Origin of the sequence: Streptomyces sp. NPDC048507 (assembly GCF_043199995.1) — a bacterium.
In the GTDB taxonomy this organism is placed as follows: domain Bacteria; phylum Actinomycetota; class Actinomycetes; order Streptomycetales; family Streptomycetaceae; genus Streptomyces.
This window is the reverse complement of record NZ_JBICWZ010000003.1, coordinates 239418-352029: the sequence shown is the minus strand read 5'-3', so window position 1 is coordinate 352029 and position 112612 is coordinate 239418. Positions and strand designations below refer to the sequence as shown.

The window sequence follows — 112612 nt, the reverse complement described above, 5'->3', positions numbered from 1 at the left end:
GTGGTTGAAAACACCCCGGACCCGTTACGGGCGCGTGGTGGCGCTTCGACCAGCCGTAAGGGGAGACTGGAAAGCAGATCGTCCCGGCGCGAGCCACGCGCCGCCGGCGTACAAGGAGGCAGTCCGTGCCGCACGTCCTGGTCCTCAACGCGTCGTACGAGCCCCTCGGCGTCGTACCGCTCCGCCGCGCGCTCGTCCTCGTCCTGGAGAACAAAGCGGTCTCCCTGGAAGAATCCGGCGCCTTCCTGCACAGCGCGACGAGAGCCGTCCCCGCTCCCAGCGTGGTCCGGCTCAAGCGCTTCGTGCGGGTCCCCTACCGGGGGCCCGTTCCGCTCACCCGCCGCGCGCTCTTCGCCCGCGACGGCGGCCGCTGCATGTACTGCGGGGCCGTCGCCACCAGCGTCGACCACGTCATCCCGCGCAGCCGGGGCGGCCAGCACCGGTGGGACAACGTCGTCGCCGCCTGCCGCCGCTGCAACCACGTCAAGGCCGACCGGCACCTGCTGGAGCTGGGCTGGCGGCTGCGCCACCAGCCCGCCCCGCCCTCCGGTCTCGCCTGGCGGATCATCGGCACCGGCCACCGCGACCCCTGCTGGATGCCCTACCTCCAGCCGTACGGGGCCGACGACGCGCTGGAGCGGATCGGGGCGGCCGCGTCGTAGGGGCCGCGCGGCGCGGACCGGTCCCGCAGGACGGGCCTACGGGACCACCGCGAAGGCCGAGGCCGACCACAGGCTGCAGCCGAAGCGGGTCGCCCGGCGGTCGCACGTGACGCGCAGGAACCGGGTGTCGGGGGCGTCCAGCCGGACGCCGTCCACCCCGCCCCGCGAGGTCACCGCGACGGCCGGGCGCCAGTGCGTGCCGTCCGCCGACGTCTCGACCCGGTAGGCGGAGGGGTACGCGTCCTGCCAGTGCAGGGTCAGCAGGCCGACCCGGGCCGGAGCCGCCAGCTCGGCCCGCCACCACGCCCCGTCCACGGCGGGGGAGGACCACCGGGTGGCGTCTGAACCGTCCACCGCCGCCGACGCCGGGAAGCGCGGGTCCTCGTCCGCGGAGGAGGCGGCGCGGGCGGTGCGCAGCAGGTCCGGGCCGCCGGTGCGCGGCACCGCCCGTACGGTGACGCGCCGGGTCTCCCCGGCGAAGCCGAGGAGGACGTCCCGGTCCCCGGCCGCGGTGCCCGCCGCCACCGTCACCTCCAGCGGTACCGGCACCCGCGCCCCGCGCGCCGCCACCACCTCCCGCGGAGCCCGTACGAGGACCCCGGGCGGCGCGGTCACCGTCAGCGGGCCGCGCACCTCGGCCGGGCCCAGCGCCGACAGTTCCACCGTCACGGTGCGCGGGGCGCCGCCGGTCTCGACGTCGGCCGGCGCCGCGTCACCCGGCTCGAACCGCACCCGCGGCCCGTCCGCGAACCACGGCACCACCGCGCGGACCTCCGGGTCGGCGCCCGTCCACGACAGCCGCACGGCGTCCGCGCGCACCCCGGCCGCTTCGGCCTGGGTCCAGCCGGAGGCCGCCGCCTCGCCGATCCGCCGCCACCCCTCGCCCGGTACGTGCGCCTCCACCACCGCGCCGTGCGAGCGCGGACCCAGCGGAGCGGTCATCACGGTGACCGCCGAAAGGGCGCGCGGGGCGTCCAGCCGGACGGTCCACGAGCCGGGTCCGCTCTCGACGCTCCCCTCCCCGCGGGACGCGCCCGTCCAGGCGTCGGACTCCTCGGCGGCCCGCTTCAGGAAGGGGTCGAGCACCGAGGTGTCCACCCGGGCCGGGTCCTTGCCCGCGAGCGCCTCCCGGGCCCGCGCCAGCTCCCGGGAGGCCTGCCAGGCGGCCGCGCCGTCGCCCCGGGCCTCGGCCCGCAGCAGGTCCACGGCCCGCTCGCCCGCGGCCCCGTAGCGGGAGAGCCGCTCCAGCCAGGGGCCCGCCTCGGCGGCGAGGGCGGGCAGCCGGGCGGGCGCCTCGCGCAGCACCGTGAAGGCGGCCCGCAGCCGTTCGCCGGCCTGCGGGTCCCCGGCAGCGCGGGCCCGCCAGAACTCCTCCACCAACGGCTTCAGGTAGGCGGACTCCTCCAGCTTGAGCCCCGAGGAGGCGGTGTTGCCGGCCAGCGCGGCCAGCGCCTCCCGGGTGCGCCGGTCGGGGCCCGCCAGTTCGCGCACGGCCGCCGCCCAGGACTCCCCGGCCCGGTAGCCGCGCGGGTTCCAGGCGTAGTCCGCGGCGGTGAACACCGGTATCCGCGACAGGGTGCCCTGGGCCATCGCGTTGCTCAGCACCCCGGCCGAACCGCCGGCCACCGCCGGGTCGCGCCCGGCGTAGGGCCCGAGGAAGATGCGGCCCGGGTCCCAGTCGTTGACCGGGTAGTTGTCCATGGTGACCAGGGGGTGCCCGAGCGCGGAGCGGGCCCCGGCCAGCTCCTTGCCGGTGATGGTGCGCGGGACCACGCCCACGCCCGTCCAGGCCACCTCCACCCGGGGATCCAGGGCCCCGGCCAGGGCCGTGCGGTAGGCGGTGGCGCCGTCCTGGAAGTACTCGGTCGGCAGCAGCGACAGCGGCGCCGCCCCGGGGTGGCGGGCGGCCAGGTGCGCCGCCAGCTCGCCCGCCACCTCCGCGTGCGCCTTCGCGGCCGCCGCCGGGCCCGTCCCGTACCGGACCCGGTCGGCCCGGCAGCCCCACTCCGTGTAGCTGACGTCCTGGAACTGCAGCTGGAACGCCCGGAAGCCCAGGTCCCACATGGCGTCGGTCTTGCGCAGCAGCGCCGCCCGGTCGTCCGCCGAGGCCAGGCACATGGACTGGCCGGGGGAGACCGCCCAGCCGAGCACCACCCGGTTGGCCCGGGCCCGCTCGGCGAGCGCCCGGAACTCCTCCCGCTCCGCGGCCGGGTACTCCTCGCGCCAGCCGGTCGTGCGGTAGATGTCGTCGCCGGGGGCCAGCAGCAGCCGGTTCTGCTTGGTGCGGCCGAGGAAGTCGAGCTGGGCCAGGCGCTGCTCGCGCGACCAGGGCTGCCCGTAGAAGCCCTCGGTGACCCCGCGCACGGGCGCGATCGGCCAGTCCCGCACCAGCATCCCGGGGACCTTCCCGGGGACGGCCGCGAGCAGCTGGCGCAGCGTCTGCGCGGCGTGGAACAGCCCGTCCTCCCCCACTCCGGCCAGGGCGACGGTGTCCCGGCCGCCGGTGCGGCCCACGGCCAGCCGGTAGCCGCCGCCGGGCAGGTCCCCGGCCTCGGCCGCGCCGAGCGAGCGCAGCGCGGCCTCGGCGTCCGGGCCCTGGAGGCGTACGACGAGGCCCCGTTCGGGCAGCGCCGCCCCGGGCGGCCGCTCGTCCAGGGTCCGTACGCCCGCGTCGCGCAGCGCGGTGCGCACCACCTCGACGGCGTACGGGTCCGCCCCGGCGGGGGCCACCAGCACGGCCTCCGCGCCCAGGGACAGCTCCCGTCCCGGATCGGCGGCCGCCGACTGCGGCCGGGGCCACACGGCGGGCCCCTCGGCGGCGGTTCGCACGGGATCGGAGGCCGGGTCGAGCAACGGTACGGGCACGGGCGCGGCCACGGCGGCCGGTCCGGCGTCGGCGCGCGGCGCCCCCGAGGTCTTCGGCGCTCCCACGGGGCCCGCCGGGGCCGACGCGACGGCTCCGCCCAGCAGGCTCCCGATCACGGCGACCGCCGCCGCGGTGCTCCGCCTACCGCCCCTGAGCTGCACGGAGCCTCCCCGTCCCGAGTCGTTCCCCGCGCCTGCGAACGAGCCAGAGCCCACCACCCGTTCGGCCGGCGTGTCAATCGGCGCGGGTGATCTGACCGGGATCGGCCACGAATGCGGTGCCGCCGACTGGGTATGGCTGCGGTGTTCCCCGGGGGTGTTGCATGGCGCGTCCGACGGACCCCAACGAAGGAGTGCTCCCATGAACGCCCGCACCGCGTCCACCGAAGCCCGGACCGAAGCCCGGACGGCCGAGGCCCGGACCGAAGCCCGACCCGCCGCACCCGGCCACGCCCGCACGTCCGCCCCCGCCGCCACCCGGACCGCCCCGCGCGGCACCGCCCTCGTCCACGCCCCGCTCGCCCACCTGCCCGCCCCGTCCGGGCCGGCGGACGCCCCCCTCACCAGCGAGCCCCCGCTGGCCGGCGCCGCGTTCGCGCCGCTGACCAGCGAACCGCCGCTCCTGGAGGAGGCCCCGCTGACGAGCGAGCCGACCACCCCCGCCCCGTCCGCGGCGGGCCGCTAGCGCGCCCGCCCCGGACCGCCCGACCCACACAAGGGAGCTCCATGGACGACCTCGCCCGGCTCGCGGCCCTGCACGGCGTCGCCACCGCCTACCAGCCCGCCGAGGACGTCACCGTGGAGGTCCCGAGGGACACGGTGCGCACCGTCCTCGGCGTCCTCGGCGCGCCCGTCGACGACCCCGGTGCCGCGGACGCGGCCGCGCGGGAGCGGGCTGGGCGGCTGCTGCCGCCGACCGTGGTGCAGTGGCGCGGCGAGGCCCTCCCCGGGGCACTGGCGGCGCTGGCGCCCGGGACCCGGCTGCGGGTGGCCCCGGAGGACGGGACGCCCGCGCGTGACTGGGACGCCGCCCTGCCACTCGGGGTGCACCGGCTCACCGCCGAGACCCCCGACGGGCGCATTGCGGAGGCCACCCTGATCGTGGCCCCGGAGCGGGCCCCGGCGGCCCCCGAGCGGGCCCACGGGCTGCTCGTCCAGCTGTACTCGCTGCTCTCGGAGCGCTCCTGGGGCATGGGTGACCTCGGTGACCTGGCGGAGCTGGCCCGCTGGGCGGCCCGCACCCACGGCGCCGGGTTCGTCCAGGTCAACCCGCTGCACGCGGCCGTGCCGGGGACGCCGACCGACCCGTCCCCCTACCGCCCCGCCTCGCGCCGCTTCCCGGACCCGGTGCACCTGCGGATCGAGGACGTTCCCGAGTACGCGCACTGCCCCGAGCGGGCCGCCCTCGACGAACTGGCGGAGCGGGGCGGGCAGCTGAGCCGGGAGGTGCTGGAGAAGGGCGCCCTGATCGACCGGGACGCCGTCTGGGACCTCAAGCGCGCCGCCCTGGAACTGCTCTACGCCGTGCCCCGCTCCGCCCCGCGGCAGGCCGCCTACGAGGAGTTCCGCGCCGGTCAGGGCGAGCCGCTGGAGCGGCACGCCGCCTGGTGCGCCGCCGCCGCCGCCGCGGCCGGAGCCGGCGCCGCCGGGGCGGGCCCGGCCGGACGCGCCGACTTCCACGCCTGGCTGGTGTGGCTGACGGACGAGCAGCTGACGGCCGCCCAGCGCGGCGCCCGCGAGGCCGGGATGGCGGTGGGGATCGTGCACGACCTCGCCGTCGGCGTGCACCCGGAGGGCTCGGACGCCGTGACCGGCCCCTTCCACGCCCGGCACATCTCGGTGGGCGCCCCGCCGGACGCCTTCAACGCGCGCGGCCAGGACTGGGGGCTGCCCCCCTGGCGGCCCGACGCCCTGGAGGAGTCCGCGTACGCCCCCTTCCGGGCCCTGCTGCGCGGGGTGTTCCGGTACGCGGGCGCGGTGCGCGTCGACCACGTCATGGGCCTGTTCCGGCTGTGGTGGATCCCCGAGGGCGCCCCGCCCGCGGAGGGCACGTACGTCTCCTACGACGGCGAGGCGATGCTGGCCGTGCTGGTGCTGGAGGCCCACCGGGCCGGGGCGCTGGTGGTCGGCGAGGACCTCGGGACGGTGGAGCCGCGGGTGCGCCGCGCACTGGCCCGGCGCGGGATCCTCGGCACCTCCGTGCTGTGGTTCGAGCGGGACTGGTCCGGCGACGGCGATCCGCTGCCCGCCGGGGCCTGGCGGGCCGACTGCCTGGCCACCGCGACCACCCACGACCTGCCGCCGACGGCGGCGAAGCTGGCCGGGGCCCACGTCGAACTGCGCGACCGGCTCGGGCTGCTGACCCGTCCGGCGGAGCGGGAACGGGCCGAGGACGCCGCCGACACCGCGCAGTGGCTGCGGGTGCTGGACGGGCTCGGCCTGGAGACCAAGGGCGAGGAGGCCGCCGTCCGGGCCCTGTACGCCTTCCTGCTGCGCACGCCCGCCCGGCTGGTCGGGGTGTGGCTGCCGGACGCGGTGGGCGACCGGCGGCCGCAGAACCTGCCGGGCACCTGGGACCAGTACCCCAACTGGCGGCTGCCGGTGGCCGACGGGACGGGCCGGCCGCTGACCCTGGAGGCGCTCATGGCCTCGCCCCGGGCGAACGCCCTGCTGAGCGCGGTGCGGGAGGGCGCGGGGACCCGTACGGCACCCCCGGGCGCGCGCCCGCTTTAGGTGTTCGCTACGTTTGCACCGTGGACAAGAAGAACGCTCTGCGCGCCGGCGCCGTCACGGCCGGATCGACGCTGATGATGCTGCTGATGACGTCTCCCGCCCTCGCGCTCACCCGCGACGACGGCGATGACCCGGGTCCGGGCCTGAGCATTGGCGAGACGCTCGGGCTGTACGTGGCCGCGCCGATCGTGCTGTTCCTGGTGATCGCGGGCCTCGTGATCGTCGGCGACAAGTCGCGCAAGCAGCAGTAACACCAGGACGGACGTGGCCCGGCCCGCGCGGGCGGTGCCACTTCCGACGGCTTCCGGGGCGCCGGAGGCCCGTGCGTCCGGCTCCGGCCGGCCGCGCGCGGCCTCCGGCGCCCCGTCGCGTCCGCGGCCGCCCGGGAGCGGCCGGTGCGACGCCGTCCGTGACCCGCGGCCCGTGCCCCGGGCCTAGGGGACGTTCGCCAGCAGCTTGCGCAGCAGGCCGGTCAGGGCCTGCGCCTCGTCGGCGTCGAGTCCCTGGAGCACCCCCGCCTGCACCTCCAGCCCCGCCCCGACGGCCTCGTCGATGAGCGCGAGCCCGCGTTCGGTGATGGTCACCTGGAGGCCGCGCCGGTCGTGCGGATCGGGGCTGCGGGTGAGCAGCCCCGCCTTCTCCAGCTTGTCCAGGCGCCCCGTCATGCCGCCGGTGGTGAGCATGAGCGTGGCCGAGAGCTGGCGCGGGGAGAGCGTGTACGGGGCCCCCGAGCGGCGCAGCGTCGCGACGACGTCGAACTCCCCCGTGGTGATCCCGTAGCGGTTGTAGGTCCGCTCCATCGCGTCCCCCATCGCCTTGGCGATGCGGTAGATGCGGCCGAAGACGGCCATGGGGGCGGTGTCCAGGTCCGGTCTCACCGCGTACCACTGCCCGGTGATCGCGTCGACGGCGTCCTTGCTGGCTTCCCTGCTGCTGACCCGGTTCATGTCCGAAGTATCCAAGTTCCGCTTCCTCGTGCGCAAGTAGCTTGCGGAAAAGTAGCTTAGTAGTAAGCTACTTACGAGCGATCTAGTTGGGCGGCAGTGGGCCCCCGGTCGCCGTCAGCCGAGGAGTCGCCGTGAACCGCGTCACCACCATCGCCCTGACCGCACTCGCCCCGATCTCGTGGGGCTCGACCTACGCCGTGGCCAGCGAGCTGCTGCCACCCGACCGGCCGCTCTTCACCGGCGCCATGCGCGCCCTGCCTGCCGGGCTCCTGCTCATAGCCCTCTCCCGGACCCTCCCCAAGGGCGCCTGGTGGTGGAAGTCGGCCGTGCTCGGCACCCTGAACATCGGGGCCTTCTTCCCCCTCCTCTTCCTCGCCGCCTACCGGCTGCCCGGTGGCGTGGCCGCCGTCCTCGGCTCCGCGGGCCCGCTGTTCGTCGTCGGGCTCGCCGCCCTCGTCCTCGGGGAGCGGGCCAGGCTGCGCAGCGTGCTCGCCGCCGTCGCCGCCGCGCTCGGCGTGAGCATGGTGGTGCTGACCGCCGACGCGAAGCTCGACCTCGTCGGCGTGCTCGCCGGCATCGTCTCCTCCGCCTGCATGGGCGCCGGCACCGTGATGACCAAGCGCTGGGGGCGCCCCGAGGGGGTCGGCCCGCTGGCCGTCACCGGCTGGCAGCTCACCGCCGGCGGCCTGGTCATCATCCCGATCGCCGCCCTCGTCGAGGGGATGCCGCCCGCCCTCGACGGCAAGGCCTTCCTCGGCTACGGCTACATGATGCTGATCAACACCGGGGCCGCGTACGTCCTCTGGTTCCGCGGCATCGGCAAGCTCTCGGCCACCTCGGTCACCCTGCTGGGCCCGCTGTCCCCGCTCACCGCCGCCGTCATCGGCTGGGCCGCCCTCGGGCAGTCGCTCGGCCCGGTCCAGCTGATCGGCATGGCGGTCGCCTTCGGAGCCACGGTCTTCGGGCAGCTTCCCGGGCGCGCGGCCGGAGCGGCAGCCGCCCCCGCCAAGGGATCGTTCAGTTCTGCTGAAAAGACCGATCGAAATGTTTCGATGGACCTGACCGATACCGGGATGCGACGGTAGGTCCGCCTACTTCAGACCGACGCCCGAGGGGGAGACACGCAGGTGGCCATCACGGACCGCACCCGTACCGTTTCGCAGGACCAGCAGCCCGGCACCGGACAGCGCGGGAAGACCGCCGCCGGCATCGGCGTCCTCCTCGCCCTGCTCGCGACGGTCGTCTGGTCCGGAAGCTTCGTGGCCACCCGCGGCATGGCCGGGTCCGTACCACCCGTCCAGGCCGTCTTCTGGCGCTGGATCATCGCCGCCGTCGCGGTCGCCCCCTTCGCCGCCCGCCAGGCCTGGCAGCAGCGGGCCCTGCTCCGCAAGCACCTCGGCTACGTCAGCCTCGCCACGCTGTTCGGCGTCACCCTCTACAACACCCTCGTCCACCAGGCCGGACTGACCACCTCCGCCTCCAACATGGGCATGATCATGGCGGCCTCGCCGGTCATCATGGCCCTCTACGCCCGCCTCGGCGGCGAACGGCTCGGCGTCCGGCGCACCCTCGGGATGCTGCTCGCCGCCTTCGGTGTCCTGCTGCTGGTCGGTCACGGATCGCTCGGCTTCGACTTCAGCGCCGGCGACCTGTGGATGTTCGGGGCGGCGCTCTCCTTCGCCAGCTACAGCGCGCTCCTCAAGCGCAAGCCCGTCGAGATCGGCGGACTCGCCTTCCTGATCACCACCTTCGTCCTCGGCGCGCTGATGCTCGCCCCCGCGTACGCGGTCTCCGTCGCCGTCCAGGGCGGCTTCGAGGTCCGCCCCGGGACCGTCGGGCCGCTGCTCTACGTCGGCGTGTTCTCCTCCGCCGTCGCCTTCTTCGCCTGGAACAAGGCGATCTCGGTCATCGGAGCGGCCCGCGCGGGCGTCGTCTACTACCTCCAGCCGGTCTGCGTGGCGGGGCTGGGACTGCTGCTCCTGGGGGAGCGGACCGGCCCGGCCGAACTGCTGAGCATGGCGCTGATCCTGGGCGGGGTCGGGCTGGCGAGTGCCGCCCGGCGGTAGGTTCGACGGCGTGATCGACTGGGACGTCAAGAAGCTGCGGATCCTGCGGACCCTGGCCCACCAGGGCACCGTGACCGCCACGGCCGAGGCGCTGCACATGACGCCCTCGGCCGTTTCCCAGCAACTGACCAACCTCGCCCGGCAGCTGGGGGTCCAGCTGCTGGAGGCGCAGGGGCGCCGGGTGCGGCTCACCGACGCCGCCCATCTCGTCCTGCGGCACGCCGAAGCCGTCTTCGCGCAGCTGGAACGGGCCGACGCCGAACTCACCGGGTACCTGGCCGGGGAGGCCGGGGAGGTGCGGATCGGCGCCTTCTCCACCGCCGTGCCCGTGCTCGTCGTCCCCGCCGTCGCGGCCCTGCGCGCCAGCCACCCCGGCATCGAGGTCCGGGTCCGGGAGACGGAGGCCGCCGAGTCCTACGAGCTGCTCTCCGCCGGGGTCGTCGACCTCGCGCTGTCGCTGGCCGCGCACGCCCCGGTCGCCGGTGACCCCCGCTTTACCCGGATCACCCTGCTGGAGGACCCGCTGGACGTGGCCCTGCCGCCGGGCCACCCGCTCGCGGGGGCACGGGGCGTACGGCTGGCCGACCTGGCCGGGGAGCGGTGGATCTACGGGGGCAGCGGGCCCTGGTCGGAGATCACCCGCAGCGCGTGCGAGGCGGCGGGCTTCGTACCGGAGCAGGCGCACTCGGCGTCCGGCTGGACCGCGATCCTGACGATGGTGGAGGCGGGGATGGGGGTCGCGCTGGTGCCGCGCATGGTGTCGGGGCGGGCGGAGGGGGTCGCGGTGCGGGCCCTTCCGTACGACCGGCCCACGCGGCACGTGACCGCCGCGCTGCGCCGCGGCTCGGAATCCGCCCCGGCGCTCTCCCGGGTGCTGGCCGCCCTGCGCGCCGTCGCCGGCCCGGAACCCGCCTGACGCCCCGCCGCACCGGGCCCGGCCCCGCCCGCCCCCGGGAGGGGCGGGCGGGGCCGGCCGGGGTCAGGAGCGGGCGGAGGCGGCGTCGGCGGCCTGGGCCTTCAGGGCGCGCTCGATGCCGGCACGGGACTCCGAGACCAGACGGCGCAGACCGGCGTTCGGCTCGGCCGAGGCCAGCCACGCGTCCGTCGCGTCCAGCGTCTCGCGCGAGACCTGGAGCGACGGGTACAGCCCCACCGCGATCTGCTGCGCGATCTCGTGGCTCCGGGTCTCCCAGATCTCCTTGACCACCGCGAAGTACTTCTGCGCGTACGGCGCGAGCAGCTCCCGCTGGTCGATCTGCACGAAGCCGCCGATGACGGCCTCCTGCACCGCGTTCGGCAGGTCGGCCGACTCGATGACCGACGCCCACGTCTCGGCCTTGGCCGCGGCCGTCGGGCGCGCGGCCCGCGCGGTCGCCGCGTGGCGCTCGCCGGCCGCCGTCGCGTCCCGCTCCAGCTCCGCCGCGATCGCCGGCTCGTCCGCCGCACCGGTCGCCACCAGGCGCTCCAGGAACGCCCACCGCAGCTCCGTGTCCACGACCAGGCCCTCGACGGTCTCCGAACCGTCCAGCAGCGCCGCCAGGTGACGCAGCTGCTCCTCGGTGCGGGCCGTCGCCGCGAAGGCCCGGGCCCACGCCAGCTGGTGGTCGCTGCCCGGCGCGGCCGTCCGCAGGTGCTCGCGCGTGGCCTCCGTCCAGGTCGCCAGGCCCTGCTCCCGCCACGCCGGGTCCGCGTACAGGTCCACGGCCAGCTTCGCCTGCCGCTGGAGGGACTGCACGACCCCGATGTCGGACTCCTTGCCGATGCCCGAGAGGACCAGCGCCAGGTAGTCGCGGGTGGCCAGCTCGCCGTCCCGCGTCATGTCCCAGGCGGAGGCCCAGCACAGCGCGCGCGGCAGGGACTCGGTGAAGTCGCCCAGGTGCGCCGTGACGTTGGCCAGCGAGACCTCGTCCAGGCGGACCTTCGCGTAGGACAGGTCGTCGTCGTTGAGGAGCACGACGGCCGGACTGGTGCGGCCGGTCAGCTCCGGCACCGCCGTCAGCTCGCCGTCGATGTCCAGCTCGATCCGGTCCGTGCGGACCAGCTTGCCGTCGACCAGCTCGTACAGGCCGATCGCGATGCGGTGCGGACGCAGCACCGGCTCGCCCTTGGCGCCCGCGGGCAGCGCCGGGGCCTCCTGGCGGACCGCGAAGGAGGCGATGGTGCCGTCCTCGGCGTGCTCGATCTGCGGACGCAGGACGTTGATGCCGGCCGTCTCCAGCCATGCCTTCGACCAGGCGGTCAGGTCGCGCCCGGAGGTCTCCTCCAGCGCGCCCAGCAGGTCCGACAGGCGGGTGTTGCCGAACGCGTGGGCCTTGAAGTAGGCCTGCACGCCCTTGAAGAAGGACTCCTGGCCCACGTACGCGACGAGCTGCTTGAGCACCGAGGCGCCCTTGGCGTACGTGATCCCGTCGAAGTTGACCAGGACGTCGTCCAGGTCACGGATGTCCGCCATGATCGGGTGCGTGGAGGGCAGCTGGTCCTGCCGGTACGCCCAGGTCTTCATGGAGTTGGCGAAGGTGGTCCAGGCGTGCGGCCACTTCGAGCCCTCCGCGTACGCCTGGCAGGCGATGGAGGTGTACGTCGCGAACGACTCGTTCAGCCACAGGTCGTTCCACCACTCCATGGTGACCAGGTCGCCGAACCACATGTGCGCCAGCTCGTGGAGGATCGTCTCCGCGCGCACCTCGTACGCCGCGTCCGTCACCTTGGAGCGGAAGACGTACTGGTCGCGGATGGTGACCGCGCCCGCGTTCTCCATCGCGCCCGCGTTGAACTCCGGCACGAAGAGCTGGTCGTACTTCGCGAACGGGTAGTCGTAGGCGAACTTCTCCTGGAACCAGTCGAAGCCCTGCCGGGTCACGTCGAAGATCGCGTCCGCGTCCAGGAACTCGGCGAGCGAGGGGCGGCAGTAGATGCCGAGCGGGACGGACTGGCCGTCCTTGCCCTCGTACGAGCTGTGGACGGCGTGGTACGGGCCGACGATCAGCGCGGTGATGTAGGAGGAGATCCGCGGGGTCGGCTCGAAGGCCCACACCCGGTCCTTCGGCTCCGGCGTCGGGGAGTTCGAGATGACCGTCCAGCCCTCGGGGGCCGTCACGGTGAACCGGAACGTCGCCTTCAGGTCGGGCTGCTCGAAGCTGGCGAAGACCCGCCGCGCGTCCGGCACCTCGAACTGGGTGTACAGGTAGGCCTGCTGGTCGACCGGGTCGACGAAGCGGTGCAGGCCCTCACCGCTGTTGGTGTACGCGCAGTCCGCGACGACGCGGAGCTCGTTGGCCCCCGCGGCGAGGTGCGCCAGCGCGATCCGGGAGTCGCGGAAGACGGCGGCGACGTCCAGCGCCTTGCCGTTCAGGACCACCTCGTGGACGGCCGGCGCGACCAGGTCGATGAAGGTCTCGGCGCCGGCCTCGGCCGACTGGAAGCGCACGGTGGTGACGGACGGGAACGTGCCGCCCTCCTGCGCACCGCTGAGATCCAGTTCGACCTCGTACGAGTCGACAGTGAGCAGCTTTGCCCGCTGCTGAGCCTCTTCACGGGTGAGATTCGTGCCAGGCACGCGGTCATCTCCTTCGATGGTGACGTTGCCCGGCCATCCTTCCACGGGGGCGCCGTCCGCGCGCCGGCCTCATCCACGGGCGAACACGCCCGTCCCGGACGCGCCCGAGGGGGCGGTGCCGCGGCCCGCGGTACCGCCCCCTCGGGGACGCGTGCGTGCGGGGTCAGCCCCGGCGCAGCTCCTCGGCCACGAGCTCCGCGATCTGCACGGCGTTCAGCGCCGCGCCCTTGCGCAGGTTGTCGTTGGACAGGAAGAGCGCGAGGCCGTTCTCGGCCGTCTCGTCCACCCGGATGCGGCCCACGTACGAGGCGTCGCGGCCGGCGGCCTGGAGCGGGGTCGGGATCTCGGAGAGCTCGACGCCGGGGGCGTCCGCCAGCAGCTCGTACGCGCGCTCGACGCTCAGCGGACGCGCGAAGCGGAGGTTGACCTGGAGCGAGTGGCCCGAGAAGACGGGGACGCGCACACAGGTGCCGGAGACCTTGAGCTCGGGGAGCTCCAGGATCTTGCGGGACTCGTTGCGGAGCTTCTGCTCCTCGTCGGTCTCGAAGGAGCCGTCGTCGACGATCGAGCCCGCCAGGGGGAGAACGTTGAAGGCGATCGGACGCTTGTAGACGCCCGGCTCGGGGAAGTCGACGGCCGCGCCGTCGTGGACCAGCCCGGTGGCGCCCTCGGCGACGGCCTTGACCTGGCCGTCGAGCTCGGCGACGCCGGCCAGGCCGGAGCCGGAGACGGCCTGGTAGGTGGTGGCGATCAGCGCGGTCAGGCCGGCCTCGTCGTGCAGCGGGCGCAGCACCGGCATCGCGGCCATGGTGGTGCAGTTCGGGTTCGCGATGATGCCCTTGGGGCGGTTCTTGATCGCGTGCGGGTTGACCTCGGAGACGACCAGCGGGACCTCGGGGTCCTTGCGCCAGGCGGAGGAGTTGTCGATCACGACGGCGCCCTGGGAGGCGACCTTCTCGGCGAGGGCCTTGGAGGTGGTGCCGCCCGCGGAGAAGAGCACGATGTCCAGGCCGGTGTAGTCGGCGGTGGAGGCGTCCTCGATGGTGATCTCGCGGCCCTCCCACTCCACCGTCGTGCCCGCCGAGCGGGCCGAGGCGAACAGCCGCAGCTCGTCCACCGGGAACTTGCGCTCGGCCAGGATGCCGCGCATGACTCCGCCGACCTGTCCGGTGGCTCCGACGATTCCGACCCTCACGGTGACTCCTCATTGGTACGTGGGCGCGTGCGCGCGTGGAGCCATCATGCGTTCGACCCCACGAGGCTTGTCCAATCCATTGTCCGAGGTGCGGACGGAATCCGGGGTGACGACCCCCCCCGACGCGTCCGCGACGGGCGTGCCGCGGGGCCCCCGGACTGCCGTTTCGGCAGCTCACGGCCGGTTTGAGGCCGTTCCGCCGGGCCCGCCGTCCGGACGCGGCGTACCGGATGGCGGGCCGCGGGGACGGCGAAGGGGCGGGCGCCCGCATCGGGCGCCCGCCCCTCCGTCATGCCGTCACGCCCTCACGGGAGCGTTACGGGAGGACCTTCTCGATCTGGACGCTGCCGAGGCCGGCGGCGGTGCCGCGGGCGTTGAGCAGCTGGACCTGGCCGAAGAACTGACGGCCCTCGGGAGCCGCGCTGGAGACCAGGACGTTCGCCGCGACGCCGGCCGAGGCGCCGGTGGCGAGGTTCACCTTGGCGTTCTCGTCGACCTGGACGGAGCCCAGGGCGGCCGAGAAGTACACGTCGCGGTAGTCGTACGTGGTGGAGCCGGACGGAACCGCGTAGCCGATCACCTTGATGGTGTAGGTACCGGCGGCGGGCTTGTCCAGGCTCACGGCCTCCTCGGAGTCGCCGTCGGCGGAGGTGCCGACCTTGACGCCGTCCTTGTAGACCTCGAGGTCGAGGTCCGCGGCGGTGTCGGAGGTCTTGCCGATGGCGACGTCGAGGCGGGAGACGCCCTCGCCGACGGTGACCTCGGTGGTCTGGGTCTCACCGGCCGCGATGGTGGGCTTGGCGACCTTGGCGGAGCCGAGCGGGCCGCCCTGGAGCTTGCCGCCGGTGATGGCCGCGGCGTCGTTCTTGACGGTCCACTGGACCGGCGCCGGGGTGCCCTGCTTGACCTCGGGGAGGACCTTGACGGCCGGGTCGAAGCCCGCGCCGAGGACCGAGACGTCCAGCTTGAACGGGTTGTCGAGCAGCGGCGACGTACGGCGCGACTCGACCTCGATCTCCCAGACGCCCGGCTGCGGGTCCGCGTAGGAACGCAGGTCGGGGCGGCAGGTGTTGGCCGGGTTGTCGTAGTTCGGGTAGCACTGGGTGGTCGCGCTGTCCTCGACGCCCGTGCCGTACGGGTGGATCGAGATGAAGCGCGTCTGGCTGCCCGGCTTCAGACCGCCGAGGGCGACCTCGAGGGTCTTGGCGCCCTGCGGGACGGTCACGAAGTACGACTTGTGGCTGTTGCGCTGGACGGACGAGGTGTCCGACAGGGTGAACGACGGCTTCGCCAGCGGGGCGGAGGCGACGACCGTGGCCAGGACCTGCTTGTCGACGCCCTCGGTGGACGGGTCGTCGAGCTGGAGGATGCCGCTGTGCACGCCGGCCGACTTGACGTTCGCCTCGACCTTGATGGTGACGGGCTTGTTCAGCGGGAGCGTGACGTAGTCGTAGCCGCCGACGACCTTGAAGGTGCCGTCGTTGTTGCGCCAGCTCAGGTCGTGCCGGGTGCCGTACTTGACGCCCGTGGTGCGGGTGACGACGACGTCGTAGACCTTCTTCTGGCCGACCTTCAGGCCGCCTTCGCGGTCGTAGAGGCCGGTGCCGAAGCCCGGGGTCTTCAGGAACTGGTCGAGCGCGGTGTCGACCGGGGCCTTGACGGTGAACTCTTCGGCCTTCGCGCCGCGCTGGATGGACTCCCAGGCGTCGACGATGTTGATGAGACCGGCACCCTGTGCGTGCGCCGGGACATCGTTGATCTTCTTCGCGGTGCTGGTCAGCGCCACGCGCAGGCTCGCCGGGGTGAGCGCGAGCTTCTGCTGCTTGGCGGCCGAGAGCAGCAGGGCGCTGGCGCCCGTCGCCTGCGGCGAGGACATCGAGGTGCCCTGGAGCATCGAGTAGCCGGCCGGCAGGGCGTAGCCCGCCTCCTTGACCGGGCTGCCGGGCAGCCAGGTCTGGGTGGTGTTGATGGCCGCACCGGGGGCGGTGATGGTCGGCGTGAACCCGCCGTCCTCACGCGGACCGCGCGAGGAGAAGGGGAACATGTCGTACTTCTTCGACACGCCGGAGCCGTAGTTGGCGGCCCAGGTCTCCTTGGAGACCGCCGCGCCCACGGAGATGACCTTGTCGGCGAGGCCGGGGTCACCGATGGTGTTGACGCCCGGACCCTCGTTGCCCGCCGAGATGACGAGCTGGACGCCGTAGGTGTCGATGAGGTTCTTGTACAGCTCGGAACGGGCGTTGTTGCCGTCGTTCAGCGCCGGCAGGCCGCCGATGGACATGTTGACGATGTCCACGCCGCGGTTGACGACGAGGTCGATCATGCCCTCGGTCAGCGCGATGTTGGTGCAGCCGCCGGACCAGGAGCAGGCGCGCGAGGAGACGATCTTGGCGCCGGGCGCCTCGCCGTTCATCTTGCCGCCGAACAGGCTGTTCGCGGCGGTGATGCCGGCGACGTGCGTGCCGTGCTCCGACTCGATGATGCCGATGTTGACGAAGTCGGCCTTCTTGCCCACCCAGTCCCCGCCGAAGGGGTCCATCGGGACGTCCTTGCGGATCTGGATCACGAACGGGATGCGCTCGGCGACGTCGGTCGCCGGGTTGTCCGTGCCGAAGTAGCCGACCTGGTAGCCGTCCTTGTACGGCTTCATCGGCTCGTTGTTGGTGAAGTCGCCGTCCTGGTCGGTGTCGACGCGGACGGTGCCGGCCACCGGGTCGTACAGCATGCCGAACCGGTCGGTGGTGTCGCCGTCGCGGTTGACGTCGCCCTTCGCGTCACCCGTCGCGGTGATCGACTCGCTGAACCGGCTCCACTGGAAGGTGCCCTCGGGGGCCTTCCAGCTCTGGCCGCCCGCGGTGAAGGAGCCGCCGGTGGCGGTGACCGGGGTGACCTGGGGGCGCCAGGTGGCGTCGTTGTCCAGGATCGGGTCGGTCGCGGTGACCCAGTCGACGATCTTGCGCTCGCCGGTGGTGGTCTTCTGCAGGGCCGGGTGCGCGACGTCGACGCCCGAGTCCAGGATGCCGATGGTCACGCCGCGGCCGTCGGCCTGCGGGTTCTTCTGGACGAAGTCCACCGCGCCGGTCTCGAAGGACGGGTTGTACGGGTTCTTCGCCGGGGTGTCCTTGCCCGGGCCCGGGTAGGTCTCGGCGGCGGTCTTCTTGGCCGCGCCGGAGTCCTTGCCCGCGTCGGGACGCGGGTCCGGGAGCTGGATCTCGTGCCGCAGGTCCATGCCGTGGACGGAGTCGAGCTTCCCGGCCGCCTTCAGGGCGGCCTCGGCCTTGTCGGTCGGCAGGGTCGCCCGGACGTAGCCGAGCTTGTCGTACGTCTGGCCCACCGAGGCGCCCTGGACCGCGTCGAGCTGGTCCGCGACCTGCTTGGTCTGGCCGGGGGCGGTGGCGACCATGACGGTGACGGTGGCGTCACCCTTGGCCTTGGCCTCCTGGAGGAGTTCGGCGTCGGCCGAACCCAGCTTCTGGTCGGCGGACTTGACGGCCGGGTTGGTGCCCGGCGCGTCGGGGGCCGCAGCCGCGAAGGCGGGGACGGCGCCGGTGGCGCAGAGGGCGGCCACCAGGCCCGCGGCCGCGGCGACGCGGGCCGCGCGCCGCGCGCCGGGTATGGCCCCGGTGGTGGAGCTGGGCGAGTCGAGGGTCATCAGCATCCCTGGCTAAGTGAAAGATACGGTCCGGAATTCGGTGCCGGATGACCGGTCAGCTTTGCGCAAGTGACAGCTGTTTGGGGAGGGTTGTCATTGACCGATACCTGACATGGCGGACTCTCGCCAGTGCGGACCATCCGCCAGTGGGGACATGCCCGGGCAAGCCGGGGCGACTCGCATCGACGCGCGAGTGGATTTATCGATTTTGCAGCCTCACGGCGAAGTCATCCGGGACGTTCGTCTCGTATCCGGTGTGACAGATTCCGACCGTTCAGCGCTCGCGCGTGCGCGCGTAGTGGCGCGAGGCCTTGGCGCGGTTGCCGCACGCGGCCATGGAACACCAGCGCCGGGTCCCGTTGCGCGAGGTGTCGTGGAAGTGCAGGACGCAGCTCTCCGAGGCGCACTTGCGGATCCGGCCGGGCGGGCCGGTCAGCAGGTCCAGGTAGTCGCGGGCCGCCGTCCAGGCGGGGCCCCAGGCGGGGTCCGCGAACTCGGCGCGCTCGCCCGGCCCTTCGGCGGTGAGGGTGGCCCGGATCCGGCCGTGGTCCAGTACGGCGTCGATCAGGGCGCGGGCGCTCGCGTCGGCGGGGTCGGCGACGGCCCGGGCCAGTGACTCGCGGGCGGTCAGCAGGTGGACGAGGGTCGCGGCGTCGGCGCGGAAGCGGCCGGCCAGCCCCGCGCTCTCCAGCCAGACGGCGAGCCCTTCCACCCGGGTCAGCCCGTGGGCGCCGGCGAAGAGGTCGGCCGGTACGCCGTCCTCGGCCCAGCGCGTGTTCAGCAGGTCGAGGCAGACCGGCTCACCGGTCAGTGGACGCGGGTCCGCCGTCCGTTCCGTCACGTCCGCCTCCTCGCGCCGCTAACCCCTCAAGGGTACGGGACCGGTTGACGGGCGCCCGTCTAACCTTTAAACTCAAATTGAAAGGTTAGGATGGGAGTGGTCATGGAGCGCTACCACCGGGGATCGGTCGCCGTCCAGGAACGGGTGGGCGTACGGGCGCTCGCCGAGCACGTGGGCCGCTCGATCGGCAGTGAGGTCGGCGAGGCCGCGGCCGGCTTCCTCGCCCGGCAGCCCCACCTCGTCGTCGGCGCGGCGGACGCGGCCGGGCGCGTGTGGGCCTCGCTGCTCACCGGGCCGCCCGGCTTCGTACGGGCGGACGGGCGCGGCCGGATCACCGTCACGGGCGGCCTCCCGGCGGGGGACCCGCTGGCCGGGGCGCTGGCCACCGCGGGTACCGGGGTGGGGACCATCGCCCTGGACCCGCGCACCCGGCGCCGGATGCGGGTGGACGGGACGCTGGCCGTGCTGCCCGGCGGGTTCGCGGTGGAGGCCGAGCGGGTGTTCGCCAACTGTCCGAAGCACCTCGGCAAGCGCGGGCCGGTGGAGCTGGTGGCCGAGGGCCCGGGGGTGGTGTGGCGCGGGACCTCGCTCACGGCCCGCGCGGCGTCGGCCGTCCGCGGCGCCGACACCTTCTTCATCGCCACCACCGCCGCGGAGCACGGGGCGGAGGCCAGTCACCGGGGCGGCCCGCCGGGCTTCGTGGAGGTGCTCTCCGCCACCGAGCTGGTGTGGCCGGACTACGCGGGCAACGCGATGTTCCTGACCCTGGGCAATCTGGCCCTCGACGGGCGGGCCGGGCTGCTCTTCCCCGACTGGGAGGGCGGCGGTCTGCTCCAGATCGCCGGACGGGCCCGGACCGAGTTCGGGGAGGGCGGGGAGCGGCGGGTGCGGTTCACGGTGGAGGCGGCGGTGGAGAGCCTGCATCCGGGACGGCTGCGCTGGAGCGCCCCGGAGCACCCCCCGGCCGGCCCGCCGGTTCACCGGGGGAGCACGACCAGGTAGGCGGCGGGCTCCAGGTCGGCCGATGCCGTCAGGGCGGTGCGGACGACCGCGGCCTGCTGCTCGGGCCAGTCGCGCAGCTTGCGCGGGGTCAGGTGCAGGACGGTCACCCCGAGGCGCTCCAGGGTCTCCCGCTTGCGGACCGCCTCGGCGAAGTCCTCGTCCTCCCCCTGGCGGGGTGCCCGGGTGTCGATCTCGATGGCCACGGCCTGCTCGGGCCAGTAGGCGTCGACGCCGCCCAGGTGCGGTCCGCCGGGCAGGCGCAGGTCCACGTTCCAGACGGGCTCGGGGAGTTCGTGGCCGCGTACGAGCTGGTACAGCCGGTCCTCCGCGATGGCCCGGCCCTCGGCGAGGAGGGACTCCACGGCGTCCACCACGTGCGGCCGGTTCAGCAGCCGGGCCACGGTCAGCTCCCGCACGACGGCGGCCGGTTCGCAGTGTCCGGCCCGGACGGCCTCGCTCAGCAGGCGGCGTACGGTGCCCGCGTCCGAGAGCCCGGCGACGGCGTCGGCGACGGCCCGCGCCACCGGGGCCACGGGCAGGCCCGTCACCTCCACGGGGCGGGGCGGCGTGTGGCTGCGGACGATGCGGACGTCGCCGGTGGAGCGCAGCCGCCGGGTGTTCGGCACGAGGACGTCGATGTGCGGGAGGCCGAGCAGGGCCGGGGCGGCGGAGAACCGGTAGAGCGCGAGCGCCGCCAGGCCGGTGATCATGACCTCGTCGCCGCGGCGGCCCGCGTACAGCAGGGCGGCGTGCAGCCGCTCCTCGCTCGTCGCGGGGCCGGAGTGGAGCAGGAACACCCCCGGCAGCACCTGCTGCCAGGGCCGCCCGGCGGCCTCGGCCGCGCTCACGCCGTGCTCGCGGAGCTGGGCCAGGGTCAGCACGCGGGGGCGGCTGGCGGTGAGGTGGGTGAGGGGGAGGGGTGCGTTCTGGTTCATGACGCGGTGATTCCCTCAGGCCATGGCCTCGCTAACGCCTGTTACACGTTCGTCGACAAACCCGGACAAGGCGGGGCTAAAGTACGGGCGTTCGACTGCCGATGGAGCGCCCGCCTCCCCGCACCCCGACGCACGCGGGCGGGGGCCGGAGAACTCCGGCCCCCGCCCGTACGCGGACCGGATCAGGCCGCGTCGCGGGCCTGGGCGCGCAGCGCGCGGGCCAGGTCGTCGCGCGACTCCAGGACCAGCCGCCGCAGCGCGGGCGCCGCGTCCGGGTGCCCGGCCAGCCAGGCGTCGGTCGCCGCGACGGTGTCCTCGCCGTCCTGGAGCATCGGGTACAGCCCCTTCACCACGTGGATCCCGATCTGGATCGACCGCTGCTCCCAGACCCGCTCCAGCACCTCGAAGTAGCGTCCGGCGTACGGGGCGAGCAGGTCGCGCCGCGAGGGCTGCTGCATCCCGTCGATGGTGGCCTCGACCAGGGCGTTCGACAGCGCGTCCGACTCGACGACCACCGCCCACGCCTGGTCCTTGACCGCTGCCGAGGGCCGCGCCGCCAGGCACCGCACCTGGTGCCGCTTGCCCGAGGCGGTGTCGTCGCGCGCGAGTTCCGCGCCGATGACGCCCTCGTCCACTGCCCCGTGCGCCGCCAGCGGCAGCAGGAAGTCCCAGCGCAGCTCCTGGTCGACGTCGAGCCCGTCGATCCGCGCCGTCCCGTCCAGCAGGCCCAGCAGCAGCTGGAAGTCGCCCTCGGTCGCCGCGCTCGCCGCGAAGAAGCGGGCCCAGGTCAGCTGGTGCTCCGAGCCCGGCTCGGCCAGCCGCAGTTCGTGCAGCGCGCCCGCCGCCAGCTCGCGGCCGGCACCCTCGCGCCGCCCGGGCGCCGAGTAGTGGGTGACCGCGCTCAGCGCCTGCCCGTGCAGCATCTGGAGCACGCCGACGTCGCTCTCCCGGCCCGCGTGCGTCAGGAACAGCGACAGGAAGTCCCGGGCGGGCATCAGCCCGTCCCGCGTCAGGTTCCACAGCGCCGACCAGCACAGCGCGCGGGCCAGCGGGTCCGTGATCGCGCCCAGGTGGCCGCGGAGGGTCGCGAGCGAGGCCTCGTCGAAGCGGACCTTGCAGTAGGTGAGGTCGTCGTCGTTGACCAGCACCAGGTCGGGCCGCTCCTGTCCGGCGAGCTCCGCGATCACCGTGCGCGCCCCGGCCACGTCGGCCTCGGCCCGCGCGTAGCGCACCAGACCGTCCGCCCCGGTCCGGTAGAGGCCCACCGCGATCCGGTGCGGGCGGCCGGCCGACACGGCGGGCTGGTCCGGCAGGGCGTCGCCCTCCTGGAGGACGGCCAGCTCGGTGACGCGGCCGTCGGCGTCGGTGGTGATCAGCGGCGTCAGGGCGTTCACGCCCGCCGTCTGCAGCCAGGCCCGCGACCACTGGGCCATGTCCCGCCCGGAGACCTCCGCGAGCACCGACAGCAGGTCGTCGAGCGTGGTGTTCCCGTACGCGTGGGCCTTGAAATAGCGCCGCGCGCCCTCCAGGAAGGCCTCCCGCCCCACGTAGGCCACCAGCTGCTTGAGGACCGCGGCGCCCTTGGCGTACGTGATGCCGTCGAAGTTCAGCTTGGCGTCCTCCAGGTCACGGATGTCGGCCGTGATCGGGTGGGTGGAGGGCAGCTGGTCGGCCCGGTAGGCCCAGGCCTTGCGGCTGTTGGCGAAGGTGACCCACGCCTGGTCGAAGCGGGTGGCCTCGACGAGCCCGAAGGAGCCCATGAAGTCCGCGAAGGACTCCTTCAGCCACAGGTCGTCCCACCACTTCATGGTGACCAGGTCGCCGAACCACATGTGCGCCATCTCGTGCAGGATGACGTTCGCGCGCCGCTCGTAGGAGGCCTGCGTGACCTTCCCGCGGAAGATGTACTCCTCGCGGAAGGTCACCATCCCCGGGTTCTCCATCGCGCCCAGGTTGTACTCGGGCACGAAGGCCTGGTCGTACTTCCCGAAGGGGTACGGGTAGTCGAAGATCTCGTGGAAGAGGTCGAAGCCCTGCTTGGTGACCAGGAAGACGTCGTCCGCGTCGAAGTACTTCGCCAGCCCCTTGCGGCACATGGCACCCAGCGGGATCGTCAGGTCCCCGCGCGTGTAGCTGTCCGTCACGTAGTGGTAGGGCCCCGCGACCACGCAGGTGATGTACGTGGAGATGGGCGCGGTCTCGGCGAAGCGGCGGGTGGGCCCCTCGGCGGACTCCTCCACGCCGTTGCTCCACACCCGCCAGCCCTCGGGCGCGGTGACCTCGAAGCGGTAGGGGGCCTTCAGGTCGGGCTGCTCGAAGTTCGCGTACACCCGCCGGGCGTCGGCCGGCTCGTACTGGGTGTAGAGGTAGACCTCGCCGTCCTCCGGGTCCACGAAGCGGTGCATGCCCTCGCCGGTCCGGCTGTACGCGCAGTTCGCGTCCACGACCAGGACGTTCTCGGCGGCGAGCCCGTCCAGGGCGATCCGCGCCCCGTCGAAGGCGGTGGCCGGGTCGAGGACGCGGCCGTTGAGGGTGACGGAGTTCACGGAGGGGGCGATCAGGTCCGCGAAGGAGGACGCGCCCGGCGTCGTGGCCCGGAAGCGGACGGTGGTCACCGAGCGGAAGGTCCGGGGGCCCTCGGCCGGCTCGGCCTCGTCCACCGCGGACCTCAGGTCGAGGGCCACCTCGTATCCGTCGACGGACAGCAGTTCCGCTCGTTCGCGGGCCTCGTCGCGGGACAGGTTCTCTCCGGGCACGTGCACTCCTTCGTGCGTGATCGCGTTCTTCGGTTCGAATCCTCCCACGGGGGAATGCGCCCGGGCCGGGTCCGGTTGCCCAGGGGGATGGCTGGAGAGCAACGCCTTGGCTGACATGAGGAGAGACATGGCCGACACGCAGGTGCGCGAGAAGACCCCCGTCGACTTCTGGTTCGACCCCCTGTGCCCCTGGGCCTGGATGACCTCCCGCTGGGTGCTGGAGGTGGAGAAGCTCCGCGACATCGAGGTGCGCTGGCACGTGATGAGCCTGGGCGTGCTCAACGAGAACAAGCTCGACGAGCTGCCCGAGGCCTACCGCGAGATGCTCGGCCCCCAGGCCTGGATCCCCGTGCGCGTCGTGACCGCCGCCGAGCAGAAGTTCGGCAAGGAGGTCACCGGCAAGCTGTACACCGCGCTGGGCACCCGCATCCACAACGAGGGCCGCGGCAACACCCCCGAGGTGATCGCCGAGGCGCTGGCCGAGGTCGGCCTGCCGGCGGAGCTCGCCGGGTTCGGGACCTCCGACACCTTCGACGCCGAGCTGCGCGCCTCGCACAACGACGGCATCGAGCGCGTCGGCCAGGAGGTCGGCACCCCGGTGATCTCCGTGCCCGGCGCCGACGGCGAGCAGGTGGCCTTCTTCGGGCCGGTCGTCACCCCGGCCCCGCGCGGCGAGGCCGCCGCCCGGCTGTGGGACGGCACCCTGCTCGTCGCCTCCACCCCGGGCTTCTTCGAGCTCAAGCGGACCCGCACCCAGGGTCCGTCCTTCGAGTAGTCCGGCCGGTCCGGCGCCGCCGGGTACGCGGAAGACCCCCGTGAGTCACGTCCTCACGGGGGTCTTCCGTTGGAAACGCCCGCACGCGAAAGGTGAGAAGACGATCACGAGGCGGGCGGCTCTGCGGCTGCGATCAGCCCTTGGCGGGGATCAGCAGCGGGGTGTTGGCCTTGGCGTCGGCGTAGCGCCGGGCCACGTCCTGCCAGTTGACGACGTTCCACATCGCCTCGATGAAGTCCACCTTCTGGTTCTTGTACTGAAGGTAGAAGGCGTGCTCCCAGGCGTCGAAGACGAGGACCGGCACGGAGGCCTGGCCGACGTTGCCCTGGTGGTCGTAGATCTGCTCGACGATCAGGCGGCCGCTGATGGGCTCGTACGCGAGCACGCCCCAGCCGGAGCCCTGCGTCGCGGAGGACGCGAAGGTCAGCTGCTTGCGGAACTTCTGGAACGAACCGAAGGACTCGGTGATGGCGTCCGCGAGGTCGCCCAGACCGTCGGCCGCGGTCGGCTCGCCGCCGCCCTCGCCGGTCTTCGGGCTGGCCATGTTGTGCCAGTAGATGCTGTGCAGGATGTGGCCGGAGAGGTGGAACGCGAGGTTCTTCTCCAGGCCGTTGAGGGCGCCCCAGTTCTCCTTGTCGCGCGCCTCCTCCAGCTGTTCCAGCGTGGTGTTGGCGCCCGCGACGTAGGCCGCGTGGTGCTTGTCGTGGTGCAGCTCGATGATCTGCGGGTTGATCACCGGCTCCAGCGCCGCGTAGTCGTAAGGAAGCTCAGGAAGCGTGTAGATGGCCATGCGTGTATCCGGTCCCCTCAGCGTGCCAATCGCTTATTGCAATTAATGCGCAACTGCACGCTAGCAGTATCTATTCCGGCTCACGAGTAAGGGTCACCTCTCTTGGGCGGCCCCCGGGAATGCCGGAGGCCGGGTCCGCGCGGGGGGCGCGGGCCCGGCCTCTGACGTGCCGTCCGGTGGGGGTGTCACACCGGACGGGGGCTGGGGGAGGGGCGGCCTAGGGGGAGACCTCGTGGGCGGCGGCCCGGCGCTGCATGACGTACCCGGTCGCGGCCAGGGCGACGGTCAGTCCGCCGGTGAACAGGACCTGCACCCGGGTGTCCTCGCCGAGGGCCATCAGGACCAGCACCCCGGCGACCCCGGCCAGCGCCACCCAGGTCAGGTACGGGAAGCCCCACATCTTCACGACCAGCTTCTCGGGCGCCTCGCGCTCCAGGCGCCGGCGCAGCACGAACTGGGAGACCGCGATGAAGCCCCAGACGATGAGGATGACCCCGCCGACCATGTTCAGCAGCCAGGCGAACAGGGTGTCCGGGTACCAGTACGAGAGCAGCACGGTGACGAACCCGAAGCCGCTGGAGGCGAGCACCGCCCGGCGCGGCACGCCGCCGCTGACCTTGCCCAGCGCCTTGGGGCCCTGACCCCGGGCGACCAGGGAGTAGGCCATGCGGGAGGAGCCGTAGATGTTGGCGTTCATCGCGGACAGCAGGGCGATCAGGATGACCACGTTCATGATCTCGCCGGCGGCCGGGATGCCCAGGTGGTCCAGCGTGGCGGCGTAGGGGCCGTCGTCGGTGACCGCCGGGTCGTTCCACGGCAGCAGGGTCACGATGACCAGCATCGAGCCGACGTAGACGATCGCGATCCGCCACATGGTGGTCTTCACGGCCGTGGCGACGCCCTTGACCGGGTCGTCGGACTCGGCGGCCGCGATGGTCACCGTCTCCAGCCCGCCGTACGCGACGACCGAGGCGAGCAGGCCCACCAGCAGTCCGTCGACGCCGTTGGGCAGGAAGCCCCCGTCGTGGACGAGGTTCGCGGCGGCGGGGGAGGAGGTGCCGGGCAGCAGGCCCAGGACGGCGAGCGCGCCCAGGCCCAGGAACAGCGCGATGGCGCCGATCTTCAGCGCGGCGAACCAGAACTCGAACTCGCCGAAGCGGGAGACGGCGCCCAGGTTGCCGGCGCAGAAGAGCGCCATGAAGGCGAGCACCCACATCCACGAGGGCGTGCCCGGGAACCAGCCCGTCATGATGTGCGCGGCGCCGATCGCCTCGATGGCCACGCCCACGCACAGCAGCGTCCAGAACATCCAGCCCGCCGTGAAGCCGGCCCACGGGCCGATCGCCCGGTCGGCGTGCACCGAGAAGGAGCCCGAGGCGGGGTGGGCGGCGGACATCTCGCCGAGCATCCGCATCACGAACATGACGAGCACGCCGGAGGCGGCGTAGGCGAGCACGATCGAGGGCCCGGCCGCGGCGATCCCGGCGCCCGAACCCACGAAGAGGCCCGCGCCGATGACCCCGCCGAGGGCGATCATCGAGAGGTGGCGCTGCTTGAGGCCGTTGCCGAGCGGGGAGCCGGCGGGGGCCTGCGGCGGTTCGGGGGGAGCGAGGGTGCTGCTCTGGCTCATGGGGGTGTGCCTGTCCGGTGTGCGGGGACGGTGCGGTGTCCGCTGGTGCGGATCCCCAGTGTGCCGAGCGTCCGCTCACCGGACGTTTCCTGTCCGATATGCGGACACTCGATTCACCGATCGTGATCGGCTCCGTACGCGCGCCCGGACGCGGGAAGACCCCCGCACCGGTCGGCGCGGGGGTCTTCCCGTATCCCTTCCCTGGCTGAGCGGGCGGCGGCTACGCGGCCGTCCCCGCCCGGCGCGCGCGGATCTCGCGCACCCACGCCACCAGCAGCACCGCCGCCGCCGCACCCGAGGACCACAGCAGCTGCGGCCGCGCCGAGTCGTCGAACAGCATCAGCACCAGCACCGCCGCCATCCCCAGCAGCGCCGCCCACGTCAGGTACGGGAACAGCCACATCCGCAACGTCAGCCGCTCCGGCATCTCCCGCTCCAGGACCTTGCGCAGCCGCAGCTGCGAGACCGCGATCAGCGCCCACACGAACAGCAGCACCGCGCCGACCGCGTTCAGCATGTAGAGGAACACCGTGTCCGGCCACAGCAGGTTCAGCACCACCGACACGAACCCGAAGGCCACCGAGGCGAACACCGCCCGGCGCGGCACCCCGCCGCCCGAGACCTTCAGCAGCGCACGGGGCGCCTCGCCCCGCTCGGCCAGCGAGAAGACGATGCGCGAGGAGCCGTAGAGGTTCGCGTTCAGCGCCGACAGCAGCGCCACGAACACCACGATGTTCATGATCTGCCCGGCCGCCGGGATCCCGATCGAGTCCAGCACCGCGACGTACGGGCTCTCGCCCGGCTCCAGCGAGTCCCACGGCAGCAGGGTCACGATGACCAGCATCGAGCCCACGTAGAAGAAGAGGATGCGCCACACGGCGCTCCGCACCGCGCGGGCCACCGAACGGGCCGGGTCGTCCGACTCGGCCGCCGCGATCGTGACGACCTCCAGGCCGCCGAAGGCGAAGACCACCGCGAGCATGCCGGCGATCACCCCGCCCATCCCGGCCGGGAAGAAACCGCCCTGCCCGGTCAGGTTGGCCATGCCGACGGGATCGGTGTCGGGCAGCAGGCCGAAGATCGCGAGCGTGCCCAGGATCAGGAACAGGACGATGGCCCCGACCTTGAGGGCCGCGAACCAGAACTCGAACTCGCCGAAGTTGCGCACCGCCGCCAGGTTGCTGAGGGTGAAGACCACCATGAAGAGCAGCACCCACACCCACTGGTCGACCGCCGGCAGCCAGCCGTTGGCGATCTTCGCGGCGCCGGTGGCCTCCACGGCGAGCACCACGACCAGCAGGAACCAGTAGAGCCAGCCCGCCGAGAACCCGGCCCAGCGTCCCAGGGCCTTCTCGGCGTACACGGAGAAGGAGCCGGAGGCCGGCATCGCGGCCGACATCTCGCCGAGCGCCCGCATCACCAGCATCGCGAGCACGCCCGCGAGCAGGTACGAGCAGATGATCGCGGGTCCGGCGATGGTGATGCCGGCGCCGGAGCCCACGAAGAGGCCGGCGCCGATCACGCCGCCGAGGCCCAGCATGGTCAGGTGGCGCTGCTTGAGGCTGTGGCTGAGGGGTTCCGGGGGCAGGCCGCTCCCGGTGACGTTCGGATCGGGCAGTGGGTCGCGCATGAGGGGATGCTCGTACTCTCGGTCGGCCAAGCGGCGCTGGGGGCTGCACGGGGGATTGGCGGGAACCTACAGTCTGGCGGCAGGGAGCCCGCGGGAGCAAAAAGGACGTGCGGTCGCATGTGGCCCGTGACGCGGATCACTTCGACTCGGGTGTGGGCGCGGGTCTTTGTCCGGTCTCCACCAAACCGGCCAGTACGGCTTTGTCCCGCCCGGCGGTGGGGCGGCGCCCGGCCCCGCACTAGCCTCACGGTGTCCTGTCGATCACCACCTCGCGGAGCCCCCCGATGAGCACTGCTTCCGTCTCCTTCCGGCCCGGCGCCGTCCTCGCCGACCTGCTGCCCGCGAGCCGCGTCCGCGACATCGCGCTCGTCGTCGGCGGAGCCGCGCTCACCGGCCTCGCCGCGCAGCTCTCCGTGCCCGTTCCCGGCTCGCCCGTCCCGGTCACCGGCCAGACCTTCGCCGCCCTGCTGGTGGGCACCGCCTTCGGCGCCCGCCGCGGCTTCCTCTCGCTCGCCCTGTACGCGCTCGTCGGCATGGCCGGCGTGCCGTGGTTCGCGGGCGGCACCTCCGGCGCGGGCGGGGCCTCCTTCGGCTACGTGCTCGGCATGCTGCTGGCCGCCACCGTCGTCGGCGCCCTCGCGCGGCGCGGCGCCGACCGCTCGGTGCTGCGTACCGCGGGCACCATGGTGCTGGGCTCGGCCGTGATCTACGCGGTGGGCGTGCCGTACCTCATGGCCGCCACCGGCATGTCCCTGAGCGCCGCCGTCGCCGCGGGCCTGGTCCCGTTCCTGATCGGCGACGCGCTCAAGGCCGCCCTCGCCATGGGCGCCCTGCCCGGCGCCTGGAAGCTGGCGGGCCGCCGGGGCTGAGCCCCCCGCCCCGCTGCACGGCAGCCCCGGACCGCGCGCGGCGGTCCGGGGCTGTCGCATGAGCGGAGCGGGTTACGCGGCGGCGTCCGCCGGGGCCTCGGCGTCGGCCGGAGCCACCGACCCGCGGCGCAGCGCGGAGCGGACCACGCCGATCACCAGCACGACGGCGGCGACCAGCAGGGAGAGCAGCACCGTCTCGCGGTTGTCCTTGTCGTAGACCATGTAGCCCAGGACGAAGGTGATCATCGCGGCGGTGATCCAGGTCAGGTACGGGAAGAACCACATCTTCACCGTCACCTTCTCCGGCGCCTCGCGCATGAGGATCCCGCGCATCCGCAGCTGGGTGAAGCAGATGACCAGCCACACGAACAGCGCGATCGCACCCGAGGAGTTCAGCAGGAAGCTGAAGATCGTGTCGGGGAAGGCGTAGTTGAAGTAGACGGCGGCGAAGCCGAAGACGACCGAGCCCAGGATCGCGACGGCGGGCACGCCGCGCTTGGTGACCTTGGCGAAGGCCTTCGGCGCGTCGCCGCGCTCACCGAGCGAGAACGCCATGCGGGAGGCCGTGTAGAGGCCCGAGTTCAGGCAGGACAGCACGGCCGTCAGGACGATCACGTTCATGATCTGGCCGGCGTGCGCGATGCCGATCGAGTCCAGGGCGGCGACGTAGGAGCCCTTGTCGACGATCGACTTGTCGTTCCACGGCAGCAGCGTGAGCACGATGAAGATCGAACCCAGGTAGAAGATGCCGATGCGCCAGATCACCGAGTTGGTGGCCTTGGTGACGGCGCGGCGCGGGTCCTCGGACTCGCCCGCGGCCAGCGTGACGATCTCGCTGCCCATGAAGGAGAAGACGACCATCAGCACACCGGTCAGGACGGAGCCCCAGCCGTTCGGCATGAACCCGCCGGTGTCGGTGAGGTGGGCCAGTCCGGCGCCCGGGTTGTCCGAGCCCGGCAGCACGCCGAAGACGGCGAGCATGCCGACCACGACGAACGCGCCGATGGCGACGACCTTGATCCCGGCGAACCAGAACTCGAACTCGCCGTAGGAGGCGACCGAGCCGAGGTTGGTGGCGGTCAGGACGACCATGACGATCAGCGCCCAGCCCCACTGCGGGACGGCCGGGATCCAGCCTTCGAGGATCTTCGCCCCGGCGGTGGCCTCCACGGCCAGCACCACGACCCAGAAGAACCAGTAGAGCCAGCCGATGGAGAAGCCGGCCCAGCGGCCGAGCGCGCGGTCGGCGTAGGCGGAGAAGGAGCCGGAGTTCGGGCTGGCGGCGGCCATCTCGCCCAGCATCCGCATCACGAAGACGACCAGCGCGCCGACGAGTGCGTACGAGAGCAGGATGGCCGGGCCGGTCTTGGCGATGCCGCCGCCGGAGCCGACGAACAGGCCGGCGCCGATGACGCCGCCAATGGCGATCATGGACAGGTGGCGGTTCTTGAGACCGGCCTTGAGACCGTCGGAGGGCTGGGGCGCACCGGGTTCACCGGTGGAGTCGCCTGCCTTCTGCAGGGTCGTCGTGGTGCTCATGGACGATTCCTTAGGTTCTCGGGTTTCGAGTTCCGGCATTCAAACCCGACATCCTCGAAGTACGGAAGACCCTGTTCCGATGGTTGCCCAAGGCCCACATCTCGGGACCAAGGTCCCGACCCCTCCCGTCTGGGTTCTTTGGGTTTACTTGAGGTTTAGAAGTGACATAGGCGACACCCTCTGCCGGACCTCGAGGCCGCGCGTGCCACACTCGACCCATGCGCGTGTATCTCGGATCCGACCATGCCGGCTTTGAGCTCAAGAACCACCTGGTGGACTGGCTCAAGAACAACGGCCACGAGCCCGTCGACTGCGGGCCCCACATCTACGACGAGGTCGACGACTACCCGCCGTTCTGCCTGCGTGCCGCCGAGCGGACCGCCGCGGACGAGGGCAGCCTCGGCATCGTGATCGGCGGCTCCGGCAACGGCGAGCAGATCGCCGCCAACAAGGTCAAGGGCATCCGCGCCATCCTCGCGTGGAGCGTCCAGACCGCCGAACTGGGCCGCGAGCACAACAACGCCAACGTCATCTCCGTCGGCGGCCGCATGCACACCCAGGACGAGGTCGTCAGCTTCATCGACACCTTCCTGAAGACCCCGTACTCCGGCGCGGAGCGCCACACCCGCCGCATCGACATGCTCACCGCCTACGAGCAGACCGGCGAGCTCCCCCCGATCCCGGCCCACCACCCCCAGGACAAGTAGCCAGGCCAGCAGGACGCACCCGCGCCGCCGGACCCCGTCCGGCGGCGCGCGCACGTCCGGACGGAGGAGCAGTGCCGTGCCCGAAGGGCATACGATCCACCGCCTCGCGCAGGACCACACCGAGCGCTTCGCCGGCCGCCCGGTCCGGGTCAGCAGCCCCCAGGGCCGCTTCGCCGACAGCGCGGCCCTGCTCGACGGCCGCGAGCTGGAGAGCGCCGAGGCCCACGGCAAACACCTCTTCCTGGAACTCGGCGACGCCTGGATCCACATCCACCTCGGCCTCTTCGGCAAGCTCGGCTTCGGCCCCGCCCCCGCCCCGCCCGCCGGCGACACGGTCCGGCTGCGGCTGCTGAACGCCGCCCACTACGCCGACCTGCGCGGCCCCACCGCCTGCGCGCTGCTCGGCGAGGGCGAGAAGAAGGCGGTGCACGACCGGCTCGGCCCCGATCCGCTGCGCCCCGCCGACGACCCCGAGCGGGCCTGGAAGCGGATCTCGCGCTCCCGCACCACCATCGCCGCCCTCCTCATGGACCAGAAGGTCGTCGCGGGCATCGGCAACGTCTACCGGGCCGAGGTGCTCTTCCGCCACGGCATCGACCCCTACCGCGCGGGCAAGGACCTCACCCGCGCCGAATGGGACGCGATGTGGGCCGATCTGATCCTGCTCATGCGCGAAGGCGTACGGCTCAACCGGATCGACACCGTCCGCGACGAGCACCTCCCCGAGGCCATGGCCCGCCCGCCCCGGGTCGACGACCACGGCGGCGAGGTCTACGTCTACCGCCGGGCCCACCTGCCCTGCCACGTCTGCGGAGGCGAGATCCGCACCGCGGACCTCGCCGCCCGCAACCTCTTCTGGTGCCCGGCCTGCCAGCGGCGCTGAGCCCCTCCCGGGGGAGGGGCGCCGGACCCGCCGGGCCTCAGAAACCGTGCGGCAGCCAGGGCGCGACTTCGCCCGCGAACGCCCGCGAGGCCCGCGACAGCGCGCCCGCGCGCAGCTCGCGCACCCGGCCCGCCGCGGCCAGCGAGGTCAGGGTGATCCCGCCCAGGTACGCCGAGCCCAGCTCGCGCACCGACAGCGCCAGGTCCGCCGCGTCCGCGGTCCGCGCGCAGCGCACCTCCCCGTCGGCCTGCGCCGTCAGCCGCCACCGTCCGGTGTTCCACGGACAGAACGCGTCCTCGACCTCCAGCACCACGTCCAGGGCGGCGGCGTAGGTCCGGGCCTCCAGCGCCGCCGGCAGGTCCACCAGCCGGACGTGCAGCGCGTCGCGCTGGCGCGTCCGCATCCGCCGCACGTCGCTGGCCAGGTGCAGCAGCGCGTCGTCCGCAGGCCGCCCGTACGCCCGTACGGTCCAGGTCAGGTCGATCTCGAAGAGGTAGCGCCACAGCGCCGCGTACGCCGCCGGATGCAGCGCGTCCACGTCCTCGACCTGGACCTTGCCGTCCGAGCCGCTCTGCTCCCAGTCCGGCTTGACCCGGTAGCGGGCGTACCCGGTGACCCCGCCCTCCGCGTCCTCCGCCACCACGCACTTCAGCGGTGATGCGCCCTCCCGGCGCGGCTCCGGGTCCAGCAGGCCCAGCCGCTCCCAGCCGGGCCGCCGGGCCGGCATCCCCGGCCGCCCCGCGACGAGGGCCGCGTACACGCGCTCGCAGTCGGCCAGGGCCTTCTCCGGGTCCACCAGGCGCAGCCGGACCTGGTCCGTACCCGGCGGCACGGCCAGCCGCACGCGCGTGGTGTCGATCTCGACGGACAGGGCGTAGGCGCCGGTGCCGTAGCCGAACCGGCCGTAGATCTCCGGTTCCGAGGCCGTCAGCACGGCGAGCGGCTCGCCACCCTCCCGGATGTCGTCCAATTGGCGGCGCATCAGCGAGGTCAGCACCCCGCGCCTGCGGTGGGTCGGCGCGACGCCCACCATGGTCACGCCCGCGGCGGGGACCAGCGCGCCGCCCGGCACCGAGAGCCGGAAGCTGAAGGCGCCGGCCGAGCCGACGCAGGTGCCGCCGTCCCACACGCCCAGCGAACGCTCCGGTTCCGTGAGGTCCCGGTAGAGCGCCCGCTCGTCCGGGGTCTCCGGCACACCGCCGAACGCCAGTTCCAAGTGGTCGTACCAGACATCCCACTCATCAGCCTGCAATACGCGCGTATCAAGAGCCATGGGGCTATCCCTACCAGGGCATTCCGTCCCGGTCGAACTGTTTTCGACCCCGGAGGTGACCTACGTCCGGGGGTACCCCTGCGCACACACAGCCGGGATGGATAGGGTCCCGGTGCAATGGCCTCGGCACGTGTGGAGACGTACGCGGCCCGGATGCGCGCGTTCTGGCACCGGGCCCGCACCGCCCTGCGCAAATCCGCCGTCGACTACTTCCGCGGCGACGCCTCCGACTGGCTCGCCTTCGGCGGGCTGCTGCTGACCGTACCCGCGATCGCCTGCGGCACGCTGATGATGCCCGTCTGGTTCTCCCCGTCGGCCCTGGTCCTGCCCATCGTGGCCGGCGGCCTGCTGCTGCGCCCCGCGAGCCTGCTCGGCCTCTACGCCGCCTCCGCGACCGCGCTGATCGTGGAGGCCCTGGTGCTCGGCCCGTACACCGGCGGGCCCGCCCGGGTCACCCCCGGGACGGTGCTCGTGGTGGCGGCGTGCGGCTTCTTCGGGCTGGTCATCGCCCAGTTCCGCAGCCGCGTCGGCGTGCCCTGGCGGCGCGGCGGCACCATGCTCTTCGACCTGCGCGAACGGATCCGGGTCCAGAGCAAGCTGCCCGCCCTGCCGCGCGGCTGGCACCGCGAGATGGCCCTGCGCCCGGCCGGCGGACAGTCCTTCTCCGGCGACTTCGTCGTCGCCGCCCGCACCAACGGCGGCCGGACCCTGGAGATCGTCCTCACCGACGTCTCCGGCAAGGGCATGGAGGCCGGCTCCCGCGCCCTCCTCCTCTCCGGAGCCTTCGGCGGACTGCTCGGCGCGCTGCCCCCGCACGGCTTCCTGCCCGCCGCCAACGGCTACCTGCTCCGCCAGGACTGGGACGAGGGCTTCGCCACCTCCATCCACCTCGTCCTGGACCTGGAGAGCGGCGACTACGAGCTGCTCTCCGCCGGGCACCTGCCCGCCCTCCAGCTGTCGGCCGGCACCGGCCGCTGGCAGGAGGTCACCGGCGAGGGCCCGCTCCTCGGCGTCTACGACGGAGCGGAGTTCACCCCGGCGCGCGGCAACCTGCGGCGCGGCGACGTCCTGATGCTCTTCACCGACGGCCTCGTCGAGACCGCCGACCGGGAGATCAGCGAGGGCATCGACAAGCTCACCGGCGAGGCCGACCGCTACGTCGCCGCCGGCTGGGAGGGCGCGGCCTGGCACCTGATCGAGAAGGTCGCCAAGGACGTCAACGACGACCGGGCCCTCCTCCTCATCCGCCGCTCCCCGTCCTGACCCCGCCCCGCCCCGCGCCCCCGGCCCGGGGCCGGACTCGCACCCCGGGCCACTTCGTGGTGATTGGCCCGCCCGCACCGCTCCCGCCCCGGGCTACCGTCCGCGCATGGACGCACCGCTCGCCGCCGACCTCGCCGCTCTCCCCGCTCTCCTCGACGCCACCCGCCGCGCCGCCGCCGACGCCCTCGCCGCCCTGGACGCGCGGCCCGTCGTACCGGCCCCCGCCGACGCCGCGCCGCCCGCCCCCGAACCGCTGCCCGAGCACGGCACCGGCACAGAAGCGGCCCTGGCGGCCTTCCAGAGCCGCTGGGCGCCCCGGTTCTCGGCCTCCGCGGGCCCCCGCTACCTGGGCTTCGTCACCGGCGGCGCCACCCCCGCCGCCCTCGCGGGGGACTGGCTCACCGCCGCCCACGACCAGAACTCCAACTCCGCCTTCGACGGCGCGGGCCAGCACCTGGAGCGCGAGACCACCGGCTGGCTGCGCGGCCTCTTCGGCCTCTCCGACGCCCACACCGGCACCTTCGTCAGCGGCGCCACGATGTCCAACACCGTCGGGCTCGCCATCGCCCGCGAGTGGCTCGGCGAGCGCCTCGGCGTCTCCCCGGCCGAGGACGGCGCGGCCGCCCTCGGCCCCGTCCGCGTCCTGTCCGGCGCCCCGCACTCCTCCATCGCCAAGGCCCTGTCCGTCCTCGGCCTCGGACGCCGCTCCCTCGTCCGGGTGCCCACCCTCCCCGGCCGGGAGGCCGTCGACCCCGCCGCCCTCGACCGGGCCCTGGCCGACACCCCGGGCCCGGCCGTCGTCGTCGCCAACGCCGGCACCGTCAACACCGTCGACTTCGACGACCTGCCCGCCCTCGCCGCCCTCAGGGAGCGCCACTCCTTCTGGCTGCACACCGACGCCGCCTTCGGGGCCTTCGCCGCGCTCTCCCCGGACCACGCCCACCTCACCGCCGGACTCGACGCCTCGGACTCCGTCTGCGTCGACCTGCACAAGTGGCTGAACGTCCCCTACGACAGCGCCGTCCAGTTCACCCGCCGCCGTGACCTCCAGGCCCGCATCTTCGCCAACGCCGCCGCCTACCTGGGACCCCTGGGCCCCGAGCCCGACCTGGTCCACCTGACCCCCGAGAACTCCCACCGGCTGCGGGCCCTGGCCGCCTGGTTCACGCTGCGCGCGTACGGCCGCGCCGGATACCGGGAGATCGTCGAACGCGACGTGGACTGCGCCCGCGCCCTCGGCGCGGAACTGGAGCGCGACCCGCTCCTGCGCCTGCTCGCCCCCGTCCGCCTCAACGTCGTCTGCTTCACCCTCGCCGCCGACCCCACCCCCGAACGCCTGGCCGCCCTGCGCGAAGCCGCGGGAGCCGAGGTCTTCGTCACCCCCACCGTGTACGGGGGAACCCCCGCCCTGCGCGCCGCGTTCTCCAACTGGCGCACCACGCGCGCGGATGTGAGCCGGGCCGCCGGGGCCCTGCGCACGGCAGCGAAGGGGATCGCATGACGGAGCAGCCGCTCACCCTCCAGGAGGTCGAGGCCCTCGCCCGCCGGGCGCACGAGGGCCAGACCGACAAGGCCGGCCGGCCCTACGCCGAGCACCTCGCGGCCGTGGCCGAGGGCGTCCGCCTGCTCGGCGGCACCCCGGCGCAGCAGGCGGCGGGCTGGCTCCACGACTCCGTCGAGGACGAGGCGCTGAGCCCGGGCGAACTGGCTTCCCTGGCCGTCCCCGAGGAGGTCAAGGCCATGGTGCTGGCCCTGACCAAGCGCCCCGGGGAAGCGCTGGAGGAGTACGCCGCCCGCATCCTGGCCACGCCCGGCGCGCCCCTCGTCAAGGAAGCCGACCTCGCGCACAACGCCGACCCCGTACGCCTGTCCGCGCTGGACGCCCCCACCCGCGAACGGCTGACCGCGAAGTACGCGTACGTCCGCTCCCTGCTCGGCGTCACCGCCCCCTGACCCGTACCTCTTGCCCGAAATATGCCAAGTAAGTGTGTGCTTGGCGGGAAAGAACCGATGGCGATTCGTCACGGGACGGATAGCCGGGGCCCGTTGGTGGGAGGATGGTGCGTGTAGGGGTGTGCAGGGCCGCACGCCCCGGGCCGGCCAGGGGACGACCGAAGGTGTGATCAGTAGTGGCCATTTCGCTGTCAGTCGTGGTTCTGTTGGCGATCATCCTGGTGATCCTGATCCGCGGCAAGCACATGAAGGCCGGTCCCGCGATCGTCGCGGTCCTCTTCGGTTTCTTCCTGGCGTCCAGCTCCATCGCCCCGGACGTCAACCGCTTCCTGAACTCCCTGGCGGACACCATCGCGGGCATCAAGCTCTGACCCCGGCCCGGGCGGAGCGACCTCCTGCCAGTCGGTGACGGGCTTGGTGCGGAACATCCCCCGGTAGACCCGGCGGGTCAGCACGACGGCTCCCTCCCCGTACTCGTGCAACTCCCCGAAGGCCTCCTCCGCGGACTCGTGGACGAACTTCCGCCCCTTGGCGTTGCGGATGACCCATTCCCTGTCGCCGCTGACGGCGAGCGCCATGCCTGCGCTCATGCGAGACCCCCTGACCGATGGCTGCCGATCGTACGGCCCGGCCCGCGCGGGCCCCGGGACAGGCAAGGCACGCACCAGGCCGGCCGGAGGGGATCTCCCGCGACCTGGCCCCGAGCTGCCAGGCCCCTGACCCGCACCCGAGCCGAGCGGCCACCGCGGTTCACCGTGATTCCCCACCACGCGCCGTCCGGTCGGGCACACGAGGGGGAGGCGGGAAGGCGCGGATGTCAGCGGAACATCCCGGGCATCGGGCACGCCTCCAGCGTCTCGTGCGGCCGGTCGGCCCAGTTCCACCAGACATGCGGCGTCGGGCACTTCCACACACCTCGGCAGACCCGCTCGCCGTCGTCCTCCCGCCGGCAGAGCACGAATCCGCCGAACTTCATGGCTTGGCCGCACTCCGGGCAGGTCGGCACATTGCTGGTCATGCCGAGGACCTCAACGGCGCCGCGTTGCCCTGGCGCGCCCCAGCCGTTCGCTCCGCGTCCACAGCTGCACCCTCTCTCTTTTCCGCCGGGCGACCATCAGCGAGGAACTCGTAAACGGTCCGTACTCGAACCGGCTCTGCCGGTTGCCGTGCTTCTCCAGGGCCTGGAAGTCGTGGCGGAAGGCCGACCGATTCCGCAGGGCAAGGGGCCCCGGGAACGGCGAAGGGCCAGGTCGAGGAGATGTCCTCGGCCTGGCCCTTTTCGCTTCAGAGCGGGTGACGGGAATCGAACCCGCGTAGCTAGTTTGGAAGACAAATCCTGTCCCCAAAAGCTACGGCCCGCTTGCAGAAGAAGACGGCTTTGTGAGAAATAGTCCGTTATTCCCGAATCGGGATTTCCGGCCCTCTCTCACTGCGACGCTGGATTACTGGAACGATCTGGAACGACTGAGGGTCAGCGCGACGGCTGTACCGGCGGGGCGGGGCGGAGCCAGTCCGAGGGGACGTCGCCCTTGATGAAGCGCTCCAGCAGCGAGTCGACCAGGACGGAGAGGTTCAAGCCGACCTCACGCGCCTTCTTCTCTCCTGTCTCGGCCCGGTACTTCGAGACGTAGACGTTGCGGGTGACCTTGTCGTGTTCGACGCCGGCGGGTCGGCCTGGTCGTCGGCGGGGCGTCTGGTCGACGTCGTTCTGCTGAGCGCGCATGTGGGGCTCTCCTTGTGCACGGAAGGAGGGGCCGCCAGGGGGATCGCGATCTCCCGGCGGGTGGGTCTGAGTATCTTTGCGAAAAGAAAAGCAGAACGCAAGTAGGCATCACCGGAGAGTGAAGAGAGCAGGTACATGACAACTTTGTCATGTACTTATCAACCTCTCTTCCTGGCCTCTCAGCTCTCACAAGTCGAAAAGTGGTCCCCAAGGACCCCAATGGGCCTGCAAATCTCACATGCTGAGACGATTCAAGACAAAAGGCCAGGTCAGCGCGTTGTGTCTCCGAGGGGGCGAAAAGGTCCCCACATGGTCCCCAGTGGTCCCCAAGGTCCCCAATGGAGGGGGTCAGTCTCACAATGTGAGATGTAGCCCACCCCACCGGCCGCCGTGACTTCCAAGGTCAACTACACATACACCCCTTTGAGCGAGGGAGTTACTCCCTCGATTCACCCGTACGCTCTGTGGCGAATCGTGACATATCACCTTAGAATCGTAGGTAGACAGCTAATCGGACAGGTCGGCTGTCACACACGCTGTGATGCGTGGTCAAGGATGCGAGCAGAGGGAGACGCCATGCAGGACGAGCTGCACGCCGATGAGCGGGTGACGGTCCGGCTCATGTCGGTACCGTCGACCGGAAAGCGGACCGCCCGCGACGGGTCGCAATGGGGGTACCCCTGCGAAGCCTGCTGCCGCTTCACGGCAGAGGGCGAGGCGATCACCTACGTACGGGGTAGCTGGTACCACACGAGGTGCGCCCGCCCCGCCATCGAGTCCGGTGACCCCCGGGACGCGTGGCTCACCCTGGGGTCCCAGCTCGAAAAGTACCCAAGTCGCTTCAGGGCCGCTGACATCCGCGCCATCGTGGGCAACCTGATGGTGCTGGCCAGCCTGAACAGGGCGATGCCCGCCGGCGTGCTCGTAGGTCCCCCGGTCCGATGACCGACGCCGTTACCGACGCCGCGCAACAGGTCGCCGCAGACAAGGGCAAGGTCCTCGAAGACCGCCTCGCCGGTCTGCGCAAGACCGCCGACCGACCGAGTCCCGCGCTTCCCCTGGCCAAGCAGACGTTCGGCCTCGCGAACGCGCTGGAAGACCTCTTCCTCTCCGCCGACTCGCAGTCGGACCGCAGCAGGCAGCGCGCCATCGGCCCCAGCGAGGTCGGCGACGACTGTGCCCGTCGGCTTCGGTACAAGGTCATCGGCACCCCGCCCGTACGGCAGGACCAGGACAGCTGGGCCGCCATCCTCGGAACCTCCGCCCACCTCTGGATCGCCGAGGTCTTCCGCCAGCGGAACCGCACCCTGGGGCGCGAGCGCTACTTGATCGAGCACCGGGTGACCGTGCGGCCGGGGATGACCGGGCAGGTCGACCTGTACGACAAGGCCACCGCCACCGCGTACGACTGGAAGCTGGTCGGGCCCGAGACCCTTCGCAGCTACGGCACCCAGGGCCCGCCGAACCGCTACCTGGTCCAGGGCCAGCTCTACGGGCGCGGCCTGCAGAACGAAGGCCTGGAGGTACGCAAGATCGCGATCGTCGTCCTGCCGCGCGCCGCGAAGATCCGCGACAAGGCCCAGATCTGGTCCTACGCACCCGACCAGGACGTTGTCGACGCGTCCCTCGCCCGTCTCGACGAGATCGCCGGCCTGCCCGCCGGAACACCTATGGACGTCATCCCCGCGACCGCCCAGTCCGAATGCCGCTGGTGCCCCTGGTTCGACCCGGGCCACGCGGTCGAGGCCGACGAGCGGGGATGCCGAGGCGGGCATTTCGCCCGCCGCAGGAAAGACACCTGCGAAGACCTGATTGCCTGAAGGGCGGCCCCCAGAGCCGCAGAGCGGGCGTGCGTTGAAAACGAGAAATGAGGAAATGCGAATGAACGAATACGGCCAGAATGTGGACCTCGGGAATGCCGACGACTTCCTTATGGAAGGCGGTGTCGGCTCGGCCAAGTTCCTGAACGTCGGCGACGACATCAGTGGAACGATCTCCGAGAAGCCATTCGTCCAGCAGCAGCGCGACTTCGACACCGAGAAGCCCGCCTTCTGGGACGACGGCACCCCGAAGAAGCAGGTCGTCGTGACTCTGCAGACGGACCTGCGCGACCCTGCCGACCCGGACGACGACGGACGCCGCCGCCTGTACCTGCGCGCCAACATGAAGAAGGCCGTGCAGCAGGCCGTCAAGGCGGCCGGCGCGAAGGGCCTGGCCGAGGGCGGCACGCTCTCTGTCCGCTACACCGGCGACGGTCCCAAGACCAACCCGAAGTACAACGCTCCGAAGCTGTACGAGGCGAAGTACACGCCGCCGGCCGCGCCCGTGGTGTCCGTCGACGACGCACCCACGGGCAAGCACCCGCAGTACGGGCAGCCGCGCATCGCGGCCGGCGCCGCCTACCCCGCCGAAGCCCCCTTCTAGTCCGTCTCGGTGGGTGTCGGTGGTACCGACACCCACCTTCCCGAAAGGCACCATCATGGATATCACCGACGACGGATTCCTCAGCGGGCTGCAGGAGATCGACGAGTCTGGGTTGGAGTTCTGGGACGCAAATAAACTCTGCTGCGAACTCGGAGATATGGCGTGGGAGGAATTCGTCCCTGCGGTCTATAGGGCCATGGCAGTCATCCGGACGGTGTGGGGAGCGCATGACACGATCGCGGACAGGCAGATCACTCTGCACCCGGTGAAGGCCGTGACCGGGGGTCTCGTGGAGAACTACCGGCTGACGCGCCTCGGCGCCTATCTGGTCGTGATGAACTGCGACTCGCGACGCCCTCCCGTCGCCAAGATGCAGATGTACTTCGCTCGGAAGACGAGCGCGACGGATTGGCTGGAGGAGCGCGCCCAACGGGACAGGATCAACCCGGAAGCCGTCGAAGAGTTCCTCGGCGAGGAGAGCATGGCGGAGCAGCTTAAGCGGGTGTTCGGGAAGTGACCGACGATGCAACGCTCGCGTGCACCGCCTGCAGCCGGCGGTCCGCCGTCCCCCGCGTACTGTGCTGGCCCTGCGTCGACAGGGCCCGCCGGTACCTGGCAGAGCTGCCGGTCCTTCATGACGCCCTGGCCGTCGCCCTGGTCCCCGGGTCGGGTGAGCAGCAGCGGGTCAGCGGCAGCCGCGAGGCACCCTTGCCGTGCGTGCTGGACGTGCTCAGCCTGCGCGGGCCCGGCGGGATGGCTGACATCCTCACCGAGTGGCTGGAGGCCGTACACGAAGCCCGCGAACTGGGCCGGCCACGGTGGCGCGGCCGGGACCGCGTCCGCGAGGTGTGCCAGCGGCTGGATGACCACATGTCCTGGATCGCGCTCGACTTCGCGGCCGGCGCTGCCGACCTCCTCGCCGAGCTGAAGACCCTGTCGACAGCCGCCCGCTCGCTGGCCTTCCCCGAGCGGGCCCGCGTACCTCTCGGCGTGTGTCCTCTGGACGCCGAGGGCGGGCAGCCGTGCGGCGGGTCCCTGCAGGGCAGCCTGACGTCCGGGACGGTCCGCTGCAGTACCTGCAGGACCGTCTGGCCCCCGACCCATCTGCTGCTGCTGGGCCGGATGCTCGGCGACATCCCGGTCGTCGCGAAGGCCGCCTGATGCCTCGCCGGACCTGCAGGTCGTCGGGGGGCGACAGGCTCGTCACCAGCGACCTGGCCGCCATCGCCGCCGGAGTCAGCCGAGAGGTGATCCGGCAGTGGGTCCGGCGTGGTCACCTCACCCGGCGCGGGTACGAGGCCCGGATGCTGGTCGTCTCCGCCGCCGAGGTCGCCGATATCGTCGAAGCCCGGATCCGCGGCCAACCTCTACCGCTGGTCCGTCAGCCGGACGATGTGCCGACGGTATCCTGATACGAAGAAGGCCCGCCCCCACTGCTCGGGGGCGGGCCTCGCTCATTCGGTTAGCTGATCGCGGTCACCAGGATCATCTTCGCGTCCCAGTCGACGTCCAGCGTCGCCGTGCGGCCCATGATGGGCTCCAGGACCAGGTTCGGGTTGACCGGGTCAACCGCACCGACCGGGCCGGTCTCGGCCAGGGCGCCGATCTCCATCAGGACCATGGTGCCCTCGGGGTCGAAGGCGATCAGCGCCTTTACCGAGTCTTCCAGGTAGACGGTCCAGTTCATGTGTCCCTCTCTGTGGCGGGGTCTCTCCCTGCTCACGTAGTGATCATAGCACTTGGGTGCAAGGGTATACAACTCAAGTCGTATTCCAAAGTCGTACGACATGGGCTACTGTGTGGGGCATGGAGACCACCGGAACCCCCGTCGAAGACCTCATGCCGAAGACCCTGGAGGAGTTCGCCGCCGCGAGCGGGCAGACCCTCGCGCAGCTCGCGCGGCGCGGCATCACCGAGCAGACCTTCGGTGACTACATGGAGCTGCTGCGCGCCCGCGCCATGAAGGAGCGCTACGCGAAGCTGGAGGACCGGCTGATCGTCAAGCTCAACTCCACCGGCATCCTGGGTATCCAGGCCGAGATGGCACGCGCCCTCACGATGAGTGTGTCGGGCCTGCGCAAGCGGATCGCCAACACCGAAGCCCGCGACGCCGAGATGCTCGCCCGCCACCGGGCGCGGAAGGAACAGGCCGCCGCCTGACCCCTCCTTGACCCACACGGCCCCCACGCTCGCGTCATCCGAGCGCGGGGGCCTTCGTCATGGTGCGATGGACCCATGGAGACAGACGACGTAACTCCCGCTCAGATCGACCCCGCCATCCGCGAGATGCTCCGTACGACGATCCTGCCCGACGGCCGGACCGCCGAGGACTGGTGCCTGGACGTACGGCGTGACGGTCTCGCCCTGGTCTGGTGGCGCGAGGGCAAGGATGCCCTGGAGGCGTACAAGGACCGCGTCGGCGCAGACACGCACGCCGCGCGCTGGGTCGAGAAGAAGGCCGAGGAGTGCGCGATCATCGCCGCCTGGACCACACCCCATCTGCTGATCGACCGGGGCGAGGGCGTGCGCCCCAGGTGGCATGCGCTCATTCAGACCTGGGACGTCGACACCGCCATCATGGCGTACGAGAAGCAGCAGGCCGCCGAGGGGTGACAGTCGGTCAATCACCCATATGCCCGTATTGCGCAGAAGATCATGCCGTGTCACACTTGACCCGTGTTCGGCATGCCTACCGCGGCGACCCGCGGAAAGGGCATGCCGGACCCCTGAGAGGCGCCCCACCGTGGGCGCCTTTTCCGTACGCCGGCATCCCCTCCTGTTGATCGCATCCGGTGGGCAGGGGGTGCTGGCCATGGGAAGAGTCGATGTCCGATACCTGCCCCTCGTTGGAGTACGGGTACTCGATCTGTTCTGCTGCCAAGGGGGTGGATCCCTCGGGTACGCCATGGCGGGACTCGAACCCGTCGGTGTCGACCGCGCACCGCAACCGCACTACCCGTTCGACTTCCATCAGGGCGACGCGCTGGGATACGCCGCCCTGTACGGACGCAGCTTCGACCTGATCCACGCCTCGCCCCCGTGCCAGCGCTACACCCGAGCCCAGAAGATCCGGGCCCGTGACCACCCCGACCTGATCGCCCCCACCCGCGAACTGCTCGTCAGCCTGGGCGTCCCCTACGTCATCGAGAACGTGATCGGCGCCCCGCTCCGCGACCCGGTCCTGCTGTGCGGCTCGATGTTCGGCCTCGGGACCTACCGCCACCGGATCTTCGAGTCGAGCTTCCCGATCCAAGCCCCGCGCCACCCGTCGCACACCCGCCCCACGGCGAAGATGGGGCGGCGCCCGGCACCGGGTCAGAACATGCACGTCGTCGGCAACTTCATCGGGGTCGACGCGGGCAGGCTGGCCATGGGCATGCACTGGGCAACCCGCGAAGGCCTGCGCGAGGCGATCCCGCCCGCGTACACGAGACACATCGGGTCCGCGTTCCTGCTGCACCGGGCGCCCTGAGTCTGTGGGAGGTGATGCCCATGGCCACCCCCTGGCGTACAGCGCCGCTGCCCGCCGACTGGGCCACCGACATCAGGCCGCCCATCTTGGAGCGCGACGGACACCAGTGCACCTGGACCCGCGCCGACGGGACACGCTGCACCGAGACCACCCAGCTCGAAGTCGACCACCTCGGCGACCCGGACGACCACCGTCCCCACATGCTGCGCACGCTATGCCGTCACCACCACAGACGGCGTACCGCGATCCAGGCCAACGAAGCCCAAGGCCCGCGCCCCTCGCGCGCCCGGCCGGCCGAGCAACACCCCGGGCTGCGACGGCTCGACCGTCCGCCCTTCTAGACGACCCGCCTGTCCGCTGCCGTGGTGACCAGCAGGACGGACGGGTCCAGGCTCCGGCCTCGCACACCCTGATCTCAGTGCGCGAGGCCGGACCGCCCACCATCACGGAGGGTCACCCTCCCTGGGGGTGACCCCGCCCCGCCCCCCCTTCTTTTTGAACGGGGCGGCATAGCCATCGAATCTGACTGCACCGCCTCGACCCCGCCCTGGGGTCAGCGGGGCGCAACCTCCTCGGGCCAGCGCTTCATCCGCTTGAGCTGTCCTGCCGGCAGGTGCCGGTACACGGCCAGCGTGCCGTTCACGTTGGACAGCACCACATAGGTCAGGCCCTGGTGGTCGATGACATCGGGGTCGCCGCTCGGCTGGGCAACGAGACCGTCGCTGTGACGGAAGTACGCGGACAGGGCTCGCGATTCGAGTGTGCTCATGTTCTCAACCTCACCTCATGAAGGTGAGGTTCTCAATCACGCAAAGGGGTGATGACCATGAGCGATCTGCCAGTGCCCAAGGCACCGTCCAAGCTGGGCCCCGCGGGGCGCCGGCTGTGGTCCTCGGTCGTCCCTGCCTACCACCTGCGCCCCGATGAGCTGCGTGTCCTGGAGGACGCCTGCCGGTGCGCCGACATGGTCGAGCAGCTGGAGAAGCTGATGGAGGGGGACGACCTGATGGTCTACAACTCCCAGGGCGCGAAGCTCCACCCGGCCGTCGACACGCTGCGCCGGTACCGGGCGACGATGGGCACGCTGCTGCGTCAGCTGTCCCTGCCCGACGTCGGCACCGCCGTGTCCGCGGCCGAGTCGGAGCGCAAGCGCGCCGCCGCCCGCGCCCGCTGGGACCGGGTAGCGAAGAGCAGCTGATGCCGTACCGGGTCGTCAAGCGCGGCGAGAAGTGGTGCGTCGTGAAGAAGGACGACGGCACGACGCTGGCCTGCCACGACACCCAGGACCTGGCGGACGCGCAGATCCGCGCGGTGATGGCGCACGAGATGGATGACAAGATCCGCGCCGGAGCGAAGAAGGCGTGACCACGATGCTGGACGTCCCGCTCACCCTGGGTGCGGACGGTATCCCGCATGGGTGGCCGCAGGACCACGGCATCCTCACCCTCGGCCCGGACGTGCTGGGCTGGGGCGAAGCGATGCTGGCCCAGCCCGACGGCGTCGGCGCGGGTGGCCCGTGGCAGTGGACCGACACCCAGGCCCGGCTGATCTGCTGGTGGTATGCGGTGCTGCCCGGAGGGGGGTGGCTCTACCGGCGTGGGCAGATCGTGATGCCGAAAGGCTCGGGAAAAGTCCGCTCGCAGCAGCGATCAGCTGCTGCGAACTCGCCGGTCCGGTGGTGTACGACGGCACCGACGCGCACGGCCTCGCGGTCGGCCGGCCGCACCCGAGTCCGCACGTGCAGCTCGCGGCCTGCTCGCTCGATCAGACCGAGAACACCATGACGCTGGTGCTGTCGATGCTCCGCGAGGGCGCGGCCGCCCGCGAGATCGACGGCCTGGACCTCGGCATCACCCGCGTCCGCACCCGCAACGGGAAGCTGGAGCCGGTGACGGCCAGCGCCCCCAGTCGCGAGGGGCAGCGGACCACCGCGGCGATCCTGGACGAGCCCCACCTGGCCGTCGCCGCCAACGGCGGGATCCGGATGGCGGCGACGATCCGCCGCAACCTCGGCAAGACCGGCGGCCGGTCCCTGGAGACGACTAACTGCTGGAGGCCCGGCGAGGACTCGGTGGCCGAGCAGACGTCCCTGTACGCCGACAAGCTCGCCGAGGCCGGCGTGACCGACGCGGGTCTGCTGCGCTTCCACCCGAAGGCCGTGGTCAAGGACCTCGCCGACGAGCCGAAGCTGCGGGCCGCGCTGAAGGAGCTGTACCGCGACGCGCCGTGGATCGACATCACGCGCATCGTGGACGAGGTCTACGACCTGGGCACACACCCCGCCGACGCCCGCCGGTTCTACCTAAACGAAGTGTCCGTGGCCGAGGACTCCCTGGTCGCGCCCGCCGACTGGGACGACTGCGCCACGTCGGACCGCCTCGCCGAAGGCGACACCATCGTCCTCGGCTTCGACGGATCGCTGCGGCAGGACGCCACGGCCCTGGTCGCGATCCGCGTGGAGGACCGCCTGGTCCAGCCCCTCGGTGTCTGGGAGAAGCCGGACGGGCCGCAGGGCGAGGGATGGGAGGTCGACCGCCAGGCCGTCGCCGACATGGTCGACCACGCGGACGGGCTCTACAACGTGGTGGGCTTCTACGCCGACGTGGAGCACTGGGCGAGCTACATCGACACCTGGTCGCAGACCTTCGGCGACCGGCTGCTGGTGCAGGCCTCGCCCGGGTCGGCGGTCGGCTGGGACATGCGCGGTCGGCTCCAGCAGTCGACCCGCCGCTGCGAAGCCCTGGTCGAAGCCATCGCGGCAGGCCAGATCCTCCACACCGCCGACGCCACCCTGCGTCGGCACGTCCTGAACGCACGGCGCCGGCCGAACCGGTACGGCGTCTCCTTCGGCAAGCAGCACCGAAGCAGCGACCGCAAGGTGGACGCCTTCGCAGCCATGTTGCTGGCCGACATGTGCCGCGCCGACCTGCTGGCCTCGCCCGCCTGGACCCGCAACGGAAGCCGCACCGGCAAGCGCGCTGGCCGTGTCGTCGGATGGAGCTGACCGTGGACAACCCCAACGACGTGGTCGAGATGGCGCGGAGGCTGATCGAGGCCCGCGACGCGGAGAAGCGCCGGCTGGACCCGATCTACCACGCGCTCCACGACATCGGCCGCGGCCTGTACGTCCCGAAGAAGGTCACCTCGGAGTACCGCGACCTGATCGACCAGTCCAAGTTCAACGCGCTTCCCCTGGTCGTCGCCTCCGTCGCCCAGGGCCTGTACGTGGACGGCTACCGCCAGTCCGACGCGACCGACATGTCCTCGGCGTGGAAGACGGTGTGGCAGCCCAACCGCATGGACGCGCGCCAGAACTCCCTGTACCGGGCGGCCGTGACCTACGGCCTGTCGTACGCGCTGGTCCTGCCCGGCGTGGCCGGCGCGGTCCCGGCGCCACGCATCACCCCTCTCTCCCCCCGTACGTGCACCGCTCTGTACGCCGACGCGTTCGAAGACGAGTGGCCGGTGGCCGCGCTGATCGTGTGCGCCGGTGGGGACGCGAAGCTGGTGGACGACGAGTTCGTGCACCACCTGTGTCTCGGCGAAGGCGGACGGTCCCCCCAGCTGGGGGTGTCGGAACGCCACGACCTCGGCGTCTGCCCCATCGTGCGGATCAGCGACTCCAACGACCTGGACGACGGGCCGGTCGGGAAGATCCAGCCCCTGCTGCGGGTGCAGCGGCAGGTCGACCAGACCACCTATGCGCTGTTGATGGCGCAGCAGTACAGCGCGTTCCGGCAGCGCTGGGTCACCGGCATGACCATCGAAGAAGACGTCCACGGCACCCCGCGCGAACCCTTCAACATCCGGGTCGACGGGCTGCTGCACGCCGAGTCCACCGACACGAAGTTCGGCGAGTTCGGGCAGACGGACTTGAACGGCTACCTGGACTCCCGGGACCGGGCCCTGCTGCACATGGCGGCGGTCGCCCGGATCCCCCCGCACAACCTGCTGATCGGCGGGTCGGTGTCCAACATCTCCGCCGAGGCCCTGGCCGCCCTCTCCGACGCGCACCAGATGGACCTCGCCGAGCACAAGTCGACCTTCGGCGAGGGCCTGGAGCAGATGCTGCGCCTGGGCTGTCTCGCTATCGGTGACACCGAGGGCTGGAACGACACCGCCTCGCAGGTCATCTGGCGCGACACCCAGCCGCGGTCCCTCGCCCAGGTCGCCGACGCCCTTGGCAAGCTGGTGCAGGGCCTCGGAATCCCCGGGCCCGCGCTTTGGGATCGGGTTCCCGGCGTCACCCAGCAGGACATCGAACGCTGGCAGGCGATGGCCGACGACCAGGACGCGCTCGGTGCGCTGACCCAGATGCTCGCCCCCGCGCCCGCTCCGGCCGCGCCTACTGCGGTGGCAGCACCCGTACCGCCGATGGCTGCCTGATGGCCAACGCCGCGGCCGACCTGCTCACCCGCGAACACCGCGAGCAGGCCCTGCGCGTCGCCGGTCTGATCGGGCGCCGGCTGCGGATCCTCGCACTCGGCGCCGACGTCGGCGACATCGACGGGTGGTGGGGTCGTGTCGGTACGCAGATGCAGCAGGAAGTCGCGGTCGCCCAGGACGCGCTGGCCGCCCTTGCTCGCCGCTACCTGATCGCGCACGCCGCCGCCAACGGCATCAAGCTGAACCCGGTCGTGATCGCCCGCGCCAATCCGCAGCAGCTCGCCAACGCCCTGCGCGTGGTCGGCCCGGTCGCCTTCAAGCAGCACATGGCCAAGACCGGTGACGTGACCGGCGCGCGGCGCGCGATGGCTGAGCGACTCGGCGGGGCCGGTCAGCGGCTGTCCATGGAGGGCAGCCGCAACACAGTCCTGGAGACCGTCCGGCAGCGTCCGCAGCAGATCGCCGGCTGGCGGCGGGTCACCTCCGGATCGCCGTGCGCGTTCTGCTCAATGGTGGCCTCCCGCGGAGCTGCCTACGGGTCCGAAGCCCGTGCCCACTTCGCCGCCCACGACAACGACCGATGCTCCGTTTCCGCCGTATACCGGCGCGAACCAGAACCACCCGAGGTGCAGCGGCTCGAAGCCGCATGGCGTGAAGCAACGAGAGGCGAGTCCGGAAAGGACGCGCTGAACGCCTTCCGCCGTCACCTGCGGGGCGAGGACAAGGCGACCGCGCCGTCCTCGGCCAGCGCCCCCTCGGGCGCCGAGTAACCGTCAGGCCGCACGGCCGGCGCGACCATCCGATCCCGCACGGGAGACACATCCATGTCCACACCTGCCCCCGAAGCGCCCGCGCTCGACCCCGCGCCGGCCGTCGACCCCGCCACCGATCCCGCCGCCGAGACCGGGCAGCAGCCCGAGCCCGAAGGCGGAACCGACTGGAAGGCCCAGGCCCGCAAGTGGGAGGCCCGAGCCAAGGAGCACGCCGCCGCGGCCAAGCAGCTGAAGGCCCTGGAGGACGCGCAGAAGACCGACCAGCAGCGGCTGGCCGACCAGCTGAAGGCCGCCCAGGACGCCGCCGCCGAGGCCGAGTCCGCTCGGATCGCCGCCGAGGTCGAGCTGCTGCGCGGGAAGGTCGCCGCCTCCAAGGGGCTCACCCCCCAGCAGGCCACGTTCCTCCAGGGCGCCAGTGAGGACGACCTGAAGCGGTCCGCGGACGCGCTGAAGGAGGCCTTCGGCGCCCCGTCGACCTCGGCGAAGAAGCCGGTCGCGAACCTCCAGCCCGGCGCCCTCGCGCCCGGAGCGGACCAGGTCACGGACATGAACGCGTGGATGCGCCGACCGCGCATCGACTAGCCCATCCCCCCGTATGTGAAAGGACGGATACGTCATGGGATTCACCGACGTCGAACACTCCAACCCCGACCTTCTGCCGATCGAATGGTCGCAGCAGGTCATCAAGAACGTGGCGCAGACCTCGGCCGTGATGGCGCTCTCCCAGCGCCGGACGATGTCGACCCGCCAGGCCCGCATGCCCGCGACCGCCGCGCTGGCCGGCGCGTACTGGGTCGGCAACTCGGCCAATGACTTCACGGACCTGAAGCAGACGACCAGTGCCGAGTGGACCGGGAAGAACCTGATCGTGGAGGAGCTGGCCGCCCTGGTCGTCATCCCCGACGCCTACGCCCAGGACTCGGGCTTCCCGATCTGGGACGAGGTCCAGCCGCAGGTGGTGGAAGCCCTGGGCCGTGCCCTGGACGCCGCCGTCCTGTTCGGCGTGAACAAGCCCGCGACCTGGCCGGCCGCCATCTTCGACGGCGCGACCGCAGCCACCCAGACCACCGCCGCATCCGCGACCGAGGACCTGGCCAAGACGGCCGCGAAGTCCGCACAGAAGCTCGTACAGCGCGGCTACACGACCAACGGTTTCGCCGCCACCCCCGGCATCGGGTGGGAGCTGGTCGGCATGCGCAACTCGCAGGGCGCCCCGATCTACCAGACCGACCTGGCCGGAGCGATCAACACCGGCCTGTACGGCTTCCCGATGCGCGAGGTCACGAACGGCAGCTGGGACCCGGCGAAGGCGCTCATGATCCACGGCGACTGGTCCAAGTCGCTGCTGGGCATCCGCCAGGACATCACGTTCACCCAGCACCCGTCCGGCGTCATCTCCGACGCGACCGGCAAGGTCGTGGCCAACGCCATGCAGATGGACAGCACGATCTGGCGAGCGGTGATGCGCATCGCGTGGACGGCCGCCGAGGTCGCGACCCGACTCGGCCCCAACCCGGACACGGCCACCGGCAAGTACCCCTTCGCCGCCGTCACCCCGGCCGTCACGCCGCCGTCCGACACCCCGGCGCCGGCCCCCGCGGCTGCCGCGAAGTAGTCCGCGTGTACCCGCCGCAGCCGCTGCCCCCGCTGGCGCGGCCCTTCGACCTGGCCGACCGGCTCGGGCGGTCCCTCACACCCGAGGAGATGGCGCGGTCCAGCGCGGTGCTGGCCGACGCGTCCGCGCTGGTCAGGTCCTACACACGGCAGGAGTTCACGTTCCAGCCGCAGGCAGTGACGATTCAGCGGCCGGTCGGCAACCTGCTGCGGCTTCCCCAGACGCCCGTCCACGCGGTGTGGGCGGTGCACATGCGCACCGGCTGGCCCTCCCCGATCATCAGCGACGGCCAACCGGCCCCGGCCATGCCGTGCATGTTGATGCCGCCGCATACCTGGTCCTTCGACGGTGTCGACACCGTCGCGCTGTGGATCCACGGCGGGTGGCTGAACGCGCCCGAGTCGTGGACGGACCCGGACTGGGACCGCGAGACCAGCACGTACACCGTCACCTACGCGTACGGGTACGAGACGGTGCCGCCCGATGTGATGGCCACGGTCTGCGGGATGGCGCTGCGGGTGCTCCTCGCCCCGTCGATGGCCGCGGGCATGCTGTCGGAGCGCATCGGTAACTACTCCTACCAGCAGGCTGCTGGTGGGGGAGCGGCCGTCACGCTCACCCAGGCCGACCGGGACGCCCTCGCGGTCTACCGGCGCAAGGCCACCACCATCCAGGCACGGCAGTGACCGACCCGGAGAAGATCACCCGCGCCGTGTGGCTCCGCATCGGGGACGCACCCGAGCGGCGCATGGGCACGGTCAGCGGCCGGTCCGTCGAAGGCTTCGAGCGGTCCCTGTCCGCATTCCTGCGGGCCCTGGCCGACGAGGTGGACCAGGGCCACGTGATCCGGGCACGGTCGTCATGAGCGACCAGGTACCCGAACACCTGCTGCCTCAGCAGGTCGTCCAGGTCCGGCCGGCGCGGGTCACCGACGCCTACGGATCCGAGACCTGGGATTACGAGGGCGGCGCTACCCGCACGCCGATCACCGGCTGGATCCAGCAGGACTCCCGCGCCCGCGCCGCCGCCGACGGCCGCGACCAGCAGACCGAGGGATGGCTGCTGATCACCAACCACCAGGACACCGGTCCGCTCGACCAGTACGAGTGGCAGGGCCTCACGTTCGAGACGAACGGGCCCCCGAACCCGGTGTTCACCCCCCGCGGCCTCCATCACCGTGAGGTCGCTCTAGTGATCTACACGGGGTGACCATGCCCAGGACCATCAGCTTCCGTCCCGACAAGGACGGGATGCGGAAGATCCTCACCTCCGAGGACGTCCGTAAGGACCTGCTGCGGCGGGCCGAGAAGATCGCCGACCGGGTCCGCCACACCACCGACACCGGCGTCTTCTCCCGCGCACCGGGCGGCATAATCGCCGACTCCTACACGGGCAGGGAACGCGCCGGCGCGACCGTCATCGGCGTCCCCCTCGCCTACGAAGCAGATCACCGCCCGCTCGGCGCGGCCGTCGATGCGGCCCGCGACTGATGGCCTGGCCCGACGCGGTACTGCTGCTGACCTCTTACCTGCGACCGCTGGTGGCACCGATCCCGGTCGTCTCCCGCGTACCGCAGGACTCCACCCCTCGGCCGCCGTTGGTCCAGCTGCGGCTGGTCGGCGGGGCCGCGCTCCCCCCGGTCCGCGACCGGGCCCGCGTGGACGTCTTCACCTGGCACACCGGGGAACCCGAAGCCCTCGCGCTGATGATGCAGGTCCGGACCCGGCTCTGGGCCCTGGCCGGCACGTCGCTGCTGGGCGGCACCCCCTGCTACCAGGTCGGCGAGTTCACCGGCCCCCGTCTCCTGGACGACTCCCCCTCGGGCACGTCGCGTGCCTGGATGACCGTCGAGTTCGACCTGCGGGCCGACTCCGCGATCCAACCCACACCCCGCTAGACCTCCCGAAAGGGGACATATCATGGCACTTCGAGCCGAGGAGGTACGGGTTGCCTCGACGGGCAACTTGTACGTCGCGCCCCTCGGGACGGCCGGTCCGACCAACGTGTCGACCGCCCTGCCCGCGACATGGCTTGACCTCGGGTACTTCTCCGAGGACGGCGTGGTCGAGTCCTGGGACGACTCGACCGCCGACATCACGGCCTGGCAGAACGCGGCCATCGTCCGCACCGTGATCACGGCCAGCAAGGGCTCCCTTGCGGTGACCATGATCCAGACCAACAAGAACACCCTCCAGGCCTTCTACAAGGGCAGCGTCACGGCGGTCGGTACGCCGACGACCGAATACAAGATGGACGTCGTCCCGATCAAGGCCGGCCCGTCGGCCTGGGTGCTCGACTGGTTCGACGGCGCGACGCAGACCCGCATCTGGGTGCCGAACGGCGAGGTCACCGCCCGAGGCGCCGTCACCTACTCCAACGCGGGCGCCGTCTCCTACCCGCTGACGATCAGCGTGTACCCGTCGAAGGACATCGCGGGCAACCTGATGCGCAAGTTCTCCAACGACGCGGCGTGGGCTCCGACCTACACGTACTCGGTCCCCGACGCGGACACGACCCCCAGCAGCGACACCCCGCCGACTCCGGCCCCGACCCCGACGCCGGCGCCGTCTCCCGCGCCCACTCCGTCGCCGAACGGTGGCTCGGCCGCCGACTCCACCACGGCAGGGGGCAAGTAAGTGGCCTTCGACGCCGACGCCGCCACGAAGGCGGTCGACACCGGGTCGTTCGAGTTCACGTGGAAGGGCGAGCTGTACGAGGTACCGACCTCGGCCACCCTTCCCACGGGCGGCGTGCGGAAGATCTCCCGTGCCCTCGCCAGCGGGAAGACGGACGTAGAGACGATCTTCGACCTGCTCGAAGGCATCTGGCCCGAGGCCGCTTTCACCGCCCTGATGGAGCTGCCGATCAAGGTCGTCGGCGAGGTCGTGTCCGCCTGGATGTCGGAGCGCGACACCCCGGACAGCGAGGCCGAAGCCGAGGGAAAAGGGTCGTAGCCGTTCTTGCCACGCCGAGCCTGTTCCGGGCGGCCGAGGCCGACCTGGCCCTGCGTGGCATGGACGCCGACGCTCTGCCGTTCCGCCACTTCACCGCGTGCGTGCGGGGGCTGCTCGAAGACCCCGCCTCGCTCCTGGTGAAGGCGGCCGGCGGGGACGGACTCACCCTCGCCGACAACCTGCTGTGCGCCGCCGTGGACGCGATGAACGTCGCGAACTGGCAGCGGAGCAAGAACGGCGTCAAGGGCATCAACCCCCCGAAGTCCGTACGGCCACAACAGTCGGTGCGCAAGCCGCAGTCGACACTCACCCCCGACGAGAAGCGGGCCCTGCTCGCCGCCGCCGGACCACCCAACGCAGAGCCCTTCCACGGGTAGGAGGTGACCGATGGCCACCGAAGTCGGTGTAGGTTACATCCGTTTGATCCCCTCCATGGAGGGCTTCAGCCGGACCGTCACTCGCACGTTGGAGCGTGAGCTGGGCGGCCTGGGGGAGGACCTCGGCCGTGCGCTGGGCAACGACCTCGGCGTGTCGATGTCGCGGGCCCTGGACGGCGAGGGCGCCGACATCGGCCGGGACCTGGTCCAGGAGATCGAGTCGTCTTTCGCCGGCCTGGACCTGGACGGTACCGACGCCGGCCGCGAGATGGCCGCCGAGGTCGAACGCGCCCTGGAAGGGGTGCACGCCGACATCGATCTGGACGGTCGGCAGGTCGGATCGCAGGCGGCGTCCGAGATCGAGGCCGCGCTGCGTGGTCTGAGTGTCGATGTCGACGGCCGCGGTCCCGGGCACGCGACCGGCCGGGAGATGGCGCAGGCGATCTCCGGTGAGCTGGACGACGTCGGTGCCGACATCAGCGCGAATCTCGAAGGGTCGGGCGAGGAGGGCGGTACATCCTTCATCGGCGGCTTCGCGAAGACCGGACCCCTGGTCGCCGTCGCGGCAGCCGCGGCCATCGGCAAGGTCTTGATGGACGGCATCGCCGAGGCGATGGAACAGAACTCCATCGAGAAGCACTTCGCCGCGCAGATGGGCCTGACCACGGAACGTGCTTCGCACTACGGCAACATCGCGGGCGGGCTCTACAGCAGTGGTCTCGCGGACAGCTTCGAGCAGGGCATGGGCGCGATCCAGTCCGCGTTCTCCGAAGGCCTGCTGTCGAAGGACTCCGCCGAGGACCTGGTGGGCAACGTCAGCCTGGCGATGCTGACGATCGGCCGTACCTGGGATCTTGAGTCCGCCGAGATCGCGAAGGCCACCCGCTCCCTGTTCACGAACCAGATGGCGGGGTCCGCCGAAGAGGGCCTGGACATCATCGCCAAGGGCTTGCAGGGCCTGAACAACGAGCAGGCGGCCGAGCTGCTGGAGACCTTCAGCGAGTACGGCGCGCAGTTCAAGCGCATGGGCCTGTCCGGCCCGCAGGCCATCGGTCTGATGCGCCAGGCTCTGGGCGCGGGTGCGAAGGACGTCGACCGCGTGGGCGACGCCCTGCACGAGATCCCGCGCATCATCCTGGAGGAGTTCCCGAAGGCCGAGCCGGTGCTGACCTCCATCGGCCTGAACGCGCAGCAGATCGGCGCCGACATGGCGGCCGGCGGGGACCGGGCGAACAAGGCCACGGGCCAGATCCTGGACGCGCTGAAGGCGATCCCGGACCCGGCGGAGCGGGCCGCTGCTCGCATCGCGCTGATGGGTGACGTATCCGGCGAGCTGGGCGACTCCCTGGACGCGCTCGACCTGAAGACGGCCGGCACCCAGTTCGAGAACTTCGGGGGCGCCGCGGTGGACGCCGCCAATGCCCTCACGTCCGGGTTCGGCGCGAAGCTCACCGAGTTCAAGCGCACCTTCTCCCAGGTCTTCGTGGACCTGTTCCAGGGCGACTTCGCCCAGGTGAAGACCGGCGTCCTGCGGCTGGGCGAGATCATCAAAGAGGGCATCTCGGAGTACGGGCCGAAGGCTGCGGACGCGCTGATGGAATGGGCTCCGAAGCTGCTGGAGAAGCTGCCGCAGCTGGGCGAGAGGCTCGCCGACGCGATGACCCGCAACCCCGAGAAGACCTTCAAGATCGTGGCGGTCAGCGCTGCGATCATGACCGCGCTGATCGAGCTTCCCGGCATGCTCGCCGTCGGACTCGGCCTGATCGCGGGCGGCCTGGTCGGCAAGCTGATCTCCAAGCTGATCGACTGGTCCAAGGAGAAGTTCCCGGAGTGGTGGCAGGCGGTCAAGGACTGGTTCGCGGAGAAGGCGTCGTCCGTCGGCGACTGGTTCTCGGACCTGGGCACGGGCATCAGCGACTGGTTCGGATCGCTCTGGGACGACTGGATCGCCACCCCCATCAGCAACCTGTGGACCAGTGTCACCACCTGGTTCTCGGAGCTGCCCGGCAAGATGGCCGACGGGGCGGAATCCGGGATGGGTTCCTTCACCACGTGGCTCTCCGCCCTGCCCGGCAAGATCGCCTACTGGGTCGGCGCCGGCCTCGCCGAGCTGATCTCGCTGGGCGCCAACCTGGTGCTCTCCATCTGGTCCGGCCTGAAGTCCGCATGGGAGTCCGTCTCGACCTGGTTCTCCGAACTCCCCGGCAAGATCGTCGAGTTCGTCACCGTCGACCTGCCCGCCCTGGGCCAGGCCGGCGTCGACTGGCTGGTGGCTCTCTGGGACGGTGCGAAGAACAAGGCCGAGGAGTTCTGGGCGTGGCTCCAGGAACTGCCCGGCCGGGTCTACGGCTTCGTGACCGTGGACTTGCCCAAGCTCGCCCAGGCCGGCGTCGACTGGCTCGCCTCCCTGTGGGGTGGCGCGCAGACGAAGGCCGAAGAGTTCTGGGTGTGGCTGCAAGAGCTGCCGGGCCGCGCGAAGGACTACCTGTCGCGTAAGTACGACCAGCTGACCTCGGCCGGCTCGGACTTCCTGCGCTCCATCTGGGACGGCATCTCCGGCGGTCTGTCGTGGCTCTACCGGAACATCGTGGCGCTGCCGGGGCAGATCAAGGACTGGATCGTCGGTGGCGCCTGGCAGCTCTACAACGCCGGCCTGGACCTGGTGACGGGCCTGTGGAACGGCATCAAGGGCGCCTGGGGATGGCTGAAGGACCAGGCCAACGGGCTGCTCGACTCCTTCGTTGACGGCTTCAAGCGGCACCTGCACATCGGTTCGCCGTCGAAGCTGTTCGCGGACGAGATCGGCAAGTGGATCCCGCCCGGCATCGCGGTCGGCATCAAGGGCAACATGGGCCCGCTGGACGCCGCCGTCGCCGACATGAGCCTGGCCCTGCGTCCTGAGATGCCGGACGCCGCCGGCATGGCGTCGCAGCGCCCCGTGATCGAGTTCAACTCCACCGGGGGTGCGGACGCGATCCTGGACTGGCTCCAGAACTCGATCCGGGTCCGCGGCGGAGGCAACGTGCAGCGCTTCCTCGGCCAGGGCCAGGTCGCGACGGGAGGCGCCCGATGACGACACCGTTCCCCACCGGGCGCATCCCGCTGAAGGTCGAGATCGCCTTCGGTGCCGAGCCCGAAGGCAACCCGGACAGCTGGGTGTGGACGGACGTGTCCGCGTACCTCCTGGAGCAGGGCATCACCATCAGCCGCGGCCGGTCCGGTGACGCCGCGGAGATGAGCCCTTCGACCGCGACGCTGACCCTGGACAACGGCGACGGCCGGTTCACCCCCGGTCTTCGATCCGGCGCCCACTGGCCCAACATCCGGCGCGGCACACCCTGTCGTATCTGGGGGCCGGCGGATGCGGTGAACCTGTTGGTCGGCACCGACACGTTCTCGGGTATCCGTGCGCCCGGCACCGCGGCGATGGCGACGACCGCGGGACTGGACCTGCGGGTCGACGTGGCCCTGGACCGGATCCCCGGCCAGTGGCCTGCCGTGCCCCCGTACGCGGGCCCCACACCCTGGTCGGAGACCACGCTGGAGATCGCCGCCCGTCACCGTCTCTCCGACCCCGCGAAGGGCGTGTGGGAGGCGTACATCAACGCCGATGGCTGCATGGCGATCAGCTTCTGGAACACGGCCGGTACACAGGACATCGAGGTCTGCACGGTCCCGCTCCCCTTCATGCCGGGTCAGCGTGTCTGTCTGCGCTGGGTCCTCGAACCTTCGACGGCGGGCAGCACGCACACCGTCTCGTTCTACAGCGCGCCGTCGATGAACGGCCCCTGGACGCTGGTCGGTCCGCCGGTCGTCCGGGCCGGCGTGGTCGCTCTCGCCGACGACGCGACGGTTCCGCTCGACCTCGGCAACAACATCAACTCGTACAGTCAGTCCGGCGCCGGCCGCTATTACGGCTTCGAGGTCCGCAACGGCCGCGGCGGCCCGATCGTCGCCTCCCCCGACCTGACCGTCCAGACGCCCGGCGCGACCTCCTTCACCGACGCCCAGGGCAACGCGTTCCAGCTGTTCGGGCAGTCCCGGATCACCGACATGACGCGCCGGCTGACCGGGCACATCGACTCCTGGACTCCCGAGTGGCCGTACGGTGACCTGTCCCAGCCCGGGTACACCGGAGAGTCCCGGTGCACGATCACCGTCGCGGGCCGTCTGCGCCGCCTCACCCAGGGCCAGCCCCCGCTTCCCTCGCCCCTGCGAAGGAGCATCCTCGCCGACACCCGGCTGGTCGGATACTGGCCCTTTGAGGACGGACCGCTGGCCACCGTCGCGGCCAGCCCCATGGACGGCGTCGCCGACGCCTACGTCACCGGTGTCGAGTTCTCCGCCGGCGGCGGCCCGGCCGGGACCTTGAACGTGGCCAGCCTGCCCGACAAGAAGCCCCACGTGATCGAGGCGACCATCCCGCCCCACCCTGTCGGCGACGGCTGGCAGTGCGAGTTCCTCTTCTACATGGAGAAGGCGCCGGCGCCGACCGACTTCGACACCCTGGTCGCGTTCATCAGGACCACCGGCACGCCGTGGAACGAGTTCGACGTGAACGTCGTCACCAACCCCACGACCAGCGTCACCACGATCGACGTCTACGGCAACGACTTCACGCCGGGATCCCGGGCCGGCGAACTCCTGATGGAGATCCCCCCGACCAACCTGTTCGGGCACTGGGTCCGCTTCCGCATCCAGTGCGGCATGGCCGGAGCGAACGCCTATCTCACGGTCAGCTGGATCGATGAAGCCGGCACGATCACCTCCCAGTCCGCGACCTTCCAGGGAGGGGGCGGCACTCCGGGCCGGATGACCCGGTGGGAGACCGAAGGCCGGACGATGGAACTCGGCTTCAAGATGGGGCACCTGGCCGTCTTCAACGACACCTTCGGCCCGACCTTCGAGGACCCCTTCGACTGGGCCGCATGGGGATACCAGGGCGAGGTCGCGCTGGTCCGCATGGACCGGATGGCGCGCGAGGTCGGCTTCGAGTTCACGACCACCGGCTTTTCGTGGATGACCGAGCGTCTGGGTGTCCAGCCCATCGCGACGATGTGGGAGGTCCTCTCCGACTGCGCGCACGCCGACGGCGGCATGCTGATCGAGCGGCGCGAGCTGCCCGGATTCCACTACCGGCCCCGCTACCAGATGTACGGGCTACCGCCGGCCGTCACCCTGGACGCGTCCAAGTCCGAGATCGCCGCCCCCTTCTCCCCGGTCCTCGATGACCAGCTCATCCGCAACGACGTGACGGCCTCGCGCACGGGCGGATCGTCGGCGCAGGTCACGGACGAGGAGTCGATCCGCCTGGTCGGCCGCTACCAGACCTCAGTCACCTTCAATGTCGCGACGGACGGGCAGCTGCCCGGACTCGCCTACCACGTGATGTCGCTGGGCCAGGGCGAGAAGCTGCGCTACCCGCAGGTATCCGGATCAATGATGACCGCGGGCGGATCGCTCGCCGAATGGCTGTCCCTGGACGTCGGCGCACGACTCCAGATCACGGGCCTTCCGCCGCAACACCCGGACGGGGTCGTGGACCTCCTGGTCCAGGGATACAGCGAGACGATCACCCCGACCAGCTGGGAGATCACCGCCAACTGCACTCCGTACGCACCCTGGGTCGGCGCACACACTCCCGTCCAGCCGGCCCTTCCGTCCCGCGCGGACGCCCCTGACCGTGTCGACTCCGACCACACGATCCTCGGCGGTGATCTCGCCCCCGCAGACCTGGTCATGCGGGCGCACGTCAAGCCCCCGGGCCAGACCTGGACGGCCGCAGGACGACCCCTGAATGACAACCCCCAGCTACAGGACAGCCTGGGCGACTGGACGGTCAACGGGGGCACCGTCGCCCTGGTCGACATCCCCCCGGCCGAGTTCACTCCCGACACCCGGTGCGCGCGCATCACGCCCAACGGGACCACGACCAACCCCCGCATCTACAGCGACCGGCACCCGGTGAACCCCGGGCGCCCTTACCGGGCGACGGGCTGGATCCGATCCACCGACAGCAGGCAGGCCACCCTGTACCTGTACCAGTACGACTCGACCGGGGCACTGATCGAGTCGGCCAATGCTCCGGTGACGGTGCCCGCGGGCGAATGGACGCGTCTGGTGCTCTCCGACACGTCCAATGCCAACGCGGTCGAAGCACGCGTCGGAATCGCCACCCTCGGTACGCCGCCGGCCTCGGCCGTGTTCTGGGCCAAGGACGTCCTGTTCCGCACCAACGAAACCGGCGCCCTGGACGACGAGCCCGACTTCCCCTTCGACCTCCGGGTCGGCCCCGAGACGGTCCGATGCCACGGCATCCAGTCCGTCACCGATGCCTTCACCCGCACCACGACCAACGGGTGGGGGCACACCGACTCGGGCCTGGCCTACGAATACGCCGGCGGCACCCTCGCCGACTTCTCGACCACCGGGACCCAGGGCCGGATCGCCATGCCCGATTTCAACTCGCAGCGCCACGCGATCATCACCGGGCCCTGTACCGACGCCGACATCACCATCCTCACGTCGGTGTCCCAGCTCGCTCTGACCAACTCCCTGCTGTCCGGGATCACCTTCCGGTATCAGAACGGCACCACGTTCTACCGGGCCCGGCTGAACTTCAAGACGGACGGGACCCTGGCCGTCAACGGGTCCTCGCCGACCGGGACCACCACGCTGATCACCGTGCCCGGTCTGACGTACGCCGCCAACACAGAGTTCCGCTTCCGTGCCCGGCTGACCGGCCAGAAGCTGGAGATGAAGGTGTGGCCCGGGGCAGCCCGCGAACCCGATGCCTGGACGTCCACGGTCACCTTCGGGACGAACATCCCCTTCGGCTCGGTCGGCGTATTCGCGTCCGCCTTCAACGACGCCACCAACGTCAACCCGCTCATCTGGTTCAACGAACTGCGGATTGATACCCCGCAGTGGTTCGGAATCCAGCGCGGCATCGACGGGACGACCCCCGCGAGCGTTCCGGCCGGCACCCCCGTCACCCTCGCCCACCCGGCGACCGTCACCCTCTAGGTAATCCGTATCCTGATGTCATGAATGACATCGAAGAGCGATTCTGGAGCAAGGTCGACGCATCCGGGGTCTGTTGGGAATGGACCGCAGCAAAGTCCAACGGATATGGACGGTTCGGATTCGAAGGGCGTAACCAGTACGCGCACCGCGTGGCGTACACGCTGCTGGCCGGAGGAGTCCCGGACGGGATGACCCTGGACCACCTGTGCCGAAACCGAGCCTGCGTCAATCCGGATCACCTTGAACCGGTGACCCACCGAGAGAACATCCGGCGCGGCGGAACGGTCCAGCGGAACCTATCCCGAACGCACTGCCCGCAGGGGCATCCGTACTCGGGAGAGAACCTCAAGACTCATGGAAGCAAGAGGCAGTGCCGGACCTGTCACCGACAGGCTTACATCCCGATCCCGCCCAAGACGCACTGCAAGAACGGCCACCCCTTCGACGCCGAGAACACCAGCGATCGAATGATGCGGGGCCGGATCATCCGCCGATGTAAGACCTGTCAGCGCGAGGGGACCGCAAGGTACCGCGCCAAGAAAAAGAAAGAGGGTGGTTAAGATCACGCTCTGGAGGCCAGGCATGCGGTTGACCGATGCCCGCCTGAACTCAGGACCCCCCGTGACCGAGTCGACCTCGGCTTTCACCCCGGCGACCGGCTGGTCCCTCTCTTCCTTCGTTGGCCGCAAGTGCGGAAACACGGTCATGTTCACGGTGACCCTGACCAGGACCGGCGCACAGATCAACGCCGTCGCGATCACCGCCGTCAACACGGCCCCCAGCCCATCCAACGCGGGCAACATCACCGACCAGACACTGGGGACTCTGGCCGCCGGCTGGTACGACCCCGGCACCGTCGTCGTCTCCTCCGCAACCAACGGGATCGGCGCGGGCGGCGCCCGCCTCTCCAGCAGCGGAACCATGACGCTTGTGTCCTGGCTGCCCAGTGCGGCCGTCGAAGTCAGTACCGCGATGTCAGCGACGTTCTGCTTCACCGTGGTCGACCCCGACGGGCTGTTCTCCCTCTCTGCCCTGTCGTCCCTGTCGGCCGCGGATGACAAGTCCGGGCCGCTGTCCCGCGGAGCCCTCGCAAGGGTTCCCGGTGACGAGATCCCCGGGCCCCCCGAGGCCACCGCCCCCACCCCGTTGGAGCCGTCATGAGCAGCCCCTACCCGCCGCCGTGCGGAACCTACGGCGTCTTGACGCCCGAGAAGGGTATGCCTCCGCCCGGGTCGCCCTTCCTCTACCCCTCCGAGTGCGGGGCCTACGGCATCATCGGCCCCGCCGGTCCTCCTGGTCCGCCCGGGCCGCCCGGGCAGACGCTCGGCGGCGGGGAGATCAGCGTCGGAACGTTCACCGACCCGCTGCCCGCTCCGGCCGCGCCGGCCGTCGTGCCGATGACCCTGGATCCGGGCTTCACCGCCATGACCGGCGACGGCACCACCGTCACCGCCATCAGCGACTCCTCGTGGCTGGTCACCGGCGGCCTTCGCTTCGCCTCCCAGGCAGCCATCGCCTACACCATGGACGTCCAGGTGTGGATGGCCTGGACCCTCTTTGACGGGGTCACGCCGGCCGCGACGCCCATCTTCCGCGGATCTGGGGCGATTGGCGGCGGACAGATCCTCTCCGTCGGCGCCGACTGGGCCTTCTCCGCCATCGGCACCCGCCCGATCAGCCTGATCATCCAGACCTTCGGCCGGGACACCGACAACACGGTCACCGTGTTCGGCGGGTTCCTCGCCACCCAGATCCAGGACCGCGCCGGCACCGGGCCCACCCTCGAACCGCAGCTGCGTCCCGTACCCAACGCGCCGGCCGGACCGGTGCCCGTGCCTGGCGAGAACACCGACCGGTGGATGCTGTGGGCCGGACCCTGGGTCCCCGGTGATCAGTACGCCCGCGGCCTGACCGTCTCCACCGCCGAGGGCAAGTTCATCGCGACGAAGGACTTCCCCGCCGGCGCACCGGGGGAGAGCGAGGACTGGGACCTGCTCTCGCCCCTCGAAGGGCCGCCTGGGCAGCCGGGACGCGACGGGACCGACGGGCAGCCCGGCAAGGACGGCAAGGACGGCAAGGACGGCAAGGACGGGACCGACGGGCAGCCCGGAAAGGACGGGAAGGACGGGAAGGACGGCAAGGACGCGCCGCCGCCCGTCGGCGGGTTTTTCGACACCCCCGCCGCCGTCACCACCACTGACTCCATCCCCATCCGGCTGGTCCTGGCCGACGAGGAGCCCCCGGACGGCATCGTCCTGGACGACGGCGGCATCAAGTTCACGATCCCCGGACTCTGGTCGATCGCGGCGACCGTGTTCGTCGGGCCAGTTGGCGACGAAGCAGGCCCGCTCAACCCGACGATCGACTCCTGGTTCCAGTGGGTCCAGAACGGCCGGCGCACCACCCCGGTGACGTCCCGGTCGGGTCCGGTGACCCAGACCCGCCAGGTCGACAACCGGCTGGATCTCACGTCGGTGTTCGACACCGAGGAACCGATCACGATCAACCTCTGGTCCACCACCTATGAGCTGGACGGGACCTCCATGTCGCTGACCGCACATGTCGCGGTGTCCCTGGTCCACCGGATGCACAACGCCCCCGGGGGTGCCTGATGGCGAACATCTATGGCCACTACTGCACCGTGTGTGCGTGCGTGGAACAGGAACACACCCCGACCGGCGGGAAGGCCGCGGCCGGGCACGCGTGCGCTCTGTGCCGGACCTGTACGGGCTTCGACCTGGGGCCCACCACCCGGCTGCCCGACAGTCTCAAGGACCGGGCCCGGTACCAGGACCCTCTGGACCGGGCCGAGGTCGAGTCGGCGTGGACGTTCGTCCTGTGCATGTGCCCGACCTGCCAGGGCGCATACGCGGATGACCGGAACCAAAGTCCGGCCACCGCGTGACCTTACTGCGGGACTGCTGGAAGGCTGGTGATCGTACGCAGAGCCTGGTCCTTCGCGCGGAAGCCGAAGCTGATCAGGATGACCTTCTCCCCGGCGCCGAGGGGAGTCCGGCCATGCGGGGTGAGTGCCCCGTCGAAGACGACGCTGTCCCCCGCCGCGAGGTCGCATGCGCGGTAGCCATCGGCGGTGATGAAGACGGTGGCGCTCGCGGTGGCGGGCGTGGTGGGGCGGTCGTGCTTGAGACACAGGATCAGGTTGGCCTCGCCGAACCCGAACTCGTCGACGTGGAAGTCGAGGAACTGTCCCTCGTCCAGGTAGGCGATATAGACGCCGGTGTGGGGCTGCTCGACGTCCAGGCCGGCGGACCGGGCGACGACCGTGGCCAGGTCGACCTCGCCGGCGAAGCGGTTGGCGGCGTCACCGACGGCCGCGTTCCACTTGCCGTTGTGCAGATAGCCCTCGGCGGCCAGGGCCTTCTCCGCCTCCTCCGTCATCGCGGAGATCAGCTCGGCGGGGAACTGGCCTCGCAGGTGCCGGGGCTGCACGCGTGCGTGCTGAGTCAGGGTGCGCACCGCGTCCCGGATCGTGGGGAAGTCTGCGTTCCACCGGGCCGAGGTGTGGGTGGAGGTGTGGGCCTGGAGCCATGACGTCCACCGGCTGCTCCACGCGCCGGCATCTGCCCGGCCCAGCAGCAGCTCGACGCGGTCAACAGCGGCCTGGGTCGACTCGATCAGCTCGGCGTCCCCCTTGGCCTGCCGAAGGCGCAAGGCTTCCCGTAGGTAGGTGCGGGCGCCGGCGAGGTCGCCCGCCTCCATCAGGTGTTTGGCGAAGTGCTGGAGGGCGAAGTCGAGAAGGTCGGGCTGCTGGGCGCGGGCGGTATCCAGGGCGCTGCGGTACAACGCCTCGGCGGTCTCCAGTTCACCGGCGTACCGGTACGCGTCCCCGAGGTTGAGCTGGGTGGCGATGACGGCCCGGGGGTTGCCGCCGGCGGTGGCGAGGTCCAGGGCCTGCCGCAGGAACGCACGTGCGCTCTGGTAGTCACCCAGCGCGAGTGATGCGATGCCGGCCCACCGGGTCAGCATGCGCCGCCTGGCGGGGTCCGCGGCCGGGTTCCGGAGTTCATCGCGGAGTCCGGCGGCGGCGGCCGTCAGCGCGTCCCGGTCGGTGGGGACCATCCGCAGGTTCTCGTCTTGGGTGATCAGGTGCTGGAGCACTCGCCCCTCCGAAGGTCGTGGTGGATGAGTTCTACAGCTGGTCGGTCTGGTGGCGCAGGCCGGTCAGCAGTTCCCGGCCGTGGTCGGTGAAGTGCTCACCCAGGAGTTCGAGCTGGTCCATCAGATAGCGGACGGCCGGCAGGCCCTCGTCGTACGCCGCCTGGAAGCTGGCGCGCTCGTGGGGGGTCAGGTCGTCGCGGTCGAGTTCGGTCCGGCGGAACCGCAGTAGCTGGTTGTAGACGCACGTCGCGTGGAAGGCCCGGTCGACCTCCCAGAACTGGTTCCGGGCCTCGCCCTGCGTCGCGCGCCAGGCGATCTCGATCTTCGGGGAGGTCTTGGAGTCGTAGCCGTCGGCGAAGACCTGGCGCTGGAGGACGTGGAAGCTGACCGACTGGTGCACGCCCTCATGCAGGATGTTCTCCGCGAGGAACAGGTGGGACGGCTCCGGGCTGACGGTGTTGGGCGGGATGTGGTGCTGCGCCTTCTCGGAGAACACGATCACGTAGGGGAGTGCCGGGTCGCTGGAGCTGGTCAGCGAGGAGGTGCGGACGCCCGGCTTGAGACCCACCCACAGGAAGCCTCGGACGAACTCGCGGACGCGGGCGAAGCCTTCGGGGTGGACGGTCGCCAGGCGCTCCAGGGCCTGGGTGAGGGCCGCGCGGCGCCCGGCGGTGTGCTCGATGATCTCGTAGTTGCTCAGGTTGATCTCGTCGGCGATCTCCCCGGGGAGGTCGGCGTCGAACCAGTCGAAGGCGGTACCGGCGACATGGACGATGTCGCTGCCGAGGGTGCGGGCGTGCTCCGCGTAGGGGACGCCGGACTTCGTGAGGCGCTCCATCAGGGCGAACGGCAGGGCCCATTCGGCGCCGTCCTCGCGCAGACGGATCAGCGCGGGGTCATGGCGGCCGAGGTCGAAGAAGGAACCGGGCTCTACGGTGGCGGTGATCTGCACGGCGGACTCTCCTTGTTCGGGGTGCGGAAATGGTGGCGGGCCGGCCCGGCTGTGTGCTCCGAGTCGGCCCGCCATGCCGTCAGTCAGGCGGCATCAGGTTCGAGCTGGGGTCAGACCGCGGGGATCTGCGGCTCGAACACCCCGTCCGGGACGGAGTGGTCCAGACGCCGGGTCAGGGACTCGACGGCCACATCCGGCTCGAACACGCCGTCCGGGACCGAGTGGTCCAGCCGGCGGGTCAGGCTGTTGACCTGGGTTTCGTTGATCATGGGAGATCCTCCCTTTCACGAAAGGTCAGCCCGCACCGCTGCGGTGCGGGGTCGTGCCCCACCGGGGCCGTGGGTCTCTCGGTCTCGGTGGGAGTTGTTGGTCACCGGGCACCCGCGGGCATGTCCGGTGCGAGGGGACGGACCGGCTGGAGTTCGCGTGGGCTGGCAGTCCACTCCTTGCCGGAGCTGTCGAGCGGTCTCATGTGCGCGACGGTCTTGATGACGCGTCCGGTCTGCTTGCTGCGGTACTCCAGGACCATGCCGACCGTCCCCCGCTGGCCCGTCGCCGTGCGGGCCACCTCGCGGCCGAGCAGCCGGTGATTTGCAACCTCCCGGACGAAGTGGTCGACCATCACGCGCTCCTCTCCGAGGGGTGCAGCAGGGCCGCGGTTGCGACGTAGGGGTGAGGACCACGACCCCGCTGCCGGACATCCGCCCGGAGGGGGACGGAGTAGTTCCATACTCTCCGTGCCGAGGGGGTCACGCGGGGGCATCCAGGGGGGCATGATGTCCCCCATGCCGATCGGCGCGTTGATCCACGACATGCGGAAGGCGAAGCAGTGGACCCAGGTCCGGCTCGCCGAGAAATTAGGTGAATCCGCAGGTAGAGCTGATGGTTCGCCCAGTGCGGACATGGTGAAGCGGTGGGAGCGGGAGAAGGTGATCCCCGGCCCGTTCTGGCTGTCCCACCTCGCGAAAGTGTTCGCGATCCCCCTCGCCCAGCTCGAAGCCGAAGCTAGGCTCAGTGACGTGAAGAGACGCTCCTTCCTGACGCTGGGCACGCTGGTGGCCGCACACGGGACGCTCGCGGGCGAGCTGGTCTCCAGCGTGGCCATGCGCGATCCGGGGCCGCTGATGGCCGTACAGACCACGCACGGCACGGACATCGTCATCGCGTCGTGGACCGACAAGGCGTCCACCATGAACCTGCGCCGGTGGATGCGTGATGGCGAAGCCCCGATCCTTCGGGTGAACGCGGCCGGCATCCTGGCCAAGCAGCCCGGCCAGGACCAGGCCTTCGAAATCGCCCGCGTCCTGGAACACGACGCCGACGTCCGCACGCTCTACATGACGGCGGTGACCTCGCGGGTGTGCGCACTCGACTGGACCACCGCCGGCCGGGTCGTCAGCACCCCCTCCGCCTACGCCCAGCAGGCACACTTCCTCGCCTCGCGCTTCTCCGCCGAAGCGCTCAATCCCAGGGACGCTGGTGCCCGTTGGTGCTCATCCGTCATGCTGCGGGAGTTGTCCCCCTTGATCGGATGGAGCCAGGCGTGATCGTTTTCGAGGTGCTGAACGAAGAGCTGATGGAGTCGGTCAACCGGCAGGCCGCCGAGGCCGGTATCGAGAACGCCGCGATCGTGTCGCTGATCGGGGCCGCGGACGCCTTCACCGTCTCCACCATGCCCAAGGGCGACGCCCTCGCCGACACGATCACCGAGTACAAGCAGCCCGGCGAGATGACCGGCACCGGCGAGATCAAGAACGGCTTCGCCCACATCCACGCCGTGATGGGCATCGAAGGCGACCAGGGCGTCACCGGCCACCTCCACGCCGCGCACATCGGCACGCACTTCGCCCGCGTCTACCTCCTGCCCGTCTGACCCCGGACACGACGAAGCCCCCGACCAGCATCACGCCGGCCGGGGGCTTTCGTCATGCCCGGAGGACCGATGTCAGATATCGGTCCTCCGGGTCATGCCGTTGATCTCCATCTCGCCCCAGTTCCAACGGTCCACGACGCACACGTGGTCGGCGATCTCCGAGTCGTGGCAGTGGTCGACGCAGGCACGGCAGAACGGGGTCTCGGCGGACCGGCGGGCCGAGTCCAGGAACTTCCCGTCGTCCTCGAACGGGGTGGCGCACTTCGCGCAGACGGCCGTACCGGCCTTCGCCTCGCGGACGGACTGGCGAAGAGCCTTGGCGGCCCGCTCCAGGCGTCCGGCCAGCTCGTCGGCGCCGGCGGTCAGCTCCGGGTCGGCGTCGCCTTCGTAGGCCCATGAGCCGGGTTCGCCGCTGGTGTGGTGCAGTAGGTCCCGCATCTCGGCGAGCGCGGCCAGGGCGGCCTCGGCGATGCCATCGCGGCCGGGAGTGGTGTAGGGCCTGGTCTGGGTGTCGGTCATGTGGTGGTCTCCTTCGGGTCAGTTGAGTCGGGTGATCACGGCGCCGGTGCGGATGCAGCTGGAGCAGGCGTGGCCCCAGACGGGGTGGTTCTCACCGCGCCGGCCACCGCCGCAGACGGGGCACGTCCCCCCGTCCCCCGGCTCGGGCCACAGCTGCCCTTCTCCGGTGCGTGCGAGGTGCGCGAGGCGGCGGAGCCGTCCAGCTGGCGCGCCCGCTCCCCCGCCGGCCACCACGTGGCCTTCGTTGCGGAAGCCGGACGCCCGCTGGATCAGCCCGCGGCGGCGGAGTTCGGCGACGGTCTTGGAGATGGTGGTACGGGAGACCCCGTAGACGTCCTGGAGGTCGGCGTAGGCGGGGTAGTCGGCGCCGGGGCGGGCGTGGCGGATGCGCTGGGCTTCCCGGTCGGCGAGCTTGAGCCAGAGCGGGGAGTCGACCGCGGAGTCCACGTAAGTCTGCGCGTGGTCCACGGTGAAGTCCGCGCCGGTGCGGGGGAGGGGGAAGGCGCCGGCCTGGGGTGCGATCGTCTGCTGTGCCATGCTGATGTCACCTTTCTTGCTGGAGAGGTACAGGCGGGGCCGGTGGTCGATACCGGCCCCGTCGTCGTGTGGTCAGTCGCCGGTCGTGGCCAGCGGGTTCGCGGAGATCCGCTCGTACACCGCCTTGATGCGCTCATCCGACCCGGTCCAGCCGGCGTCCTTCATGGCCTGGCGGAAGCGGTTCAGCGACCGGGGCGGACCCATTTCGCGGAACACTTCCACGCCACCTGTGAGCAGTTCCGCGTCGGTGTACTTCGGGGGGCGGCCCGACCGGGTGGTGGCGTCCTCCTCGGCGTCGCCGGCGTCCTCGCCCTCGGCCTGGTGCGGAAGTACCGGGTCGGGTGCTGCGGAAGGGTCGGGCTGGAGGGACAGCAGCCGGCGGTTCTCCTCGCGCAGCTCCTCCAGCTCGCCTTCCATGCGCGACATGTCGGCGACGCGCTGCTGGAACGCGAGGCCCCGCTGGTCGTAGTCCTCGGCGAGTTCCGCGTATTCGGTCCGGAGTTCCGCGTAATTCGCCTCCAGGGTCGCCACCACGTCGTTCTTCGCGGCCTCGGCGGCGGCGGCCTCGCGCCGCTCCAGGGCGTCCTCGTCGGCAATGTCCTTGCCCTTGTGCATGATCAGCGCCACCAGCGCCCACCCTCCGCCGCACAGCACCGCGGACAGCACCATGGCGGTGATCAGCTGCTTCTCGTTGCCGGAGGCCCCGTCGCGGGCGTGGTTGTAGATGTGGGCGGCGATCTCGGCGCCGTAGCCGAGGACCATCGCGGTAATGGCCCCGGTGGCGATCTGCCACTTTCGCAGCACCGCGTTCATCAGCAGCGCAGATTCGCCGGCCAGGACCGCCAGCTGCACCACGACGGGGACCGCCCACGCCGCCGACCCGGTCAGGCCGGACGCCTCCAAGTAGCCGTTCATGGCCTTGATCTGCTCGACCGCCAACCACAGCGACCCGGCCGCGAAGGCGGCGACGACGAACGGCATCAGCGCGTGGAACACCACCACGGTCATCCGCCGGGTCTGCCCGGCGACCAGGGACGTGACGTCCCGGTCGGTGTCGATGTACTTCTTCCGATCCACTTCCACTTGCCTCTCTGCTGGAGATGGGGACTTCCGCACAGCCCTTCCGACTCGCCCCCGCTGACCATGGTCCGTCGCACGCCCGTTCACGTTTGAGAGCAAGCAAGGGGACACATCGGGAGGGGAGTTGAGCGGAAGTTCAGCGGAACGGTTCCGCGTAACTCATAGAACCAGGTTGAACCTTGCGAATCAACAGGTTCGGTTGAAGCAGGATTTAGGGTTGACCCTTACGATCCAGTCATGACGCGCAAAGAGATGAACTCCAACGACATACGAGTCCACTGGGCCGAAGTCATCGACGGCGTACGTGTGGCCGGCGACCACGTGGTGGTCCAGCGGTTCAAGAAGAACGTCGCCGTCGTGGTCCCGCAGGACTGGTACGAGCGCGCCGTGGCCGCCCTCGCGGACGGCGCCGAGGAGGATGACCCGGAATGAAGCTCGATCACACCGAAGGCCGGCTGAGGCGGTTCGGAACGGAGCACTGCCCGTGCTGCTCCGTCGGGGAGGTCCCAGGTACCGCCCGGTACTGGAAGAACCGTGCGCTGGCCACGCTCCTCGGGGGGCCGCGGGCATCCGAGGACTGGCCGGCGGACTGGGTGGACCACCCGTACAGGGCCCGGACGGATACGAAGGACTGGGCCTACATCGCCGAGCCGTACAAGCTGACCACGGAGGCGATGGCCGATCTAGCCCGGCTCGAAGGCCAGGGGTACAAGGTCAACGTCAGCGCATGGAAGGCGTGGCACCACCCGGGGCACACCCTCGCGGTCGTGATCATCCCGCCCGACTCGGGGCGGAGCGTGCTCCACCACACGCGGATCTGACCCCCTCCTGAAGCCCCCGGCCCAGCTACTGCCGGGGGCTTCCACGACTAGAAGATCGGGTCCATCTGATCGGCCCGCTGTAGGGTCTCCGCGTGGGCTGCCTGCTGGGCAGCGACGGCGTCGCGTTCTCGCATCTCCGCGTACCTGCGGCAGTCGGCGCACACGGTCTCGGGGGGCAGGACCGAGTCGAGCATCCCGCACAATGTGCACGCCGTGCCGAAGGTCGCTGTGCTCTCGGTGGGGGCGCTCTCGAAGCCCCAGGACTCGTCCAGCTTGCCCTCGGGGTCGGGGTCGCTCGCGGCTGCAAGCTTCTCCAGCTCCTCGAAGGTGGACCCGCCGGCGGGGGAGTCGGTGACCAGGCCGCCGTCGTCCGGCGGGGTCGCGACCCACGGGTGCGGGCGGAAGGCCAGGGACCGGCCCGCGACCAGGGGTGCGCCGTTCAGCGGCTGCACCTCCAGCACCCAGCCGAGGGTTTCCAGCACCCGGAACGCTTCCTCCACGACCGCGATGCCGCCTTCCTTGACCCACCGCTGACGCTTCATCGACTGCTGCGCGTCTCGCAGCCTGAAGGACTTGTCGGCGTGTCCCTTCGCGGCTCGGGACGTCATCCAGTTCAGGCAGGCCGTAGGGCCCGTCAGCGACCCGCGCTCGCCCTCGCGCAGCAGGTCGAACATCGCGCGCGCGTGGGAGATGAAGGACGGCGTCATCGCGATGGCGCGGTGTACGTAGCCCACGGTGAGGACCCGTGCGTCCGGGTCCTCGTAGGCCATCAGGGTGTCGGCGAGGCGGACGACCTGGCCGTGCAGCTTGCCCACCCAGGAACTCAGGTCGGCCAGGTCCATGCCCTCCTTGCAGCGCATCTTCAAGCTCATCTCGAAGGCACGGATGGCACGGTACGCCTCGCGGTCGGGGCGGACCTCGATCGGCTGGGGGTTGTTCCACACGTGGGCCAGCAGGCTGGTCATGCGGCGGTTGTACTCGTCCTTCACCTCGGTGGGTACCGCGGCTGGGAACATGCTGTGGGTGGCCCGCGGGAGGGAGAACTGGGGAAGGAAGCGCTGGAAGAGGCCGACGTCGCGCATGCCGCCCTTCTTAGCCAGACGGCCGGCCAGGGCATCGGGCTGCAGCAGCAGACCCATGTTCACCACGCAGCGGTCCATGCTCAGGTTCTCGCGCCCGAGGCGGCGAACCTCGTAGGGGGCGCCGCTGTATCCGGCGAGCAGGAAGCCGACGTTGGCGCCGCCGCCCTTGCTGTAGGCGCCGGCTGCGATGTCGATCAGCGTGGCCTCGGTCGCGAGCAGACCCATCCGGCCGCCCTGCTTGGCCGCCTCGACCGCCGCCGTCTCGATTGTGATGTCGCCGCCGAACATGGCGGGGTCGGTAATCAGTGGTTCCGGCGGCAGCTCGCCCAGCCGGACCCGCAGGCCGTCCAGTTCCGCCTGCAGCTCGATCGTGTCCTTACCGGCGGCGAAGGCCTCGGCGATCTTCCCCGCCAGCTCCACACACTTGTTCTGCATGACCTCGACCAGGCCGCCGTTCTCCGCCTCCCACGTGGCGTGCTTGTCCTTGCAGCCCTTGCGGTACTTGTCGAGCGGCGACCACAGCAGCTTGATCACGGGGTCTTTGCGGACGGACGGGTCGCCGATGCCCATGCCCCACAGGACGGTCTGCTCGTACCAGTCGCCGTGGACGTGGACGACGCGCTGCCCGCCGAGAGACATGGCGACGTTGGCGAGCGCGGTGATGGCTGCCAGCTCCGGCGAGGTCTGCGTCTCCTCGGCCGTCGCGACGACCATGTCCTGGAGGTCACCCAGCGTGTCCACCGGGAAGGGAATCAGGTCGGCTGTCTCCAGGGGGAGCGGTCGGTCCCAGATGATGTGCTGCTGGGCCGTTCGGGTGCCCTCGGACCCCGAATCGTCCGCATCGTGAGACTGACCCCCTCCATTGGGGACCTTGGGGACCACTGGGGACCATGTGGGGACCTTTTCAGCGTGTTCAGGGCCCAACGTGCTGACCTGCGATTCTTCCTCGATCTGTCCCACATAGTGGGACGACACCCCCCCATTGGGGTCCTTGGGGACCACTTTCTGACTTGGGAGAGTGGGCGGCGGGTCCCGGAGGACGTTGTCCTCGCCGACCCACAGGTCCCGCTCGTCCGCGCGGAGCTGACGCTCCGCAATCGAAGCCCCCCAGTAGCGGCGCCAGACGTCGACGAGGGTCGACCACGCTTCCTGCCACGTGACCTTGCGCTTATCGGCCGGCTGCTCGCACTCCTGCCAGCGCGCCCGGTACAGCTGGCGGACCATCTCCTCGTCGATCGCGCAATCCAGGAAACGCTCACGGAGGTGGCCGGCGTAGGCGACCAGTGCGTCGTGCCGCGACCCGGCGGGGATGGCGCCTACGAACCGGGGGTCCACGTCGCCGGGTGCAAGCTGGGACATCCGCACCCTGGACACCGAGGGCGCCGAGGCCTTTGCCACCCGTCGCTGGTTGCGCAGGAAGTCGACCAGCTCGTCCGGCGCCAGCGCGATGGCTTCGAACTCGTCGATGAAGCTGTAGATCACGCCGGACTGGTGGACCGATCCCGGAGCGACCACGTAGCCACCCTCGCCCCGGATGTTGATGGCGTAGTCCTTCAGCTCCGACTCAGCGTTGGTGATGGCGGCGCCGGCGGGCTGCAGGAAGTAGTAGTGGAAGCCATCGGCGGTCTGGATCGTCAAGGTCTTCGGCATGGGGATGCCGATCTGATCGCACAGTCGCGCGAACTCGCCGTAGGCGTCCTCGTCCACGACGAAGATGCCCGAGCGCCCGCAGTCGACCGCCAGGTTCACCGTCGCGCCGGCGGTCCAGGTGACGACGTCCTGGGGGTCGTTGCTGGCCGCGTTCCTCCAGCTCGTGATCGGGTGCTTGCCGCGCTGCCCGTCGCACGGGGTCTTCCAGTGCGGGCTGGCGCACACGGCGAGGCCGGGGTGATCCAGCGGGTGCAGATACATCCCGCGCTTCACGAGCCAGAGACCCTGGGCCGTGGTGTCGTCGGGGAAGGCGCCCTCACGGGGTTCCGCCGGCGGAGTGGAGTTACTCCCCTCCTCGGCGTCGTCGTATTGAGCGTCGAAGTGTTCCTGTGGCACCATGCGGGTACCCCTTCTAAAAGGGCGCCGCTGAGTCAGCTTCGGTGAAAACGGATCAGCGGCGCGAAGGAGAAGAAGAACCGGTCACCCCGTCTCTTGGGGAGAACAGACGGCCGGTGACCGAGACCCCGGTGGATCAGACCGGGGTTTCGTGTTTTTCAGGCTGCGCCGGCCAGCAGCTGCGCCACCGCGGCCCGGGGGTAGAGGATCTTCGTCGCCAGCCGCTTCGCGGGAAGCTGGCCATCGGCCGTCGCCCGGTAGACCGTGGGCGCGCTGACCCCCAGCAGGGCCGCCAACTGCTTCGCGTTGTAGGCACCCCGCAGCTCCTCCACGGCCGCGGTCATCACGCGCGCCCGCTTGCCGATCATGACCGAGGGCAGCTGACCGGAGTCGACGGCCCGGCGAATCGTTCCGTCGTCGAGCCCGAGGGCCAGGGCGGCCTGACGCAGGGACATGGTCACGGAAGGTCCCCCGTCGCCCGTCAGACCGCTGATATCGCTGCAGTTCACCTTGACAACTCCCTTTACGTCGGGATGGGGATTGAAAGTCCTACTAATGCCGGGAATGTGACGTTCCGTATCAATCGTGAACCGTCAGATGCCAGATGTCTACAGCCTGTTATTCCTGCAGGTAGAGACGTGATCGGCGCAACGCATCTCAGGCCATATGCCGCAAGGATTTCCCTTGACTGAGAGTTCACCGGTCTTTTCTCAAGACAACCCGCGCGGGCTAATGGGGCAACTCGGGCTGAGCCACACCGCGCGACGGGCCGTCAGATCGATCACGGTCCCGGGGCGCTGGGACTCCATCCGGCCGGCGACGTCGCGGTCCTCCTGGCTGGAGTGCGACTGGTAGATCAGCGCGGCCCGCGTCGTCTTGTGCCCCATGCGGTGCATGATCTGCCGGATCGAAGCCCCAGTCTCCGCACTGAACTTGGCCCCGGTGTGCCGCAGGTCGTAGAAGCGGAGGTCGGTCCGGCCGATGGTGCGGCGGGCCTTCGACCACATCGCGGAGCGGTACGAGCGGGAGGGCGGGACGTCGTTGGAGGTCGCGAAGATGATGGCCATCGGGTCTTCGGGTACGAACTCCGCGAGGTGCTCTTCCATCAGCTCGCCGAACCAGCGCGGCATGTGCACCGTCCGCAGCGACGCGTCGTTCTTTGCCAACGGCTTGATCCGCACGGGCTGCCCCCTCAGCTCCTCCAGGACCTGGACGACGCGGAAGGCGCACTGCTCGCGGTCCCAGCCGTGGCGGGGGACGGCGAACAGCTCCTCGGGACGGAACGCGGACCAGGCCGCGGCCAGTGGGGAGAGGCGATACCGGGGCGGCATGGCCAGCGAGGCCTTCGCGACCTCGGCGGGGGTGGCCGGCGAGCGTCCCTTGTCCTTGACCGTCCCCGCGTTGCTGATGGTGCAGGGGCTGGTGAAGATGCGCTTCTGACGGACCGCCTGGTTCATGATCTGCCGCAGGACCCGGTAGGCGCCGGCCAGCTGGGTCGCGCCTGCGTCGGATGGTGCGGTCCGTCCGGTGCGCGTGTAGTAGTCGATGGCGGACTTGCGGGTCGCCACCTTCGCCGCCGCGTACCAGTTGTCGACGGCGACCACATTGACGGCGGACAGCCGCATCGCGCCGAGGTGAACGGCGGAGCGCGACTCGGGGTAAGGGGGAGAGACCCACTTCGTGTAGTCGTCGCGGTACCGCTCCAGCGTCCGGTCGGACACCGTGATCACGGGGAAGTAGTCGGTGGCCGCGAACGAGTCGAGCGTGACGCCCGCCAGGATGGGGTCGACCCAGATGCCGTCCGCAATGCGCGAGCGGACGCGGGCCAGGTACTCGTCCGCCTCGCGCTCGGTCTCGAAGGTGGTCGGACCGTTCAGCGAGACCCCGGTGACGGGGTGCGGGTAGCGGACGTGGAAACGTCCACTCTTCAGCTGCTTGATGGAGCCGAAGAGACGGCGCTTAGCCATGCAGATTCCTTGATCATCTTCGCGTAGTGGAACGTTGTGGAACGTCGCAGTCCCGGCGAAGGGATCAGGATCATCTTCTGTTGTGTCGTATGCCCAGGTCAGAGACCTGGGCCGACATAGAGCGGGCGACGGGAATCGAACCCGCGTAGCTAGTTTGGAAGACTAGGGCTCTACCATTGAGCTACACCCGCAGTACGCGCGCCGCAGGTCCGGGGACCGTGGCACGGACAGCATCCTAGCGGGTCGCGCGGGGGGAGCGCACACCCCTTTGCCGTCGTCGCCTCCGGGCCCGCGCCGCGCGCGCGTGCACCCGCCGGGAAAGCGGGCGCGTCGGAGGGTCTCCGGCCATGTACCCTACGTGTCGCACCGACGGGGTGTGGCGCAGCTTGGTAGCGCGTCCGCTTTGGGAGCGGAAGGTCGTCGGTTCGAATCCGGCCACCCCGACCACGAGTACCGCGTCCACGAAGATCGCGTTGTGGGCTGATTGCCGCTTGCGGTTACTATGCAAGCTGCGTGCCCGTGTGTCTGATGTACCGGGCCGAATCCGTCGAACCGCTGAATCGCAGCGATACGGCAGAACCCCCAGCAGTCAGCCACAAGGAGACCGAACCGTGAAGAGCGCCGTGGAGACCCTGAACCCGACTCGGGTTCGGCTCACTGTTGAGGTGCCCTTCGAGGAGCTCAAGGACAGCCTCGACGCGGCGTACAAGAAGATCAACCAGCAGGTCACGGTGAAGGGCTTCCGCAAGGGCAAGATCCCTGCCCGCGTCATCGACCAGCGCTTCGGCCGCGGTGCGGTGCTGGAGGAGGCCGTCAACGACGCCCTCCCGAAGTTCTACACCGAGGCGGTCAACGAGGCCGACCTGAACCCGCTGGGCCAGCCCGAGGTCGACATCAAGGAGCTGAAGGACGGCGAGCTGCTGTCCTTCACCGCCGAGGTGGACGTCCGTCCCGAGATCGAGATCCCGGACTACTCCGGCATCGAGGTCGAGGTCGACGCCATCGAGGTCTCCGACGAGGACGTCGAGAAGTCGGTCGAGCAGCTGCGCGGCCGCTTCGCCTCCACGAAGGACGTCGAGCGCGCCGCCCAGGACGGCGACGTCGTCACGATCGACCTGGAGGCCAAGGTCGACGGAGAGGTGCTGGAGGACGGTGTCGCCAGCGACGTCTCCTACACCATCGGCTCGGGCGAGCTGCTCGACGGCATCGACGAGGCCGTCACGGGCCTGGAGGCCGGTGGCGAGGCCACCTTCACCTCCCAGCTGAAGGGCGGCTCCGCCGAGGGCAAGGACGCCGAGGTCACCGTCAAGGTCACCAAGGTCTCCGCCCGCGAGCTGCCGGAGCTGGACGACGAGTTCGCCCAGATGGCGAGCGAGTTCGACAGCCTCGAGGAGCTCAAGGCGGACAGCCGCAAGCGCCTCGAGAACATGAAGCAGTACGACCAGGCCACCCAGGCCCAGGAGCGCGTCCTGGAGAAGTTCCTGGAGCTCGCGGAGATCCCGGTCCCCGAGAAGCTGCTCGCGGACGAGGTCCAGACCCGCAAGCACAACCTGGAGCACCACCAGCTCGGCCAGATGGGCCTCGACATCGAGAAGTTCCTCGAGATCCAGGGCAAGACGGTCGAGGAGTTCGACGCCGAGACCACCGAGCAGGCCGTCAAGGGCATCAAGACCCAGTTCCTGCTGGACGCCCTGGTCAACAAGGAGAAGCTGGGCGTCAACCAGGAGGAGCTCACCGAGCACCTCATGCGCCGCGCGCAGTCCTCGGGCATGTCCCCGGACCAGTTCGCCCAGGCCGTCGTCGAGGGTGGCCAGGTCCCGATGCTCGTCGGCGAGGTCGCCCGCGGCAAGGCCCTCGCGGTCGTCGTCGAGAAGGCCAAGGTCGTCGACACCAACGGTGAGGTCATCGACCTGTCCGACGAGGACGAGGACGAGACCGCGGCTCCGGCCGCCGCCGAGGCCGACGAGACCCCGGCCGACGAGGCCAAGTAACACCCCGGGCCCAGGCCCTGGAGCAGTGCCGTGAAGGGCCCGGACGCATCCGCGTCCGGGCCCTTTCCCGTGGCCCGGTGACCCTCCCCGCAGGGGGCGGTTACCTTGCGCTCCGAGCGAACAGTTCGGGAAGCGGGATGGCGTTGTCCTACCTGCGCGTTAGGGTCCATGAATACGAGGGCACGGGAGTACCCGAAGCCGGAGGGCATCGCCCCACCGGTAGGTCCGCGCCCCAGAACGAGACGCTGAGACGGCATGTGGCCGTCGGAGACGAGCAGGTGGATACGTGACGAATCTGAAGCCTTACGCCGCGGGTGAGCCGTCCATCGGTGGCGGCCTCGGCGACCATGTCTACAACCGGCTGCTCGGCGAGCGCATCATCTTCCTCGGCCAGCAGGTCGACGACGACATCGCGAACAAGATCACGGCGCAGCTCCTGCTCCTGGCCGCCGAGCCGGAGAAGGACATCTACCTGTACATCAACAGCCCCGGTGGTTCGGTGACGGCGGGCATGGCGGTCTACGACACCATGCAGTACATCCCGAACGACGTCGTCACCATCGGCATGGGCATGGCCGCCTCCATGGGCCAGTTCCTGCTCACCGGCGGCACGGCGGGCAAGCGCTTCTCCCTGCCGAACACCGACATCCTGATGCACCAGGGCTCCGCCGGCATCGGCGGCACCGCCTCGGACATCAAGATCCAGGCCCAGTACCTGCTGCGCACCAAGCAGCGCATGGCTGAGATCACCGCGCACCACTCGGGCCAGACCGTGGAGGCGATCATCCGCGACGGCGACCGCGACCGCTGGTTCACGGCCGAGGAGGCCAAGGCGTACGGCCTGATCGACGAGATCATCTCCGCCGCGTCCCTGGTCCCCGGCGGCGGCGGCACCGGGGCCTGATCCCGGCCCCGGCGCACGAAGTCCCGTACGCCCGCCCGCACGGCCCAGGCAACCTCAGCCCGCAGAACGCCACCAGGATGGTGAACACCCAGATGCAGAACAACTTCTCCGCGAGCTTCTCCGCGAGCGGCCTCTACTCCGGCCCGCAGGTGGACAACCGCTACGTCATCCCGCGCTTCGTCGAGCGCACCTCGCAGGGCGTGCGCGAGTACGACCCGTACGCGAAGCTCTTCGAGGAGCGCATCATCTTCCTCGGAGTGCAGATCGACGACGCCTCCGCCAACGACGTCATGGCGCAGCTGCTGTGCCTGGAGTCGATGGACCCGGACCGCGACATCTCGATCTACATCAACAGCCCCGGCGGCTCCTTCACCGCGCTGACGGCGATCTACGACACGATGCAGTTCGTCAAGCCGGACGTCTCGACGGTCTGCATGGGCCAGGCGGCCTCCGCCGCCGCGGTCCTGCTCGCCGCCGGCACCCCCGGCAAGCGCCTGGCGCTGCCGAACGCCCGCGTGCTGATCCACCAGCCCTCGGGCGGTACCGGCCGCGAGCAGCTCTCCGACCTGGAGATCGCGGCCAACGAGATCCTGCGCATGCGCGACCAGCTGGAGAGCATGCTGGCCAAGCACTCGACGACGCCGATCGACAAGATCCGCGAGGACATCGAGCGCGACAAGATCCTCACGGCCGAGGACGCGCTGGCATACGGCCTGATCGACCAGGTCGTCTCCACCCGCAAGATGAACGCGGCCTGATCCTTGCCGGCAGTTGGCGTGGACACTTCGCCGGATTCGGCGATGTGAACCACGTCAAGGGGGCCCCGCTCGGGGCCCCCGGCAAGGTACCGTCGGATATGAGGCACCAGGAGTCGCTGAACCAAGCGTCTCCCAGGCGAAGGGGAAGCACCTCGTGGCACGCATCGGTGACGGCGGCGACCTGCTCAAGTGCTCGTTCTGCGGAAAGAGCCAGAAGCAGGTGAAGAAGCTCATCGCAGGACCCGGTGTGTACATCTGCGACGAGTGCATCGACCTCTGCAACGAGATCATCGAAGAGGAGCTCGCGGAGACCTCCGAGGTCCGGTGGGAGGAACTCCCCAAGCCCCGTGAGATCTACGAGTTCCTGGAGAGCTACGTCGTCGGCCAGGAGCCGGCGAAGAAGGCGCTCTCGGTAGCGGTCTACAACCACTACAAGCGCGTCCAGGCCGGCGAGAACGGCGGCGCGCAGGGTCGGGACGACGCGATCGAACTCGCGAAGTCCAACATCCTGCTGCTGGGGCCCACGGGCTCCGGCAAGACCCTCCTGGCGCAGACCCTCGCGCGCATGCTGAACGTCCCGTTCGCCATCGCCGACGCGACGGCGCTGACGGAGGCGGGCTACGTCGGCGAGGACGTCGAGAACATCCTGCTGAAGCTGATCCAGGCCGCTGACTACGACGTCAAGAAGGCCGAGACCGGGATCATCTACATCGACGAGATCGACAAGGTCGCCCGCAAGAGCGAGAACCCGTCGATCACGCGCGACGTTTCGGGCGAGGGCGTCCAGCAGGCCCTCCTGAAGATCCTGGAAGGCACGACGGCCTCGGTGCCGCCGCAGGGCGGGCGCAAGCACCCGCACCAGGAGTTCATCCAGATCGACACGACGAACGTGCTCTTCATCGTGGGCGGCGCGTTCGCCGGCCTGGAGAAGATCATCGAGTCGCGGGCCGGAGCCAAGGGCATCGGCTTCGCGGCGACGATCCGGTCGAAGCGGGAGATCGAGGAGAGCAACCAGTTCCAGGAGGTCATGCCGGAGGACCTGGTGAAGTTCGGGATGATCCCCGAGTTCATCGGCCGGCTGCCCGTCCTGACCTCGGTGCACAACCTCGACCGCGAGGCACTGCTGCAGATCCTCATCGAGCCGCGCAACGCGCTGGTGAAGCAGTACCAGCGGCTGTTCGAACTCGACGGCGTCGAGCTGGACTTCGAGCGCGAGGCGCTCGAAGCCATCGCGGACCAGGCGATCCTGCGCCAGACCGGCGCGCGCGGCCTGCGCGCCATCATGGAAGAGGTCCTGATGTCGGTGATGTACGAGGTCCCGTCCCGCAAGGACGTGGCCCGCGTGGTCATCACCCCGGACGTGGTCCGCTCCAACGTCAACCCGACGCTGGTGCCCCGCATCGTCCCGAAGGACCAGGGCCCGCACGAGAAGTCGGCGTAGCGGTACGCGATACGCGAGAGAAGGGGCGCCCCCGCCGGGGGCGCCCCTTCTGCGTGGTGCCGCTGCCGGATCAGGCCTTGGTGCGGGAGGTCGCGTAGAGCTTCGCGGCCAGCGCGGCCACCTCGTCGAGGGAGCCGCTGGGGCCGCCGAGGAGGATGGCCGCCGGGTCGAGGACGGTGATCCCGACCAGGGTCGAGTGGTCGCCCCAGGCGCAGGACGGGACCAGGATCTCCTTGGGCTCCTTGCCCGTGGTGGAGGGCTTGACGTTGACCAGCTTGACGTTGGCGCACTTCATGACGCCGCCCTTGAACCCGGCGGGGCTGAATTCCTTGGGCGTGCCGACCAGTTCGTACTTGAAGCCGAGCTTCTCGGTCTCGCCGTTGTTCTGGCCGATGCCCGCGTAGTAGGTGTCGACCGCCTTCGCCGGGTCGGCGACGTCTCCCCAGAGGCCGTTGGCGGAGAGCGCCTTGCTCTTCGGGTCCGTGCCGGCCTGGTACTTGGCGGTCGCGCTGTGGGCGTTCTGCACGCCGAGCGCCTCCGCCTTGGTCTTCTTGTCGCCCGTCAGCGGGGCGTCGGACGAAGGGGCCCCGGCGGTGTCGGGCTGCTTCTGGTAGGCGTCGACCGAGGCGGCGAAGGTGAGCTTGTAGCCCTTGGTGGCGTCGGAGACCGAGCCGCCCGAGCCGTCGCCCTTCAGGAAGTACCAGCCGCCGCCCGCGATGACCGCCACCGCCACGACGACGGCGATCACGACGCCCGCCTTCGACTTCTTCGGGGGCTGCTGCGCGGGCGGGCCGCCGTACGGGGGCTGCTGGGGCTGCTGGTAGCCGTACGCGGGCTGGGGCGGCTGCGGGGGCTGTGCGTAGCCGCCCTGCTGGGGGTAGCCGCCCTGCTGGGGGTAGCCGCCCTGCTGGGGGTAGGCCGGCGGGGGCGGCGGCGGGGCCTGCTGGGGGTAGCCGTAGCCCGGCTGGGGGGCGGGCTGGCCGTACGGGTTCGGGGGCGGGGGCTGCTGCCCGTAGGGACCCGGCTGCTGCGGCTGCTGCCCGTACGGTCCTGGCTGGTCGTAACTCATCCCGCGTCCCCCTGTGAGGTTTCTTATCCGTTCCTCACATCCTGGCGGAAGCCCGCCCCGGCCGGGGCGGCGGGGTCCCAGGCGTTACCGAACTACGACCCCGCCGCGACCTCCATGGCACCCCGCAGCTCCCGGGCGCGCTGCGCGAGCTCGGGCAGCGGGACGGGGCCGTTCTCGGCCGGGACGGTGACCGTCACCAGGGAACGACCGGCCCGCAGCGCATGGCGCCGCCCGTGGGAGTTCCGGCGTCCTGCTCGGTGATCTCCGCCTCCTCGACGCCCATCGACGTCAGGCCGGAGGTGACCGCGGCGCCCGGGTCCGCGTCGTCGAAGCGTCCGGCGGCGCCGCCGACCACCAGCCGGGCGGTCCCGTCCTGGTCGGCGTAGACGACGGACACGGGGATGAGACGGCGCCGGATCGGCCGAGGTCAACGAGAGCGGCCGCGGTGGTATTGATTCGTGACGGGGGCGGCGCCCCCCGTATCCTGTGCTCCGTGACCGAGAACACGCAGACACCCAGTGCCCCCACCTCCGAACTGCCGACCCAGTACGCGCCGGCCGAGGTAGAGGGGAAGCTCTACGAGCGCTGGGTGGAGCGTGGCTACTTCACGGCCGATCCGGCGAGCGAGAAGCCCGCGTACACCATCGTCATCCCGCCGCCGAACGTCACCGGCTCCCTGCACCTGGGCCACGCCTTCCAGCACACGCTCATGGACGCCCTGACCCGCCGCAAGCGGATGCAGGGCTACGAGTCGCTGTGGCTGCCCGGCATGGACCACGCCGGCATCGCCACCCAGAACAAGGTCGAGCAGCAGCTCGCCGAGGAGGGCAAGTCCCGCCACGACCTGGGCCGCGAGGAGTTCGTCGAGCGCGTCTGGCAGTGGAAGGAAGAGTACGGCGGCAAGATCCTCGGCCAGATGCGCCGCCTCGGCGACGGCGTCGACTGGTCGCGCGAGCGGTTCACCATGGACGAGGGGCTGTCCAAGGCCGTCCAGACGATCTTCAAGAAGCTCTTCGACGACGGGCTCATCTACCGCGCCGAGCGCATCATCAACTGGTGCCCGCGCTGTCTGACGGCCATCTCCGACATCGAGGTGGAATACCAGGAGGACGCGGGCGAGCTCGTCTCCATCACGTACGGGGAGGGCGAGGACACCCTCGTCGTCGCGACCACCCGCGCGGAGACGATGCTCGGTGACACGGCCATCGCCGTCCACCCCGACGACGAGCGCTACCGCCACCTGGTCGGCAAGCTCATCAAGCTGCCGCTCACCGACCGCTCCATCCCGGTCGTCGCCGACACGCACGTCGACCCCGAGTTCGGCACCGGCTGCGTCAAGGTGACCCCGGCGCACGACCCGAACGACTTCGCGATCGGGCAGCGCCACGGCCTGCCGAACATGACGGTCATGGACGAGCACGGCGTCATCACCGTCCACGGCCCCTTCCTCGGCCTGGACCGCTTCGAGGCGCGTTCCGCGATCGTCGGCGCCCTGCGCGAGCAGGGCCGCATCGTCGCCGAGAAGCGCCCGTACCTGCACTCCGTCGGGCACTGCTCGCGCTGCCGCACCACCGTCGAGCCCCGCCTGTCCCTCCAGTGGTGGGTCAAGGTCGACACCCTCGCCAAGGCCGCCGGTGACGCGGTCCGCGACGGCCGCGTCGCGATCCACCCGCAGGAGATGGAGAAGCGCTACTTCGACTGGGTCGACAACCTCAACGACTGGTGCATCTCGCGCCAGCTGTGGTGGGGCCACCGCATCCCCGTCTGGTACGGCCCGGACGGCGAGGTCCTGTGCGTCGGACCCGACGACGAGGCCCCCACGGGCGAGGGCTGGACCCAGGACACCGACGTCCTCGACACCTGGTTCTCCTCGGGCCTGTGGCCGTTCTCCACGCTCGGCTGGCCGGAGAAGACCCCGGACCTGGAGAAGTTCTACTCCACCGACGTCCTGGTCACCGGCCACGACATCATCTTCTTCTGGGTCGCCCGGATGATGATGTTCGGCCTCTACGCCATGGACGGCGAGCCGCCCTTCAAGACGATCGCCCTCACCGGCCTCGTCCGTGACGAGCGCGGCAAGAAGATGTCGAAGTCCTTCGGCAACGTCGTCGACCCGCTGGACTGGATGGACAAGTACGGCTCCGACGCCGTCCGCTTCACCCTGGCCAAGGGCGCCAACCCCGGCACCGACGTGCCGATCGGCGAGGACTGGGTCCAGGCCTCCCGGAACTTCGCCAACAAGATCTGGAACGCCACCCGCTTCGCGCTGATGAACGGCGCCACGATCGAGGGCGAGCTGCCCCCGGTCGAGAAGATGTCGGCGACCGACCGCTGGATCCTGTCCCGGCTGAACAAGACGGTCGCGCAGGTCGACGCGTACTACGAGGACTTCCAGTTCTCGAAGCTCAGCGAGGCCCTCTACCACTTCGCGTGGGACGAGGTCTTCGACTGGTACGTCGAGCTCTCGAAGACCACCTTCTTCGCGGGCGGCGAGGGCGCCGAGGTCTCCGGCCGGGTGCTCGGCGAGGTCCTGGACACCACGCTGCGCCTGCTGCACCCGGTGGTCCCCTTCGTCACCGAGACCCTGTGGACCACGCTGACCGGCGGCGAGTCCCTCGTCGTCGCCGCGTGGCCTAAGGACAGCGGCTTCCGCGACGAGGCCGCCGAGACGGAGATCGAGAACCTCCAGGCCGTCGTCACCGAGGTCCGCCGCTTCCGCGCCGACCAGGGGCTGCAGCCCGGCCAGAAGGTCCCGGCCCGCCTGGACCTGGCCGGTACCGCGCTCGCCGCGCACGAGGCCGCGATCCGCCAGCTGCTGCGGCTCCAGCCGGAGGGCGAGGAGTTCCACGCCACGGCGACCCTGCCGGTGGCCGGCGCCACCGTCGCGCTGGACCTGTCCGGCACCATCGACGTGGCCGCCGAGCGCAAGCGCCTGAGCAAGGACCTGGCGGCCGCCGAGAAGGAGAAGCAGCAGGCCGTGGCGAAGCTGGGGAACGAGGCCTTCCTGGCCAAGGCCCCCGACAACGTCGTGGACAAGATCAAGGGCCGGCTGGCCAAGGCCGAGACCGACATCGCGCGGATCCAGGCCCAGCTGGACGCGCTGCCCGCCGCGTAACCGCGTCGCCCGTACGGATGAGCCCCCCACCGCCGGCCGGCGGTGGGGGGCTCATCCGTGGTCACAGCAGCCGGGACCCGAAGCGCTCCAGGACCAGCACGGCCACCGCCGCGTACAGGGTGACCGGCACCAGCCAGTGGGGGAGGGCCCGCAGCGGGGAGCCGGGGCGGGACAGGTGGCGGGTGACGTACCAGAACAGCGGGATCATCACCGCCCAGACGGCCGCGCACCAGGGGCACAGGGCGCCGATGACGTACAGGCACTGACCGATCAGCCACACGGTGAAGGCGAAGCCCGCGGCCAGTCCCGCCCACAGCACCTGCCACAGCCGGCGCGGGAACGCCGCCCCGCACACCAGCGCCAGGCCGAGGGCCGCGAGCGCGCCGAAGCCGGCGAGGCCCAGCAGCATGTTGGGGAAGCCCAGCAGGTTGCCCTGCCAGGTGGTCATCACGTCGCCGCAGCTCAGCACCGCGTTGATGTTGCAGCCGGGGGAGAAGAGGGGGTCTTCCAGGCTGCGCAGGCGGTCGTGGGTGAGCACACCGGAGGCGAGGGCGCCGGTCAGGCCGCCGACGAGGAGGAGCAGTCCGGTGCGGCGGCCGCTCGCGGGGGCGGCGGGCCCGTCGCCCCCTGTCGCCGGCGTCTCGGTGGTCATTTCCCCGACGCTACGGCGGCCCGTGCGGGCTCCGGCAGGGCGGAAGGTCACGGGGGGCAGGGCCGGACGGCCCTGCCCGAAGCCATCCTTAGTGCCGCATATCACTTCATATGTCCGTCTCGCGGATCCGATCCCGGCCGCCGAGCACGGATGATGGGGGGCATGCACGCGAAGCCCGCCCGCTCGGCGGTCCACCGGGTCGTGGCCGCCGGACGGCGGCTCACGGAGCGCTGGGCCGGTTCACCGCGGGCGCAGGACGTGTTCACCGCCCTGGGCTGTCTGGCCCTGATGGCGCTGGACCTGCCGGGCCTGGCCGCCGCCGACAATTCGCTGAACGGCCCGTCGGCGGCCGTCGTGCTCACCCTGGGCTGCTCGACCCTGCTCCTGCGCCGCCGGATGCCGTGGCTGGCGTACGCGACCTCGCTGCTGTTCATCGGCTGGCTGCACGAGCTGACCCTGATCCAGTTCGCCCTGTACTCCGTCGGGCGCTACCGGGGCCGTCGGGCCGGGATCCTCGCCACCCTGGGCTACGTGGCCTTCGCGCTCGCGGTCTTCAGCCTGCCGGGCTGGCCCGAGCCGCGGGCGGAGACGCTCAGCTCCTTCCTCAGCCTGGTGGTGCCGATCGGGGTGCTCGCCTCGGCCGTCGGGATAGCCGCCTACCGGCACGACCTGGTGCGCGAGCTGGAGGCCCGGCGGGCCGAGTCGGCGGTGCTGAACGCGGTCCAGCAGGAGCGCACCTCCGTCGCCCGGGACGTGCACGACTTCGTCGGAAGGGAGCTGACCCTGCTCACGGTGCGCTCCGAGGTGCTGTCGGTGCGGGCGCGCGAGACGGCGTACGCGAAGGACTTCGAGGAGCTGGCCGACACCGCGCGGCGGGCGCACCTGGTGCTCAACGAGATCATCGTGCAGCGCGGGGAGCGGACCGCGACCCCGGGCGTGGAGGGGCTGGCGGAGCTCGCGCGGGAGAGCGGGCGGGCCGGTTCGCCGGTCCGGCTGGCCATGGACCCGGGCGCGCAGGCGCTGTCGCCGCTGCGGCAGGCCGCGGTGTACCGGGTGGTGCAGGAGTGCCTGACGAACGCCGCCAAGCACGCGCACGGCGAGACCATCGATGTGGCGATCCGGGTGGAGGGGGCCCAGCTGCGGATCGCGGTCGGCAACGCGCTCCCGGCCCGCGGCCCGGGCCGGGCCCCGGTCTCGGCGGGCTCGGGCACGGCGAGCATGGCCGAGCGCGTGCGCAGCCTGGGCGGCACGCTGACGGCGACCCGCACCGAGGACGCGTACCTGGTGGTGGCGACCCTCCCGCGCGGCTAGGCCGCGCCCTAGGCCTTGAACAGGCTGTTCATCGTGTCCAGGTCCTCCACGCACTTGCCGGAGCCGAGGGCCACGCAGTCCAGGGGGGCGTCCGCGACGAAGACCGGGATGCCCGTCGCGGAGGCGATGCGCAGGTCGAGGCCGGGCAGGAGGGCGCCGCCGCCGGTGAGGACGATGCCGTGCTGCATCACGTCCCCGGAGAGTTCGGGCGGGCATTCCTCCAGGGTGGTGCGGACGGCGGCGATGATCGCCTCGACCGGTTCGTCCAGGGCGGCCCGCACGTCCGGGGCGGTCAGCTCCAGCGTCTTCGGCATGCCGCCGACCTTCTCGCGGCCGCGCACGGTGAAGGTGCGGGTCTCCAGTTCGGGCCGGTCCGGGACGGGCCACGCCGAGCCGATGCCGATCTTGATGTCCTCGGCGGTGCGTTCTCCGATGAGCAGGGCGTGCTCCTTGCGCACCCAGTCCGTGATCGCCGCGTCCAGCCGGTCCCCGCCGACGCGCAGCGACTGGGAGGTGACGATCCCGCCGAGGGAGATGACGGCGACCTCGCAGGTGCCGCCGCCGATGTCGACGACCATCGATCCGCGCGCCTCGGCGACGGGCAGTCCGGCACCGATCGCGGCCGCCATCGGCTCCTCGATCAGGTGGACGGCCTTGGCGCCGGCCCGGGTGGAGGCGTGGACGATGGCCCGCCGCTCGACCGGGGTCACCCCGGAGGGCACGCAGATCACCATCCGGGTGCGGGGCCGCCGGCCGGGCACGGCCTTGCGGACGAAGTGCCGGATCATCGCCTCGGCCGCCTCGTAGTCGCAGATCACCCCGTCCTTGAGGGGGCGGATCGCGGTGATGGAGCCCGGGGTGCGGCCGATGGTCTGTTTGGCTTCGGTGCCGACGGCGAGCGCGGTGGTCGTCCCCGCCTTGACCGCGACCACGGACGGCTCATTGAGGACGATCCCGTGCCCGCGGGCGTAGACGAGGGTGTTCGCGGTCCCCAGGTCGATGCCTATGTCGCGGCTGGAAGCTGTCTTGTTGGCGCTGGCCTGCGGCATTTGTTCCCCAATCTCCTGCCCGCAAGGCTTGCATAACGATCCGGTCGCTTTCGTCGCCGATGGTCCCGAAACGGCCGGGCCGAAAGTCCCGGGGGCCCTCGTCCGTAGACTGGGGTCCGTGAGTGAGCAGCAGCCCGAGATCCCCGACCGTGACGGCGTCGACCACCTCGACGACTCCTTCGACGAGTTCGACCAGATAGTGGCGCAAGAGTCCGACCGCGACCCCGACCTGGCGGTGATCGAGGCCGGCAGCCGCACCCTGCGCGCCCAGGCCGGGCCGCCCACGGGTGATCCGGTGCCCTCGCGCCCCCAGGACCCGGAGGTGGCGAAGGCGCTCCAGGAGGTGGAGCAGGAGCTCGGCACCCGCTGGGGCGAGACCAAGCTGGAGCCTTCCGTCAGCCGCATCGCCGCGCTGATGGACGTCCTGGGCGAGCCGCAGCGCGCGTACCCGTCCATCCACATCACCGGCACCAACGGCAAGACCAGCACGGCCCGCATGATCGAGGCCCTGCTGAACGCCTTCGAGCTGCGCACGGGCCGCTACACCAGCCCGCACGTGCAGTCGGTGACGGAGCGGATCAGCCTGGACGGGGCGCCGATCGACGCCGAGCGGTTCGTGGAGACGTACCACGACGTCAAGCCGTACGTGGAGATGGTCGACGCCGCCGAGGAGTACCGGCTGTCGTTCTTCGAGGTGCTCACCGGGATGGCGTACGCGGCCTTCGCGGACGCTCCCGTCGACGCGGCGGTCGTCGAGGTCGGCATGGGCGGTACCTGGGACGCCACCAACGTGATCGACGGGACGGTCGCGGTGATCACCCCGATCAGCCTCGACCACACGGACCGGCTCGGCTCCACGCCCGGTGAGATCGCCCAGGAGAAGGGCGGCGTCATCAAGCAGGGCGCCACCGTGATCCTGGCGCAGCAGCCGGTGGACGCGGCGCAGGTGCTGCTGAAGAAGGCCGTCGAGGTGGACGCGACGGTGGCCCGCGAGGGCATGGAGTTCGGGGTCGTCTCCCGCGAGGTGGCGGTCGGCGGCCAGATGCTGACCCTGCGCGGGGTGGGCGGCGAGTACGACGGCATCTTCCTGCCGCTGTACGGCGCGCACATGGCGCACAACGCGGCGGTGGCGCTGGCGGCCGTCGAGGCCTTCTTCGGTGTCGGCGGGGAGCACGCGCGGGAGCTGGACGCGGACACGGTGCGCCGGGCCTTCGCCTCGGTGACCTCGCCGGGCCGCATGGAGGTCGTGCGCCGCAGCCCGACGGTGATCCTGGACGCCGCGCACAATCCGGCCGGGGCGCGGGTGACGGCGGAGGCCGTCACCGAGGCCTTCGGCTTCAGCCGGCTGATCGGCGTGGTGGCGGCGAGCGAGGGCAAGGACGTCAGGGGCGTCCTGGAGGCCTTCGAGCCGATCTTCGCGGAGGTCGTCGTCACGGAGAACACCAGTCACCGGGCCATGGGCGCGGACGAGCTGGCGGCCGTCGCGGTCGAGGTCTTCGGCGCGGAGCGGGTGCAGGTCGAGCCGAGGCTGGACGACGCCCTGGAGGCGGCCGTCACCCTGGCGGAGGAAGAGGCCGAATACGGTGGGGCCGGAGTGCTGGTGACCGGTTCCGTGATCACGGTGGGCGAGGCCCGCCTGCTGTTCAAGAGGGGCTGAGGGATCGATGCGCACGCTCTGCGCGAGCACGCTGATCGGTGAATTCTTCGTCGTCGGCTTCGCGGGCCTGGTGGCCATGAAGGACCCGGACCTGACCCAGGCCCAGGTGTGGACGGTCTGCGGCGTCGTCATGCTGCTGTCGGTGCTGTTGTGCGGGATGCTCTCGCGTCCCGGCGCGGTGCCGCTCGGCTGGGCGCTGCAGATCGGCCTGATCGCGAGCGGCTTCGTGGTGCCGACGATGTTCTTCCTGGGCGCGGTCTTCGCGGGCCTGTGGTGGTGCTCGGTGCACTACGGCCGGAAGATCGACGCGGCCAAGGCGCGGTGGGCCGCCCAGGCGGAGGCCGCCGCTCCTGACGCTGCGTGACGGTTCCCCGTAACGGCCCTGTAGATTCGCCCTACCGCACCCGTATGCCGCAAGGAGTTAGCACCATGACCCAGCGCACGCTCGTCCTGCTCAAGCCCGACGCCGTCCGGCGCGGGCTGATCGGCGAGATCATCGGCCGCATCGAGCGGAAGGCCGGCTGGACCATCCCCGCGCTGGAGCTGCGCACGCTCGACCGGAGCATCCTGGAGCAGCACTACGCCGAGCACGTGGGCCGGCCCTTCTACGAGCCGCTCATGGGCTTCATGTCCAGCGGTCCGGTCGTCGCCCTGGTGGTCGAAGGGGAACGCGTGATCGAGGGCGTCCGCCAGCTGACCGGACCCACCGACCCGATCGCCGCGGCGCCCGGTTCCATCCGGGGCGACTTCGGCAGCATCACCCGGGAGAACCTGGTCCACGCCTCGGATTCCGAGGAGTCCGCGGAGCGGGAGCTGAAGCTGTTCTTCCCCGCTCTCTGAACACTCTTTCCTGACGAGACATCAGCCATATAGCGCTCATGACCTGGGGCGACCGAAGTAATTTCGGTCGCCCTTCGGTATTGCGGGCGCCGAGCGGGAACGCCTGGACAGGACACGACGTCACCACTAGGGGGCGGGTATCCGTTCCGGCGGGATTGCCGGAGTCCCGTCGCGCGATGTCCGTACTTGCGGCACTACGATGGGGCCTCCACCCACACACCCACCTCGCCGACCTGACAGCAGCCGCTATCAACTGGAAGGCCAGACGCTCCTCATGGGGAACAAGGGGAACAACATGTCGTTCATCGGCCGTGACATGGCGATCGACCTCGGGACCGCCAACACGCTGGTGTACGTGAGGGGCCGGGGAATCGTCCTGAACGAGCCGTCCGTGGTCGCCATCAACACGAACACCGGTGGCATCCTGGCGGTCGGTTCCGAGGCGAAGAAGATGATCGGCCGGACGCCCGGCAACATCGTCGCCGTCAGGCCCCTCAAGGACGGCGTGATCGCCGACTTCGAGATCACCGAGCGGATGCTCCGGTACTTCATCCTCAAGATCCACAAGCGCCGGTACCTGGCGCGTCCGCGCGTGGTGGTCTGCGTGCCCTCCGGCATCACCGGAGTGGAGCGCCGCGCGGTCATCGAGGCGTCCACGCAGGCCGGCGCCCGCCAGGTGCACATCATCGAAGAGCCCATGGCCGCCGCCATCGGCTCGGGCCTGCCCGTCCACGAGGCCACCGGCAACATGGTCGTGGACATCGGCGGCGGCACCACCGAGGTCGCCGTCATCTCCCTCGGCGGAATCGTCACGGCGCAGTCCATCCGGGTGGCCGGCGACGAGCTCGACAACGCGATCATCCAGCACATCAAGAAGGAGTACTCGCTCCTCCTCGGCGAGCGCACCGCCGAGCAGATCAAGATCACGATCGGGTCGGCGTACGACCTCGACAAGGACGAGCACACCGAGATCCGCGGCCGGGACCTGGTGTCCGGGCTGCCGAAGACCGTGGTGATCTCGGCCGCCGAGGTCCGCAAGGCGATCGAGGAGCCGGTCAACGCGATCGTCGACGCCGTCAAGACGACCCTCGACAAGTGCCCGCCGGAGCTCTCCGGCGACATCATGGACCGAGGCATCGTGCTCACCGGCGGCGGTGCGCTGCTGCGCGGGCTCGACGAGCGGCTGCGCCGCGAGACGGGCATGCCGATCCACATCGCGGAGGACCCCCTCGACTCCGTGGCCCTCGGCTCCGGCAAGTGCGTGGAGGAGTTCGAAGCCCTCCAGCAGGTCCTGGACGCCCAGCCCCGGCGTTGACCGAAACCCCGCGAACGGGGCATGCGGAACACAAGGATCCGCCGTACGGGTGCTAGCGCGCCCGTGCGGCGGATCGTTGATATACAGGCACAGTCCGGTGCGTGCCCCGGCTCCACCGGAGCGGCTCCGCCGCATGGGTTTCTACGAGGAAGGCACGGCCTCCACACGTGAGGGACACACGAGAGAGCCGGCTGCTCCTGGTGCTGCTGATCGCCATCGCGTTCGCTTTGATCACGGTGGACATCAGAGCGGGTGAGGAGTCGCCGGTCGATGGCGCCCGGCAGGCCGCCGCAGCGGTCTTCGGCCCCGTCGAGAAGGGCATGGCGACCGGGGTGGACCCGGTCGCCAACGCCATAGGGGCGGTCCGCGACTCCGGTGAGCGCCACAACCGGATCGCGACGCTGGAGCGCGAGAACACCGCGCTCAAGGCCAAGCTGGGCAGCGACGACCAGACCCGCAGCCGGATCCGCGAGCTCGACGAGATGCTCAAGCGGGCCGGCGCGGGCCAGTACGGGATCAAGGGCGCCGAGGTCATCGGCATAGGAGCGGCCCAGGGCTTCTCCTGGACGGTCACCATCGACGCGGGCAGCAAGGACGGCATCGAGCGCGACATGACGGTGCTCAACGGCGACGGCCTCGTCGGCCGGGTCACCACGGTCGGTCCCGACACCGCCACCGTGGTCCTCGCCAACGACCCCGACTTCACCGTCGGCACCCGGCTGGAGAAGACCGGCGAACTCGGCTTCGCCACCGGTCAGGGCGACCGCGCCCTGTCCGTGCAGATGCTCAACGGCAAGGCCAAGGTGAACCCGGGCGACCGGCTCGTCACCTTCGGCTCGCGCGGCAACAAGCCCTTCGTGCCCGGGGTCCCCATCGGCGAGGTCGTCAAGGTCGACCCCTCGCGCGGCGACCTGACGCGCACCGTGTGGGTGCGGCCGTTCGTCGGGTTCTCCCGCCTGGACATCGTCGGCGTCGTCGTCATGCCCCCGCGCGAGGACCCGCGCGACACCGTCCTGCCGCCCAAGCCCGAGGCCCCCAAGCCCACCCCGACGGTCACCGTCACGGTCACCCCGTCCGCGTCCGCCGGTGTTCCCGGCAAGCCGGCCGACGAGTAGGAGCCGACCACCATGCGTTTCAACCGGATCCTGCTCTCGGGCACGCTCGTCGCCGTCGCGCTCGTCGTCCAGGTCACCGTCCTCGGGCGGCTCCAGCTGCCCGGAGCCGTCCCCGACCTCGTCCTGCTGACGGTGGTCGCCCTCGCCCTGGTCTACGGGCCCGTCGGCGGGGTCCTCATCGGCTTCGGCGCCGGACTGCTCGCCGACCTGGCCCCGCCCGCCGACCACGCCGCCGGGCGCTACGCGCTCGTGCTGTGCCTGATCGGCTACCTGGTGGGCCTCGTGCGCCCCGACAACGGGCGCTTCCGCTCCGCCTGGGGGCCGATGCTCACCGTCGTCGCCGCCGCGATCGGCTCCACCCTCCTGTACGCGGGCGTGGGCGCCCTCGTCGGGGACACCGCCGCCCGGCACGTGGGCCTGGCGGGGCTGCTGTTCACCGCCACCCTCTACGACCTGCTGCTCGCGCCCTTCACGGTGCCGTTCATCATGGCCCTGGCCCGGCGCGCGGAGAACGACCCGATGGCCGTCGAAGCGGGCGGGGGACCGCCCCAGGGCAAGGACGTCTCCTCCGGCTGGCTGGCCGGCGGGACGGGGCTGCGCATCGGCAGCCAGCGCGGCGGCCTGCGCCTGAGGGGCGCGCGGGGCCGCGCGGGCCGGGCCGGCCGCATAAAGGGCGTCAAGGGCGTGAAGAGCGTCAAGAAGCTGTGACGGGGGAGCAGTCGTGACCAACATTCCGGAGACCGGACGCACCCCCCGGGTGCAGATCCGGCTCGTCATCCTTCAGGTGCTCGTCTTCTCCCTGCTGCTCACCCTGGGCGGCCGGCTCTGGTACCTCCAGATCCGCAACGGGCAGGAGTACTCCGACGAGGCCAAGAACAACCACGTCCAGCAGGTCGTCCAGCCCGCCGTCCGCGGGTCCGTCCTCGACGCCCGCGGCGTACCGCTGGCCGACAACGAGACCCGTCTGGTCGTCTCCGCCAGCCGCACCGAGCTGATGAAGATAAAGGACAAGGGCAAGGGCGTCCTGACCCGGCTGGCCGGGGTGCTCGACATGAAGCCGCAGGACGTCATGGACAAGGTCCGCCTCTGCGACTCCAAGACCCCGCAGCCCTGCTGGAACGGCTCCCCGTACCAGCCCATCCCGGTGACCCTGGAGGCCACCACCCAGCAGGCCCTGCAGATCCGCGAACGTCCCGAGGACTTCCCCGGGATCACCGCCGAGCCCACCGCCGTACGCCGCTACCCGGCCCCCGGCGGCGCCAACACCGGGCAGGTCCTCGGCTACCTCTCCCCGGTCACCGACGACGAGATCGTCAAGGCGAAGAACACGAACTCGCCGTTCCTGCGCTCGGACCAGGTCGGCCGCTTCGGCCTGGAGCGCACCTACGACAAGCAGCTGCGCGGCAAGGCCGGCGTCACCCGCTACGAGGTGGACAACCTCGGCCGGGTGATCGGCGAGGCCGCCAACGACCCCGCGGTCCCCGGCGCCAACCTGGTCACCAGCATCGACGCCCGCGTGCAGGGCGTCGCCGAGTACGAGCTCAACCAGGCCATGCTCACGGCGCGCAAGGAGATCGACCGCAACACCGGCGTGCCCTACAAGGCCGATGCCGGTGCCATCGTCGTCCTGGAGTCCAAGACCGGCCGCGTCGTGGCGATGGCCTCGAACCCGACCTACGACCCCAACGTGTGGGTGGGCGGGATCTCCGGCAAGGACTACGCCAAGCTGACCGCCAAGGAGTCCAACGTCCCGTTGATGAACCGGGCGATCCAGGGCCAGGCCGCCCCCGGCTCCATCTTCAAGGTCATCCCGACCACCGCCGCGGTCAACGCGGGGTACAAGTTCGACGGCGACTACCCCTGCCCCAGCTCGTACTCCATCGGCGGCCAGGTCTTCAAGAACTTCGAGTCCCAGGGCCACGGCAGCATCACCCTCGGCCAGGCGCTGGAGGTCTCCTGCGACACCGTCTTCTACGCCCTCGCCCACCAGCAGTGGCAGAAGGACGGCGCGCTCAAGCCGATCGCCCACCCCGCGGACATCTTCTACAAGACCGCCCACCAGTTCGGTCTCGGCGCCGAGACGCACGTCGACCTCCCCGGCGAGGAGAAGGGCCGCGTCCCGGACCGCCAGTGGAAGCAGAACTTCTGGGAGGCCAACAAGGACCAGTGGTGCAAGACCGGCAAGAAGGGCGGCACCTACATCGAGCTGCTGTCCTACGAGAACTGCCTCGAAGGCAACCTCATGCGCGCCGGTGACTCCGTCAACTACTCCATCGGGCAGGGCGACACGCTCGTCACCCCGATCCAGATGGCCACCATCTACGCGGCCATCTCCAACGGCGGCACCATGTGGAACCCGACCATCGGCAAGGCCGTCATCAGCGCCGACGGCAAGAAGGTCGAGGAGATCAAGCCGCAGGCCCACGGCAAGCTGCCGATGACCTCCAAGACCCGGGACCAGATCGACGAGGCCCTGGAAGGCGTCGCCACCCGCGGCACCGCCGCCTGGCGCTTCGGCGGCTGGCCGCAGAAGGAGATCCCGATGCACGCCAAGACCGGCACCGCCGAGGTCTACGGCAAGCAGACGACCTCCTGGTTCGCCACGTACACCGAGGACTACACGATCGTGATGACGATCTCCCAGGGCGGCACCGGCTCCGGTGCCTCCGGTCCCGCCGTGCGCAACGTCTACAACGCCATCTACGGCCTCGACATGGCGGGCAAGCAGGACCCGAAGAAGGCCCTGCTGCTCAAGCCCGAGGCCAAGCTCCCCACCATCCAGCCCGACGGCTCCATCGACGCCCCGGAGATCAGGCCGTACGTGCCGCCGTCGCCCGAGGACTCGGCGCCGCCCGCCCTCGCCGGACCGCCGGCCCCGCCCGCGGCCAGGCAGGACTGAGGCCCCGATGCAGACCGCCAACAAGTTCTCCGTCTCCCGGTACGCGCCCCAGCGCGGCCCCGTCGCCAAGCTCACCGCGCGGGACTCCGTCGTGCGCCGGCTCGACTGGCCGATACTGCTGTCCGCGCTCGCCCTGTCGGGCATCGGCGCCCTGCTGGTGTGGTCGGCGACCCGCAACCGCACCTCGCTGAACCAGGGGGACCCGTACTACTTCCTCCTGCGCCACGCCATGAACACCGGCATCGGCATCGTGCTGATGATCGGCACCATCTGCCTGGGGCACCGCACCCTGCGCGGGGTCGTGCCGATCCTCTACGGGCTCTCGCTGGTCCTGATCATCGCCGTGCTCACCCCGCTCGGCGCCACCATCAACGGCGCCCACGCGTGGATCGTGATCGGCGGCGGGTTCTCGCTCCAGCCCTCCGAGTTCGTGAAGATCACGATCATCCTGGGCATGGCCATGCTGCTCTCCGCCCGGGTCGACGCCGGCGACCTGGCGCATCCCGACCACCGCACCGTGATGAAGGCCCTGTGCCTGGCCGCCGCCCCGATGGGCATCGTCATGCTGATGCCCGACCTGGGCTCCGTCATGGTCATGGTCATCATCGTGCTCGGCGTGCTGCTGGCCTCCGGCGCCTCCAACCGCTGGGTGGTCGGCCTGCTGGCCTCAGGCGCCGCCGGGGCCGTCCTGATCTGGCAGCTCGGCATCCTCGACGAGTACCAGATCAACCGCTTCGCGGCCTTCGCCAACCCCGAGCTCGACCCGGCCGGCGTCGGCTACAACACCAACCAGGCGCGCATCGCGATCGGCTCCGGCGGGCTGACCGGCTCCGGGCTCTTCCACGGCTCGCAGACCACCGGCCAGTTCGTGCCCGAGCAGCAGACCGACTTCGTCTTCACCGTGGCCGGTGAGGAACTCGGCTTCCTCGGCGCCGGACTGATCCTGGTCCTGCTCGGGATCGTGCTCTGGCGCGCCTGCATGATCGCCCGCGAGACCACCGAGCTCTACGGCACCGTCGTGTGCGCCGGCATCATCGCCTGGTTCGCCTTCCAGGCCTTCGAGAACATCGGGATGACCCTCGGCATCATGCCGGTGGCCGGGCTCCCGCTGCCCTTCGTGTCCTACGGAGGATCGTCGATGTTCGCCGTGTGGGTCGCGATCGGGCTGCTCCAGTCCGTCCGGGTCCAGCGCCCCCTGTCGGCCTGACCGCGCGGAGGAGGCCGCCACCGCCCGCTCGGCGGAAGGCGGCCTCCCACCGCCGCCGGTTCCGGACTAGATTCGGTGCATGGCGGACACCAAGCGGGAGATCGAGCGCAAATTCGAGTTCACGCACGCCGACGGCGGACCCGACGGCCCACCCCAGGACGGACCCGGCGCGGGCACCGGGGGCGGCCACCGGCTCCCGGACCTGACCGGCACCGCCGGCATCGCCTCCGTGAGCGGGCGGGGCACCGTCCAGCTCGACGCCGTCTACTACGACACCCCCGGACACCGGCTCGCCGCCGACGGGGTGACCCTGCGCCGCCGCACCGGCGGCGAGGACGCGGGCTGGCACCTGAAACTGCCCGTCGCACCCGGAGTCCGCGACGAGATCCGCGCCCCCCTCGGCGACACCGTCCCCGAGGAACTGGCCGCCCTGCTGCGCTCCCGCGTGCGGGACGAACCGCTGCGCCCCCGGGTCCGGCTGCTGTCCTCCCGCGAGGTGGTCCACCTGCTCGACGCCGCCGGGGCGCTGCTCGCGGAGCTGTCCACCGACACCGTCCTCGCCGAACGCGGCGGCGCCGCCGCCGACTGGACCGAGGTGGAGGTCGAACTGGCGGACGGCACGGACCCCGCCCTGCTGGACGCCGTCGAGGACACCTTCCGCACGGCCGGGCTCCGGGTCTCCGACGCCCCCTCCAAACTGGCGCGCGCCCTCGCCGAGACCGGCGCCGCCCCCGCCGCCCCGGACCGCCCGGGGCCCGCCGACGGATCGGCGGGCGCGCACGTCCTCGCGTACCTGCGCACCCAGTACGAGGCCCTGGTCACGCTCGACCCCGCCGTCCGCCGCGACCTGCCGGACGCCGTCCACCAGATGCGCGTGGCCACCCGGCGGCTGCGGAGCGCCTTCAAGAGCTACCGCGCGGTCCTGGACCGCGAGGTCACCGACCCGCTCGGCGAGCAGCTGCGCCGACTGGCCGCCGAACTCGGGGCCGACCGCGACCAGGAGGTCCTCGCCGGCCGGCTGCGCGAGCGCCTCGACGCGGTCCCGGCCGCCCTGCGGCTCGGCCCCGTCGGCGACCGGCTGCTGGTCTGGGACACCGGGCGACGCCACGAGACCCGGCTCCAGGCCCTCGCCGCGCTCGACGCCGGCTGGTACACCGCCCTGCTGGACGGCGTCGAGGCGCTGCTGGCCGACCCGCCGCTGCGCAAGGCCGCCGCCCGGCCCGCCGACAGCGTCCTGCCGAAGGCCGTCCTGCACGACGACGCACGGCTCGCGGGCCGCGTCGGGACGGCCCTGGCCATGGAGCCGGGACACGAACGGGACCTGGCCCTGCACGGGGCCCGCAAGGCCGCCAAACGCGCCCGGTACGCGGCCGAGGCCGCCCGCCCCGCCCTCGGCAAGCCGGCGAAGCGGCTGGCCAAGGCCGCGAAGTCCGTACAGAGCCTGCTCGGCGACCACCAGGACAGCGTGGTGTCCCGCGAGGCGCTCTTCGCCCTCGCCGTCCGGGCGCAGGACGCGGGCGAGGCGACCTTCACCTGGGGCCTGCTGCACGCCCGCGAGGAGGCCTTCGCCGAGCGCCTGGAGCGCGAGCTCCCGCACGTGTGGGCGAAGGCCGCCGACCCGCGGCTGCGGGCTGCCCTCAAGTGATCATGTGGGCGGGGGCGACCGTGCCTCGGGGTACGCTTGAGAGTCGCCCCCTGCCCGCTTCACGAAAGTCGCGTGATGTCCGAGTCGGTCTTCCCACAGCTCGAAGCTCTGCTCCCGCACGTGCAGAAGCCCATCCAGTACGTCGGTGGTGAGCTCAACTCCACCGTCAAGCCGTGGGAGAGCGCGGACGTCCGCTGGGCGCTCATGTACCCGGACGCCTACGAGGTCGGGCTGCCCAACCAGGGCGTCATGATCCTCTACGAAGTGCTCAACGAGCGCGAGGGCGTCCTCGCCGAGCGCACCTACTCGGTGTGGCCCGACCTCGAAGAACTGATGCGCGAGCACAAGGTGCCGCAGTTCACCGTCGACAGCCACCGCCCGGTGGGCGCCTTCGACGTGTTCGGCCTGTCCTTCTCCACGGAGCTGGGCTACACCAACATGCTCACGGCCCTCGACCTGGCGGGCATCCCGCTGGAGGCGAGGAACCGCACCGTCGACCACCCCATCGTCCTCGCGGGCGGCCACGCGGCCTTCAACCCCGAGCCGATCGCGGAGTTCATCGACTGCGCGGTCATCGGCGACGGCGAACAGGCCGTCCTCGACATGACCGAGATCATCCGCACCTGGAAGGCCGAGGGCCGGCCGGGCGGCCGCGAGGAAGTCCTGCTGCGCCTCGCGAAGACGGGCAACGTCTACGTACCGGGCTTCTACGACGTCGAGTACCTGCCGGACGGCCGCATCGGTCGTGTCGTGCCGAACCGCTCCGGCGTGCCGTGGCGCGTGTCCAAGCACACCGTCATGGACCTGGACGAGTGGCCCTACCCCAAGCAGCCCCTGGTCCCGCTCGCCGAGACCGTCCACGAGCGCATGTCCGTGGAGATCTTCCGCGGCTGCACCCGCGGTTGCCGTTTCTGCCAGGCCGGCATGATCACGCGCCCCGTGCGGGAGCGAAGCATCACCGGCATCGGCGAAATGGTCGAGAAGGGCCTGAAGGCGACCGGCTTCGAAGAGGTCGGACTGCTGTCGCTGTCCTCCGCGGACCACACCGAGATCGCCGACATCGCCAAGGGCCTCGCGGACCGCTACTCGGACGACAAGGTGGGCCTGTCCCTGCCGTCGACCCGGGTGGACGCCTTCAACGTGGACCTGGCCAACGAGCTGACCCGCAACGGCCGGCGTTCGGGCCTGACCTTCGCCCCCGAGGGCGGCTCCGAGCGCATGCGCAAGGTCATCAACAAGATGGTCTCCGAAGAGGACCTGATCCGGACCGTCTCCACCGCGTACGGCAACGGCTGGCGGCAGGTGAAGCTCTACTTCATGTGCGGCCTGCCCACCGAGACCGACGAGGACGTCCTGCAGATCGGCGACATGGCGGTCAACGTCATCGCCAAGGGCCGCGAGGTCTCCGGGCAGAACGACATCCGCTGCACGGTCTCGATCGGCGGGTTCGTGCCGAAGCCGCACACCCCCTTCCAGTGGGCCCCGCAGCTGAGCGCCGAGGAGACCGACGCCCGCCTCGGCAAGCTCCGCGACAAGATCCGCGGCGACAAGAAGTACGGCCGCTCCATCGGCTTCCGCTACCACGACGGCAAGCCCGGCATCGTCGAGGGCCTGCTCTCGCGCGGCGACCGCCGGATCGGCGACGTCATCCGCGCCGTGTACGAGTCCGGCGGCCGCTTCGACGGCTGGCGCGAGCACTTCTCGTACGACCGCTGGATGCGGGCGGCGGAGAAGACGCTGCCGGCGTACGGCGTCGACGTCGCCTGGTACACCACCCGCGAGCGCACCTACGAAGAGGTGCTGCCCTGGGACCACCTGGACTCCGGCCTCGACAAGGACTGGCTCTGGGAGGACTGGCAGGACGCCCTCGACGAGACCGAGGTCGAGGACTGCCGCTGGACCCCGTGCTTCGACTGCGGCGTCTGCCCGCAGATGGACACGCAGATCCAGATCGGCCCGACGGGGCAGAAGCTGCTGCCGCTGTCGGTCGTGAAGTGACCGGCTGACCGCGCTGAAACGGGAACCCCCCGCCGTGACCGGCGGGGGGTTCCCGTTTTCCGCCCGGCGCAACGGCCGCGCCGCTTCCGGTGTCCTTACCGGCATGGACATGGACGAGCGGCAGCCCCCGCCCGGTGCCGAAGGATGCCTGGCCGGCGTCCTGCGCGTACCGGTCAAGATCGTGGCCGTCCTCGTGGTGCTGCCGGTACGGGTGGGGTGGGACGTGCTCGTCGCGGCCACCCGGCTGCTGTACCGGCACCTCCTCGGGCCGGCGGGGCGGGGGCTGGGCCGCTTCCACGCCCGGGTGCTGCGTCCGGTCCTGGGCGTGCTCGGCCGGGCCGCCGTGCTCCTGCTGAAGCTGGTCTTCGTCTGGCCATGGGCCACCCTGTGGCGCCACGCACTGGCGCCCGCCGGCCGGGGACTGGCGTGGCTGGGCCGCGCGGCGGCCACGTACCTGCTCCGCCCGCTGGGCCGGGCCCTCGCCCTGGCCGGGCGCGCCGTGTTCGTGTGGCCGGCCGTCGCGCTGTGGCGGTACGTGGTCCGGCCGGTCGGGGGCGCCGCCTGGCGCCACCTGCTGGTTCCGCTCGGCCGGGCGGCCCTCGCCCGGGTGCTCGCCCCGCTCGGACGGCTGCTGGCCGGCGCCTGGCAGCAGGCCGGGCGGATCAGCCGGGCCCTGGGCCGCGGGCTCGTCCTGCTGTGGCGCGCGCTCGTCGCACGGCCCTGCGCCTGGGCCCACCGGCGGGTCGCCACCCCCGCGGGGCACCTCGTCCGCGAGGTCTGGCGCGGCGCCCGGGCCGCCGTGCGCGAAGCGCGCGACGAGGTGCGGCGCGCGCTGTTCGGGCGGCCGCCCCGGGAACCGGCGAGGTCACGGGCGCGTACTCTGGGTAGTACGACAGCCGTAGGCACCGCGCCCGCTCCCGAGATCTCCCTGCCCGAACGACGGCAGGGGTGAGCCGGAGGCAGGGCACGGCAGCCCGGCCCCACGGACACTCAGGGCGACGCGCGAGCCGCGACGCCCCGCACAAGGAGAAGAACCACTGGGCAAGCGACAGCCCGAAGGCCCGCCTCCCGCACCGGTGGTGCAGCGCATCCGACTGCGCTACACCAAGCGTGGCCGCCTCCGGTTCACCAGCCACCGAGACTTCCAGCGCGCCTTCGAGCGCGCCCTGCGCCGCGCCGAGGTGCCCATGGCGTACTCGGCCGGCTTCACCCCCCACCCCCGGGTCTCGTACGCGAACGCCGCGCCCACCGGCACCGGCAGCGAGGCCGAGTACCTGGAGATCGGACTCGCCGCGGCCCGCGACCCCGAGAAGCTCCGTGCGCTCCTCGACGAGTCGATGCCGCTCGGGCTCGACATCATCGACGCCGTCGAAGCCCGCACCTCCGGGCTCGCGGACCGGCTGACCGCCTCCGTGTGGGAGCTGCGCCTGGAGGGCGTGGACCCCGCCGACGCCGAGCGGGCGGTGGGGATCTTCCTCGCCGCCGAGACCGTGGAGGTGCAGCGCCGCACCAAGAACGGCGTGCGCACCTTCGACACCCGGGCCGCGGTCGTCTCCCTGGAAGCCCTTCCGGTCCAGGCTGATAGGCCGCTGGACAATGCTTGTGCGATACTGCGGCTGGTTGTTCGGCATTTGACACCTGCCGTGCGACCCGACGACGTCCTGTCCGGTCTCCACGCTGTGGCCGACCTGGCGCCGCCGGTCCCCGCAGCGGTGACCAGGCTGGCGCAGGGGCTCTTCGACGAGGAGTCCGGCACGGTGACCGACCCGCTCGCGCCCGACCGCGAGGCTGTCACGGCCGCCCCACCCACGGCCGCCGTTCCAGCCGACGCGAAGGCGCCGGAAGGTCCCGCCGCGTAGGGATCGTCGTCGTCGCGCCGCCCTGGCACTCGGGAGCCACCTGGGTCGGGCAGCGCACAGACCTGAAGACTTCCGCCAGGCCGTACGGACAACACGTACGGAACCGGCGGCCATGGACTACAGCTCCCGTGTGGCGAACGCGCCCCGGAGGCCGGCTCCGCGCTCATTACGCGGAGCCGTGCCGGACCGGACGTCAGCCGCGGCGCCCGGGAGCGTGACGGGAGAACCCCGCATGCTCAACACCGAAAACGAGAACACCCCCGCCGCCGAGAGCGGCAGCCCCAGCGACAACCTGCCCCCGCGCAGGCGTCGCCGCGCGGCTTCCCGGCCCGCCGGCCCGCCCGGCGGCGGCGCCGCCGCCCCGGAGGCACCCGCCGCCGAGGCCGCGCCCGTGGTGGAGGAGGCTCCGGCCGCCGCCCCCGCGCCGCGTGCCCGTCGCCGCGCCACCCGTGCGGTGGCCGCTCCGGCCGCCGTCGAGGCCGCCGCTTCCGCCGCGGCCGACGAGGCCGCCGTCGCGGAGACCGCCCCCGTGGCGCCCGCCGCCGAGGAGGCCCCCGCCGCTCCGGCCCCGCGTGCCCGTCGCCGCGCCACCCGCGCCGTCGCCGCTCCGGAGGCACCCGCCGCCGAAGCCGCGGCCCCCGAAGCCCCGGCCGTCGTGGCCGCTCCGGTCGAGGAGGAGGCTCCCGCCGCCGCTCCGGCTCCGCGTGCCCGTCGCCGTGCCACCCGCGCCGTCGCGGCCCCGGCCGCCGTCGAGAGCGCCGAGGCCGTCGCCGCGGAGGCCCCGGCCGTCGTGGCAGCTCCGGTCGAGGAGGAGGCTCCGGCCGCCGCCCCGGCTCCGCGTGCCCGCCGTCGCGCCACCCGCGCCGTGACCGCTCCGGCCGCCGTCGAGACCCCGGCCGCCGAGCCCGTCGCCGAGGCGGCCCCGGCCGTGGTGGAAGAGGCCCCCCGGTCCGCCGGCCGCGCCGTGACCGTCGCCGACGCCGTCGACTCGCCCAAGCGCGGCGGCCGCCGCCGCGCCACCCGCTCCACCGCGTCCGCCGCCCCCGCGCAGCAGGCCGCCGAGGCCGAGGCGCCCGCCGTCCCGGCTCCGTCGAGGGGGTCCCGCCGCGCCGCGCGTCCCGCCGTGGCCGTCTTCCAGGCCCCGGTCTTCGCCGAGCCGATGTTCCAGACTCCGGAGACGGCCGCCATGGCCGCCGCCGCAGCTGCCGCCGCAGTGCGCGCGGAGGAGGCCGAGGAGGAAGAGGAGCCCGAGGCCGAGACCGTCGCCGAGGTCCAGACCCCGGCGCCCGCCGCGCAGCCGGCCGGCCGTCGTCGCCGCCGTCGTGGCGCCCCCGAGCCCGTGCAGCCGGCCGCGGCGGCCGAGCCGTCCGGCCCCGTCTCGCTGGCCGACGTAGAGCTGGTCGACGAGGAGCACGAGGCCGAGGCCGCCGAGCTCGACGAGGACGAGAACGACGCCGACGAGTCCGGCGAGCGCCCCTCGCGCCGCCGCCGTCGCGGTGGCCGTCGCCGCCGTCGCGGTGAGTCCGCCGACCTCGACGAGTCCGCCGACGAGGACGCCGAGGCCGAGGCCGAGACGTCCGAGCAGGAGGAGGACGAGGAGGACGAGGCCGAAGAGGCCCTCGGCTCCAGCTCCAGCCGCCGGCGTCGTCGTCGCCGCCGTCGCAGCGGTGACGGCGGGACCGACGCCGAGGCCGGCGAGGAGGACGGCGTCCGTACCGTCGTCAAGGTCCGCGAGCCGCGCCCGGCGCGCGAGCGCAGCGAGTCCACCTCCTCCGACGAGGTCCAGTCCATCAAGGGCTCGACCCGCCTGGAGGCCAAGAAGCAGCGCCGGCGCGAAGGCCGCGAGCAGGGCCGCCGCCGCGTCCCGATCATCACCGAGGCCGAGTTCCTGGCCCGCCGCGAGGCCGTCGAGCGCGTGATGGTCGTCCGTCAGGCCGGCGAGCGCACCCAGATCGGCGTGCTGGAGGACAACGTCCTCGTCGAGCACTACGTCAACAAGGAGGAGGCCACCTCCTACGTCGGCAACGTCTACCTGGGCAAGGTCCAGAACGTGCTGCCGTCGATGGAGGCCGCCTTCATCGACATCGGCAAGGGCCGCAACGCGGTCCTGTACGCCGGTGAGGTCAACTTCGAGGCGCTCGGCATGGCCAACGGGCCGCGCCGCATCGAGTCCGCCCTCAAGTCCGGCCAGTCGGTCCTGGTGCAGGTCACCAAGGACCCGATCGGCCACAAGGGCGCCCGCCTGACCAGCCAGGTCTCGCTGCCCGGCCGCTACCTGGTCTACGTGCCCGAGGGCTCGATGACCGGCATCAGCCGCAAGCTGCCCGACACCGAGCGCGCGCGCCTGAAGACCATCCTCAAGAAGATCGTCCCCGAGGACGCGGGCGTCATCGTGCGCACCGCGGCCGAGGGCGCGAGCGAGGACGAGCTGCGCCGCGACGTCGAGCGCCTGCAGGCCCAGTGGGAGGACATCCAGAAGAAGTCGAAGCAGATCTCGACCTCTTCGCCGAGCCTTCTGTACGGCGAGCCGGACATGACCGTCCGCGTCGTGCGCGACATCTTCAACGAGGACTTCTCGAAGGTCATCGTCAGCGGTGACACCGCCTGGGAGACCATCCACGGCTACGTGAACCACGTGGCCCCGGACCTGGCCGACCGGCTGTCGCGCTGGACCTCCGAGGTCGACGTCTTCGCGACGTACCGGATCGACGAGCAGCTCGCCAAGGCGCTCGACCGCAAGGTGTGGCTGCCCTCGGGCGGCTCCCTCGTGATCGACAAGACCGAGGCGATGATCGTCATCGACGTCAACACCGGCAAGTTCACCGGTCAGGGCGGCAACCTCGAAGAGACCGTCACCAGGAACAACCTGGAGGCGGCCGAGGAGATCGTGCGCCAGCTGCGGCTGCGCGACCTGGGCGGCATCGTCGTCATCGACTTCATCGACATGGTCCTGGAGTCCAACCGCGACCTGGTCCTGCGGCGCATGCTGGAGTGCCTGGGCCGTGACCGCACCAAGCACCAGGTCGCCGAGGTCACCTCGCTGGGCCTGGTGCAGATGACCCGCAAGCGGGTGGGCCAGGGTCTGCTGGAGTCCTTCTCCGAGACCTGCGTCCACTGCAACGGCCGCGGCGTCATCGTGCACATGGAGACCCCGACCGTGGTCGGCGGCGGTGGCAACGGCAAGCGTTCCAAGCGCCGTGGCGGCCGTGCCGAGCACGACCACGAGCTGGAGACGGCCGTGGGCGCCGAGAGCGCCGAGGGCGACGTGTTCGAGGGTGAGGGCGAGACGGAGGCCGAGGTGGCCGCCGAGGTCGCCGCGCCGCGTGCGCTCGCCGAGCCCGAGTTCGTCGCGGACGAGGAGCTCTACGGCAGCGCGGCCGAGGCCGAGGCCGCCGCGGGCCTGAGCGGCCGGCGCAACCGCCGCCGCGCCACCCGCAAGGCGACCGCTCCGGCGGGCGCCCCGCGCGGTGCGGAGCGGGCGGCAGCCCCGGCGCAGGCGCCGGTGACCCCGGCCGTGGAGGCCGAACCGGTCGCCGAGCCGGTCGCCGAGCCGGCCGAGGTGGTGGCGGAGCCGCAGACGGAGGCCGTCGCCGAGGCGGCCCCGGCCGTGGAGCCGGCCGACGCCGCGCCGAAGGGCCGTACGCGTCGCCGTGCCACCCGCAAGGCCACCGCCCCGGAGCCGGTCGCAGAGACCGTCGCCGAGCCGGTCGCGGAGCCGGTCACCGAGCCGGTCGCGGAGCCCGTCGTGGCGGCGGAGCCCGCCCCGGAGGCCGCGCCGGCCCGTCCGCGCCGGCGCGCCACCCGTAAGGCCACCGCTCCCGCCGGTTCCCCGGCAGGCGCGGCGCAGGCCGCCGTCGTGGTCGTCGAGGCCCCCGCGGCCGAGGCCCCCGCGGCCGAGGCCGCCCCGGCCGTCGCCGAGGCGGAGCCCGAGAAGGCCGCCGAGGTGGAGGCCGAGGAGGCCGAGGCCAAGGCTCCGGCCAAGAAGGCCACCCGCAAGGCTCCGGCCAAGAAGGCGGCCACCACGGCCAAGAAGGCTCCGGCCAAGAAGGCGGCCGCCGCCAAGAAGACCGTCGCGAAGAAGACGACGGCCAAGAAGGCTCCGGCCAAGCGGGCGACGAAGAAGACCGCGGCGGCGGAGCAGCAGACCCCGCCCTCGGTCTCGGCGCCCGCCGAAGCCTGATCCACCGCGTGACCGTGGGCCCCGCCGCTCGGCGGGGCCCACGGCCTTGCGGGGCCCGGTTTGACCCCCTGGAACCAGCCCCGTAACCTAGACCGTCGGCGTGTCTTGAACGATTACCCGTTCAGTGTGCGTCGCGCTCCTGAGCACCTTCCTCCCGCATCGTCCGCGCAAGCGGATCGCCCATGGGAGAGGCCGCTCGTCCAATTCCGGATCACCGTGGGCCCCGGCCCGCGTGAGCGGCTGGCTTCAGGAGCATCCGTCCCGAGTGAGAGAGAGATCCGCGTGTACGCCATCGTGCGCAGCGGTGGTCGCCAGCACAAGGTTGCTGTCGGCGACATCGTTGAGGTTGACAAGATTTCCACTGCCAAGGTTGGCGACACGGTCGAGCTCTCGACCCTGCTCGTTGTCGACGGCGACGCCGTGACCAGCGACCCGTGGGTGCTGGCCGGGATCAAGGTTCAGGCCGAGATCGTGGACCACCACAAGGGCGCCAAGATCGACATCCTGCGCTACAAGAACAAGACCGGCTACCGCCGTCGCCAGGGTCACCGCCAGCAGTACACGGCGATCAAGGTCACCGGTATCCCCACGGCTGCGAAGTAAGAGGGACTGAGACATGGCACACAAGAAGGGCGCATCGTCCACCCGGAACGGGCGCGATTCCAATGCTCAGCGGCTCGGCGTGAAGCGCTTCGGCGGTCAGGTCGTTTCCGCTGGTGAGATCCTCGTCCGCCAGCGCGGCACCCACTTCCACCCGGGCGCGGGTGTCGGTCGTGGTGGCGACGACACGCTGTTCGCGCTGCAGGCCGGTGCCGTGCAGTTCGGTACGCACCGTGGCCGCAAGGTCGTCAACATCGTTCCGGCCGCCTGATCCAGCTCCTGCTGATCTGAAGCGTTCGTAACACCCCGAGGGCGGATCTCATCTCTTCCCGGCGCACGCCGGGAAGAGAGGTCCGCCCTCGGCGCGTTGTCACATAGACACGTTTAATGGGCAGCAAGGCCTGCCCGGGACATTCCCGTATGTATCTGGAGGAACACCCATGACCACCTTCGTGGACCGCGTCGAGCTGCACGTCGCCGCGGGTAACGGGGGCCACGGCTGCGCCTCCGTTCACCGGGAGAAGTTCAAGCCGCTCGGCGGCCCCGACGGCGGCAACGGCGGCCGTGGCGGCGACGTCATCCTCGTGGTGGAGCAGGCCGTCACCACCCTGCTGGACTACCACCACAGCCCCCACCGCAAGGCCACCAACGGCCAGCCCGGGGCCGGCGACAACCGCTCCGGCAAGGACGGCCAGGACCTGATCCTGCCCGTGCCGGACGGCACCGTCGTCCTCGACAAGGAGGGCAACGTCCTCGCCGACCTCGTCGGCCAGGGCACCACCTACGTCGCCGGTGAGGGCGGCCGCGGCGGCCTCGGCAACGCCGCGCTCTCCTCCGCCCGCCGCAAGGCGCCCGGCTTCGCGCTCCTCGGCGTCCCCGGCACCACCGGTGACATCGTCCTGGAGCTCAAGACCGTCGCCGACGTCGCGCTGGTCGGCTTCCCGAGCGCCGGCAAGTCCTCGCTGATCTCGGTGCTCTCCGCCGCCAAGCCGAAGATCGCGGACTACCCCTTCACCACCCTCGTCCCGAACCTGGGCGTCGTCACCGCCGGCTCGACCGTCTACACCATCGCCGACGTCCCGGGCCTCATCCCGGGCGCCAGCCAGGGCAAGGGCCTCGGCCTGGAGTTCCTGCGCCACGTCGAGCGCTGCTCGGTGCTGGTGCACGTGCTCGACACCGCCACCCTGGAGTCGGACCGCGACCCGCTCGCCGACCTCGACGTCATCGAGGAAGAGCTGCGGATCTACGGCGGCGGCCTGGAGAAGCGGCCCCGCCTCGTCGTCCTCAACAAGGTCGACATCCCCGACGGCCAGGACCTCGCGGACATGGTCCGCCCGGACCTGGAGGCCCGCGGCTACAAGGTGTTCGAGGTCTCCGCGGTCGCCCGTACGGGCCTCAAGGAGCTCTCCTACTTCCTCGCCGAGGTCGTCGCCAAGGCCCGCGCCCGCAAGCCCAAGGAGGAGGCGACCCGCATCGTCATCCGCCCGAAGGCCGTCGACGACTCCGGCTTCACCGTCACCTACGACGAGGCCGAGGACGTCTACCAGGTGCGCGGCGAGAAGCCGGAGCGCTGGGTGCGCCAGACCGACTTCAACAACGACGAGGCCGTCGGCTACCTCGCGGACCGGCTCAACCGCCTCGGCGTCGAGGACGCGCTGAAGAAGGCCGGTGCCCGCTCGGGCGACGGCGTCGCGATCGGCTCCGACGAGAACTCCGTCGTCTTCGACTGGGAGCCGACCATGATGGCCGGCGCCGAGATGCTGGGCCGCCGCGGCGAGGACCACCGCCTGGACGCACCGCGCCCGGCCACCACCCGCCGCAAGGACAAGGAAGCCAAGCGCGGCGACGCCTCCCAGCAGGAGTACGACGAGTTCCGCCCGTTCTGAGTTGAACCCGGCCTTATGCCGTTCGCCTAGGATCCTCCGGGTGAGCAGCAGCGATTCCAGCAGTGACACCACCACGGACCCCGCGGGTCCCCCGGATCCCGCGGTCTGCGTGGTGGTGATCGCGTACAACGACGCCGGGCTCGTGGGCGAGGCCGTCTCCTCGGCCCTCGCCCAGGGTCCGGTGGTCACCGAGGTCATCGCGGTCGACGACGCCTCCTCGGACGGGACCGGGGCGGTGCTGGACGCCCTGGCCGCCGCGCACCCCCGCCTGAAGGTCGTGCACCGCACGCGGAACAGCGGCGGCTGCGGCACCCCGCGCAACGACGGCATCGCCGCCGCGAGCGCCCCGTACGTCCTCTTCCTCGACAGCGACGACGTCCTGCCGCCCGGCGCGGCCGCGGCCCTCCTGCGGGCCGCCGGGGAGCACCGGGCGCCCGTCACCGTCGGCGCGTGCGTGCGCCGCGAGCTGCCCGAGGGGCGCGACGTGCCCTGGATGCCCGGCCTCTACACGCCGGGCGAGGTCGTCGAGCGGCCCGCCGACCGGCCCGGGCTGGTCCGCGACACCCTCTGCGTGAACAAGCTGTACGAGCGCGCCTTCCTCGACCGGCACGCGATCCGTTTCCCCGACGGCCGCTTCGTCTACGAGGACTTCGTCTTCACCTCCCGCGTGCTGGCCGCCGCGCCGCGGATCGCGGTCGTCGCAGACCTCGTCTACGTGTGGCACGTGCGCCGCCGCGCCGCCCAGGTGTCGATCTCCCTGGCCCGCGCCGACGTCGGCAACTGGCGCTCGCGCGTCGAGGCGCACGCCGCCGCCTCCCGCACCCTCGCCGCGGCCGCACCGGAACTGGGGCGTGCCTGCCAGGTCAAGTTCCTCGACTACGACCTGCGCATGTACCTGCGCGAGATCGGCGCCGACCCCGCCTACCGGGCCGCCTGGTGGACCCTGACCCGCGACTACCTGGCCGGCTTCGACGCGGCCGACATCGACGCGGCCCCCGCCCGGGCCCGCTGGACCGCCCGTGTGCTGCTGGCCCGCGAGACCCCGCCCGAGGACCTGGAGCGGCTGACCGGCCTCGCCGCCGAACCGCCCCGGCTGGCGCCCCCGTACGCCGTGGACGACGCCGGGCGGCCCGTGTGGAGCGCGCTCCTGCCCGTCCCGCTGGACGGGCTGGAGGGGCTGCCGGTCGCGGAACTGCCCGTCACCGCCGAGGCCGGGCCCGCCGGGCGCGGAGCCGTCCGGATCCGGGTGTGCGACCTGTACGGGCGCCTCGCCGGGGCCGGCCCGCGGACGCTGCGGCTGAGCTTCCTGCCCCGGGCGGGCGGGGAGCCCGTCGAGGTGCGCCCGGTGGAACTGCGGGCCGCCGCCGACGGGGACGGCTGGAGCGCCGAGGTGCCCTTCCGGCTCGCCGCGCTGGCCGCCACGGGACGCCGCCGCGGGCTGCGCGGGATGCAGGCCTGGGACGTCCGGGTGGGCGTGGAGTGCGGCGACGGGAGCTCCCTGGTCACCTCGCTGCGCCCCCTCGGCCCGCTGCTGCGCCGTCGGGCGCTGCCCAGCAGCCGGTACGGTGTTCTGCTGGCGCAGCCGTACCGGACGGCCGCCGGAGCGCTGGCCGTGCGCCTCGCGCCGGGCGCCGGGGGCGCGCTGACCTTCGTACGCAACCGCCTCGACCGCGCCCGCACGCGCAGGTCTCGCTAGAGCTCGGGAGAAACGCATGACCTTTCTGATCACCGGTGGCGCCGGTTACATCGGCGCCCACGTCGTCCGCGCGATGCTGGAGGCGGGCCAGCGGGTGGTGGTGCTCGACGACCTCTCCACGGGCCGCGAGGACCGGGTCCCGGAGGGGGTGCCCCTGGTGGTCGGATCGGTCCTGGACCGGCTGGTGCTCGACGAGACCCTGCGCGAGCACGCCGTCACCGGCGTGGTGCACCTGGCGGGCAAGAAGCAGGTCGGCGAGTCCGTCGAGAAGCCGACGTACTACTACCACGAGAACGTGCAGGGCCTCACGGTGCTGCTCCAGGCCGTGGCCGCCGCGGGCATCCGCAACTTCCTCTTCTCCTCCTCGGCCTCCGTCTACGGGATGCCCGACGTGGACTCCGTCACGGAGGAGACCCCCTGCCTGCCGCTGAGCCCGTACGGGGAGACCAAGCTGGCCGGTGAGTGGCTGGTCCGGGCCGCGGGCCGGGCACACGGCATCTCCACCGCCTGCCTGCGCTACTTCAACGTGGCCGGCGCGGCCGCGCCCGAGCTCGCCGACACCGGGGTCTTCAACCTGGTCCCGATGGTGTTCGAGCGCTACGACGCCGGCGAGGGCGCCCGTATCTTCGGCGACGACTACCCGACCCCGGACGGCACCTGCATCCGCGACTACATCCACGTCGAGGACCTGGCGGAGGCCCACGTGGTGGCCGCACGGCGGCTCGCGGAGTGGGGCGCGGCGGGGGAGTACAAGGACCTCACCGTCAACATCGGCCGCGGCGAGGGCGTCTCCGTGCGGGAGATGACCGAGCTGATGAACGAGCTCACCGGGCACACCCACCCGGCCGTCGTCACCCCGCGCCGCCCGGGCGACCCGGCGAAGGTCGTGGCCTCGGCGGAGCGGATCGCGGCCGAGCTGGGCTGGAAGGCGCGCCACGACGTCCGCGAGATGATCACTTCGGCCTGGGCCGGCTGGCAGGCCAACCGCACGGCGTGAGCCGCTCGCCCGCATGACGGAGCGTATGACGGAGCCGCGCGGCCCCCGCCCCGGGCGGGGGGGGGGGGGGGGGGGAGGCGGGGGGGGGGGGGGCGGGGGGCCGGCGCGCGGGCCGGGCGGCCCCGCGGGGGGGGGTGTGCGGGGGGGGGTATGGGCGCCC

General features: G+C 71.3%; 105 protein-coding genes and 2 tRNA genes. 75 read left to right on the top strand and 32 right to left on the bottom strand.

Features of this window, described 5'->3' with window-relative positions; genetic code table 11:
- Positions 1 to 125 precede the first annotated feature (125 nt).
- Complete coding sequence (locus tag ACGFXC_RS10680) at positions 126 to 662, top strand: HNH endonuclease (protein WP_393711549.1); 537 nt, start codon at positions 126 to 128, stop codon at positions 660 to 662.
- A gap of 36 nt (positions 663 to 698) precedes the next feature.
- On the opposite strand, the gene ACGFXC_RS10675 is transcribed toward ACGFXC_RS10680, so the two are convergent.
- Positions 699 to 3689, bottom strand: a complete 2991-nt coding sequence (locus tag ACGFXC_RS10675) for a beta-N-acetylglucosaminidase domain-containing protein (RefSeq protein WP_393711547.1) — start codon at positions 3687 to 3689, stop codon at positions 699 to 701.
- Positions 3690 to 3888: 199 nt separating this feature from the next.
- Here ACGFXC_RS10675 and ACGFXC_RS10670 point away from each other — a divergent pair, with 199 nt between their 5' ends.
- Genes ACGFXC_RS10670 through ACGFXC_RS10660 form a run of 3 tightly spaced genes read left to right on the top strand, consistent with a single transcriptional unit; the run spans position 3889 to position 6511 of the window.
- The gene (locus ACGFXC_RS10670; protein ID WP_393711545.1) at positions 3889 to 4212 is read left to right on the top strand and encodes a hypothetical protein; all 324 of its coding nucleotides are present in this window, start codon (positions 3889 to 3891) and stop codon (positions 4210 to 4212) included.
- A gap of 41 nt (positions 4213 to 4253) precedes the next feature.
- Complete coding sequence (locus ACGFXC_RS10665) at positions 4254 to 6260, top strand: 4-alpha-glucanotransferase (RefSeq protein WP_393711543.1); 2007 nt, start codon at positions 4254 to 4256, stop codon at positions 6258 to 6260.
- A 20-nt stretch (positions 6261 to 6280) separates the two neighbouring features.
- Positions 6281 to 6511 carry a hypothetical protein gene (locus tag ACGFXC_RS10660; protein WP_351816597.1) on the top strand — a complete coding sequence of 77 codons (231 nt, stop codon included), beginning with the start codon at positions 6281 to 6283 and terminating at the stop codon, positions 6509 to 6511.
- Positions 6512 to 6694: 183 nt separating this feature from the next.
- Here ACGFXC_RS10660 and ACGFXC_RS10655 read toward each other — a convergent pair whose 3' ends face one another.
- A complete protein-coding gene (locus tag ACGFXC_RS10655) occupies positions 6695 to 7207 on the bottom strand; it encodes a MarR family winged helix-turn-helix transcriptional regulator (protein ID WP_393711541.1) in 513 nt (170 codons plus the stop codon).
- A gap of 131 nt (positions 7208 to 7338) precedes the next feature.
- On the opposite strand from ACGFXC_RS10655, the gene ACGFXC_RS10650 reads away from it, so the two are divergent.
- Genes ACGFXC_RS10650 through ACGFXC_RS10640 form a run of 3 tightly spaced genes read left to right on the top strand, consistent with a single transcriptional unit; the run spans position 7339 to position 10189 of the window.
- On the top strand, positions 7339 to 8292 hold the full coding sequence (locus ACGFXC_RS10650) for an EamA family transporter (RefSeq protein ID WP_393711540.1): 954 nt from the start codon (positions 7339 to 7341) through the stop codon (positions 8290 to 8292).
- Positions 8293 to 8334: 42 nt separating this feature from the next.
- Positions 8335 to 9273 (top strand): DMT family transporter, encoded by a 939-nt coding sequence (locus tag ACGFXC_RS10645; protein ID WP_393711539.1) that lies wholly within the window; start codon positions 8335 to 8337, stop codon positions 9271 to 9273.
- A 10-nt stretch (positions 9274 to 9283) separates the two neighbouring features.
- Complete coding sequence (locus tag ACGFXC_RS10640) at positions 9284 to 10189, top strand: LysR family transcriptional regulator (RefSeq protein ID WP_393711538.1); 906 nt, start codon at positions 9284 to 9286, stop codon at positions 10187 to 10189.
- Positions 10190 to 10252: 63 nt separating this feature from the next.
- Here ACGFXC_RS10640 and pepN (ACGFXC_RS10635) read toward each other — a convergent pair whose 3' ends face one another.
- The 4 genes from pepN (ACGFXC_RS10635) to ACGFXC_RS10620 form a co-directional block, all read right to left on the bottom strand.
- Positions 10253 to 12829 (bottom strand): aminopeptidase N, encoded by a 2577-nt coding sequence (gene pepN / locus ACGFXC_RS10635; protein WP_393711536.1) that lies wholly within the window; start codon positions 12827 to 12829, stop codon positions 10253 to 10255.
- A gap of 163 nt (positions 12830 to 12992) precedes the next feature.
- Positions 12993 to 14024: an aspartate-semialdehyde dehydrogenase gene (locus ACGFXC_RS10630; protein ID WP_393711534.1), complete on the bottom strand. Its 1032-nt coding sequence runs from the start codon at positions 14022 to 14024 to the stop codon at positions 12993 to 12995.
- Between the two features lie 316 nt (positions 14025 to 14340).
- On the bottom strand, positions 14341 to 17676 hold the full coding sequence (locus ACGFXC_RS10625) for a S8 family serine peptidase (RefSeq protein WP_393711532.1): 3336 nt from the start codon (positions 17674 to 17676) through the stop codon (positions 14341 to 14343).
- Positions 17677 to 17950: 274 nt separating this feature from the next.
- Positions 17951 to 18517: a CGNR zinc finger domain-containing protein gene (locus tag ACGFXC_RS10620; protein WP_393711530.1), complete on the bottom strand. Its 567-nt coding sequence runs from the start codon at positions 18515 to 18517 to the stop codon at positions 17951 to 17953.
- A 102-nt stretch (positions 18518 to 18619) separates the two neighbouring features.
- Between ACGFXC_RS10620 and ACGFXC_RS10615 the strand changes: the two genes are divergently transcribed.
- Complete coding sequence (locus ACGFXC_RS10615) at positions 18620 to 19519, top strand: pyridoxamine 5'-phosphate oxidase family protein (RefSeq protein ID WP_393711528.1); 900 nt, start codon at positions 18620 to 18622, stop codon at positions 19517 to 19519.
- On the opposite strand, the gene ACGFXC_RS10610 is transcribed toward ACGFXC_RS10615, so the two are convergent.
- The gene (locus tag ACGFXC_RS10610; protein WP_393711526.1) at positions 19495 to 20454 is read right to left on the bottom strand and encodes a hypothetical protein; all 960 of its coding nucleotides are present in this window, start codon (positions 20452 to 20454) and stop codon (positions 19495 to 19497) included. The genes ACGFXC_RS10615 and ACGFXC_RS10610 overlap by 25 nt on opposite strands.
- 182 nt (positions 20455 to 20636) lie before the next feature.
- The gene (gene pepN / locus ACGFXC_RS10605) at positions 20637 to 23210 is read right to left on the bottom strand and encodes an aminopeptidase N (protein WP_393711524.1); all 2574 of its coding nucleotides are present in this window, start codon (positions 23208 to 23210) and stop codon (positions 20637 to 20639) included.
- Positions 23211 to 23337: 127 nt separating this feature from the next.
- Between pepN (ACGFXC_RS10605) and ACGFXC_RS10600 the strand changes: the two genes are divergently transcribed.
- Positions 23338 to 23985 (top strand): DsbA family protein, encoded by a 648-nt coding sequence (locus ACGFXC_RS10600; protein ID WP_393711522.1) that lies wholly within the window; start codon positions 23338 to 23340, stop codon positions 23983 to 23985.
- Positions 23986 to 24118: 133 nt separating this feature from the next.
- Here ACGFXC_RS10600 and ACGFXC_RS10595 read toward each other — a convergent pair whose 3' ends face one another.
- The 3 genes from ACGFXC_RS10595 to ACGFXC_RS10585 all read right to left on the bottom strand — a co-directional run bounded on the left by ACGFXC_RS10595 (position 24119) and on the right by ACGFXC_RS10585 (position 28035).
- Positions 24119 to 24775 (bottom strand): superoxide dismutase, encoded by a 657-nt coding sequence (locus ACGFXC_RS10595; RefSeq protein ID WP_362123230.1) that lies wholly within the window; start codon positions 24773 to 24775, stop codon positions 24119 to 24121.
- A 217-nt stretch (positions 24776 to 24992) separates the two neighbouring features.
- A complete protein-coding gene (locus tag ACGFXC_RS10590) occupies positions 24993 to 26405 on the bottom strand; it encodes an amino acid permease (protein WP_393711520.1) in 1413 nt (470 codons plus the stop codon).
- Positions 26406 to 26625: 220 nt separating this feature from the next.
- Positions 26626 to 28035, bottom strand: a complete 1410-nt coding sequence (locus tag ACGFXC_RS10585; protein WP_393711518.1) for an amino acid permease — start codon at positions 28033 to 28035, stop codon at positions 26626 to 26628.
- A gap of 284 nt (positions 28036 to 28319) precedes the next feature.
- On the opposite strand from ACGFXC_RS10585, the gene ACGFXC_RS10580 reads away from it, so the two are divergent.
- Positions 28320 to 28904: a biotin transporter BioY gene (locus ACGFXC_RS10580; RefSeq protein WP_393711516.1), complete on the top strand. Its 585-nt coding sequence runs from the start codon at positions 28320 to 28322 to the stop codon at positions 28902 to 28904.
- Positions 28905 to 28976: 72 nt separating this feature from the next.
- On the opposite strand, the gene ACGFXC_RS10575 is transcribed toward ACGFXC_RS10580, so the two are convergent.
- Positions 28977 to 30443, bottom strand: a complete 1467-nt coding sequence (locus ACGFXC_RS10575) for an amino acid permease (RefSeq protein ID WP_393711514.1) — start codon at positions 30441 to 30443, stop codon at positions 28977 to 28979.
- A gap of 218 nt (positions 30444 to 30661) precedes the next feature.
- On the opposite strand from ACGFXC_RS10575, the gene ACGFXC_RS10570 reads away from it, so the two are divergent.
- Together ACGFXC_RS10570 and ACGFXC_RS10565 are read left to right on the top strand one after the other, a co-directional pair.
- Complete coding sequence (locus ACGFXC_RS10570) at positions 30662 to 31150, top strand: ribose-5-phosphate isomerase (protein WP_393711512.1); 489 nt, start codon at positions 30662 to 30664, stop codon at positions 31148 to 31150.
- A 76-nt stretch (positions 31151 to 31226) separates the two neighbouring features.
- Positions 31227 to 32033: an Fpg/Nei family DNA glycosylase gene (locus tag ACGFXC_RS10565; protein ID WP_393711510.1), complete on the top strand. Its 807-nt coding sequence runs from the start codon at positions 31227 to 31229 to the stop codon at positions 32031 to 32033.
- Between the two features lie 37 nt (positions 32034 to 32070).
- Here ACGFXC_RS10565 and ACGFXC_RS10560 read toward each other — a convergent pair whose 3' ends face one another.
- Complete coding sequence (locus tag ACGFXC_RS10560) at positions 32071 to 33306, bottom strand: GNAT family N-acetyltransferase (RefSeq protein ID WP_393711508.1); 1236 nt, start codon at positions 33304 to 33306, stop codon at positions 32071 to 32073.
- Positions 33307 to 33423: 117 nt separating this feature from the next.
- Between ACGFXC_RS10560 and ACGFXC_RS10555 the strand changes: the two genes are divergently transcribed.
- The 4 genes from ACGFXC_RS10555 to ACGFXC_RS10540 all read left to right on the top strand — a co-directional run bounded on the left by ACGFXC_RS10555 (position 33424) and on the right by ACGFXC_RS10540 (position 36893).
- The gene (locus ACGFXC_RS10555; protein ID WP_393711506.1) at positions 33424 to 34569 is read left to right on the top strand and encodes a PP2C family protein-serine/threonine phosphatase; all 1146 of its coding nucleotides are present in this window, start codon (positions 33424 to 33426) and stop codon (positions 34567 to 34569) included.
- A gap of 106 nt (positions 34570 to 34675) precedes the next feature.
- A complete protein-coding gene (locus tag ACGFXC_RS10550; RefSeq protein WP_393711504.1) occupies positions 34676 to 36070 on the top strand; it encodes a pyridoxal phosphate-dependent decarboxylase family protein in 1395 nt (464 codons plus the stop codon).
- Positions 36067 to 36522, top strand: a complete 456-nt coding sequence (locus tag ACGFXC_RS10545) for an HD domain-containing protein (RefSeq protein WP_393711502.1) — start codon at positions 36067 to 36069, stop codon at positions 36520 to 36522. Before ACGFXC_RS10550 ends, ACGFXC_RS10545 begins: the two co-directional genes overlap by 4 nt.
- A 176-nt stretch (positions 36523 to 36698) precedes the next feature.
- Positions 36699 to 36893: a hypothetical protein gene (locus tag ACGFXC_RS10540; RefSeq protein WP_079426944.1), complete on the top strand. Its 195-nt coding sequence runs from the start codon at positions 36699 to 36701 to the stop codon at positions 36891 to 36893.
- Between the two features lie 446 nt (positions 36894 to 37339).
- Here the strand turns inward: ACGFXC_RS10540 and ACGFXC_RS10535 are convergent, their stop codons facing one another.
- Positions 37340 to 37540 carry a dehydrogenase gene (locus ACGFXC_RS10535; protein WP_393711500.1) on the bottom strand — a complete coding sequence of 67 codons (201 nt, stop codon included), beginning with the start codon at positions 37538 to 37540 and terminating at the stop codon, positions 37340 to 37342.
- A gap of 453 nt (positions 37541 to 37993) precedes the next feature.
- Positions 37994 to 38245, bottom strand: a complete 252-nt coding sequence (locus ACGFXC_RS10530) for a hypothetical protein (RefSeq protein WP_393711498.1) — start codon at positions 38243 to 38245, stop codon at positions 37994 to 37996.
- Between the two features lie 576 nt (positions 38246 to 38821).
- On the opposite strand from ACGFXC_RS10530, the gene ACGFXC_RS10525 reads away from it, so the two are divergent.
- The 5 genes from ACGFXC_RS10525 to ACGFXC_RS10505 all read left to right on the top strand — a co-directional run bounded on the left by ACGFXC_RS10525 (position 38822) and on the right by ACGFXC_RS10505 (position 41830).
- The gene (locus ACGFXC_RS10525) at positions 38822 to 39190 is read left to right on the top strand and encodes a hypothetical protein (RefSeq protein ID WP_393711496.1); all 369 of its coding nucleotides are present in this window, start codon (positions 38822 to 38824) and stop codon (positions 39188 to 39190) included.
- Complete coding sequence (locus tag ACGFXC_RS10520; RefSeq protein WP_393711494.1) at positions 39187 to 40065, top strand: hypothetical protein; 879 nt, start codon at positions 39187 to 39189, stop codon at positions 40063 to 40065. Before ACGFXC_RS10525 ends, ACGFXC_RS10520 begins: the two co-directional genes overlap by 4 nt.
- 61 nt (positions 40066 to 40126) lie before the next feature.
- Positions 40127 to 40669, top strand: a complete 543-nt coding sequence (locus ACGFXC_RS10515; RefSeq protein ID WP_393711492.1) for a hypothetical protein — start codon at positions 40127 to 40129, stop codon at positions 40667 to 40669.
- Between the two features lie 55 nt (positions 40670 to 40724).
- Positions 40725 to 41186, top strand: coding sequence for a hypothetical protein (locus tag ACGFXC_RS10510; RefSeq protein ID WP_393711490.1), 462 nt, complete (start codon positions 40725 to 40727; stop codon positions 41184 to 41186).
- Positions 41183 to 41830, top strand: a complete 648-nt coding sequence (locus ACGFXC_RS10505; RefSeq protein ID WP_393711488.1) for a hypothetical protein — start codon at positions 41183 to 41185, stop codon at positions 41828 to 41830. The genes ACGFXC_RS10510 and ACGFXC_RS10505 overlap by 4 nt, the downstream gene beginning before the upstream one ends.
- 301 nt (positions 41831 to 42131) lie before the next feature.
- Here the strand turns inward: ACGFXC_RS10505 and ACGFXC_RS10500 are convergent, their stop codons facing one another.
- The gene (locus ACGFXC_RS10500) at positions 42132 to 42356 is read right to left on the bottom strand and encodes a hypothetical protein (protein ID WP_393711486.1); all 225 of its coding nucleotides are present in this window, start codon (positions 42354 to 42356) and stop codon (positions 42132 to 42134) included.
- A 119-nt stretch (positions 42357 to 42475) separates the two neighbouring features.
- Here ACGFXC_RS10500 and ACGFXC_RS10495 point away from each other — a divergent pair, with 119 nt between their 5' ends.
- The 4 genes from ACGFXC_RS10495 to ACGFXC_RS10480 all read left to right on the top strand — a co-directional run bounded on the left by ACGFXC_RS10495 (position 42476) and on the right by ACGFXC_RS10480 (position 44482).
- Positions 42476 to 42829, top strand: coding sequence for a hypothetical protein (locus ACGFXC_RS10495; RefSeq protein ID WP_393711484.1), 354 nt, complete (start codon positions 42476 to 42478; stop codon positions 42827 to 42829).
- Positions 42830 to 42904: 75 nt separating this feature from the next.
- Entirely contained in the window at positions 42905 to 43282 is a 378-nt protein-coding gene (locus ACGFXC_RS10490; protein WP_393711482.1) for a hypothetical protein, read from the top strand.
- A 292-nt stretch (positions 43283 to 43574) separates the two neighbouring features.
- Positions 43575 to 44141 (top strand): SAM-dependent methyltransferase, encoded by a 567-nt coding sequence (locus ACGFXC_RS10485; RefSeq protein WP_393711480.1) that lies wholly within the window; start codon positions 43575 to 43577, stop codon positions 44139 to 44141.
- Positions 44142 to 44161: 20 nt separating this feature from the next.
- Positions 44162 to 44482, top strand: coding sequence for an HNH endonuclease (locus ACGFXC_RS10480; protein WP_393711478.1), 321 nt, complete (start codon positions 44162 to 44164; stop codon positions 44480 to 44482).
- Positions 44483 to 44694: 212 nt separating this feature from the next.
- Here the strand turns inward: ACGFXC_RS10480 and ACGFXC_RS10475 are convergent, their stop codons facing one another.
- A complete protein-coding gene (locus ACGFXC_RS10475) occupies positions 44695 to 44910 on the bottom strand; it encodes a hypothetical protein (protein WP_393711476.1) in 216 nt (71 codons plus the stop codon).
- A 57-nt stretch (positions 44911 to 44967) separates the two neighbouring features.
- Between ACGFXC_RS10475 and ACGFXC_RS10470 the strand changes: the two genes are divergently transcribed.
- The 21 genes from ACGFXC_RS10470 to ACGFXC_RS10370 all read left to right on the top strand — a co-directional run bounded on the left by ACGFXC_RS10470 (position 44968) and on the right by ACGFXC_RS10370 (position 64177).
- A complete protein-coding gene (locus ACGFXC_RS10470; protein ID WP_393711474.1) occupies positions 44968 to 45339 on the top strand; it encodes a P27 family phage terminase small subunit in 372 nt (123 codons plus the stop codon).
- On the top strand, positions 45339 to 45506 hold the full coding sequence (locus tag ACGFXC_RS10465; protein WP_393711472.1) for a hypothetical protein: 168 nt from the start codon (positions 45339 to 45341) through the stop codon (positions 45504 to 45506). Before ACGFXC_RS10470 ends, ACGFXC_RS10465 begins: the two co-directional genes overlap by 1 nt.
- Before the next feature lie 313 nt (positions 45507 to 45819).
- Complete coding sequence (locus ACGFXC_RS10460; protein ID WP_393711470.1) at positions 45820 to 47145, top strand: terminase; 1326 nt, start codon at positions 45820 to 45822, stop codon at positions 47143 to 47145.
- A 2-nt stretch (positions 47146 to 47147) separates the two neighbouring features.
- A complete protein-coding gene (locus ACGFXC_RS10455) occupies positions 47148 to 48527 on the top strand; it encodes a phage portal protein (RefSeq protein ID WP_393711468.1) in 1380 nt (459 codons plus the stop codon).
- The gene (locus tag ACGFXC_RS10450; protein ID WP_393711466.1) at positions 48527 to 49297 is read left to right on the top strand and encodes a hypothetical protein; all 771 of its coding nucleotides are present in this window, start codon (positions 48527 to 48529) and stop codon (positions 49295 to 49297) included. The genes ACGFXC_RS10455 and ACGFXC_RS10450 overlap by 1 nt, the downstream gene beginning before the upstream one ends.
- Positions 49298 to 49351: 54 nt before the next feature.
- Positions 49352 to 49882, top strand: coding sequence for a hypothetical protein (locus ACGFXC_RS10445; protein ID WP_393711464.1), 531 nt, complete (start codon positions 49352 to 49354; stop codon positions 49880 to 49882).
- A 34-nt stretch (positions 49883 to 49916) separates the two neighbouring features.
- Complete coding sequence (locus ACGFXC_RS10440; RefSeq protein ID WP_393711462.1) at positions 49917 to 50915, top strand: phage major capsid protein; 999 nt, start codon at positions 49917 to 49919, stop codon at positions 50913 to 50915.
- Positions 50916 to 50920: 5 nt separating this feature from the next.
- Positions 50921 to 51601 (top strand): hypothetical protein, encoded by a 681-nt coding sequence (locus tag ACGFXC_RS10435; RefSeq protein WP_393711460.1) that lies wholly within the window; start codon positions 50921 to 50923, stop codon positions 51599 to 51601.
- The gene (locus ACGFXC_RS10430) at positions 51598 to 51780 is read left to right on the top strand and encodes a hypothetical protein (protein WP_393711458.1); all 183 of its coding nucleotides are present in this window, start codon (positions 51598 to 51600) and stop codon (positions 51778 to 51780) included. The genes ACGFXC_RS10435 and ACGFXC_RS10430 overlap by 4 nt, the downstream gene beginning before the upstream one ends.
- The gene (locus ACGFXC_RS10425) at positions 51777 to 52124 is read left to right on the top strand and encodes a hypothetical protein (RefSeq protein WP_393711456.1); all 348 of its coding nucleotides are present in this window, start codon (positions 51777 to 51779) and stop codon (positions 52122 to 52124) included. The genes ACGFXC_RS10430 and ACGFXC_RS10425 overlap by 4 nt, the downstream gene beginning before the upstream one ends.
- 2 nt (positions 52125 to 52126) lie before the next feature.
- On the top strand, positions 52127 to 52405 hold the full coding sequence (locus tag ACGFXC_RS10420; protein WP_393711454.1) for a hypothetical protein: 279 nt from the start codon (positions 52127 to 52129) through the stop codon (positions 52403 to 52405).
- The gene (locus ACGFXC_RS10415) at positions 52405 to 52812 is read left to right on the top strand and encodes a hypothetical protein (RefSeq protein WP_393711452.1); all 408 of its coding nucleotides are present in this window, start codon (positions 52405 to 52407) and stop codon (positions 52810 to 52812) included. Before ACGFXC_RS10420 ends, ACGFXC_RS10415 begins: the two co-directional genes overlap by 1 nt.
- 22 nt (positions 52813 to 52834) lie before the next feature.
- The gene (locus ACGFXC_RS10410) at positions 52835 to 53551 is read left to right on the top strand and encodes a hypothetical protein (protein ID WP_393711450.1); all 717 of its coding nucleotides are present in this window, start codon (positions 52835 to 52837) and stop codon (positions 53549 to 53551) included.
- Positions 53552 to 53869, top strand: a complete 318-nt coding sequence (locus ACGFXC_RS10405) for a hypothetical protein (protein WP_393711448.1) — start codon at positions 53552 to 53554, stop codon at positions 53867 to 53869.
- Positions 53870 to 53928: 59 nt separating this feature from the next.
- The gene (locus tag ACGFXC_RS10400; RefSeq protein ID WP_393711447.1) at positions 53929 to 54246 is read left to right on the top strand and encodes a DUF5361 domain-containing protein; all 318 of its coding nucleotides are present in this window, start codon (positions 53929 to 53931) and stop codon (positions 54244 to 54246) included.
- 10 nt (positions 54247 to 54256) lie between these two features.
- A complete protein-coding gene (locus ACGFXC_RS10395) occupies positions 54257 to 57319 on the top strand; it encodes a hypothetical protein (protein WP_393711445.1) in 3063 nt (1020 codons plus the stop codon).
- Positions 57316 to 61272, top strand: coding sequence for a hypothetical protein (locus ACGFXC_RS10390; RefSeq protein WP_393711443.1), 3957 nt, complete (start codon positions 57316 to 57318; stop codon positions 61270 to 61272). Before ACGFXC_RS10395 ends, ACGFXC_RS10390 begins: the two co-directional genes overlap by 4 nt.
- Before the next feature lie 20 nt (positions 61273 to 61292).
- Positions 61293 to 61832, top strand: a complete 540-nt coding sequence (locus ACGFXC_RS10385; protein ID WP_393711441.1) for an HNH endonuclease signature motif containing protein — start codon at positions 61293 to 61295, stop codon at positions 61830 to 61832.
- Positions 61833 to 61977: 145 nt separating this feature from the next.
- Positions 61978 to 62433, top strand: a complete 456-nt coding sequence (locus ACGFXC_RS10380; RefSeq protein WP_393711439.1) for a hypothetical protein — start codon at positions 61978 to 61980, stop codon at positions 62431 to 62433.
- Between the two features lie 56 nt (positions 62434 to 62489).
- Positions 62490 to 63884: a hypothetical protein gene (locus ACGFXC_RS10375; RefSeq protein WP_393711437.1), complete on the top strand. Its 1395-nt coding sequence runs from the start codon at positions 62490 to 62492 to the stop codon at positions 63882 to 63884.
- Entirely contained in the window at positions 63884 to 64177 is a 294-nt protein-coding gene (locus tag ACGFXC_RS10370) for a hypothetical protein (RefSeq protein ID WP_393711435.1), read from the top strand. The genes ACGFXC_RS10375 and ACGFXC_RS10370 overlap by 1 nt, the downstream gene beginning before the upstream one ends.
- Positions 64178 to 64179: 2 nt before the next feature.
- On the opposite strand, the gene ACGFXC_RS10365 is transcribed toward ACGFXC_RS10370, so the two are convergent.
- From ACGFXC_RS10365 to ACGFXC_RS10350, 4 genes are all read right to left on the bottom strand, one after another.
- Positions 64180 to 65391, bottom strand: coding sequence for a tetratricopeptide repeat protein (locus ACGFXC_RS10365; RefSeq protein WP_393711433.1), 1212 nt, complete (start codon positions 65389 to 65391; stop codon positions 64180 to 64182).
- Between the two features lie 31 nt (positions 65392 to 65422).
- On the bottom strand, positions 65423 to 66343 hold the full coding sequence (locus tag ACGFXC_RS10360; protein WP_393711431.1) for a hypothetical protein: 921 nt from the start codon (positions 66341 to 66343) through the stop codon (positions 65423 to 65425).
- Between the two features lie 110 nt (positions 66344 to 66453).
- Positions 66454 to 66612, bottom strand: coding sequence for a hypothetical protein (locus tag ACGFXC_RS10355; RefSeq protein WP_393711430.1), 159 nt, complete (start codon positions 66610 to 66612; stop codon positions 66454 to 66456).
- Positions 66613 to 66713: 101 nt separating this feature from the next.
- Entirely contained in the window at positions 66714 to 66965 is a 252-nt protein-coding gene (locus ACGFXC_RS10350) for a hypothetical protein (protein ID WP_393711428.1), read from the bottom strand.
- A gap of 163 nt (positions 66966 to 67128) precedes the next feature.
- Between ACGFXC_RS10350 and ACGFXC_RS10345 the strand changes: the two genes are divergently transcribed.
- Together ACGFXC_RS10345 and ACGFXC_RS10340 are read left to right on the top strand one after the other, a co-directional pair.
- Complete coding sequence (locus ACGFXC_RS10345) at positions 67129 to 67890, top strand: multiprotein-bridging factor 1 family protein (protein WP_393711426.1); 762 nt, start codon at positions 67129 to 67131, stop codon at positions 67888 to 67890.
- Positions 67887 to 68216, top strand: coding sequence for a PCC domain-containing protein (locus ACGFXC_RS10340; protein ID WP_393711424.1), 330 nt, complete (start codon positions 67887 to 67889; stop codon positions 68214 to 68216). The genes ACGFXC_RS10345 and ACGFXC_RS10340 overlap by 4 nt, the downstream gene beginning before the upstream one ends.
- A gap of 72 nt (positions 68217 to 68288) precedes the next feature.
- Here the strand turns inward: ACGFXC_RS10340 and ACGFXC_RS10335 are convergent, their stop codons facing one another.
- The 3 genes from ACGFXC_RS10335 to ACGFXC_RS10325 all read right to left on the bottom strand — a co-directional run bounded on the left by ACGFXC_RS10335 (position 68289) and on the right by ACGFXC_RS10325 (position 70355).
- The gene (locus tag ACGFXC_RS10335; RefSeq protein ID WP_393711423.1) at positions 68289 to 68735 is read right to left on the bottom strand and encodes a hypothetical protein; all 447 of its coding nucleotides are present in this window, start codon (positions 68733 to 68735) and stop codon (positions 68289 to 68291) included.
- An 18-nt stretch (positions 68736 to 68753) separates the two neighbouring features.
- Positions 68754 to 69272: a hypothetical protein gene (locus ACGFXC_RS10330; protein WP_393711421.1), complete on the bottom strand. Its 519-nt coding sequence runs from the start codon at positions 69270 to 69272 to the stop codon at positions 68754 to 68756.
- A gap of 72 nt (positions 69273 to 69344) precedes the next feature.
- Positions 69345 to 70355, bottom strand: a complete 1011-nt coding sequence (locus tag ACGFXC_RS10325; protein WP_393711419.1) for a hypothetical protein — start codon at positions 70353 to 70355, stop codon at positions 69345 to 69347.
- 234 nt (positions 70356 to 70589) lie between these two features.
- Between ACGFXC_RS10325 and ACGFXC_RS10320 the strand changes: the two genes are divergently transcribed.
- Together ACGFXC_RS10320 and ACGFXC_RS10315 are read left to right on the top strand one after the other, a co-directional pair.
- Positions 70590 to 70784, top strand: coding sequence for a hypothetical protein (locus ACGFXC_RS10320; RefSeq protein WP_393711417.1), 195 nt, complete (start codon positions 70590 to 70592; stop codon positions 70782 to 70784).
- Positions 70781 to 71173, top strand: coding sequence for a hypothetical protein (locus ACGFXC_RS10315; RefSeq protein ID WP_393711415.1), 393 nt, complete (start codon positions 70781 to 70783; stop codon positions 71171 to 71173). Before ACGFXC_RS10320 ends, ACGFXC_RS10315 begins: the two co-directional genes overlap by 4 nt.
- Before the next feature lie 47 nt (positions 71174 to 71220).
- On the opposite strand, the gene ACGFXC_RS10310 is transcribed toward ACGFXC_RS10315, so the two are convergent.
- The 4 genes from ACGFXC_RS10310 to ACGFXC_RS10295 form a co-directional block, all read right to left on the bottom strand.
- A complete protein-coding gene (locus tag ACGFXC_RS10310) occupies positions 71221 to 74304 on the bottom strand; it encodes a DUF3987 domain-containing protein (RefSeq protein WP_393711413.1) in 3084 nt (1027 codons plus the stop codon).
- Between the two features lie 155 nt (positions 74305 to 74459).
- Positions 74460 to 74810, bottom strand: coding sequence for a helix-turn-helix domain-containing protein (locus ACGFXC_RS10305; protein WP_393711411.1), 351 nt, complete (start codon positions 74808 to 74810; stop codon positions 74460 to 74462).
- 201 nt (positions 74811 to 75011) lie between these two features.
- Complete coding sequence (locus ACGFXC_RS10300) at positions 75012 to 76268, bottom strand: tyrosine-type recombinase/integrase (protein WP_393711409.1); 1257 nt, start codon at positions 76266 to 76268, stop codon at positions 75012 to 75014.
- A 120-nt stretch (positions 76269 to 76388) separates the two neighbouring features.
- Positions 76389 to 76459: transfer RNA gene (locus ACGFXC_RS10295), tRNA-Gly, on the bottom strand.
- A 179-nt stretch (positions 76460 to 76638) separates the two neighbouring features.
- On the opposite strand from ACGFXC_RS10295, the gene ACGFXC_RS10290 reads away from it, so the two are divergent.
- From ACGFXC_RS10290 to clpX, 5 genes are all read left to right on the top strand, one after another.
- Positions 76639 to 76715: transfer RNA gene (locus ACGFXC_RS10290), tRNA-Pro, on the top strand.
- A 164-nt stretch (positions 76716 to 76879) separates the two neighbouring features.
- Entirely contained in the window at positions 76880 to 78259 is a 1380-nt protein-coding gene (gene tig / locus ACGFXC_RS10285) for a trigger factor (protein ID WP_393711408.1), read from the top strand.
- Between the two features lie 286 nt (positions 78260 to 78545).
- Entirely contained in the window at positions 78546 to 79163 is a 618-nt protein-coding gene (locus ACGFXC_RS10280; protein ID WP_030229632.1) for an ATP-dependent Clp protease proteolytic subunit, read from the top strand.
- Between the two features lie 77 nt (positions 79164 to 79240).
- Positions 79241 to 79921 carry an ATP-dependent Clp protease proteolytic subunit gene (locus tag ACGFXC_RS10275; protein ID WP_351816676.1) on the top strand — a complete coding sequence of 227 codons (681 nt, stop codon included), beginning with the start codon at positions 79241 to 79243 and terminating at the stop codon, positions 79919 to 79921.
- A gap of 154 nt (positions 79922 to 80075) precedes the next feature.
- The gene (gene clpX / locus ACGFXC_RS10270; protein WP_351816679.1) at positions 80076 to 81362 is read left to right on the top strand and encodes an ATP-dependent Clp protease ATP-binding subunit ClpX; all 1287 of its coding nucleotides are present in this window, start codon (positions 80076 to 80078) and stop codon (positions 81360 to 81362) included.
- A 70-nt stretch (positions 81363 to 81432) separates the two neighbouring features.
- Here clpX and ACGFXC_RS10265 read toward each other — a convergent pair whose 3' ends face one another.
- Positions 81433 to 82431, bottom strand: coding sequence for a hypothetical protein (locus ACGFXC_RS10265; protein WP_393711406.1), 999 nt, complete (start codon positions 82429 to 82431; stop codon positions 81433 to 81435).
- A gap of 193 nt (positions 82432 to 82624) precedes the next feature.
- On the bottom strand, positions 82625 to 82828 hold the full coding sequence (locus tag ACGFXC_RS10260) for a hypothetical protein (RefSeq protein ID WP_393711404.1): 204 nt from the start codon (positions 82826 to 82828) through the stop codon (positions 82625 to 82627).
- Between the two features lie 96 nt (positions 82829 to 82924).
- Between ACGFXC_RS10260 and ACGFXC_RS10255 the strand changes: the two genes are divergently transcribed.
- Positions 82925 to 85546, top strand: coding sequence for a valine--tRNA ligase (locus ACGFXC_RS10255; RefSeq protein ID WP_393711402.1), 2622 nt, complete (start codon positions 82925 to 82927; stop codon positions 85544 to 85546).
- A 61-nt stretch (positions 85547 to 85607) separates the two neighbouring features.
- On the opposite strand, the gene ACGFXC_RS10250 is transcribed toward ACGFXC_RS10255, so the two are convergent.
- Positions 85608 to 86198, bottom strand: coding sequence for a vitamin K epoxide reductase family protein (locus ACGFXC_RS10250; protein WP_393711400.1), 591 nt, complete (start codon positions 86196 to 86198; stop codon positions 85608 to 85610).
- Between the two features lie 162 nt (positions 86199 to 86360).
- On the opposite strand from ACGFXC_RS10250, the gene ACGFXC_RS10245 reads away from it, so the two are divergent.
- A complete protein-coding gene (locus ACGFXC_RS10245) occupies positions 86361 to 87509 on the top strand; it encodes a sensor histidine kinase (protein WP_393711398.1) in 1149 nt (382 codons plus the stop codon).
- Between the two features lie 8 nt (positions 87510 to 87517).
- On the opposite strand, the gene ACGFXC_RS10240 is transcribed toward ACGFXC_RS10245, so the two are convergent.
- On the bottom strand, positions 87518 to 88558 hold the full coding sequence (locus ACGFXC_RS10240; RefSeq protein WP_393711396.1) for a rod shape-determining protein: 1041 nt from the start codon (positions 88556 to 88558) through the stop codon (positions 87518 to 87520).
- 118 nt (positions 88559 to 88676) lie between these two features.
- Between ACGFXC_RS10240 and ACGFXC_RS10235 the strand changes: the two genes are divergently transcribed.
- The 18 genes from ACGFXC_RS10235 (at position 88677) to galE (ending at position 112452) form a co-directional block, all read left to right on the top strand.
- The gene (locus ACGFXC_RS10235; RefSeq protein WP_393711395.1) at positions 88677 to 90215 is read left to right on the top strand and encodes a bifunctional folylpolyglutamate synthase/dihydrofolate synthase; all 1539 of its coding nucleotides are present in this window, start codon (positions 88677 to 88679) and stop codon (positions 90213 to 90215) included.
- A gap of 7 nt (positions 90216 to 90222) precedes the next feature.
- Positions 90223 to 90579, top strand: coding sequence for a DUF4233 domain-containing protein (locus ACGFXC_RS10230; RefSeq protein ID WP_393711393.1), 357 nt, complete (start codon positions 90223 to 90225; stop codon positions 90577 to 90579).
- Positions 90580 to 90644: 65 nt separating this feature from the next.
- Positions 90645 to 91055, top strand: coding sequence for a nucleoside-diphosphate kinase (gene ndk, locus ACGFXC_RS10225; protein ID WP_351816702.1), 411 nt, complete (start codon positions 90645 to 90647; stop codon positions 91053 to 91055).
- A 295-nt stretch (positions 91056 to 91350) separates the two neighbouring features.
- Positions 91351 to 92370: a rod shape-determining protein gene (locus ACGFXC_RS10220; protein WP_008738981.1), complete on the top strand. Its 1020-nt coding sequence runs from the start codon at positions 91351 to 91353 to the stop codon at positions 92368 to 92370.
- 167 nt (positions 92371 to 92537) lie between these two features.
- Positions 92538 to 93485, top strand: coding sequence for a rod shape-determining protein MreC (gene mreC, locus ACGFXC_RS10215; RefSeq protein ID WP_393711390.1), 948 nt, complete (start codon positions 92538 to 92540; stop codon positions 93483 to 93485).
- 12 nt (positions 93486 to 93497) lie between these two features.
- Positions 93498 to 94193, top strand: coding sequence for a rod shape-determining protein MreD (gene mreD, locus ACGFXC_RS10210; RefSeq protein WP_393711388.1), 696 nt, complete (start codon positions 93498 to 93500; stop codon positions 94191 to 94193).
- Between the two features lie 13 nt (positions 94194 to 94206).
- The gene (gene mrdA, locus ACGFXC_RS10205) at positions 94207 to 96384 is read left to right on the top strand and encodes a penicillin-binding protein 2 (RefSeq protein WP_393711386.1); all 2178 of its coding nucleotides are present in this window, start codon (positions 94207 to 94209) and stop codon (positions 96382 to 96384) included.
- A 7-nt stretch (positions 96385 to 96391) separates the two neighbouring features.
- Positions 96392 to 97591 (top strand): rod shape-determining protein RodA, encoded by a 1200-nt coding sequence (rodA, locus tag ACGFXC_RS10200; RefSeq protein ID WP_393711384.1) that lies wholly within the window; start codon positions 96392 to 96394, stop codon positions 97589 to 97591.
- Positions 97592 to 97670: 79 nt separating this feature from the next.
- Positions 97671 to 99236 carry a CHAD domain-containing protein gene (locus ACGFXC_RS10195; protein ID WP_393711382.1) on the top strand — a complete coding sequence of 522 codons (1566 nt, stop codon included), beginning with the start codon at positions 97671 to 97673 and terminating at the stop codon, positions 99234 to 99236.
- Positions 99237 to 99308: 72 nt separating this feature from the next.
- Complete coding sequence (locus ACGFXC_RS10190) at positions 99309 to 101234, top strand: TIGR03960 family B12-binding radical SAM protein (RefSeq protein ID WP_393711380.1); 1926 nt, start codon at positions 99309 to 99311, stop codon at positions 101232 to 101234.
- 103 nt (positions 101235 to 101337) lie between these two features.
- Positions 101338 to 102186, top strand: a complete 849-nt coding sequence (locus ACGFXC_RS10185) for a hypothetical protein (RefSeq protein ID WP_393711378.1) — start codon at positions 101338 to 101340, stop codon at positions 102184 to 102186.
- A gap of 127 nt (positions 102187 to 102313) precedes the next feature.
- Entirely contained in the window at positions 102314 to 103093 is a 780-nt protein-coding gene (locus ACGFXC_RS10180) for a TIGR03936 family radical SAM-associated protein (RefSeq protein WP_393711376.1), read from the top strand.
- A 232-nt stretch (positions 103094 to 103325) separates the two neighbouring features.
- Positions 103326 to 107273, top strand: a complete 3948-nt coding sequence (locus ACGFXC_RS10175) for a ribonuclease E/G (protein WP_393711374.1) — start codon at positions 103326 to 103328, stop codon at positions 107271 to 107273.
- Positions 107274 to 107555: 282 nt separating this feature from the next.
- The gene (rplU, locus tag ACGFXC_RS10170) at positions 107556 to 107876 is read left to right on the top strand and encodes a 50S ribosomal protein L21 (RefSeq protein WP_030159347.1); all 321 of its coding nucleotides are present in this window, start codon (positions 107556 to 107558) and stop codon (positions 107874 to 107876) included.
- A gap of 13 nt (positions 107877 to 107889) precedes the next feature.
- On the top strand, positions 107890 to 108144 hold the full coding sequence (gene rpmA, locus ACGFXC_RS10165) for a 50S ribosomal protein L27 (RefSeq protein WP_008738950.1): 255 nt from the start codon (positions 107890 to 107892) through the stop codon (positions 108142 to 108144).
- Between the two features lie 169 nt (positions 108145 to 108313).
- On the top strand, positions 108314 to 109759 hold the full coding sequence (obgE, locus tag ACGFXC_RS10160) for a GTPase ObgE (protein ID WP_393711372.1): 1446 nt from the start codon (positions 108314 to 108316) through the stop codon (positions 109757 to 109759).
- Between the two features lie 40 nt (positions 109760 to 109799).
- On the top strand, positions 109800 to 111455 hold the full coding sequence (locus tag ACGFXC_RS10155) for a glycosyltransferase family 2 protein (protein ID WP_393711370.1): 1656 nt from the start codon (positions 109800 to 109802) through the stop codon (positions 111453 to 111455).
- 16 nt (positions 111456 to 111471) lie between these two features.
- Complete coding sequence (gene galE, locus ACGFXC_RS10150) at positions 111472 to 112452, top strand: UDP-glucose 4-epimerase GalE (RefSeq protein ID WP_393711368.1); 981 nt, start codon at positions 111472 to 111474, stop codon at positions 112450 to 112452.
- The last annotated feature ends 160 nt before the right edge of the window (positions 112453 to 112612 follow it).

What these genes read in the sequence shown, in the direction of transcription:
- ACGFXC_RS10670 (WP_393711545.1), top strand. Translation starts at nt 3,889, where the DNA reads ATGAACGCCCGCACCGCGTCCACCGAAGCCCGGACCGAAGCCCGGACG.
- ACGFXC_RS10665 (WP_393711543.1), top strand. Translation starts at nt 4,254, where the DNA reads ATGGACGACCTCGCCCGGCTCGCGGCCCTGCACGGCGTCGCCACCGCC.
- ACGFXC_RS10655 (WP_393711541.1), bottom strand. Translation starts at nt 7,207, where the DNA reads ATGAACCGGGTCAGCAGCAGGGAAGCCAGCAAGGACGCCGTCGACGCG.
- ACGFXC_RS10625 (WP_393711532.1), bottom strand. Translation starts at nt 17,676, where the DNA reads ATGACCCTCGACTCGCCCAGCTCCACCACCGGGGCCATACCCGGCGCG.
- ACGFXC_RS10615 (WP_393711528.1), top strand. Translation starts at nt 18,620, where the DNA reads ATGGAGCGCTACCACCGGGGATCGGTCGCCGTCCAGGAACGGGTGGGC.
- ACGFXC_RS10610 (WP_393711526.1), bottom strand. Translation starts at nt 20,454, where the DNA reads ATGAACCAGAACGCACCCCTCCCCCTCACCCACCTCACCGCCAGCCGC.
- ACGFXC_RS10600 (WP_393711522.1), top strand. Translation starts at nt 23,338, where the DNA reads ATGGCCGACACGCAGGTGCGCGAGAAGACCCCCGTCGACTTCTGGTTC.
- ACGFXC_RS10595 (WP_362123230.1), bottom strand. Translation starts at nt 24,775, where the DNA reads ATGGCCATCTACACGCTTCCTGAGCTTCCTTACGACTACGCGGCGCTG.
- ACGFXC_RS10590 (WP_393711520.1), bottom strand. Translation starts at nt 26,405, where the DNA reads ATGAGCCAGAGCAGCACCCTCGCTCCCCCCGAACCGCCGCAGGCCCCC.
- ACGFXC_RS10585 (WP_393711518.1), bottom strand. Translation starts at nt 28,035, where the DNA reads ATGCGCGACCCACTGCCCGATCCGAACGTCACCGGGAGCGGCCTGCCC.
- ACGFXC_RS10580 (WP_393711516.1), top strand. Translation starts at nt 28,320, where the DNA reads ATGAGCACTGCTTCCGTCTCCTTCCGGCCCGGCGCCGTCCTCGCCGAC.
- ACGFXC_RS10575 (WP_393711514.1), bottom strand. Translation starts at nt 30,443, where the DNA reads ATGAGCACCACGACGACCCTGCAGAAGGCAGGCGACTCCACCGGTGAA.
- ACGFXC_RS10570 (WP_393711512.1), top strand. Translation starts at nt 30,662, where the DNA reads ATGCGCGTGTATCTCGGATCCGACCATGCCGGCTTTGAGCTCAAGAAC.
- ACGFXC_RS10560 (WP_393711508.1), bottom strand. Translation starts at nt 33,306, where the DNA reads ATGGCTCTTGATACGCGCGTATTGCAGGCTGATGAGTGGGATGTCTGG.
- ACGFXC_RS10555 (WP_393711506.1), top strand. Translation starts at nt 33,424, where the DNA reads ATGGCCTCGGCACGTGTGGAGACGTACGCGGCCCGGATGCGCGCGTTC.
- ACGFXC_RS10550 (WP_393711504.1), top strand. Translation starts at nt 34,676, where the DNA reads ATGGACGCACCGCTCGCCGCCGACCTCGCCGCTCTCCCCGCTCTCCTC.
- ACGFXC_RS10545 (WP_393711502.1), top strand. Translation starts at nt 36,067, where the DNA reads ATGACGGAGCAGCCGCTCACCCTCCAGGAGGTCGAGGCCCTCGCCCGC.
- ACGFXC_RS10535 (WP_393711500.1), bottom strand. Translation starts at nt 37,540, where the DNA reads ATGACCAGCAATGTGCCGACCTGCCCGGAGTGCGGCCAAGCCATGAAG.
- ACGFXC_RS10530 (WP_393711498.1), bottom strand. Translation starts at nt 38,245, where the DNA reads ATGCGCGCTCAGCAGAACGACGTCGACCAGACGCCCCGCCGACGACCA.
- ACGFXC_RS10525 (WP_393711496.1), top strand. Translation starts at nt 38,822, where the DNA reads ATGCAGGACGAGCTGCACGCCGATGAGCGGGTGACGGTCCGGCTCATG.
- ACGFXC_RS10520 (WP_393711494.1), top strand. Translation starts at nt 39,187, where the DNA reads ATGACCGACGCCGTTACCGACGCCGCGCAACAGGTCGCCGCAGACAAG.
- ACGFXC_RS10515 (WP_393711492.1), top strand. Translation starts at nt 40,127, where the DNA reads ATGAACGAATACGGCCAGAATGTGGACCTCGGGAATGCCGACGACTTC.
- ACGFXC_RS10510 (WP_393711490.1), top strand. Translation starts at nt 40,725, where the DNA reads ATGGATATCACCGACGACGGATTCCTCAGCGGGCTGCAGGAGATCGAC.
- ACGFXC_RS10500 (WP_393711486.1), bottom strand. Translation starts at nt 42,356, where the DNA reads ATGAACTGGACCGTCTACCTGGAAGACTCGGTAAAGGCGCTGATCGCC.
- ACGFXC_RS10495 (WP_393711484.1), top strand. Translation starts at nt 42,476, where the DNA reads ATGGAGACCACCGGAACCCCCGTCGAAGACCTCATGCCGAAGACCCTG.
- ACGFXC_RS10490 (WP_393711482.1), top strand. Translation starts at nt 42,905, where the DNA reads ATGGAGACAGACGACGTAACTCCCGCTCAGATCGACCCCGCCATCCGC.
- ACGFXC_RS10485 (WP_393711480.1), top strand. Translation starts at nt 43,575, where the DNA reads ATGGCGGGACTCGAACCCGTCGGTGTCGACCGCGCACCGCAACCGCAC.
- ACGFXC_RS10480 (WP_393711478.1), top strand. Translation starts at nt 44,162, where the DNA reads ATGGCCACCCCCTGGCGTACAGCGCCGCTGCCCGCCGACTGGGCCACC.
- ACGFXC_RS10475 (WP_393711476.1), bottom strand. Translation starts at nt 44,910, where the DNA reads ATGAGCACACTCGAATCGCGAGCCCTGTCCGCGTACTTCCGTCACAGC.
- ACGFXC_RS10470 (WP_393711474.1), top strand. Translation starts at nt 44,968, where the DNA reads ATGAGCGATCTGCCAGTGCCCAAGGCACCGTCCAAGCTGGGCCCCGCG.
- ACGFXC_RS10465 (WP_393711472.1), top strand. Translation starts at nt 45,339, where the DNA reads ATGCCGTACCGGGTCGTCAAGCGCGGCGAGAAGTGGTGCGTCGTGAAG.
- ACGFXC_RS10450 (WP_393711466.1), top strand. Translation starts at nt 48,527, where the DNA reads ATGGCCAACGCCGCGGCCGACCTGCTCACCCGCGAACACCGCGAGCAG.
- ACGFXC_RS10445 (WP_393711464.1), top strand. Translation starts at nt 49,352, where the DNA reads ATGTCCACACCTGCCCCCGAAGCGCCCGCGCTCGACCCCGCGCCGGCC.
- ACGFXC_RS10440 (WP_393711462.1), top strand. Translation starts at nt 49,917, where the DNA reads ATGGGATTCACCGACGTCGAACACTCCAACCCCGACCTTCTGCCGATC.
- ACGFXC_RS10425 (WP_393711456.1), top strand. Translation starts at nt 51,777, where the DNA reads ATGAGCGACCAGGTACCCGAACACCTGCTGCCTCAGCAGGTCGTCCAG.
- ACGFXC_RS10420 (WP_393711454.1), top strand. Translation starts at nt 52,127, where the DNA reads ATGCCCAGGACCATCAGCTTCCGTCCCGACAAGGACGGGATGCGGAAG.
- ACGFXC_RS10415 (WP_393711452.1), top strand. Translation starts at nt 52,405, where the DNA reads ATGGCCTGGCCCGACGCGGTACTGCTGCTGACCTCTTACCTGCGACCG.
- ACGFXC_RS10410 (WP_393711450.1), top strand. Translation starts at nt 52,835, where the DNA reads ATGGCACTTCGAGCCGAGGAGGTACGGGTTGCCTCGACGGGCAACTTG.
- ACGFXC_RS10400 (WP_393711447.1), top strand. Translation starts at nt 53,929, where the DNA reads ATGGACGCCGACGCTCTGCCGTTCCGCCACTTCACCGCGTGCGTGCGG.
- ACGFXC_RS10395 (WP_393711445.1), top strand. Translation starts at nt 54,257, where the DNA reads ATGGCCACCGAAGTCGGTGTAGGTTACATCCGTTTGATCCCCTCCATG.
- ACGFXC_RS10390 (WP_393711443.1), top strand. Translation starts at nt 57,316, where the DNA reads ATGACGACACCGTTCCCCACCGGGCGCATCCCGCTGAAGGTCGAGATC.
- ACGFXC_RS10385 (WP_393711441.1), top strand. Translation starts at nt 61,293, where the DNA reads ATGAATGACATCGAAGAGCGATTCTGGAGCAAGGTCGACGCATCCGGG.
- ACGFXC_RS10380 (WP_393711439.1), top strand. Translation starts at nt 61,978, where the DNA reads ATGTTCACGGTGACCCTGACCAGGACCGGCGCACAGATCAACGCCGTC.
- ACGFXC_RS10375 (WP_393711437.1), top strand. Translation starts at nt 62,490, where the DNA reads ATGCCTCCGCCCGGGTCGCCCTTCCTCTACCCCTCCGAGTGCGGGGCC.
- ACGFXC_RS10370 (WP_393711435.1), top strand. Translation starts at nt 63,884, where the DNA reads ATGGCGAACATCTATGGCCACTACTGCACCGTGTGTGCGTGCGTGGAA.
- ACGFXC_RS10355 (WP_393711430.1), bottom strand. Translation starts at nt 66,612, where the DNA reads ATGATCAACGAAACCCAGGTCAACAGCCTGACCCGCCGGCTGGACCAC.
- ACGFXC_RS10350 (WP_393711428.1), bottom strand. Translation starts at nt 66,965, where the DNA reads ATGGTCGACCACTTCGTCCGGGAGGTTGCAAATCACCGGCTGCTCGGC.
- ACGFXC_RS10345 (WP_393711426.1), top strand. Translation starts at nt 67,129, where the DNA reads ATGCCGATCGGCGCGTTGATCCACGACATGCGGAAGGCGAAGCAGTGG.
- ACGFXC_RS10335 (WP_393711423.1), bottom strand. Translation starts at nt 68,735, where the DNA reads ATGACCGACACCCAGACCAGGCCCTACACCACTCCCGGCCGCGATGGC.
- ACGFXC_RS10330 (WP_393711421.1), bottom strand. Translation starts at nt 69,272, where the DNA reads ATGGCACAGCAGACGATCGCACCCCAGGCCGGCGCCTTCCCCCTCCCC.
- ACGFXC_RS10320 (WP_393711417.1), top strand. Translation starts at nt 70,590, where the DNA reads ATGACGCGCAAAGAGATGAACTCCAACGACATACGAGTCCACTGGGCC.
- ACGFXC_RS10315 (WP_393711415.1), top strand. Translation starts at nt 70,781, where the DNA reads ATGAAGCTCGATCACACCGAAGGCCGGCTGAGGCGGTTCGGAACGGAG.
- ACGFXC_RS10310 (WP_393711413.1), bottom strand. Translation starts at nt 74,304, where the DNA reads ATGGTGCCACAGGAACACTTCGACGCTCAATACGACGACGCCGAGGAG.
- ACGFXC_RS10300 (WP_393711409.1), bottom strand. Translation starts at nt 76,268, where the DNA reads ATGGCTAAGCGCCGTCTCTTCGGCTCCATCAAGCAGCTGAAGAGTGGA.
- ACGFXC_RS10275 (WP_351816676.1), top strand. Translation starts at nt 79,241, where the DNA reads ATGGTGAACACCCAGATGCAGAACAACTTCTCCGCGAGCTTCTCCGCG.
- ACGFXC_RS10265 (WP_393711406.1), bottom strand. Translation starts at nt 82,431, where the DNA reads ATGAGTTACGACCAGCCAGGACCGTACGGGCAGCAGCCGCAGCAGCCG.
- ACGFXC_RS10250 (WP_393711400.1), bottom strand. Translation starts at nt 86,198, where the DNA reads ATGACCACCGAGACGCCGGCGACAGGGGGCGACGGGCCCGCCGCCCCC.
- ACGFXC_RS10245 (WP_393711398.1), top strand. Translation starts at nt 86,361, where the DNA reads ATGCACGCGAAGCCCGCCCGCTCGGCGGTCCACCGGGTCGTGGCCGCC.
- ACGFXC_RS10240 (WP_393711396.1), bottom strand. Translation starts at nt 88,558, where the DNA reads ATGCCGCAGGCCAGCGCCAACAAGACAGCTTCCAGCCGCGACATAGGC.
- ACGFXC_RS10230 (WP_393711393.1), top strand. Translation starts at nt 90,223, where the DNA reads ATGCGCACGCTCTGCGCGAGCACGCTGATCGGTGAATTCTTCGTCGTC.
- ndk (WP_351816702.1), top strand. Translation starts at nt 90,645, where the DNA reads ATGACCCAGCGCACGCTCGTCCTGCTCAAGCCCGACGCCGTCCGGCGC.
- ACGFXC_RS10220 (WP_008738981.1), top strand. Translation starts at nt 91,351, where the DNA reads ATGTCGTTCATCGGCCGTGACATGGCGATCGACCTCGGGACCGCCAAC.
- mreD (WP_393711388.1), top strand. Translation starts at nt 93,498, where the DNA reads ATGCGTTTCAACCGGATCCTGCTCTCGGGCACGCTCGTCGCCGTCGCG.
- rodA (WP_393711384.1), top strand. Translation starts at nt 96,392, where the DNA reads ATGCAGACCGCCAACAAGTTCTCCGTCTCCCGGTACGCGCCCCAGCGC.
- ACGFXC_RS10195 (WP_393711382.1), top strand. Translation starts at nt 97,671, where the DNA reads ATGGCGGACACCAAGCGGGAGATCGAGCGCAAATTCGAGTTCACGCAC.
- ACGFXC_RS10185 (WP_393711378.1), top strand. Translation starts at nt 101,338, where the DNA reads ATGGACATGGACGAGCGGCAGCCCCCGCCCGGTGCCGAAGGATGCCTG.
- ACGFXC_RS10175 (WP_393711374.1), top strand. Translation starts at nt 103,326, where the DNA reads ATGCTCAACACCGAAAACGAGAACACCCCCGCCGCCGAGAGCGGCAGC.
- rpmA (WP_008738950.1), top strand. Translation starts at nt 107,890, where the DNA reads ATGGCACACAAGAAGGGCGCATCGTCCACCCGGAACGGGCGCGATTCC.
- obgE (WP_393711372.1), top strand. Translation starts at nt 108,314, where the DNA reads ATGACCACCTTCGTGGACCGCGTCGAGCTGCACGTCGCCGCGGGTAAC.
- galE (WP_393711368.1), top strand. Translation starts at nt 111,472, where the DNA reads ATGACCTTTCTGATCACCGGTGGCGCCGGTTACATCGGCGCCCACGTC.